Raw genomic sequence first — 115,343 nt, forward strand, 5'->3', positions numbered from 1 at the left:
CTGAATGAAGACTTCGAGCGGCAGCGTAGAGTGGCCAACTGTCATCATGAAAGCTTGTCCTCTCTGCGAAAGAAAAGCGGCCCCTTTTTCGGAGCCGCTTTTTTGTTGGATTGCGAGACTGCTTTTAGACGGCTGCCTGCAAGACCTCTTCGCGGATTTGCTCATCCTGCGCTGCCTCGCGCTTCGTGTGAGGCAGAGCTACGGCAAGCACATCCTCAATGTGCGAGGCGTAGTGGATCGTAACCCCCTCGGTCTGGTCGGGCGTCAGGTCTTCGTCCACCTGCTGCTTGCACTCGATGGGCATGATAACGTCACGGACGCCAGCGCGTTTGGCGGCAAGAAACTTCTCCTTGATGCCGCCTACCGGCAGGACATTCCCGCTGAGCGTAATCTCTCCGGTCATCGCCGTAAGCGGATGAATCGGAGTATTCGTCAGCAGGCTGACCAGCGCCGTAGCCATGGTTACGCCAGCCGAGGGACCATCCTTCGGGATAGCTCCGGCAGGCACATGGATGTGCAGGTCGGTGTCCTTGGTGAAATCCTCGTCGAGCCCAAAGGATGCCGCGTTCGACCGAACCCAGGTGAGCGCAGCCTGCATGCTCTCCTTCATCACGTCGCCGATCTGGCCGGTGATCGTGAAGCCGCCCTTGCCCTTCATGCGGTTGGCTTCGATGAAGAGCACATCGCCACCCGCCGGTGTCCAGGCGAGGCCTACCGCGACGCCTGCTCGCTTGGTGCGCTCTGCGATCTCAGTGTCGACGCGAACCTTGATGCCGCCAAGGAACTCGTGCACGATCTCCGGCGTAATGACGACCTTCTCCGTTTTACCTTCGGCTACGCGACGGGCCACCTTGCGGCAGACCGTTCCGATCAGCTGTTCGAGCTTGCGAACACCTGCCTCGCGAGTGTAGTGACGCGCGATCAGGTGCACGCTTGCCGTTGGAAACTCGACAATCTCAGGATTGATGCCGTTCTCCTTGATCTGGCGCGGAATCAGGTAGCGCTCGGCGATGTTGACCTTCTCTTCCTCGGTGTAGCCGGTCAACTCGATGATTTCCATGCGGTCCAGCAGCGGCGCAGGCACCGTGTCGAGCTGATTGGCGGTGCAGATGAAGAGCACCTTGGAGAGATCGAACGGCTGGTCGAGATAATTGTCGCGGAACGTATTGTTCTGTTCCGGGTCCAACGTCTCAAGCAGCGCGCTGGCAGGGTCGCCACGGAAGTCGCGGCCCAGCTTGTCGATCTCGTCGAGCATAAAGACGGGATCGTTGGTCTCGACGCGCTTCAGGTTCTGGATGATCTGACCGGGGAGCGCACCGATGTAGGTACGGCGATGACCGCGAATCTCGGCCTCGTCGTGCATACCGCCCAGCGAGATGCGGGAGAACTTGCGTCCCAGCGCCTTGGCGATGCTGCGGCCAAGCGAAGTTTTACCCACGCCCGGAGGCCCGACAAAGCACAGGATCGGCCCCTTCATATCCGGCTTCAAGCGACGCACGGAAAGGTAGTCGAGGATGCGATCCTTCACCTTCTGCAAGCCGTAGTGATCGGTGTCGAGAATCTCCTTCGCCTTGACGATGTCGATCTCGCTGGCGGAACTCTTTGCCCATGGCAACACAGCCAGCCACTCCACATAGTTGCGGGTGAGGCTGTAGTCGGCAGCCATGGCGTTCATGCGGCTGAGGCGGGAAAGCTCCTTGAGGGCATCTTTCTTGACCTCTTCGGGCATTCCAGCGTTTTCGATCTTCTCTTTCAACTCGGCAATATCCTTTTGCGAGTCATCGAGATCGCCCAACTCCTTCTGAATGGCCTTCATCTGCTCGCGCAGGTAGTAGTCGCGCTGCGACTGCTGCACCGAGTCCTGCACCTCGCTCTGAATCTTGTTGCGAAGCTGCTGGACCTCAAGCTCCTTGGCGAGATGCTTGTTGATGCGCTCCAGACGAGCGGAGACATCCGGAGTTTCGAGTAACTCCTGCTTGTCGGTCGTTGTAAGGAACGGCAACGACGAGGCGATGAAATCCGCCAAACGGCCCGGCTCTTCGATGTTGATGGCGATGGTTTGCAGATCGTCCGACAGCGTCGGCGACGAGGTCACGATGGACTGGAACTGGCTGACGACATTGCGCTGCAGGGCCTCCGCCTCAGGCGAAGCCGTGGGCTCGATCTCTTCGATGGTCTCGGCTTCGGCCATCATGAAGGGGGTCAACTGCGAAAATTCGCCCAGATGCACACGCTCGTTGCCTTCGGTGAAGACGAAGAGGCTCTGGTTGGGCATCTTGACGACTTTGTGGACAGTCGCACGGGTGCCAATGGCATATAAATCCGCGGGCTGCGGCGTATCCTGACGTGCGTCGCGCTGGGCCACCACAAGGATGGTCTTCTCTTCACCGAGCGACTGAATGAGCTGGATGGAGCTTTCGCGACCCACCGTCAGAGGAAGAACGGCATGAGGGAAGAGCACGGTATCGCGAACGGGAAGGACCGGAACCGGTCTCTTTGCAACTGCCTGCTCTTCAGCAGTTTCTCCGTTTTTGGATGCCTTCGGTTGAATTACACTTACGAAATCGTTCGACATTGAGTGTCCCTCTATCAGATTACCAGCTATTGGATGCAGCAAGTCATAATCTGGTCGCAACCCGATCCCCTGCCCTGTAAGACGCCGTCTGGCCTCCCTCCGTCATCGGCGTGGCAGCTTTATTCATGAGGAGCTGTGGATATCCATCTGCCGCGGACTTTGCCAGCGAAAAATGCCGCCATACTCGATTTTTCATTGAAAACAAAAAAGTTAAAGCGGCGATAACAAACTTGGCTGAGCATAATAGAAGGGCCGTGACAGCATTAGCCCATTTTCCCAGATTCGAGATGAATGGATGGAGAAAAACTAGAAGACGACTCGCTTCTAAATGCTAGTGGTGCCGAGAGAGCTTCGTGCCTGAAGAAATACATCAAAAAACTCGCTCTTAGGCCAGCTCCTAACCTCATTGAGTGCGTCGACTGGAGCAAATTTGGTGAACAATTCGCGCCCCTTTTGTGTGAGCAAGTCCGGCCTATTCAGATGAAACCACCACAAAAACGCTGACTCATATTCGTTGGCTGGTATGTCGACAGAACGCAGTCCCAAGATGGAGAATATGAAGAATATTTCGGCCAAAACTGGTTGAAGCTCGATCGTTCCATTCGGATCATGGTCGGCGTGTTTGAAGAAGTTAGCCCCCTTCTTTACGTGGGCTGCAAATACCCGTCTAAACCGCTCGGGAACAGCTATGGCATCGAAAATTAGGGTTTGTGTCCGGCCCTGCTTCTTGCTGATGGCATGTACGACCTCGTAAGCAGCATAAGCAAGTGCATGTATCGAAACCTGGTCTTTGTCGCGGAACCAAAGCTCTATTGCGGTGGCTAATTGCCTCCTCGCAGCCTCCAGTTTTGACACGGTTACAGCGGCTGGTAGCTCCGGCATACACTCTTAGCCCCATACGGTGAATTAGGCTTATTCTACGCGGGAGTACCCTAGAGCCATGAGTAAACCTTGGATGTATATTATTACCGTTAAATAAATACAAACCAAGACGCCTCAACCGGAACGCTATGCTGCCTTATACCGGCCCAGAACTTTGACCATCCGACAGTGCTGGCGCAACGCAGCGATGGCGGCATCGGCTTTTACTGCGTCTTCAAAGCGAATATCCACGTAAAAAGCATACTCCCAGGGGCTGCCGGGGACTGGGCGGGATTCGATTTTGGTCAGATCCATGCCCGCTTCGGCCAATCGCACGAGCGCAGCCACCAGCGTTCCGGGACGATGCTCGATGGCGAAGGCCACGCTCATCTTGTCTGCTTTCTCCAATTCGGCGACGTCTTGGGCAGCGTCATCGCGGCGTATGAGGTGGAAGCGGGTGTAATTTTCGGCGTGGTCTTCGACTCCGGCCAGCAGGACTTCGCCGCCGTATTCGGTGGCAGCCAGCACGGGGGCCATGCCGGCAACGTCGCGCAGACCAGCTTCCATTACGTGCTTCACGCTGCCTGCGGTGTCGTAGAACGATACAACTTCAAACTCCGGATGGCTGGCGAGAAAGTGGCGGCACTGCGAAAGGGCCACCGGATGCGAGATCACCTTGCGGATGTCAGCAAGCTTTACGCCGGGCATCGCAATCAGGTTGTGGCGAATATGCATCAGGCTCTCGCGCTCGATGCGCACGGGAAGTTCCAGCAGCAGGTCGTAGTGCTCGGCGACTGAGCCGTGGAGACTGTTTTCAATGGGCAACACCGCGCCGTCGACCTCGCCTGATACAACCTTTGCCAATACTTCGGCTGATACACTGCAGGGGACAATCTCTGCGTTCCCCAGCATCTGAAGGGTCGCCATATGGCTATTCGACCCCAACTCTCCCTGAATCGCAATCCTCAAATCAGACCCCTCAAAAGTCTTATTTTAGTGCTCGCTGGCAACCTCGCCCTCAGACCCGGCAACTTACAGAAAGGCCATGTGCCCTTGCAGTGATTGATTGCAAACTGCAGAAACAAGCACCGGACATCAACTTTCAGGAGAACGACCAATGCTTTGGACTATCACGATTATCCTCTTCATTCTCTGGATCGTAGGACTCGTCAGCAGCTATACGCTTGGCGGCTGGATTCATATCCTTCTGGTCCTTGCCATCATCGTTCTTATCTTCAATCTTTTGTCCGGCAGACGAGCGCTTTAGCCCGGCCGACGAACGCGATACGGCCCACAACCCAAGCTGGAAACGGAGCGATTCAATGAACAAGGAAAATGTAACAGGTAAATTTGACCAGGTTGCAGGCAAAGTCAAACAGAAGGTCGGCGAAGCAGTTGGAGACCAGAAACTTGCCAATTCCGGCGCAGCCCAGCAAGTGAAAGGCGCGGCGAAAGAAGCCTGGGGCAACGCCAAGGATACGGCAGCCGCTGCAAGCGACAAAGCCAGCGCACAGAGTCAAGTAGAAGGCGCAGATCTGAAGCACCGCGCCGAAGACAAAGCCCATGACGTCCGCGAGAAGATCACCTCGACCGCTCAGAACGTCAAGGATAAGATCAATGCAAAGCTGGACGACGTGAAGCATCACGATGATGATGTACGGCAAGTTCACTAAGCCGTAGCAGGTCACAAAAAAGCCCACCATCACTGGTGGGCTTTTTATCGCCGCAACAGAACATCTGCCGCGACGAAGCCAAAAAACACCACCGAAATAACGCCGTTCAAAGTAAAGAAAGCCGCATTCATCCGGCGCATGTCTTTGGGAGAGATAATCAGGTGCTCATAGAGCAGCAGTAACCCCACCAGTACCACGCCCAACACAGCGACCTTGCCCAGTCCAAAGAGCACAATCAGCCAGCAGAGCATCAGCAGCATCCCAATGTGCATGGCCCGAGCGATCCAGAAAGCAGCCCCGACGCCAAAGGCCTGCGGAATGCTGTTCAGCCCTGCCTTGCGATCATGCTCGAAGTCCTGGCAAGCATAGAGCACGTCGAAGCCGCCAACCCAAAGAAGCACCGCAGCGGTAAGCACGACTATGCGGACATCGAGCGAGCCACGCACCGCGATCCACGCAGCCGAAGGGGCAATCCCTAATGCCAGACCGAGAACTAAGTGCGACCAGCGCGTGATGCGTTTCATGTAGCTATACGCCAGCACCACGGCAAGCGCCAGCGGAGCAAGCTCCAGCGTAAGTTTGTTCAACTCCGCCGCACCCACCGCGAAGAGGACGACGGACACCACAACGAAGCCGCCTACAAAATTACTGCTCAGCATTCCTGCGGGGATGGCACGCATAGCAGTTCGCGGATTTACTGCATCGAGCCGCGCGTCGACCAGCCGGTTGAACGCCATCGCCGCCGAGCGCGCCGCCACCATACAAACTACGATCCAACCCAACACACGCAGCGGAGGCCAGCCATGCGCAGCCAACACAGCGCCTGTAAGCGCGAACGGCAAGGCAAAGATCGAGTGTTCCCACTTGATCATCTCAAACGTTACCGCTGTACTCTTCCACAATGAGGTCATTCCTCTATCGTAAAAGAGATAAGGCCACGTGGCATCGCTAACGTGGCCTCTCGTTCAACCTGGACACCTATTTTTCGCTCTGAGCCGGAGCGCCCGCCACCTGCAAGTCGTTGACGACTTTGAAAACTCCGCCGACACCGTTTGCGCGAATACCGGCAATCTCCTTGTCCGACTGGCTGTCCACGACACCCGACAAGGTTACGTTTCCATTGATAACCGTGATCCGAATCGGCTTCGCCGGATCGAGTGCGTACTTGTTCAACTGCGGTGCACCATAGATGGCGCGGGCTTCAGCCAGTCGAATGCGGTCATCCATCGGGGATACGGGCGCTACGTTGATATTGTCGACTACGTCCTTTACGCCGGGATAATTCGACACGAGGCTGACCGCCGAGTCCCTGTCCACCGGCCCGTAAGCCGTGCCGCCAAGGCTCACCACACCGTCTTTCACCGCAATCGTAAGCGCATTGAAAGCCGTCGTACCGTAGCCTACACGGTCGTAAACCAGCTTTTCTGCCAGCTTATTGCGAAGGGTCGCGTCCTCGACGACCGGACCGCCGATCTCAATCAGGTTCTGGATGCCCTTCACATTTTTTACGCGGTGAGCACGCTTGTCCGCATCTTCCTTATCGCTGTAGACATCGACCGTTCCCTTCAGCGTAACCATGCCGCCCTGTACGGTAGCGGTTACACCTTTGAACCGCTTGTTGTTCAACGTCTTGGTCAGATTCGCCTGAATCTGCGCGTCGTTTGCGTTGTCTCCAGCGGTGGCAGCGACGGGCTCCTGCGCCATACCTCTTGCGACAGGGCCGAGCAATAGCACACACGATAACCCGAGGAGTCCTGCAACCTTCATGCTCTTCAATACGGACATCGGTCTTTCCTTCCGGTGAACCAGCCTCAAAGTGTCCGGGCCAGTCCACGGTCTTGCCAAATAATGAGATGCAACCAGGCTTTGCCCGGCAGCTAACGATACCTTTGCCGCAGCTTATAAACAATACTGAAGACGCCCGACTCATCGCGGGTCACCACGATGGACATGTTGTGATTCAGGTCGTACTGCAATTGAATCAGTTGCTGTGCTGAACTGTTGACGTTGGTGGCAAAGGTGGCTGTTATCTGCTTCGATAGCTGCTGCTGGACAGTAATTCGCGCCGCCGAGTTTCCCAGCGTTCCCACGAACGCGGGGTCGATTTTGACGCTGCCGACACCGAACAGCTTCTCGACGCGGTTGCTAACGGTTGCGTTGAGAGCGCCGCCCAGCAGTGCGCTGGTTGTGGGGTCGGTTCCGGCCTGCGCCTGTTTCTCCTGATAGATCTGCGCCTCTTCCTGTGTGCGTCCCAACGCAAGCAGCGCGAAGACGTCGGCTTCGCCCAGCGGAGGCTCTGACCTGTATGTTGGCTTGAGGTTGGTCATAGTTCCGTGCAGGCCGACTGTGATGTCGTAGTTTTCAACCTGTGCGGTAGCGTCGAGGTCGATGATGGGATCGATGCGCACCGGGTTCGTGAAGTAGATATCGCCGCGTTGCAATTGATACTTCGTGCCGGCAAAGGTTGCGCTGCCATCGGTGATCTGAATACGGCCCAGAACGGAGGGCGTCGCTACCGTTCCGCGAATCGTCAGGTCCACGGTTCCGGCGAGTTTGGCATACGAGTTCTGAAAATCGAGTTGAGGCGAACTGGTGATTCGCACGTCGAGGCGAATCTTGTTGGAGAGAGCATTAGGATCGGGCGGCGCACTGATTCCGCCAGTCGAAGAGAATGCCGCCAAATCGATATCGGCCCCGATGCCGAACCTGGTGAGCAGCACTGTACCAGTTAACTGTGCGCTGTCTGAAGAACCTTGCAGTCTCAATTTCGTGGTCGCCGTCGCGCTTAAGCCATAGAGCCGTACTCGGACGACATCGCCGGTCGCGGTGAGATCGGCGAAGAGGCCGTTGCGGTAACGGATGTAGCCACCAATCTTCAACTGGCCGCCGCCAGTGGTTGCCGTCAGGCTCTGCACCTGCAATCGGTCTTCATTGAAGACGAGCGTGCCATTCATTTTGTTGAGGCCATTCGGGATTCCGTCCATGGCCACGTTCACATCGTCGAACTGCACCTTGCCGGTAAGCGAAGGATTCTTTACCTGCCCGCCCGCCGCAACGGTGAATTCGACCTTGCCGCTGGTGATCAGGTCAGGACGGAAGGTATGCAGCAGCGCCATGCTGATGTTTCCGCTTCCCTTTACGTTCAGTTTGCCGCCCTTCGGATCGGTCGAGCCAAATAGCTGGGCCGTTCCGCTGAGCTGGAGATTCGTATCCTGTCCGGTGATGTGAATCTGTTCCAATGTAGCGGTGCCATCTCGCAGACTGGCCTTCAAGGGTTCTGCCGCCTTCAGCTCAACTCCCTGCAGCTTCACGTCAACGGGATTGAACTCAGCGGTTCCGCTGAGTTCTTTCGGCGTTTTAAGCGGCCCGTTCACCGTGACGATACCGTTGATGGCCGACTGCGCCTTCACCGCACTGGAGCCAAACATCGCCAATGGCTTGCCGATGTCGAGACCGGTGAGCGTCAATTTTGCCTGGGTCTGATAGTCACCGGACAACTGTACCTGGCCGGTTGCATCCAGCTTCGCGCCTACCATCGTGGAGTTCGCCGTAAGATACATTGTCTGGCCCTGAGTGTGGGCTTCAGCAACGGCATCGCCCATCGGTTGCCCCTGGACGATGATGCCGTCAAGCTTCACATTGGCCTTCAGCCCCGGCTCCTTCAAGGTTCCATTCGCATCTGCGACGACACTCAGCGTAGCGTCGACATCGTGGCTTGCCTGCCGCACCGTATCAAACTTCGACAGCAGGAGATTCTGTCCTTCAATGTGGCCGTGCAGATGTTCCGTGCCCATGTCGTAGCCGCCGTTGCCGGCAACCTGCATTCCATGAAGCTTCAACTGAACATCAGTCACTTCCACATCCTGTCCATGTGCGGTCAGATCAGCTACCGCGGAATCGTACGGCTCCCCATAGGCGACGCCCTTCGTTAGGGAGAGATGTCCGCTGCCATTCAGGTCCTTCAATGTTCCCAATACATGCGCTTCTGCCGCAACGGTTCCCGTCACTGGAACATTTTGCTGCTGCCCCATAATCTGAAGCAGGTCCGCCATCTGCGCATCGGCCAATTGCAGCTTCGCATTGATAGACATACCCTCGTCCCACTCGTAGGTGATGGCGCCGCGATGGGAGACTGCCTTCCTTGGCTCCAGATCGCCCGACACATTCAACACAGCGGTTCCGCGCTTGAGGGTGGAGTTCGCCACCAGTATCCCCGAGTTGGGCGAATACTCGGCATCGGTGACCAGCGAATCGATCAGCGCATCGGTTGTGCCGATCTTCGCCTCAATATTCTCAGCTTGCAGATGGCCCTTCACATCAAGGTCGCGAATCGCACCGCGCGCTGTTCCATTGAACTGAAGCGCACCGTGCAGGACGACAGGAATAGCGGCTGCGCCCTTCTTCCCATCGCCCTCCAGCCCCAGCGTCAGCAGCAGCTGGTTATACTCGTCGAGATCGCGCACGGTCATGTCTACGCGCAATGCCGTCAACGGATCGCCTTCATTGACCCCAAGTACGCCACTCCCATCGATGTTCGATTGCGGCGTCTGTATCGTCACACTCTGAATCTGAACCGTCTCGTTGCTTCCTGAATAGTGTGCCTGCGCCTGTCCGGTTACAGGAACATCGGAGAGCGCACCTCTACGATGAATGCCGGTCGGCGAAAATTTCAGAGTGCCATCCGCTACAAACGTGTCGGCAATATCTTTTGCCGGACCGCCCCATTCCATCTTGACAGGGCCGCTCACCGCTGTATCGAAACCCAGATCGCCGTAGTTCTCCGGCGCCGTAATATCCAAGATGGTTCGCAGCGGAATCCTATTGACGGTCGCAGTCAGATAGGCATGGGCACTGACTACTGGCGGCACCGTCATTCTTCCTGTAATGGGAGCCTTCGCACCAATCGCCTTCGCCGTCGTGTTCGCTGTGGTGACAGCAGCCTTCATCGTCGGCGAAACAGCGGGCGCATCCGCGGGAACTTCGCCCAGCCAGTTGGAGATACGCAGCTCTCCCGACGCGCTTCCGCCGCCAGGCAGGTATCCCGTCAGCGCAGTCAGCAATAACTCTGTCGGCGTAATGTGCAACTGCGAGCTACCGTCGACATCGTGCAGGCGGACAAACTCATCGCGATAGGCTGCCTTATGGATCCTGGCGGAGCCCACCAGCAGATATCCAGCCGCGCAATCAGGATCTGGCGGCAGAACTTTGGTGCTCGGCTTCGCGCTCGACTTGGGATGTAGCCGCTGCCAGAACCTGGGATGTTTCTGAGCAACCACAGGCGAGGTATTGCAACTGTGGCCCTTCAAATCGAGGTCCACCGTGCCCGCCTTTAAGCCATCCACCCCGCTCAGTAACGCGATCTGCCTTATCTCCAGCGTTCCTTCCACGCTCGCCTGCCAATCCGGATGCGCAAAGTTCTGAAGGCTCGCACTCGCCTTCAGGTTCGACGCCGTCCCCGTATGCAGAACAAGACTTTTCAGCTCGGCTACATTGCGGCCAACCTCGGCCTCGACATGCAGCGTCGAGTCCGCCTCTGGCTCGCTGCCCAACTTCGTCCGCAGATCCTTGAGATCGACCGTTGCGCCATAGTGATCACTCGACGAGATGTAGCGAACTTCCGCATCCAGATCGCGTGCAGCCATATCAAACGGAATCGCGCGATCGTTCAACAGGAAGACACCGTCCGCCAACTCAATCTGCTTTGCCTTCAGATCGAGAAGAGTGTCCATCACAGGTTCTTTACTTGTGCTTGGATGTTTCGGTACAGGCTGGTTGGTCTTCCCATTCTTGTCGATCATGAGATGGACCTGTGGATGGTCTACGCGCAGAAAGTTCAGGCTGATGTGCGATGCGATACCGGTTCCCGCTACATGAGAAAAGAAGCTGAAGATCTTTACCCGCACCTGTATCTTGTCCGCGGAGAGATAAGGCGCTTCTCCTGGGCCTTCAAGACCATGGATAACCAGTCCATCCGCTTCAATCGCCAGATGCCACAGCCTGAAGCTGATGCTCTTCAACTCGACGCGGCCGCCCGTCGCATCCTCCAGCACATTCACAACGGCCTTGCTCACCCGCTGATTGAAGTCCGGCGTCGTCGAATACCAGGAGAATACCGCAACGAGCACAAGCAGCAGAACGCTGAATCCGGCAAAGATCCAAGCGATGATATGCGCGACTCTTCCGCCGAGGGAGCGCTTTACGCTGGCAAGCTTCTTTTCAAGCTTTTCCTCAATCCTGTCCGGCAGCGGTCTCTTCTCTGCGTCGCTCACGGCGCCCCCTCACCGGGCCTTATGATGCGCACCCGCCCCTGCGCCCGCAACGATGTCAGCCAGTCTCGCAACAGATTGCCGACCTGCTGCTGCAACAATACCTCTTCAATTCGCGGAGAGATCGTCTCCAGCTTTGGCGGAGTTACGTGCCGCTCCGCATACTCAGGCAACATCGTTTTTTCGTAGTAGTTTTTGATGTCATCGTCCGAGATTTGAATACCGTTGCGAAACCTCACCTCGATAAACCGTAGTAGCTCCATGCGCTCGCGCCATCGTTTGCGGAACTCTTCGACGGTGAAGCCGTGAGCACCGATATATTTTTCCCAACCCGCGTCGGTCTCACAGTGATATTGCTTGCACTCAGGAATATCCTTACGCAAGGTTAGGAGCTGAGCGTCGAGTTCCTTGTCCGAGACCGACGTCTCAGGCTCCAGTTCCGCCTGCTGCAGGATCAGTATTCGATCGATAAGCCGCCTCACGGTAAGTTCTCGGGAGTGGTTCTCATCGGCTGTCCGATAGGGTTGAATCTCCTCGAAACGCATCTCTTCATCAACATCGCTCTCAAGGATCAGATCACCGTTTGCCACCGCGACAACACGGTCCAGCACAGTTCCCTGCGCCACGCCAGGCGAAGCGGAAGGAGATTCAGGAGACACCGCGGTTTTCTGGGCCTCAAGCGCCGGCACGTACAGCAGTGCAGTCATCACAACCAGCATTACACCGCCCCGCTGCCACCACATGCTCGCATTGTGTTTTTTCGAATGCATTCTAGAAGCTCTGCCCAATGCTGAAGAAAAAGTTGAAATGGCCCGCATGGCCGACATGCGGAGGATTGTTATTGAAGTCGGCGATCACCGGATAGACAGGAGGATCGAGGTTATAGCTGAAGTCCACGCGAATTGGCCCAACGGGAGTCTTATAACGCGCGCCAACTCCCACAGCATGAGAAAAATAGTTAAAGCTGCACGTCCCTACATTCGACGACACATCCGAACAGGTCCGATTATTCGGCTGGTGAAACCGCAGGAAGCTGGGGAACATGTCGTTGGCATTCTGAAATACGTTTCCCATATCGTGAAACAAAACGAAACTGACGCTGTTGCCGACATAAGGCAACGTCGGTGGCGGAAGACGCAGCTCGAACGAGTTTACGAACACCGCTTTTCCGCCTACCGGGAAACCCGTCTGCAGGTCTCTCGGGCCCGCCGCATTGATTCCAAAACCGCGGTGCGAAGAGGCTCCGCCGGCATACAAACGCTCGGGCAATGGCACGGCATCGCAACTGGGGTTCGTTGTCAGTAGATCGCCCTGGCATACGGGACTGCCGGAGTTTGGGTTCTCACCGGATGCTTGTTCATAGCCGATACGTGTGCTCCGCGCCAGAACGTACTTTTGCTTGCCAAACTCGTAATAGGTCGAGTTCGTTCCATCGAGCTTATAGAAATCGGTCTGCGAACCGAACTTCGCCGAGGCGAGAAACGCCTGAATGGTGGTATACGATCCCTTCACGGCATCGAGCGGACTGGGCGAACGCGTGTCATGGAACCATGTAATGGCAGGCCCACCCACGCGAACAGGTTGTGAAAGCAATGGGATCAAGTCCGCCGACACCTGCAGGCTGTTCGGGTCGACCTTGACCCTGCGGTATTGAAAGTCATAGATAAACGTATCGGCGCGCTTCAACTTCTCGGTCACACGAAAGTCGCCCTGTAAGGTGGAAGAAGCAAACGTGGTGATGTCCTGCACATTGGAATATCCGCCCGAAACACTCGCAGAAAAATTCTTCGCTCCGAACAGATGCGGGTTCTGAAAGGTCAACGTCGCAATCTCCTCCAGCAATCCATAGGACCCATGCAGGGTCACCGAGTCCTCTGATCCGCGAAGGTTGATCCTCGACACATCGATTGAAACCCGTGGGCTAATTCCCGCCTTGCCGTCTTGCGAGAAGTTGTTGCACTGGTCGAGCGGTATCCCCAACTGAATGCACGAGGCCTCCGAAATCATGCCTCGGCTCGGCGTTCCCGTTTGCGCCTCAAACCCGAACCCATAGGTCACGTTCCACCGCTTTGCCTCGGTCAACTGCACCAGCACATTCTTTGTCGGCGCATCGCCGGAAGGATTCTGCACTGCCGTCACAACCTCGTTGAAGAGCGCCATGTTGTACAGATTTCGCTGCGTCTGCAGCAGCGCACTCTGGTCGAGTGGATCGCCGGGGTGCACCAGGATGCTCTTTTCTACTACCTTCGGCTTCGTCTTTTCGATTCCTGACAACAACACATGGTTGATAAAAACCTGCGGGCCCTCGGTCACGTTCAGCACAACGTTTACCTTATTGGCGTCAGCCGTATTGTCCTGCTTGACCTCGATCCTCGCCTGATCGAAGCCGTGGCTCAGGTAATACCCCAGTACCGCGTCGCGGTCGCCCGACAGCGTGACCAGCGAAAAGGGCTGGCCCTGCTGAGAATTCATCGAGCCCTTTAATTCTGTCATCCGGCTGGGATCGACGCCGGCCAGATCGATGCTGCCAAACTTCTGCTGCCGTCCTTCGACAACCGTATAGGTCACCCGAATCTGCGCCGCCTTTAGAGGCTTGCCATTCGCCGCGTCATCGATATCCTGCACATCTGTTGTCACCTTCGCCTGATCAAACCCGTTGGCGCGATACAGCGATTCAATCGAGTTGACATCTCCCGTCACCAGCGAAGGGCTATACCTGCCGCTGCGCTGGTAAGCGTTGGACTTCTGCACCTGCATCCTCTCTCGCAACAGGTCGGTCGAGAAGTATTTGTTGCCCTTGATGTTCACCGCAACGACCTTGTGCTTCACTCCACGGTCGACCGTGAACACCACCCGCTCTGACGGCGTGTCCTGCCCGATCATGCGGACTTTTACGCTTGCGTCGAAATATCCGCGTTGCTGCAGGTAGTCGCGAATGTTGTAGACGCCCTCGTTCAGCAAATCGTTGTCGATGGTCCCTTCTTCATAGATCGGAACCAGCAGATGAAGACGGCTCTTCGATAACTTCACCCCTTCCACCTCGACCCTGACCACCGGCCCCTGGTTCGCGTGGAAGTTATAGTCAAGCTGCTTGCGCACCGGAATATAGCTCTGCTTCTGCAGCGTCACGACAGCTTCCAAGTGGTCCTTCTTCTGATATTGAGACCGCAGCCGCGTCAGTGCGTTGCTGGTCGTGTCGCGATTGACCTTTTTCCCGGTCTTCAATCTTCCAGTCTTCTTGAACTGCTCCAGAGTCAGTCCAGGATCGGGACCTTCCATCTCCACCTGCCCGATGCGCGCCTGCGGGCCTACGTCAACCGTGTAGGTCACATTCACCTGTTCTCCAGACTCATCGGTCACGGACTTCACAGAGACTTTCGGCTGGTAATAGCCCTGCTGCTGCAGTGTCTCAGCAATCCCATCCGTTCCGTCCTGCACCGCCGACCGGGTCAGCGCGGTTCCCGGATTGAGCTTGGTCGCATACTCCAGCAGCGAAGAGAGCCGTTCGCTCTTGACTCCTACAATTGTCACCCGGCCAACGTAATAACGAGCTGACCCGGCAAAGATGAGCGTTACCTCGTTACCGTGCCGGATGCCTCGCACCTCGACATCGCGATATCGACCGCTGGCAAATAACCTCCGTATACTCTGGCGAACCTTCTGCGGATCGAACGGTTCACCTGCCTTCTGCGCAAGCTGGCCTGGCAGCTTATCGGTTGCGTCGAAGGTCACGCCCTCAAACTCAATCTTGCCGACCTGCAACCCCTTCCATTGCCACACCGTCGTCGAAAGTCCCGGACCGATATCGGCAAGCGAAGAGTTGATGCGCTGCTGCGCCTGCTCCGGCGTCTCCGTCTTAGAAGCCTGTGGCACAGCTAGCGGGTTGATCACCGCCGAGGGTGCCTGCACTCCATCGGTAGTCGAAGGGATCGGTGCAGGCTCGGGAATGTCCTGCGCGAAAGCAAGCCCGCATAGCAGTACAAAAGCTCCAACGCATCGAGCGGCAATAGCGCACACTGCACCTCCTCTCCGTCGAATCAACACCCCACATCCTCTCTTAAGCCAAAACGACAAACTGACCCGCTATTTCCTGTTTTTCTCTCAATGAGAACAATACCGAATACTCTGCCGGAACAACCTAAAGACTTGCCATTGAACAGGGTTGGATGCCAAAAACTCCTGCAATGTCGGCCAGCGCCGCTCAACCATCCACGCATTCCCTATACTACGAAAGAGCACGCTGTTTTAGCGTGCAACGCTTCGATCATGCCCGAAACTTCCCTTCAGACCGTTGCCCCCCTTCCCTCACCTTCGGCCATCTCCGACGAAGATCGCTATTCCCGCCAGATCCTCTTTCCCGGCATCGGCGCAGCAGGACAGCACAAGCTCGCCTCGGCACATGTTGCCGTCATAGGCGTGGGAGCCACCGGGGCAGCCTCCGCATCGCTGCTCGCCCGCGCCGGAGTAGGTTCACTCACGCTCATCGACCGCGATTTCGTCGAGCCATCGAACCTCCAGCGCCAGGTGCTCTTCGACGAGGCCGACGCGCTCCAATCATTGCCCAAAGCCGAAGCCGCTCGCCGCAAGATCGCGCTCTTCAACTCAGGCGTCTTCGTCCATGCTCACATCGCCGACCTGGTGCCTGCCAATATCGCCGAACTCCTTGGCCCCGCCGACCTCATTCTCGACGCCACCGACAACTTCGAGACCCGTTATCTGCTCAACGACTACGCCGTTCAGCAATCGAAGCCGTGGATCTATGCCGCGGCCATCGGGGCCTACGCCGCAACCATGAACATCGTCCCCGGCAGTGCATCTCCTGATCCCACTGCCTGCCTTGCCTGCATCTTTCCCAAGCCTCCCACCGGCCCGGTCGAGACCTGCGACACCTCCGGCATTCTCGCTACCGCCGTCAATCTCGCGGCATCCATCCAGGTCACCGAAGCCCTGAAATTCCTAACCGGCCAGTCCCGCCTCATGCGCCGTTCTTTACTGTCCTTCGACCTGTGGACGAGCGAGCGCTCCGAGATCTCAACCAGTCACCCCAACCCAGACTGCGTCGTCTGCGGCCAGCGATCGTTCAGCCATCTCGCCGGCGAAGGCCGCCCTCATATCACGCTCTGCGGACGAAACTCCGTTCAAATCCACGAGCATCATCGCCCCATCGACTTCGCTGCCATGCGCGACCGTCTTGCGCCCCACGGACAAGTCCGCTTCAATGAGTTATTGCTCCGCTTCGAGCATGGCCCCCATACCCTCACCCTCTTCGCCGATGGCCGCGCCATCATCCAGGGCACAACCGACGTAACTCTTGCCCGCTCGCTCTATGCTCGCTTTATCGGGTCTTGAGGTTCTGGGTCAAAAGCTCACCAAACCCTTTGAATTCCGTCTCATTCAAGGATGCACACAACCTTTGACCCGAATTCTCCCTCAAACCTAGGAACCTCAAAAATCCTTACGTTTGCGATAAGCTTCAGGCAGGCGACAATGAAGCGATGCACAAACATGGAGTTTAACCCTCATGGAGCAACAAGGCCTACGAATGACTGAAACCAAGCCCGGGCCCAGCCTGTTCAAACGAAATCCGCCGATTGCCGGTGAAGCCGAGGCAATCGAGAGCGCGAAGGCGGGAGACGCTGAGGCGTTCTCCAAGCTCTACGCGCTGCACAAGCGCCGCGTCTACACCCTTTGCCTGCGTATGCTGGGCAATGTCTCCGAAGCAGAAGACATGACCCAGGAGGCATTCCTCCATCTCTTCCGCAAGATCGGCAGCTTTCGCGGCGAGTCGGCCTTCTCCACTTGGTTGCATCGCCTCACCGTCAACCTCGTCCTGATGCATCTGCGCAAAAAAGGCTTGAATCTCGTCTCTCTCGAAGAGACGATCAACCCTTCCGAAGACGACGCGCCAAAACGCGACTTCGGCAGCCGGGACCCACAGCTCGCCGGTTCGGTCGACCGTGTCGCTCTCGAGCGTGCCGTGGCCTCGTTACCGCCCGGCTACCGCATGGTATTCATTCTCCACGACGTCGAAGGCTTCGAGCATAATGAGATTGCCACCATGCTCGAATGCTCCACCGGAAACAGCAAATCTCAGCTACACAAGGCACGACTCAAGCTACGCGAACTGCTTCGTCAACCCGAACAGTCTATCCAGCAAGCGGGCCTCAAGGAGGCCGCTCAATGACTTCGCAGAATTCCAATTCAAAATCCCCTGCCACCATCTCCTGCGCCGACTTTCAGGAGCAGCTTCCCGATCTCTTCGCCTCCGGCGGCAATGGAACTCCGGAAGATCCCATTCTCGTCGATCACCTGAAGACCTGTGAAAACTGTTCGGCCCTCGTCCGGGACCTTCAATACATCGCCGATCAGGCCAGCCTTCTGCTGCAACCTACCCTCGAACCCAGCGACAACGTCTGGAAGAAGATTCAGGAAGGCATGGACTCAGACCGTATCCACGCTGACGCTCACCGCCCTAAATAACCATTCAGCCTAACCAGCACGGCCTTATTGATTTTGCTGTCAAGCCCCCGGAGGCACTGCTGCACTTCGTTTTTGACCACTAAATTACTGCAATCAATCAATTTATTCGTTCAAAAATAAATCCGGGCATACTGCAAATTAGTTTCGCTCCATTCGTTACACTAAAAAAGCATAAGAATTCTTCATATCAGGCCCAGCATTCGTGTTGGGCCTAAACCTTTTAAGACTATTTCCTCTCAGGTGTGGCTTCCTCTGCTTGTCACTCCCAAAGGGAAAGTAGCTCCCTTTTGTTTGTCATTCCCGAAGGGAATCTGCGTTTTGCTCGAATCACCAAAACTACATCTGGAGTAAACCATTTAGAATCAATATTCTACCCATAAGCTCCATCAATGCAATATTTTAGCGGAATAAATTTCGCTATATCACTGATTTTAGACATTTTATGCGTTTTAGGGGGTGGGGGGGGTGGGGTACCTCCCAAAGAGCCCACAGCTAGTTCTTGCAACCCTTCCATCGCCCGTGTATGGTGAATTCATCATGTCGAGCCGCTTCCAGCCCGTCTTTTTTAGCTTCCGCTACTGGCCCATTGCTGCGGCCCCGCGGAACTCTCGCATGACTCTCTGAACCAACAGACACCCTTCAGAGTCTTCGAACTTCCCGAGCCGCGATCCCCAAAGATCGCGGCTTTTGCATGTTCGCCACCCGAAACCAGCCCGAACTAAACTAGAGGAGAGGCCATGATCACCATCCAGACCACCAACCAACCAGACACGCCAACCGAAGCCGGAGTGAAGCCCCCCATCCCGCCGCATCTTCGACGCCTCGTCCTCACCGGATTCATGGGCGCGGGCAAGTCCACGATCGGCCGCGTTCTCGCCTCGCGTCTCGGCTGGACCTTCCTCGATCTCGACACGCACCTTGAGCAGCGCACCGGCGCCACCATTCCCCAGCTCTTCGAGCGCCACGGCGAAGCCCACTTCCGCCGCCTCGAATCCACCGCGCTGGCCTCCGCGCTAGGCCACTCCAATACGGTCCTCGCTCTCGGCGGCGGAACTCCCGAAGGCCTCACCAACCGTCTTCTGCTCGAACAGACCCCTGCGACCTTCACCATCTTCCTCGATGCCCCTTTCCCGGTCCTGTTCGACCGCTGCATGATGCAAGGCCTCTCCCGGCCTGTGCTGGCCGACCCGGATGCGGCACAACTCCGCTTCGCCACTCGCCACCCGCTCTACCTCCGCCTCGCCCACCTCACCATCGATACCGCCGCCATTACGCCGGAAGAGACTGTTGATTTCCTGATCGCCGCACTGAATCAAACTCCGCACTACCGCCTCTGAGCCGCTGCGCGCACACTATCTGCATCCAACTCTGTCAGCAACCCACAGGAGAATAGCGCTGTCCACCTCGATGCCCGACCTTAGCCCCGGCAACAAAGAATCCCGCAAAGCAGTACGCGGCCACATCCTCTTTGCTATCGCCGTCCTGCTTGCCCTCTACCTCGCATGGCATCTGCTTAAAGAGCTGGAGATCATTTACGTCAGCGCCCTCTTCGCGGTGGTGTTGACCCCGATCCTTACCCGTATCAGCAAACTCAATCTCCGCGGCTACCATCCCTCGCGCGTGGTTGCCCTCATCATCCTCATCGTCGGAGTCGCGCTCGCGCTCACCCTCTTCCTGACCTTCGGCCTGCCGCCTGTGCTGCGAGACCTCCGTGGTTTTTCGACCGAGCTTCCCCAGCGCATTCCCGCGACCGTCGACCGCATCAACAGACTTCCCTTTGCCGCCAAATTCAACGTCGATTCCATGATCCAGCGCGCGGAAGGGACTCTCACCGAGACCGCCAGTTATATCTTCACGTCGCTGCCTGCCTGGCTCTCGCATCTCTTCGATATCCTCACCGCCGCCTTCCTCTGCATCTACTTCATGCTTGAAGGCGAATACGCCTACCGCTACTTTCTGTCGTTGTTTCCCTACCAGCAGCGCGCCCGTCTCGACAACACCCTCCAAAAGGCCGAGCTGAAGATCAGCAAGTGGCTCTTCGGCCAGGGATTGCTCATGCTCATCCTTGGCATCTCCAGCACCATCGTCTTCGGCATCCTCCACGTCCGTTACTTCCTTCTGCTCGGCGTCCTGATGGGCCTGTTCAACATCATTCCCATCGCCGGCGGAGTCATCACCATCGTGGTCGCCGCAGGCGTGGCGGCTCTGGACTCCTGGACCAAAATGGGCGGCGTCCTCATCTTCTACGCCATCTACGTCAACATCGAGAACGCCTTCCTCACTCCGCGAATTATGCGCTCCAGTGTCAACCTGATGGGGCTTACCGTGCTTATCGCCCTGCTTTGCGGAACGGCTTTGGCCGGCATCGTTGGAGCCCTCGTCGCCGTTCCGACGGCAGCTCTCATCAGCGTTCTTCTCGATGAATACGCCGTCCAATAAAGCAATTCGATTCAGAGGTATGCATACTTTGGTGTAGTGGACGCTTCAAAAAACCTGACTCGAGGCCATTTTCCCTTGCTATCCTCAATCCAGTGACCGACTTAAAATTCGAACAACACGCACACCGGAATCTGCTCGCGCCTGTGCTCATTGCATTTCTTCTGCTTGGCGTAGTCATTGCGCTTGTCATTCGCCATACCCCTGCCCAGACGGTGGACCTCACCATCACACACACCGCGATCTATCCCACGCATACCGTCTTTAAGTCCAACTCGATCGTCGTAGGCAGCGACAAAGCCGAGGACAACCTTTACGTCCTCGCCAACCTGCGCGTCGACGATCCGCTGCACCTTCCCCTCTTCCTCAAGGATTTCACCGCCACCCTCACCACCGCCGACGACCAGCAGATCACCACCAGCGCCGCCGAAGAGAAGAACCTGCCCAACATCTACACCTCCTTCCCCGGCCTCAAGCCTCTGGCCTCAGCCCCGCTCCGCCGCGAAACCCTGATCGCTCCCGGAACCTCCGCCCAGGGCATGGTTCTCCTCCAGTTCCCGATCACGCTGGACGTATGGAACCATCGCAAATCCGCCATCCTGAATGTGGATTTCTATCACGGCGGGGCCTTCCCCATCGCCATCCCCTTCAACACAAAGACTGTCTCCACCAACTTCGATCAGTAATAATTCAGGTATGACTCGCCGCCGCTGGATCGCCGATACCTGGACCCCAACCACCGCCACCCTCACTGGAGATCAGGCCGGCCATCTCGCCCGCGTCCTCCGCGCCGAGGCCGGCCAGATCTTCGATGTCGTCGCCGGAGGCTTCCTTCACCGCGCTGAAATCACCAGCGTCTCCGACAAGGAAGTCCTCTTCAATCTCCATGAAGAGCTCGAAGCTGATGCAGCGTTGCCCCTTCACCTGCTGCTGGCCGTCTTCAAGTTCGATCACATGGAATGGGCCATCGAAAAGGCAACCGAGCTGGGCGTCGCCCGCATCACGCCCATCCTCGCCCGGCGCACCGAAAAGCATCTGTCCCTCGCCGCACCAAAGCGAGCCGAGCGCTGGCGGCGCATCGCCCTTGAAGCCTCCAAGCAATCCCGCCGCACCGACATCCCCAAGATCGCCGATCCCGCCATCCTGAAGGCTGCCCTCGAACAAGAGCAAAGTCCCACGCGCATTCTGCTCAGCGAGACCGAACAAGCCACTCCGCTATCCGCAGCTCTTACCGCTTCCGCGCGATCTACGGGTTATGAGCCCGTCGCTCTAGCCATAGGTCCGGAAGGCGGCTGGACACCCGAAGAGATGACCCTCTTCACCGCGCACAACTGGACACCAGTAACCCTCGGCCCTCGCATCCTACGCGCCGAAACCGCAGCCATCGCTGCCATCGCCATAGCCTCGTCCTACCTGAACTGACCACCCATAAAACAAATCGACCGCGAATTACGCCTGTCTAGGTGAACATCTCCTTAACCTTGTCGAACAGACCGCGCGAAGTAGGCGTATTCTCCACCACCATCGTCTCGCTCAACTGCCGCAGCAACTCTTTTTGCTGCTTGCTCAGCTTGCCCGGGGTCTGCACGCGAATCTCGATGACCAGATCGCCCTTGCCATGAGAGTTCAGGTGAGGCACGCCCTTGCCGCGCAGCTTGAACTCCTTGCCACTCTGCGTCCCCTCGGGGATCTTGATGGTCGCCTCTCCCTCAAGCGTCTGAATCTCCAGCTCCGTTCCCAGCGCCGCCTGCGGGAACGAGATCGGCATCACGCAATGCAGATCATCGCCGTCGCGCTCGAAAAACTTGTGCGCCTTCACGTTCAGCACGACATAGAGATCGCCCGCAGGCCCGGCAAACTTTCCAGCCTCACCCTCGCCCTGATAACGAATCCGGGTGTCCTGCTCGACGCCCGCCGGAACCTTGACCAGAATGCTGTGCTCCGTCTGCACCCTCGTCTCGCCCCTGCAGGTCTGGCACGGATCGACAATCAACGTTCCCGTGCCGCCACACACCGAGCATGTCCGTGCCACGGAAAAGAATCCCTGCTGAAACCGCTGCTGGCCACGTCCGCCGCACTGCGTGCAAGTCACAGGAGCCTTGCCCCTGGCCGCGCCTGAACCCTTGCAATCCACGCAGGTCTCCATACGCCGGATGGTGATCTCCTTCTCCTTGCCGAAGACCGCCTCCTCGAACTCCAGCGTCAGGTCATAGCGAAGATCGCGCCCGCGCTGTACCCGCGAAGCCTTGCGGCCGCCACCACCACCGCCCATGTTGAACATCTCACCGAACAGGTCGCCGAAGATGTCGCCAAGGTCCTGCGCGCCACCGGCAAACGGATTTCCACCCGCGCCGGGACCACCACCATTAAATGCCGCATGGCCATAACGGTCGTAGGCCGCGCGCTTCTCCGGGTCACTCAGGACCTGATAAGCCTCGCTGCACTCCTTGAACTTCTCTTCCGCCGTGGGATCGTCCGGATTGCGGTCGGGATGATACTGCATCGCCAACTTGCGATAGGCCGTCTTCAGCTCCTGATCGTTCGCGTCCCGAGAAACAGTCAACACTTCGTAAAAATCGATTTTTGTCACGTTTGCCGTCGCACTCATTCCACAGTCTCTCTTCTATAACTTTGCATCAGCCGCGTTTCAAACACGCACCTAATCAGCGATCTGGTCCGCGTTTGCAGCAATCCTCACCAGCGCAGGCCGTAACAGCTTTTCACGGATCTTATACCCCCGCCGAATCTCTTCTAATACCTGATGATCGGGAAACTCTTTAGTTTCAATGCTGCCCAAAGCTTCGTGGACTCGAGGGTCGAATTGCGTCCCGACCGTCTCTACCGCAACCACGTTCAGCCCCCGCAGAGAGTCCTCCATCTGCTTTAGAATCAGTTCCACACCGGCGCGAAGCTGCTCCACCGTACCATCGGCCTTGAGCGCAAGCTGGAAGTTATCCATCACGCTCAGAAACGGCTCGACCGTATTCGAAATCACGTAGTCTCGTGAATCGGAGCGCTCTTTTGCCTCGCGCTTGCGGGCATTCTCAAACTCGGCCTGCAACCGCGCCAGCCGGTCGACCAACTGGTCGCGCTCGCCCTTCACCTGCTCCAGCTCGGCGTGGGCAGCGCTCGTCTCACTTATCGGTTCAGCCGCCGCACCAGACGCAACATCGCCTTCCTTCACAGCGTCCACCGTCATCTCGTCCTGCATGTGATCGTGTCTCCTCATATCGTTCCCTCTTCTATTGTTGCCCATTCGCGCCCATCGCGCGAGTCGGTCCCACTGCCGTTCCACTGTCATCGTCTACCCCGCCAGCAGAAAGCCATCACTCGATTGGATGCAGCATCCGGTCAAATACCTGTGCAATATAGCCCACCGCATTCATCGTGTTCTCGTAGTGCATCCGCTTCGGGCCGATCACGCCCACCGTTCCCCGGCTCTCGCCGCCCATCCGCGCCGGGGCCGCGATCAGCACCAATCCCGCCATCTCCGGCGCCTGCTCCTCCAGGTCGAAGACTACGCGGACACTCTCCTGCCTGGAGTCGATATAGGCGTTCAGGAGTTCGACGAGCCGCTGTTTCGCCTCCAGCGCGGCCAGCACCTCGCGCAACCGCTCGCGGTCCTCATAACTGCCCATCCCCTGACTGCCCAGCAGATTGGCCACACCCTCAACATAGACCGTCTGCACCGGAACGTCGGTCTCCGGAATTGCCTTCACCCAAAGCTGCTGCACAGAATTCAGTAGCAGTTGGTACTCACTTCGCTCCCGCTCCAGCATCCGCGCTATCTCGGCGCGAACCCGTTCCACGCTCCATCCCCGGAAGTTCTCGTTCAAAAAGTTCGCCGCCGTCTCCAGTTCGCGCAGTGTCAAATCCCGATCCAGCGCCAGCACCCGGTCCCGCACCATCCCGCTCCGCGTTACGACGACCGCCAGCACCCGCGCCACGGCCAATCGCGAAAAATGCACATGCTCCAGCATGTCGCCATCTGCCGCAGCGGCAATCGCGACGCCTACGCCGCTCGAAAGCGTGGCCAGCACATGCGATGTCCGCTCCAGCACCGCCTGCACTCCCGCCAATCCTACGAAGCTCGAATCAATCTGCCGCCGCGACAGCGCCGGCAACCTAGCCGCGTCAATTCGGGGATTCGCCCCGCCGCTCAACTGTTCCACATACATGCGAAACGCCCGGGCCGTCGGAATCCGCCCCGCCGAGGTATGCGGCTGCTCCAGCAGCCCCGCATCGGCCAGTTCCGCCATCTCATTGCGGATCGTGGCTGAGCTCATGCCAGCGACATCGCTCATCTGCAACCGCGCGATCGTCCCCGAGCCTACCGGCTCTCCGGTCTCGATGTAGCTTTCGACAACAGCCGTCAGAATGGCTCGCTGCCGCGCCGTAACCCGCTCTGCATCCGCCATTCCAGCTACCCCCCGATACCTTTAACTCTACGCCGGTAGTCAACTACGCAAGATCAGCTCATGCTTTTTAACTGATCTCGAGCACATCCTCGCTGTTGTCGGCAATCTCCTGCGCCTTGGCCGCGACCTTCCTCGCCACTTCATAAAACGCCTTGGCCTTGGCCGAATCCGGCCCGGCCAGCGCCACCGGCAGGCCCTTGTCACCGCCCTCGCGAATCGAAGGATCAAGCTCCACGGCACCCAGAAAATCCAGCCCAAACTGCGCCGCCGTCCGCTCCGTCCCGCCCGCGCCAAAAACATCGATGACCTCGCCGCTCGGCAGCGTCATCTGCGACATGTTCTCGACCATGCCAATCACCTCGACCTTTACCTGATGGAACATCTCGAGCGCCTTCCGCGCATCCTGCAACGCCACGCCCGAGCCGGTCGAAACCACCACTGCCCCGGTCAACGGCACCGTCTGCACCAGCGAGATCACCACATCGCCCGTCCCGGGAGGCAGATCGACGATCAGGAAATCCAGTTCGCCCCACTCCACCTGCTGCAAAAACTGCCGGATGATCTGGTGCAGCATCGGCCCGCGCATCACCATCGGCTTGTCACCCGGCGAGATCAGACCCACCGAAATAAACTTCACTCCATGCGACACAATCGGCTCAATCCGGTTCTCGCCGACAATGTTCGGCTGCCGCGTTACCCCCAGCATCATCGGCACATTCGGCCCATAGATATCGGCGTCAATCAGCCCAACCTTATATCCCAGCTTGCCCAGCGCAACCGCGAGGTTCACCGCCACTGTCGTCTTGCCGACTCCACCCTTGCCACTACCAACGGCAACCACATACTCCACTCCCGGCAAAGGCTGCGGCCCCTGCGGTGCTCCTGCTCCCATATGTCCCATTTCTATCTCCCATTTCCAAAACCGCTAGATCTTTTATCGCGTTGACGCAGCTAAACCGTGGAGGACACAACATCCATCAACGATGCCAGCCCTCGCCCAGCGACATACGCATCTCTTTCTTGCGCATCGTCTCTCCTGCACGCATCTCGCGCCGCCGTCCTGCGTCTTCATACCGACGTTTCTGGTGCTCTGTCTCCGGTACCACCTTTGGAACCAGAATTCCCTTGCCATCCATGTCCACCGCCACGTAGGTAAGGTAAGCCGAAGAGACATGCCGGAGCCGCTGCGCGCGAACGTCTTCCACCATGGCACGCACCCCAACCTCCATGCTGGTCTTGAAGGCGCGGTTCACGCTCGCCTTCAGAATCAGAAGATCGCCTACACGCACCGGAGCCACAAAATCGAGATGGTCCATCGAGGCCGTCACCGTAATCGCCCTTGCATGACGGCTCGCCGCCATCGCCCCCACCAAGTCGATATACTGCATCAGCCGTCCGCCAAACAGGTTGCCCAGCGCATTCGCATCGCCCGGAAAAATAATCTCGCTCCGCTCCGACTGCGACTCTTCCACCGTTCGCTCTAAAACCGTATCGCTCATTACCTCTAAGTCTAAATGTCTCAGCCTCGCTCTGCTCTGACTTCAGCCGGTGTTGCCTTAATTTGAGCCGACGTCCATTTGCCAAGCCCACGCCGGACACCGCACCATACAGCTATGGACAAGATCGCCCTCTTCACCCAGATCCTCGAGCAGAACCCCACCGACGCCTTCACCCGTTACGGCCTCGCCATGGCCTACGCTACCGAAGGTAACACCGGCGCGGCCCTCGCTGAGTTCAACACCCTCATCGGCCACAATCCCGACTACGTTCCCGCCTACCAGATGTCCGCGCAAACCCTCGTCAAGCTGGGCCGCACCGAAGAGGCGGCCACGCGTCTCCACGAAGGAATCTCCGCCGCCAACCGAACAGGCAACCAGCACGCCCTCGCCGAGATGGAAGCCCTGCGCGACGAAATCTCTTAGGCCACAAATCCGAAGCGATTGTGGCAGAAGGTAGGCCGGAACCTTCTGCTCCAGCCAAACATCTATACTTAGACATGGCGACCGCACTCCCCACCACCCTCGGCCAACTCCGCAAATCAGAATTCACCCCCGAACGCCTCGCCCGCAGCGTCAAGGACGAGCTCCGCGAGAATCTCATCGCCAAGCTCCGCGCCAAAGAGACGCTCTTCCCCGGCATCGTCGGCTACGAAGACACCGTTGTCCCGCAGATCGTCAACGCAGTCCTCAGCAAGCACAACTTCATCCTCCTCGGTCTTCGCGGACAGGCCAAGTCCCGCATCCTGCGCTCGCTTACCACCCTCCTCGATCCCGCCTGCCCTTATGTAGCCGGAGCCGAAACCCGCGACAATCCCTACGCTCCCATCTCGAAGTTTGCCCGCGACCTCATCGCCAGGCTCGGTGACGAAACTCCCATCGCATGGCTGGCACCCAACGACCGTTTCGTCGAAAAACTAGCCACTCCCGACGTCACCGTAGCCGATCTGGTCGGCGACATCGACCCTATCAAAGCCGCTCGCAGCAACCAGGACCTTGGCTCCGAGCTGACCATGCACTACGGCCTCCTGCCCCGCGCCAACCGCGGCATCTTCGCCATCAACGAAGTGCCCGACCTCGCCGGAAAGATTCAGGTCGCCCTCTTCAACATCATGCAGGAAGGCGACGTGCAGATTAAGGGCTATCCCGTCCGCTTGCCTCTCGACGTAGCCATCGTCTTCAGCGCCAATCCCGAGGACTACACCGCTCGCGGCAAGATCGTCACTCCGCTCAAAGACCGCATCGGCAGCGAGATCCGCACCCATTATCCCGAATCGATCGACGAAGCCATCACCATCACCACGCAGGAAGCCTGGTCGAAGCGTCCCGCCAGCAACATCGAAATCCCCCACTACATCCGCCAGATCGTCGAGCAAATCGCCTTCTCCGCCCGCGAAGATAAAAAGGTGGACAAGCGCAGCGGCGTCTCGCAGCGCCTGCCTATCTCGACCATGGAGCTGGTCATCTCCAACGCCGAACGCCGCGCTCTGCTCCACGACGAGAAGCTCGCCGTTCCCCGCGTAGGCGATATCTACGCCGCGCTGCCCGGCATCACCGGCAAGGTCGAGCTTGAGTACGAAGGCGAGATGCGCGGAGCCGATGCCGTCATTCGCGAGATCATCCGCGCCAGCGTAGCCAGTGTCTTCGATCAGTACTTCGCCGCGACCAACACGCAGCAGATCGAGCAATGGTTCAACCTCGGCGGCACCGTCCAGCTCAACGACGTTCAGCCCGCCGCTGGTTCGCTCACGGAGTTGCAGCAGATTCAGGGTCTCTTCGAAAAGCTTTCGCCGTTGCAGATCAACGCAAAGACCAAGCCCGAAGTGGCCGTAAGCGCCGCCGAATTCCTGCTCGAAGGCATGTACGCCCACAAGCGCATCAGCCGGGCCGAAGAACGTGTCTTCACTGCAGCCGAAAAGAAATCACACAACGATCAGGCCGCCAACTACGCCGAGAAGATGCGCGAGCGCGAACAGGAATCGGACTTCGCCGCCAAAAACCGCACCCGTCGCGGCTTCAACTAACCTCTGAATCAATCACTCCTCGCACCTGCAATAAAGATGGGATCAGTATGTCTACCAGATTTGTAGAGAAGTGCACCATCATTGCCCTTGCGTTCGCATGCACAGCCGCGTTCGCTGCGGAACACGTCGCTAATCCCAAAGCCTCTTATATCGACGTGCAGCAGCGCCACGCGCAGTTAGCCAGCAACACAGACCCACGCATCGCAAAGGCCATCGCCTCCCTTAGCTTCTGCACCAAACTACCCGAAGTGCCTGCTCCCACAGGCCGCATGATTATCCCGCCGCACTATCTCGGCGGGGGGCATGGCCCCATCAATCCTGCCGAAGCTCCCGTCACGCGCGTGTATGGCAACTTCGAAAGACGTGTCACCGCTGGTATGAACCAGTGGCTGGTCACCTCCAGCAAGCAGGAGGCGCAGTGCGCGCAACAGCAGATCGACACCTGGGCACAGGCTGGAGCACTGCTCGACTACACCCCAAAGGAAAGTTCGCAGGCGTGGTATCAAGTGGAGTGGACGCTCAGCGCCATCGCCACTAGCGAGTCCGTTCTCGTCAACGAACCATCGCTCGACCAGGCAGTCGTAAAACGCGACATCCAGTGGATGAACAAGGTCGCACACCGCACTGTGGAGTTCGACAAGGCTGGCAAGCAAACAAACAATCACCATTACTGGCGCGGCCTCGCGGCCGTATCGACCGGCGTCATCTCCTCCGACGACAGTCTCTTCGACTGGGGCGTGGGCGTCTACAAACAGGCCATCAACGAACTCGACCAGCGCGGCGCCTTCCCGCAGGAGATGGCCCGTCACGAGCGCGCCATCCACTATCAATCCTTCGCGCTGCAACCACTCACTCCGCTCGCATCATTTGCCGAGCAACAGCACGTTCCGCTTTACGAATACCGCTCGCCCAGCGGGCGAGCCATCCACGATGCCGTAGATTTTCTCGGCAACGCTCTGGCAGATCCGGCTATCATCAAGGCCTACACTCCCGACACACAACTGCTGGACGACGGCCCGGACTTCTTTGCCTTTGCGGAGTTCTACTCGCACTACACCGATTCCGCGCACATGCCAGCTACCATCCAGAAAGGCCTTGAACAACCCACCTTTGCCAATCGCATCGGCGGCAGCACCACTGTCCTCGCTGGGCTTGCTCACTAAAAATTGAGAGATCTTCCACGGCAGAGCTCTCAATAGCACCATTCATAATTTTTATACAAATCAAAAATACCATTCGCATGTCTTATGCTTCCAACAAGGAGCACGAGATGATCAATCGCACAAAAGCCGTCTTCGACGCCACCGCCTCTACCTACGACGCGGACCGCTCCCGCCTCATTCCTGGCTGCGATAATTTCTATCGCTGGGCGATCGATCTCATTCCTGCGGGCGCAAAGAACATCCTCGACCTCGGCGCGGGCTCCGGTCTGCTCACGATTCTTATCCGCAATCGCTTTCCCAACGCGCGTATTCATCTCATCGACTTCTCCACTCCCATGCTCTCGCTCGCGGGCGACCGCCTCGGCAACGACCGCAACATCACCTATCAGCACGCTAACTACGTCACTGAATCGTTGCCGGAAAAACTCTGCGCTGTCGTCTCCTCGCTCTCCATCCACCACCTCGACAACGCCGACAAGCGCGGCCTCTTCAAAAAGATCTACACCTCGCTGCTCCCCAACGGTGTCTTCATCAATGCCGAACAAGTGGCCGGTCCCACGCCCGCGCTCGATGAGCGTTACAAAGTCCTTTGGCTTCAGCAAGTCCGTGCCTCCGGAGCCAGCGAGCCGCAGATCACCGCATCGCTCTTTCGTCAGCAGGAAGACCGTTGCGCCACCGTCGCCGACCAACTCCTCTGGCTCCGCGAAGCAGGCTTCGCCGACGCCGATTGCTGGTTCAAGGACAACCGTTTCGCCGTCATGGCAGGCACGCGAGCATAGCAACCAGGGGCTGCGCCACGAATTGAGCGACCGCAGCCCAGTCCAGCGCGTCTAAACTGTAGACAGCCCTATGAAGCGCATCCGCTATACCAAGTTCACCGGCGATCTATCCTCCAGCTTCGGGCTGGAGGACCTCATGCAGGCCCTCTCCGACTTTCTGCTCGACTCCGGCTTCAACGATCCCTACTCCGAGTTTCAGAACTTCAACGACCAGACCCTCGACAATCTGCGCGACGCCATCAAGCAGGCTCTCGAATCGGGCGACCTCTTCGACGAAGAGGCACAGGAGAAGTTCGACCAGCTTAACGCCGATCAGGTCGAAGACCTGGTCGATCAGATCATTCAGAAGATGCAGGAGCAAAATTTCATCAACGCCGAGATGCCCGAACAGGGCAGCGGCGAGCAAGGCGAAGGCAACTCCCAAGCCCGCTTCGAGGTCACCGACAAGTCAATGGACTTCCTCGGCTACAAAGCACTCCGCGAACTCCTCGGCCCTCTCGGCAAATCCAACCTCGGCCGCCACGACACCCGCCACGAGGCCTCCGGCGTCGAGACCAACGGCAGCAGCAAGCTCTACGAGTTCGGCGACACCCTCAACCTCGACCTCACCGCCACCCTCTCCAGCGTCTTCGCCCGCGAGGGCATCCGTACCGCCGTCGAAGGCGAAGAAAACACGCCCCTCAACATCGAGTACAGCGATCTGCACGTCCAGCAGGCCGACTACACCTCAAGCTGCGCCACCGTCGTCCTGCTCGACTGCTCGCACTCGATGATCCTCTACGGCGAAGATCGTTTTACTCCTGCAAAAAGAGTAGCCATGGCGCTCGCCCATCTCATTCGGACTCAGTTCCCCGGCGACACACTCAACGTCGTTCTCTTTCACGACAGCGCCGAAGAGATTCCCATCTCGCAGCTCTCCCGCGTCAAGGTCGGGCCGCACTACACCAACACTCGCGAAGGCCTACGCCTCGCCCAGCGCATCCTCGCCCGTCAGACCAAGGACATGAAGCAGATCGTCATGATCACCGACGGCAAGCCCAGCGCGCTCACTCTCGCCGACGGACGCATCTACAAAAATGCCTTTGGCCTCGATCCTCTCGTCATCGAAGAAACTTTGCAAGAGGTCAGCCGCTGCAAGCGCAGCAACATCATGATCAACACCTTCATGCTCGCCAGCGACTTCGCCCTCGTCCAGTTCGTCCAAAAAGTCTCAGCCATGTGCCGCGGCAAAGCTTACTTCACCAGCCCTGAAAATCTCGGCAACTATCTCCTCATGGACTTCATGTCACGTCGCATGAAGACCGTCCACTAACATAAAGAGTATGGACATCGGCTGGGCACACACAGGAACGTCGATCGTCGCCTCCTTCCTCGCCTCGCTCGTCGAGTGCGTCGAAGCCCTCACCGTCATTCTCGCCGTAGGTAGCGTACGCGGCTGGCGCTCTGCTCTGATCGGGAGTGCTGCAGCCATCGCGATCCTTCTCCTCATCGTCGCCGCACTCGGCACCGCGCTCACCAGCATTCCTCTGCCCATCATCCAGCTCGTCGTCGGCACGCTCCTGCTTCTCTTCGGTCTTCGCTGGCTGCGCAAGGCAATTCTTCGCTCCGCCGGACTCATACCGCTTCACGACGAGCAGGCAGCCTTTGCAAAGAACACAGAGACCATGCGCCGCCTCGACACTGGCCACGCCACATGGGACAAGGTCGCCTTCGCCGCCGCCTTCAACATCACCATGCTCGAAGGCACCGAGGTTGTCTTCATCGTCATCGCCATCGGAGCGGGCAGTACGGGAATGCTGCTCCCGGCAAGCCTCGGAGCCGTTGCCGCGCTCCTCGTCGTCATTGTCCTCGGTCTCATCCTGCACCGCCCACTCGCGCGCGTCCCGGAAAACACGCTTAAGTTCACCGTCGGCGTCCTGCTCTCGGCCTTCGGAACCTTCTGGGTCGGAGAAGGCATGCACCTCGCATGGCCCGCAGCCGACTGGTCGATTCTCGCCCTCATCGCCGTCTATCTCGCCATCGCTCTGCTCATGGTGCCGATCTGCCGCAGCCAGTCGCGGGCTCCTGCATTCAGCGAGAGGCAGTCATGAAGTGGATCAAAACCATTCTCCGCGAAATCTACGGCCTCTTCGTCGACGACGGTGCCTTCGCTCTCGCCATTCTCATCTGGCTGAGCTTCATGCGCTGGACGGCCTCACATCTCCAGCTCCCACCGGCCACATCAGCGATCATCCTCTTCGCTGGACTCGCCCTCATCCTCATCGAGAGCGCAGTTCGTTATGCCCGGCACAAACGACAGCCCATCCGCAAAGAATAGCTCCCTGCAACAGGCGATACTCTAAATACAACGTACTGAAGTTTTAGAGCAAGATCCTAACCTCGCAATCAGAATGGTCTCCATGTCCACACGCCCGCAACACGCCTACACCGGCCCCGCGCTCCCCATCATCCCCGAGCCCACGCACGCCGAGCGCTCCCGCACTCTCCTCCATCTCAATTCGCTCGCAACGCTCTCCACCCTCTCGCGCAAGCAGCCCGGCTTCCCCTTCGGCTCGCTCATGCCCTACGCGCTCGACGATGCAGGCCGCCCACTCTTTCTCATCAGCAACATGGCCATGCACACGCAAAATATCAAAGTCGACTCGCGCGCCAGCCTCTTTGTCACGCAGCCCGCAGCCGACGGCGATCCCCTCGGCGCAGCGCGAGCGACCCTCATCGGCAACATCCTTCAAGTCCCCGAGGAAGACAAAGCCGCCGTCCGCGAGCTTTACCTCGCTCGTCACGAAAACTCGCGCTACTGGGTCGACTTCGCCGACTTCTCCTTCTTCCGCATGGATATCCTTGATCTCTACTACGTCGGCGGCTTCGGCGTCATGGGCTGGGTCACCGCATCGGACTACGCCCTCTCTGCCACCGATCCCCTCGCCGACTCCGCGCAAGGCATCCTCGCCCACATGAACGCCGACCACGTCGACGCAATGATCCTCCTCGCCCGTACCCACTCCCAACTCGAAGCCACCGAAGCTACCATGACCGCAGTCGATCGCCTCGGCTTCCATCTCCGCCTCAAAACCACCGAAGGCATGAAAGGTACACGCATTAATTTCCCTAACGAGGTCCGCACTCCCGTCGAAACCCGCACCGCTCTCGTCGAGATGGTCCGTCACGCCCGTCAGAACATCTAATCTCAAAGCATGGCGAATATCACCGAATCAGTGCCTTCCAAAACCAGCCGCTACGCCCACGCATGGCGAGCGCTGCGCCATCGCAACTTCCGTCTCTTCTTCACTGGGCAAAGCATCTCGCTCATCGGCACATGGATGACGCGCATCGCCACCAGTTGGCTCGTCTATCGCCTCACCGGATCAGCGCTTCTCCTCGGCGTAGTCGGCTTCGCCGGACAGATTCCCACTTTCCTCTTCGCGCCCTTCGCAGGTGTTCTCGTTGATCGCATCAACCGCCGCAACCTCCTCGTCTGGACACAAGTCCTCGCAGGTGTTCAATCCCTAGCCATGGCCGCGCTTACCCTCGCCAAGGTCATCACCATCCACGAGATCATCGCCCTCAGCGCCTTTCAGGGACTCATCAACGCCTTCGACATGCCCGGCCGCCAATCCTTCCTCGTTCAGATGGTGGAAGATAAGCAGGACCTCGGCAACGCCATCGCTCTCAACTCGTCCATGGTGAACACGGCGCGCCTCATCGGCCCTGCGCTCGCCGGCATCGTCATCGCGGCGGTAGGCGAAGGCTACTGTTTCGCCATTGATGGGTTCAGCTACATTGCAGTTGTCGTCTCTCTGCTCATGATGCAGGTGCCTGCCGCCACCATCAAACGTGCCACCACCTCTATGTTCGAGCAGCTCAAAGAAGGCTGGTCCTACGTCACCGCCTTCAGCCCCATCCGCACCATCCTGACCCTCTTTGCCCTGATCAGCCTCATGGGCATGCCCTTCATCGTCCTTATGCCTATCTTCGCTTCGCAGGTGCTACACGGCGGCCCGCACACCCTCGGCTATCTCATGGGAGCATCAGGCGTAGGAGCGCTCATCTCTGCCATCTCTCTGGCTCTCAGAAAATCAGTCCGCGGGCTCACCACCATGATCCAGCTCTCCGCCTTCCTCTTCGGCACTGGTCTTATCCTCTTCGGACTCTCCCACCATCTTGTTCTTTCACTGCTTCTCATGCTCGTCGTCGGTTTCGGAATGATGCAGGGACTCGCCGCCAGCAACACCGTCATCCAAACCCTCGTTCCTGAAGACAAGCGTGGACGCGTCATGAGCTACTACACCATGGCCTTCGTCGGCATGGCGCCCTTCGGCAGCCTGCTCGCGGGATTCCTCGCCCACCGTGTCGGCGCTCCTCACGCCGTCATGATCACCGGCACCTTCTGCATCATCGGAGCCGCCTGGTTCACCACCCAGCTTAAGGCCATCCGCCAGGTCATGCGTCCCATCTACATCGACATGGGCATCATGCAAAATCCGATGGAGCCCGCTATGGAAGACCACGCCGGCAGCAACTAGCCATCAGACATCAGGGCTTGTCTTTCCCCTTCTTGTTCTTATGCCCGAAGTCCAACCCGAACTTCGGTGCCCCATTCGTGCCTGTAATTTTTACCGGTATGTTCGTCCCTACGCCGTTATTACTGAAGAACGGATCAACCGGCTTCAGCAGCCACGACTTCCATCTCGTAGCCACCATCTGCGACAACTTCGCCTCCGTCTGCACATTGCCGGTGAAATCAAATACCTTTCCGTCCAGCGAGTACACACCGCTCAATTGCACCTTTCCGCCCGGCAAGATATATAGCAGGTTTGAGAAGTGCAGCTTCCCCTCACCCATCACAAACTTCCCCTGCATCTGCGAGTGAACATCCGCTGCGCCCGGCTTTGCATCCTTTGGATCGCCCTGTGCGCGCAGACTCAACATGTCGACTTTGTCTTCCACCTCGGGATTCGTGAAATGAATCTGCCGCAGCATAAAACCACCCTGCAATCCAAGCTTCTGTGAAACACTCTCTTTTCCCGGACGAATATGCAGCTTCGCCTTCATGGCCACCTGTCCCGTCATCACCACAGGTTCCGTCTTCACCGCAAGCTGTAGAAAGTCCTGAATCCGCCCATTCGGTACATTCACATCCAGATCGATGATGTGCCCCTTCCCTTTCACATTCACAATGGCGCCGCTGCACGAAAACTCCGATCCGCCCAGCTTCGCCTCCACCGGCTGCAGATAAGTGTCGCCGCTCAATCCATCCACAATCGCGTGAAATTTCGTATGCAACAGCATTCCATGGTTCGCCGTATCAATCGAAAAGTCCGGCACCTCCGCTGTCCCATCTACTTCAATGCGGTCGAGCTGCCCTTTGAAATCACCCACCGAAGAGAGCATCCCGCTGATGCCTTTGATCGTATTCAAATCAGCATGGTCAAACGTATAGTGTCCCGTCACCGTCGAGTCTCCCGGACTCTCCACATTCCACGGCCCAAATGTTCCGACGGCATGGATATCGCCCTTCGGCACTGCATTCACCAGCGTCGCATCATAACGCCACGGACGGTTCGGACCAACATCGTGCATCACAATCTGCTGCAGTTCAAAGTCCTTCGGATCTTTATTCGGCTTGGCCGTGCCGATCACCAGCTTCGAATCGTCGACGACAATCTCATCCACCACAATCTTGATCTTGCCCATCTTCCGCTTCGGCCCGTGCCCCTGCTGTCGCATCTCGCGCGGAGGAATATTGATCGACATGCCGCTCACATGCACCGTCCCTACATGCATCGGCTTGATGAACAGCCCAGACAGCGGCGCATGAAACGAAAAATGATTCAGCGAAATCAGAGGCTTCGTTGCTCCTGCGGCGACTACATCATCCGGCGGAAAGATTCGCAGCCCATCCCCTGAAACTTCAAGCCCACGCAGCACCGATACCTGAAATTTATCCAACTCCACCCGGCTCTTGAACCGCGTGCTCAGCGTCTCGATCACCCGCCCCTTAAGAATGGGCCCCGCGCGATGCAGCATCACGTCCGCAACGACCACCACCACGATGACGGCAATCAAACCAGAGACAGCAATCCATCCCAACAATCCACGCCTGCTCTTTCTCTTCCCGCTATCGTTCACGGCTTCTTCTTTCCTCAATCAAAATCTTCAGCCAAATCTTTCAGATGCATAAAGGCAGCCATAAGTCGCAGGTCTACATTTCTATCTCTACGATTTTGATGGACATTTCTCTTCTCGACCCCGCATACTAAGCCTCACAAAAATCAGCGAGGACACGGGAATGACTCCAGACAGATCCAAACCCGGAATCCAGCAACTCAAGCACGTCGTCGTTCTTATGATGGAGAACCGCTCCTTCGACCACATGCTCGGCGCCCTCAAAGCACCCATCGACGGTCTCACCGGCAACGAGACCAATCCCGACACCACCGGCGCTCAGGCCTCCGTCTTACCGCAAGCCGAATATCAAAGTCAGCTCGATCCCGATCCAAATCATCACTTCGCAGCCGTCAACTTGCAGATCTTCGGCGACCCAGCCAAGGGACCGCCACTCCCCCCTACCATGCAAGGCTTTGTGCGTAGCTACTACACCCAACAGCAAAACGTCAGCCACTCACAAAAAATCCTCTACTACTTCACCCCGGACAAGCTCCCCGTCCTCACCACCCTAGCCACCGAGTACGCCGTCTTCAACCGCTGGTTCGCCTCCATCCCCGGTCCTACTATCTGCAACCGCGCCTTCGCTCACTACGGCACCTCCTTCGGTCAGGTCAGCATGGACCTCTTCTACGTCGGCAAACAATACAAGAGCATCTACGACCGCCTGCTCGCCGCCAACCACACCGTCAAGCTCTTCTACTACGATCAGGCCAGCTCCACCATGGAGGTCGTCAACCTACTCCAGAATGAGCCCAGCCTCTTCGGCACCTTTCCCGACTTCCTCCGTGCCTGCGACGACAACGCGCTCCCCGACTACTGCTTCATCGAGCCCAACTACACCGACCATGACGCACCCGACGGCAGCGGCGAAGCCATCGCCTGCGATCAGCATCCCGACCACGACGTCCGCGCTGGCGAACAGTTCATCGCTACCGTCTACAATAAGATCCGCAACAACCCCAAGCTCTGGCCCAACACCGCCATCCTCATCGTCTACGACGAGCACGGCGGCATCTACGACCACGTTCCACCACCCGCCTGCACCCCCGATGGCTTCGTCGCCCAACCCGCAGACACCGGAACCCTCGACGCGTTTCACTTCGACCGCCTCGGCGTCCGCGTCCCCGCTATCCTCGTCTCTCCCTGGGTGCAAAAAGGGGTTGTCATTAACGACGTTTTCGAACACGCCTCCATCCCTGCCACCATCACCGATTTCTTCATCGGCCCCTACGACGCCCGCTCCCCTCGCGAGAAAGTTGCCAACACCTTCCTCGATCAACTCTCGCTTGACGCCATGCGCAGCGACGACGACTGCCCCAGCTTTCAACTCGGATAACCCACAGGAGCCGCCACCATGGCCACCATTCGTGTTCCCGGGCCCCCTCCAGAAGCATTCCGAAAGAACCGTCCAATCTCCGACCTCATCAAGTCGCAGATCAAGCACTTCCAGCATCTCGAACACAAACTGCAGCTCACGCTGCCCACAAAATTTCTCCCCCACGACCTCACCACCGAGGCCGCCGCATCGCAGTACATCGCCGAGATGACCTCCGCCCTTCGCAATCGCACGCCGTCTGCGCAACCAGTGCCCACAACCATCCGTGTTGTGCCATCGCCAAAGCCTGACACCACTCCCGCTGCAAGAACTGCAACTCCGGTTCCTCTCAAGTCCACTCGCCAATCAAACGGAATCGCCATAGCTGCCTCCGCGTCAAAGAAGTCACGCGCAAAAAAACACGCACCAGCGAAACACGCGAAGAAGAAATCATGACCGCCTTTATGCGTTCACTTCTACTTGCTGGGCTGATGCTCGCCGTGCTGCCTGCACATCCGCAGTCCGGCAACGAGGGCCGCATCCACTCCGACTTCCGCCGCGAGGGCGAGCAGCTCCAGTCCTGCAAGACCTTCAACTTCGGCAGCCTCGCCAACTGCGCCCAAACCCTCGTCACCGGCCAGCCCATGCACATCGCCGTCGGCAGCCTCGCTCCGCAGAACGGTATTGCCGCAGGTGCGGCCTTCGTCGAGCACAAAGACTTCGCCAACGAGTGGCGTCTCAACTGGGACCTCGACGCCGTAGCCAGCGGCAACGGTTCCTGGCGTGCGGGTGCTTACCTGAAGGCCTTTCGCCAACCCGGCGGAAAGGTCATCGTCGTCTCCGGTCCCTCAAAAAATATCAATCCTCTCTATCGCACCGCCCCACTCTTCAACCTCTACGCCGAAACCACATCGCTCAATCGCATCTACTTCTATGGCCTCGGCCCCAACACCCTCCCCGCCGATCGAAGCGTCTTCGGCCTCACGCAGACCATCGCCGGAGCCAGTGCCATCTTTCCCTTCGCAGGCAAGACCGGCATCTCGCTCGTCGGCGAACTCAACGGCCGCATCCCCCAGCTACGCGACAACAACGGAGAATCCAGCCCCTCCATTGCAGCGCTCTACAGTGAGTCCACCGCTCCCGGCCTCACCAGTCAACCCGGCTTTCTGCAAGCTGGTGAGGGCCTCCGCATTCGTCCCTCGCTCTTCCACGACTCGCTCCGCCTTAACTATCTGCTCCAATTCCAGCAGTTCGTCGCAATGTCGGATTCGCACTACTCCTTCCGCCGTTGGACGGCCGACTTCGGCCATGAATTTCCTCTCTATCGCAACGTCCGCCTCACCGCAGCCAACGACCAAAACGGCCCCGACAGTTGCTCAACAAGCGCCACCACTACCGCCTGTCCCCATGTCTCACTTACGCAAAACCTCGAAGGCTCCATCGCTGTTCGACTCTTCATGACCGGCTCCATCGCCAACGCCGGAAGCGTCGTCCCCTTCTACTTCGACCCCACCATCGGCGGCTCCGATCTCAACGGCCAGCCCATCCTCGCCAGCTACCCCGACTATCGCTTCCGCGCACCCAACCTTCTACTCCTGCGCGAAACCTTCGAGCACTCTCTCGGCAAACTACCGGCGGGCTTTCTCTTTTCCATCGACGAAGCCAAGGTAGGCATGAACCGCGACGACATCTCCTTCGACCATCTGCGCCACACCTTCACCGCAGGTCTCACCGTCCACGCAGGCGGCCTCCCCGTTGTCTATCTCCTCTTCTCCTGGGGAGGAAACGAAGGCCATCACACCACCGCCTCCATCAGCAACACGCTGCTGGGAGCCTCGGCCCGCCCGTCGCTCTTCTGAAAGACCCGCTCAGATCTTGATAAAGATTTTTCGTCGAAACAGCAGATAGGTAGGCAGCCAGCAAAAAGCGACGAACCCAAGCGAATAAAGCAGCGAAGCGAACGCCGGATAAGGGACCGCGCTCAAAATTCCATTCGCGAGCCAATGCTGAAGATTCATGCCCGGCCGCACAAGGATGCTCCCGATCCCCCCGGCCAGCAACTCCGAAAACACATAAGCTGTAATCGCATTCGTGCCGAAGACTAGCAGCGGAGTAAACCACCCCGACCGCTTCACCGCCTTGGCCTCTCCCTCCGACCGTCCATCAAACATCCAGATCGAGAGCGCCAGCAGCAACAAGCTCAGTCCCACCGCAAACAGCACAAACGAGCTCGTCCAAAGTTTTTTGTTGATCGGGAAAGAGAAGTTCCACACCCATCCCAACACCAGGCAACTGACACCCGCCACAGCAATCCCGCGTATTTTCTCTCCCAGCGCCCGCTGCGTCCGCAGCCAGATACCCGTAAGCAATCCGATCAACGTCGTCGCCAGTGCGGGCAGCGTACTTAGCAGCCCCTCGGGATCACGCGTCCGCTCGTAAAGATGCGAAGCCGCAAAGATGTTGCGGTCGAGCCACGCAACCAGATTGCGATCAGGATCAAGTAAAGGAACATCGCGTCCCGGCGTCCCATATCCCGGCACCGGAACGAACCGCATCAGCGCCCAGTAGCCCACCAGCAGCGCGACCGCAAGCACCAGCTTGTTCTTCCACTTTGGGTTGATTAAATAGAGTGTGGCCACAACGAAGTAGCAGATCGCAATCCGCGGCAGCACACCATAAAACCGCAGCGTATGCCAATGGAAGTGCGGAAAGCTGTTGACCAGCAACCCCAGCAGAAACAGAATCACCGCACGCCGCAGTGTATGTAGAAACAGCGATTGCTTGCTGTCTCCCCGCGCCAGCCGCGACGCCGTCGAGAATACCGTCGAGACGCCGACCAGAAATAGAAAGGTAGGAAACACCAGGTCGGTAGCCGTAAATCCGTTCCAGGCAGAATGCTCAAGCTGCGAGTAAGCTGCCGGGCTCCCATTGTTATTCACCAGAATCATGAAGCCAATGGTCAACCCGCGCAGCAGGTCGATCGACAACAATCGCCCCGGCTTCACCCGCGTCGTAGTCACCTCTTCGCAGCCAACCAGCGCCGTCTTCGTCTCACTCGTCATTTCGATTCTCCTGGCGCCAGATGAAGCTGTCGCGCAATCTCGAGCGCGGCAGCATAGCTATCGCCTTCCGGTGTAGCAGTATAGTGCGTGTGGCCATGGTTCCACCGATCGCCAAACGCGTACCAGTCAATCGGTGCCGCTGGCTCTCCCGTCGAAAGCGACTTCGCCAGCGAGTCGAAGTATATCTTCCATCGCGGCATATAGTAATCGCTTGTCAATCCGGCCCAGTCCTTGTTGCCATATTCATGCAGATGTCCAGCCTCGCTTGCGCTGCGATTTCCCCAGGTCGTCAGAATCGAACGCGCATCGTAGTTCAGCCGCTCGCTCTCCTCTGAAGACGAAGACCAAGGCGCAACATACGAGAGCCATCGCCCCAGCAGGAAATTGCCATCAGACCGCAGCAGATCATCCTGCAGCTTCATGTCGTGAAGCCATTCCGCCGTCAGCCGCGCAAACGCAGCCTTGTCCTTCGCCTCATAGGCAGCGTTGATCAGCGGCAGCAGCCTTCTGCTCTCGTTCGCCATCACCTGCCGACCCACATCCACCACGTCATAGCGATACGTCTCGCTGCTGCGAAGCGCAGGCGCAACCTCAAGCAACTCCGTCAACGCCGGTTGTAGATTCGCAGCTTCATACCGCAACACATCCGGCCCCGGCGATGACGCCCGCTTCGCCGTCAGCAAAGGCTGCGCATTGAACAGCGAGTCCTGCGAAGCATCGCGTTCGCCATGCTTCCTGTTGCCATCCGCACGATAGCCATACGCCGTCTTCAACAATATCTGCCAGGCATTCCGCGCATGAACATCCTCGCCACCATATCGCCGCAGAGCATAATCATTCGTCCAGGCAATAAGATTCACCGGCTCATCATGCCAGACCATCTCCGTATAAAGATCGAACGCATAAGGATTCGTATCCAGCCCTTCCGTAAACAGCGCCGTTCCTGCGATACGGCTACCTGGACGCTTCGCCATCAAAGGAAACCGTACCGCATAGTCATACAAAGGCGCGCCCATCGTCGTCCGTCCGCCAAACTCCCACAGCCCGCCATATAACCACGCAGCTCCACCAAACTGAGCATCCCTGTTGTCCCGTGGAATCCGTCCCTGCTCGATATCGGCGACCAGGATATGTTTGACATCCACTCCCGCTATCAGCTCCGGCGAAGGCGTCTTCTGCCACGCCATCATTAGCCACAGCGCATTCGGATGCGCGCGTTCCAGCGCCTCCTGCACCCGCTTCGCGCCCGCAGCCACAGGAACGTCTCCTGCGCCGCCGCCCTCCTGAAATATCTCCATGTCGTAGATCGTCGTATCGCCATAGAGCTCGCGCTGATGCCGATAGAAAGATTCCGCCAGCTTGGCAAAGTGCGGGTCCCTCGGATCGAGCCAGCCGGGCCGCGTAAATCCGTTCCAATCGCCCTGCGTAATTACATGCGCTCCCGGATTGGCTGCTGCAAAATCCGCTGGAACTATCCCGTAGTATCCCGGCAGCACCGGCGTAATCCCCAGCCGCCGCAGACTCGCGATCAACGCCTTCGCCGACTCCGCCCTCTTCTTCAGCAACTCCATCGAGATCGGCTCGTCGAAGCAGCACATATTTCCCATCAACTGCCAGTTCTGGTGGGCAGGCTGCGTAATCCACCGCCGAATCGCCTCGTCCGAATACCCCGCATCCCGAAACGTCTTGTAAAGCACAAGGTCCGTGCCCCGCTCGATCAACACGGCGTTCGTCCCGCTCATCGCCAGAACATCGATCTCGTGCTGCCACCGCTTCAGCCCCCAGTAGGGAGCGGAGTAGCCATCGACATTTTCATTCAGCGCATAGCGCCACGGATAAAGCGCTGGCCTCTCAATCGGCGTCGCCACAGCAGGCAATCTCAATCCGGCCCGTCCAAGCTGAAGTCCATTGGTCGAAATCTGCAGATGCGCGACATACTTCAGATACCAGTTCACCCCAAACAGCAGCGTAGGGGTAGTGCCAGCCTCCACCCGTATATGTCCGGTCGTCCCTGTAATACGGAAATAGTCCTTATGGTCAGCCCGCGAAACCAGTGCCAGTTGGAACTGCGGAGCAAGCTGCGGCATCAGCCGTTGCAGCACTTCCTCGGCAGGTGCCGTCGTCTGCGCATAGACCCCATCACTCGAAACCAGCAGAAGTACAACCGAACACAAAAGAAGCCGCTTCCAAATCATGGCTCAAATGTATCGGCAAAACCACGTTAGCGCTAACGATTTCTACCGCCGTTCCCGCCACACCTTATAAAGCCCCCAAGCCGCCACCGAGCAGTTGTCCACAATCACCCCATCCAGCAACATCTGCTCGAACTCGTCCACGCTCACCCGCCGCACCACCAGGTCATGCTCCTCCACATCCGGCTCGGCTTCTCCCATCGTCAGCCCCTCCGCCAGAAATACATGCTGCTGCTGATTCATCACTCCATACGCAATCTGCAGCGTCGAAAGATAAGTCATCCTCGCCGCCATCAGCCCAGTCTCCTCGCGCAGTTCCCCCCGCGCCAACTCTTCTGCATCCACCTCTGCTATCTCCCAACCGCCCTGCGGAAACTCAATATGCCGCGCGCCCACCGCATACCGGAACTGCTCGATCAGGTAGACAAACTCCCCTTCCACCGTAGCCTCCAGCGGAATGATGATTGCAGCCGGATCTTTATCCACCACCCCATAGATCCCAAGCTGCCCATTCGTCCGCTCAATCACATCCTCGCGCACCCGCGTCCAACGGTTGCGATAGACCTCCCGGCTGCTGATCGTCCGAATCATGCCACCCTCCAAAACTCCTCACTGCGCGATCGAAATCTCCAGGTGCGACGGATACTGCTCCGAACCATAGATCGTCTCTGTTTCAGTCCGATAAGCCTTCTTCGGGGCCGTCATAATATTCGGCACAAACGTCTGCGGATTGCGATCATACAGCGGAAACCAGCTCGACTGCACCTCAACCATCATCCTGTGCCCCTTCAGGAAAGTATGGTCCACCCCATGTAAACTCCATTTAAATTCCGTCACCTTCCCCGGAACCAATGCCTCGGGCTTTTCGAAGTTCTTCAGATACCGTCCGCGAAAGATCTCATCCGCAATCATCAACTGATAGCCACCCATTCCCTCCGGCGCATCCTCAGGATAGACATCGATCAGCTTCACCACCCAATCTGCATCGCTTCCCGTAGTGGCGGCAAACAAATCCGCAGCCACATCCCCGGTCACCGTCACATCGTGATCTAAAACCGGCGTAGAAAAATTAGCCAAGTCCTTTCTGTCGCTCATAAAACGCTGATCTTCCACCAGCCACGTCCGCCACTTCGATCCATTCCCATAGGTCGCTTGAATAGGCCGGTGCCGGTAAGGAATAGGATTCGCCGGATCGGACACATAACTCGCAGCCATCCCGCCACCCACCGGCGCAGTAAAGCTGAGCCCACCGCCCTCCGTCAGATAGAGCTTCTCCACCGTGAACCCAACCTTCGGCGGCCACACGTCGTATCGCTCCCACTTGTTCACACCCGTCCGAAAACTATCCGTATCCCTCAAATCAAAGCCGGCCCTGTCCTTCAAATACTTCTCAAAGAAAGGGACCTCCACGGTCTTGCGGTACTGGTCTCCCGTAGCCGCACCAAAGTCCAGCGACCCCAGATGCCGCGTCGTCGACTCCCAGCCGCCATGGTTCCACGGCCCCAGCACCAGAAACACCTCATGCTTCGCATCAAGCGGCTCCAGCGCGGCATACTCCGCCTGCGTCCCCCACATATCTTCCTGGTCCCACCAGCCGCCGACCTCCAACGTAGGCACCTCGACCTTCGTCAAATGCGGCTGCACCGCCATCGCCTGCCAGAACTTCGTATACGAAGGCTGCGTCAAAAACGCCTTCGCCGTAGGCAGCTTGCTCATGTGCGCCTCCTTCGCCGCTCCGGCAAAGTTCACATGCTGCAAAAAGAAATCGTAGGCATCTTGCTTGCTTTCTACATCCGTATTCTTCTTATTACGCTCCAACCCCTGCACATAGTCGTACCCATACGTCTCTCGAAACGCTCCATTATGAAAGAAATCGTCTCCCATCCAGACGTCCGTCATCGGGGCCTGCGGCGAGATCGCCTTCACCGCCGGGTGTGCATCGATCCCTGCCATCATCGCCAGAAATCCCGGATACGAGACCCCGGTCACGCCCACGCGCCCATTATTGTTGGGAACATTCTTCAGCAGCCAGTCAATCGTGTCCCGCGTGTCCGTCGTCTCGTCGATATCGTTCTTCGTTCGATGCGCGACGATGGGCCGGTTCATCACAAACTGCCCCTCCGACTCGTACCGTCCGCGAATATCGCAGAACACGAAGATATATCCACTCGCCGCCAGCTCCGGCTTGCTGCTGTTCACGGTCTCCGAACCGTTGTCGTCAGTGCCATAAGGCGTGCGCTCCATCAAAAACGGCAGCTGCGGTCCACTCGTCTCCGACCCCACGGGCCGCAGAATCACCGCATGAAGCTTCACCCCATCGCGCATCGGCATCATCACCACCATGCGCGAATAAGCAAGCGCATGATTCAACCGAACGCCAACATCGCTGAACCGTTGCAGGCTCCATGAAGCGCTCGCGCCGTACATCATCGTTACGCTGGTGACCTTCCCCCCGGCAGCGCGCACAAACTGCATGTGCAACAAAGTTCCCGGCGCAAAGAAGCGGTCCACTGTCTCCGGGCGCAGCTCCGCCCGCGCCTTCCGCTCGCTCTCGATATAGAACTTGTCGCCCTCGCGGTACACCGAATCCACCGCATCCGGCTCTTCAGACCCGTGATAAAGCCCCACATACTGATCGAGAGCACTCGCGCTCAACGTCACCGCAACCGGCTCGGTCGATTTTTGTCCCGCTCGCGCCGCAGATGCCGACGCTAACACCAACCCGCAAACCAGCGCGGCAAACCCTCGGCGAACGCGCATCAGAGCCTTACCTCAAAGTAAAATCATTATCCAAAATGCGAATCGACCGCGGATGACACGGTCGATTCACATCTTTATTCAGAGACAACATTACCAGCCTAAGTAAGCAGCACCGGACTGGCCGAGCACTGAAAGCCAACTTTGTTGTGCGACCCATCACAGAATGGCCGCTTCTCGCTCGCTCCGCAACGACAAAGCGAAACCGCCGGCTTGCCCGTCAGGTCCCACTCCTTGCCATCGGCATCGGTCAACACAATATGGCCTTCCACACGCAATGGGCCATTGGGACGAACTGTAATCTTTACTACTTCTTCTGACATTCTTAAATGCTCGACTCTCTTTCAAAGGGTGAGCCCAGCATAGCAAACCCGGCACAAGGTCTGGAAAACCGCTCTGAATCAAACGACATTCACTTCGATCTCATCCACATAGCACCAGCCCCAGTCTTCCCCCGGCTCCACCGACCGCATGATCGGATGCTTGGTCCCATGAAAATGCGCCGTCGCATGGCGATTCGGAGATGAGTCGCAACATGCAACATGTCCGCAGATCATGCACATCCGCAGATGCACCCACCTGCCGCCAATCTTCAAACAGTCCTCACACCCCTTCGACGAAGGCTTGACCTTTTGAATCTGATTCAGATGCGTACACCGCATAATCGCTCTCCTCTCAACATCTTCTGACAATCTACCTCACCCTGTGCCATTCCACCCGAATCAATATATGCCGGGGATAAGCCGCTTCGTCGTCCTGCTGTAGACCGCATACTCCTCGCCAAAGGCCGAGCGCAGAGCGGCCTCTTCAACATAAATGCGATAAAGGAGTGCCGCTGTAGTCGGTATCAGCACCACAGCAAACCCAACCCAGTTACGTGTGCGGAGCGCCTCCGCAAAAAGAATGAAGATCAGTCCGGTGTAAGAGGGGTGGCGAACAAAGCGATACAGTCCCGTCGTGTGCAGTGACTGCGTCGCACGAATGGCGACATTTGCGCTGAAAGATCTTCCCAGCGAAATCACCGCCGTCCAGCGAAGCACAAGAGCCACGGCAAAGATGGCCACACCGGCCACGCGAACCCAATGCGCCTTGAGAAAGATCGCCTGTGGATGTGTCTCGCCAAACCATCGCCCCAGCGTGATTGAAGCCAGTAATGCCACCCACAGAATGACGATGGAGCCGCGATCCTGAACCTCGCCCGCACTGCGGCGCGTCCGTGTAAATAAAAGGATGCCGACCTCAGATGCAATCCAAGCCCAGCTCAGCGTCGTCCAAAGCATCGACAAGTCCATAGCGCCTCTTCGGAGTTACAGTCGAGCTTACATCCTCATCGAAAGGAAGCGAGGCAATCCAACACGCTAAGCCTCGGCGATGCCATACTCCTTCAGCTTCCGATAGAGCGTCGTCTTGCCGATCCCAAGCAGCCGCGCCGCCATCAGCTTGTCGCCATTCAACTGCCGCAGCGTGTCCATGATGGCCTTCTTCTCCAGCTCTGCAATCGATATGATCCCGGCCTTCGGCGCCGTCCGCTCGCCCTCCTGCTCCTCCTGCTCGGCATCCACAAGCGAACCCACCCCGCCTCCCTGCAGCCTGAAGTCCTGCAACTGCGTCGGCAGGTCTCCCATATGCAGCACCGGCCCCGACGACAGCGCGCACGCCCGCTCGATCGCATTCTCCAGCTCGCGTACATTGCCCGGCCAGTCATACTCGGTCATCATCCGCAGCGTATCGTCAGAGAAGACCCGCTCCACCCCCGTCTCCTTCTGCATCTTCGCCAGAAAGTGCACCGCCAGCGGAGCGATGTCCTCGCGCCGGTTGCGCAGTGGCGGAATCCTCAGATTCACCACGTTCAACCGGAAGTAGAGGTCCTTGCGAAACCGTCCCTGCTCCACCATCGTCGCCAGGTCTCGATTCGTCGCCGCCAGCACCCGGGCCGAGATAGGCCGCGCCTGTGTCGCCCCCACCGGACGCACCTCCTTCTCCTGCAACGCCCGCAACAGCTTCGACTGCAGGTCCAGCGGAAGCTCCCCAATCTCATCCAGAAAGACCGTTCCCCCATCCGCCGACGCCAACAAGCCCTCCTTGGCTCGGTCAGCCCCGGTAAACGCGCCCTTCACATGACCAAACAATTCACTCTCGATCAGCGTAGGCACCAACGAACCGCAATCCACCGCAATAAACGGCTTCGCCGCATTCGTCCCATTGAAGTGGATCGACCGCGCCACCAGCTCCTTGCCCGTCCCGCTCTCGCCCAGGATCAGCACCGGATGCGTCGAAAAAGCCACCTTCGACAGAATCCTGTACAGCTTCTCCATCTCCGGCGACTGACCCACCAGACCGCCCATGCCCTGCTGCGTCCGCAAACGCTCGCGCAGCTGACGGCTCTGCACGTCCATGTGGTGCCGCTGTCCAGCGCGCTCCAGCACCAGGGTCAAATCTTCCAGCGCAAACGGCTTGGTCAGATAGTCGCCCGCTCCAATCCGCATCGCCTCCACCGCCGACGATACCGTGGCGAACGCCGTCATCACCACCACCGCCGTCTCCGGATGCAGCATCTTCACCTGCTCCAGCAACGCCATGCCGCCGCCGCCCGGCAGCTTCAGGTCCAGCAAAATCAGGTCGATCTGATGGTCCTTGAGGATCGCCTGCGCCGCCGTGGCATTGCCCGCGCCAACCACAACGCAACCCAGCCGGCTCGCGATCTCGCAACAGGCCTTACGGACGGCCTCATCGTCATCGACGACCATCACATGCAGAAGCTCCATATGGCCCGCCGAACGGTCCTTCGTCACCTCTTCGACAACCGCCGCTCCGCCCAGCGGAGTCAACCCGATCAACACGCCCGTCGGCACATCCTCGTCCCATCCAATCACTCCAGCCATCCAATCCTCCTCTGCCTACTCCAGTTTGAAATTCGTCAACACGCCACGGCGTCCTGCTGGCCGCACTCCACTTCAATCTCAGCTTCAGCCGCGTACCACTCGACCGAAATGCTCGTTCCCACTCCAACCTCGCTGTGCATGTTCAGGCAACCGCCCGACATCGCCACCAGCTCCCGCACCACGCAGAAGCCGATTCCCCTTCCGCTCGCCGAGGAGATGCCACCGGCCCGCATCAGCCTGCCAACCGCCGCTGCACTCATGCCGCAGCCTTGATCTCGAACCGTCATGACCACCCGCCGCCGTGGGCCATCGAGCGTTCCCTCCACGACGACCGCGATGCTCTCCCCTCCAGCCGTCGCCTCCGCTGCATTCTTCACCAGGTTGGTCAGAATCCGTTCCGCCGCCTCCGCCCGCACGCCCACCAGCTCATAGGCCCCGACACCATACGAGACGTCGACCGGCCGACCCGCCACCCGGCTCAACACTCCTCGGCATCGCTCCACCAGCTCCGGCAGCACCACCCCTTCGCTCTCCGCCGTGTTCCGCTCCCCGCGCGCATGGTTTACCAGCCGGTTGATCATCGCCCAGCTGCGGTCGCTCAGCAGCCGCAACTCTCCCGCAAACGCGCGGTGCTCCTCATGCAGCACTCCCGGCATTGCCAGCAGCTCCGAATAGAGCGTGAGCGCGCCCAGCAGATTTCCTGCATCGTGCGCCAGCCCAGCCCCCTCAGCGATCCCACTCTCGCCGCATCGAAGCGCCCTGAAATTCTGTCCCTGATCAACCAACCCTGAGGCTCTCCTGCTCTGTATTGCCTGCATGTTGTAGCTCCAATTCGCCCACTTACCGGAGCGGATGCACTTTCGTAATCATTTCAAGTGCCAAACTGGAACTCTTTCTCTAAGTGATTGCTTAGAAAGCAGAACTTTACTACATCCTTCAGTAATCTGATTCCGAATTCCCGAATCAGGACCAACATTTCTCTTCTTTAATAGAATATTCCTAAATTCCTCAACATAATTCCCATTTTGGCCATTTTCCCAAACCGGAACGCTGTCCCATTTCGGGACAAAGGCACCTAAACTTTAGTAACCAAAATGCTCCGCAACTATAATCCCACCATGCCCCAAATCTCTTCGCAACTCTTCCGGCCCGACCATCGCGCCGCTGACGCTCTCCGTCCCACCCGCATCACCCCCGGCTTCATCGTCATGCCCGAGGGCTCGGTCCTCATCGAGACCGGCAACACCCGCGTCCTCTGCAACGCCTCCATCGAGCAGGGCGTTCCCGGCTGGCTGCGCAACTCCGGCCGAGGCTGGGTCACGGCAGAGTACGGTATGCTCCCCCGCGCCACCCTCACCCGCACCGCTCGCGAGTCCGAACGCGGCAAGATCGGCGGCCGCACCCACGAGATCCAGCGCCTCATCGGCCGCAGTCTGCGCTCCGTCGTCGACATGAAGGCCCTCGGCGAACGCACCATCATCCTCGACTGCGACGTCCTCCAGGCCGACGGTGGAACCCGCACCGCCGCCATCACCGGAGCCTGCGTCGCCCTCGCCATCGCCCTCAACAAGCTCGTCGCCGCGGGAACCCTCAAGGCCTCGCCCCTGCGCCAGATGCTCGCCGCCACCTCGGTCGGCATCGTCGACGGTCACGTCCTGCTCGATCTCTGCTACGAAGAAGATTCCCGCGCCGAGGTCGACATGAACGTCGTCATGCTCGCCGACGGCGGCCTCATCGAAACCCAGGCCACCGCAGAAAAGAACTCCTACACCCGCCAGCAACTCAACCAGATGCTCGACTACGCCGAAAAGGGCATCCGCGACCTCCTCGCCGCCCAGAGCGCCATCCTCGAAGCCAAACCATAGACTCCAGCCTCCGATTTCGCGCGCCCATCCTTCGCGCCTCTCTGAAGGATGGGCGGCTACTGCCAATAACTTGCTCCGCCTCAACCTCCTCGATAGACTCGCAACAGTGCCAACCCCCCGCCGCTTCCTCCATTCATCCCGCTCTCTCGCCGCCGCTGCTGCCCTCGCGCTGATCGCCGCCTGCACCGGCTGCCACCACAACAGCTTCCCCGACGTCCCCGCCGGATATCACGAGTTCGCCTATGTCAGTAACGGCGGCTCCAACACCGTCACCGTGCTCGACCTCGTCTATCTCCGCCAGGACCGCACCCTCCGCGTCGGCGACAACCCCACCGGCCTCGCCGTGAACCCCGTCCGCAACGAGGTCTACGTCGTCAACACCAAGTCCGACAGCATCTCCGTCATCGATGCCGAATCCAACCGCGTCGTCGCCACCATCCCCGTCCATCGCAGTCCCTACTTCATCAGCGTCGACGACACCGGCCACCGTGCCTACGTGGCCAACTCCGGCTCCAACATCGTCAGCGTCATCGACCTCGACCAGCGCCGCGAGATCGCCCTGGCCGGTACCGGCGAGCAGCCCGGCCTCGCCCGCATCTCGCCCGACAACCGCACCCTCGTCGTCACCAACCGAGGCAGCGGCAGCATCTCCATCTATGATGTAGCCCCCTACGAGAGATCTCCCGCAGACCGCACCCACATCCTGCACTTCCGCGACGCCTTCTCCGGCTGTCCCGGAGCCACCGACGCCGTCATCCTTCCCGACTCCTCCAAGGTCTTCGTCGCCTGCTCCAGCGGCCATCAGGTCATGGCCGTCAACCTCGCCGCCGATCCCCACTCCTGGAACGCGAAGCAGAACCCGTCCCTTCTGACCGACCGCCTGCTCACCCTGCTCGACGTCGGCAATACGCCCGTCAACCTTGCCCTCAAGCCCGACGGCGGCGAGATCTTCGTCTCCAACTTCAACTCCGACAGCATCTCAGAGATCGACACCTGGAACAACCAGGTCGGCTGGACGCAGGCCATCGGCAACAAGCCCACCCACGGTATCGTCAGCCGCGACAACAGCTCGCTCTGGGTCTCCAACTTCGGCGCCGACTCGCTCAGCCTCTACAGCATCGACGACGGCCGCGTCGTCAGCAGCGTTCACACCGGCTCCGAGCCCGACGCCCTCGCCTTCTCCGCCGACGAGCATCTTCTCCTCGCCGCCGACGCCCACTCCGGCGACGTCTCCGTCATCCGCACCCAGGACAAGACCGGCCCCACGCTCTTCACCATCCTGCCCGCCGGAAGCTCCCCCAACGCGATTGTCACCAAAGCCTTCAAGCTAAAGTCCTAGCCTCCCTTGCCTCGAAACTACAAACAACTGCTTCGGTGATCGGGATACTTCCCTGCACAGCGGCTGCCTCACGCTATACTTTCGATAGGCTGAAAACCTCCATGCGCATCCTCCTCCATCTCGTGAAGTAGCCCTCCCGCAGCCTTCTGCTGCGTCCCGCTGCCACCGCACTGTCTTCCGTGCCCACCGAGTTCCAAGGATTCTTCGCGTAATGAAGCGTTCCACCCCTCTCATCCTCTCCATCGTCGTGCTCGATGCCATCGGCATTGGCATCGTTTTCCCTACGCTCCCCGCTCTTTTGCGCTCCATGCTCCATGGCAGCGGCGACGTCGCGCGTCACTATGGCTTTCTCCTCGCCGCCTACGCCGTCACCATGCTCATCTCTTCTCCCATTCTCGGCTTTCTCAGCGATCGTTATGGCCGCCGACCTCTTCTTCTCTTCTCTCTCTTCGGCACCGCCTTCGACGACCTTGTCATGGCCCTCGCCCCCACTCTCTCTTTCCTCTACCTCGGCCGCACCCTCGCCGGCATCACCGGAGCCAACCTAACCGTAGCCAACGCCTACCTGGCCGACATCACTCCCGAAGAAAATCGTTCCTCTGCCTTCGGTCGCATGAACGCCTGCTTCGGCATCGGCTTCATCGCCGGTCCCGCGTTAGGTGGATTGGTCGGCACCTACTCCCTCCGCGCGCCCTTCTTTCTCGCCGCCGCCCTCAATCTCCTCGGCGCAGTCCTCTGCTTCTTCTTCCTGCCGGAGTCTCGTCTTAACCGCCCCACAACTCAGGCCCCTATCACCTTCGCCCAGCTCAACCCCTTCGCCTCCCTTCGCTCCGTCACTAACCTCCACGGCATTAGCCGCCTGCTCTACATCTTCTGCACTATGGATATGGTCGGCCAGGTCCCGGCCGTCCTTTGGGTCATCTACGGCATCGCGCACTTTGGATGGTCGGCGGCCACCGTGGGCCTTTCCTTCGCTCTCTTCGGCCTGCTCCACGCCCTCTGCCAGGCCTTCCTTCCGGCCCGCGCCGAACGCCTGCTCGGACAGCGCGGCACCGTCCTCGTCGGTATGGCCTTCGACTCCTTAGGCTGGCTCCTCTTCTCCATCGCCAGCACCACCACCGCAGCCTTCTGTATCCTGCCTCTACTCTGCCTGGGAGGCATCGCCCAGCCGGCACTCCAGTCCATGCTCTCCGCCAAAGCAAGCGAAGACCGCCAGGGGGAACTCCAGGGAGTCCTCACCAGCTTCAACAGCCTCATCGCCATCCTCGGCCCCATTATCGTGGCAAACTTCTACGAGCTCCTCCAGCACCGCATCCCGAGCTATCCCGGAAGCATCTGGCTCACCACCATCGCCCTTTACGTGCCCTGCTTCCTCATGCTCTTCATGCAAAGATCCACGGAGAAACTCCATCGTTCATCCTGAGATCAGCAGCCAAACATATTTTCAGGCGCCTTTCGTGGACATTGAAAGGAGCTACTGCCGCACCGCCCATCCAGCCAGATCGATCATCCCGGCGAAGTTGTCATACTTCACCGGAAGATGGTTCCGCCGGTCCACATACTCGTTGTAGACCCATGGATCGACCACGGCAAACACCGTCCCCTTGCCGTACTTCGCCACCGCGATCATCACGTCGCTGCCCTTGGTCACCACGGCCTTAGCTGGCCCCGATACCGAGATCGTGGAAGTGTCCTTCATGTAAGCCAGATGAGGATGCTCAAACACGCCCGTACCTGCCGGAATCTCCAGCTCTCCCGCCGGAAGATCGTTGCCGACGACGTGGTTCACCAGCACCTGATTGAAGTGAATGCCAAACCGATCGCTCAGCGTATTGAAGTGGGTAAACTCCGCATTCGGCCCATCGTTCTCCATGAGCAGCAGGACACCACCACGCTTCACCCAGTCGGCAATCACCTTGCCGCTCTTGTTGTCCATGTAATGCGGGTTCGGGTTCTTCGATGGAATATCCGGCGACGCCAGAATATAGATCTGCGCCTTCTTTAGATCCGCCGACGTCGGAGCCGTCTTCTCGGTCGCCAGCTTCGCGCCGTAACGTTGAAAAGCACGTCCAAAAAACGCGAACCCATTGTTCGAGTCATCGTCCCACTTGTAATGAAACAGCTCCGTCTGTCCAGCCGCATTCTGCCGCGTCTGCGAGTTGAACCACGCATCTACCAACACCGTCTTTCCCTGCCCCAAAGCCTCGGTCGATGCCTGCTCCATCTCGCTTCCCGCCAGCAGAAACGCGCCAACGCCCTTGGCATCGTTCACCCGCGTCTTCTCGCCGATGTAGTAGTCATAGCTTCCCGAACGATAAGGCTTTCCACCCAACCCGCCAACTGTCACCGTCCCGCTCAGCGCCATCTTTCCATCGTCAGTCGTCACAAACGCCTTCTGGATGCCCTCCCATCCACGCCGCGCGCTGGCCTCATCGGCCTGCGGCAGATAACCCATGCGAACACCTTTAGCCAGCGCATAAACGAACATGCAGCTAGCCGAAGCCTCCGTATAGTTGCCCGCTCTACCGCCCTTGTCCATCACCTGCCACCACAAGCCGGTCTTCGCATCCTGATACTTCACCACCGCAGCCATCGTGCGGTTCAGCGCAGCCACCAGTTCAGGCCGCTGCGGCTGATCCTGAGGCATCCAGTCCAGCACATCCACCAACGCCATCGCGTACCAGCCCATCGCCCGGCCCCAAACCTCAGGCGACAATCCCGTCTTAGTATCCGCCCACGGCATCTTCTTCGATTCGTCCCATCCATGCCGCATCAAGCCAGTCTTCGGCTCGCGCATGTGAGCATCCATCAGCAGCAACTGCCTGGCAATGTCCGCAAAGTCTCCCGGCTCATGGAACGTAGCCGCATAGGCCGCACGAAACGGCTCGGCCATATAAGCGCCATCCAGCCACATCTGGTTGGGATAGATCTGCTTGTGCCAATATCCTCCGCTCGCCGTCCGGGGCTGCGACTCAAGCTGCTCATGCAGAAACTTCGCCGCCTTGTAATACTTCGGCTCCTGCGTCACCCGATAGACCAGCAACACCCCGCGCCCCAGCTCGATGTTGTCCAGACTATGCGCATCCGGTTTGTATCCCGTGATCGTTCCATCCGCAGTCACATACTTATCGACAGCGGCCTTGATGTAATGAAAGTCCTGACCATCCGCCGTCGTATGCCACTCCGCAGCGATCCCATCCAGCAGGACGCCCTCTTCATATCCCCACGATCCCGGATTCCCCGTCGTCGAAACCACTCCCGCTGGCCACTGCTCCATCACCGAAGCCGCCATCAGCCGCGAAGGCGATTCCTGCGCAACCAAGCCCTGCGCGCCCAGACATCCCAGCAACATCAGCCCCGCAAAAAACTTCATCCTTAAGTCCTCTCATACAACTAATTCATCCGCCAACCAGCATAACCCGATCCATATGACTCTGGCTGGTACGATCAGTCCAAGAAGACATTGCGCACTCAAGGAGATTTATCAATGATTCAGCTCGCAGACGCCCGCCGCATGATCGCCGCGGCAGAGAAGAAAGCCGAAGAGATCAAGCAACCCATGAACATCGCCATCGTGGACGAGGGCGGCAACCTCATCGCCTTCGAGCGCATGGAGAACGCGTGGCTGGGCTCGATTGACATCGCGCAGAAGAAGGCCTGGACCTCGCGCGCCTTCGACATCACCACCAAAGACCTCGGCGCGAACTCGCAGTCTGGCGACCAGTTCTTCGGCATCCACGCATCGAACAACGGCAAGGTCATGATCTTCGCCGGCGGCATTCCTCTCAAAAAGGATGGCAAGGTAGTCGGAGCAATCGGAGTCAGCGGCGGCTCGGGCGTGCAGGACCACTCCGTAGCCGAAGCAGGCGCAGCAGCGCTTTAGCTAATACGATCTACTAAACCCAAAAGGAAAGGCCCGCTCATCTCAGCGGGCCTTGCCTGTTCCTGCATACGAAAATTCAGCTAGAAATTACTTCGAGAAGATAGAGTTGCCCGGAGTCGTCTCTTCGTTCGAGTGAATCCGGTTCTGTGCGCGCTTGGCGCTCTCCATCCCGATATGATTCAGCTTCTCTTCATCGCTCTTGCCAACCTCAGTCGCTGTAGTCTCCTCTTCAATCGCTTCATGAGAAGGACGTGCTCCAGTCTTGGTTGAATCCAGACCCTGTGCCATATATCACCTCTACTAAGACAGATGGTGCCATCGTGGCCGGGGTTGCTCTGCGAGACAGTGCCGCGTAGACGCAAACTGGCTTTATTTATTGGCGACAACCGCAATCTTATGAATCTTGGGTGCCTCCGAAAATAGCTCATCGGCCTTCGCCATCAATGCCTTGGCGATCTCTCCATTCAAGTGAGCATCCCGCCCCGCCTCATCATCAAAAGTATCGAAGACGGAGTAGTTGCCTTCATCCTCCTTCAGAGCGAACCATGCAACGGTTCCCTTTTCGTTTCTGGACATCTCCGCACCCTGCTTCAGAAATGCTTCCACATCAGCCTCTTTGCCCGGTTTTGCCTTCAGCGATACATAAAGCGCATATTTTGCCATCTTGAATGATCCTCCAGCTTCATTGGACGCCGAATCCCTCAAATCTATTCCACAATTTCCGTAAAATTCGCATCAAACTCTACGGAGATCCTTATGCGCAGAAATAGACCTTCCATCTTTCGCGGCATCGTCACCGGAATCGCGGCAGGCATCGCTGCGACGTTGGTCATGGACCAGTTTCAGAAGCTAAGCACCGCCGGCCAGAAGGCGCTCGAGAGGCAAAGGAAACTAGCCGACCACGAATCGCCCTGGCAGATCGCTCACGAGCCGGCGCAAAAAGAACAAGAGCAAGCCGAGCAGGAAGACTCCACGGAGATCGTGGCGCGAAGGATCGCCGAAGCAACCGGAACTCATCTTCCTCCCGAAGATAAGAAGAAAGCTGGCCGCGCCATTCACTACGCCTTCGGTACACTCATGGGCGTAGTCTATGCCGTCTCCGCCGAGGCCGTCCCAGAGGTCACCACAGGCGCCGGCACAGCCTTCGGGACACTCCTCTTCCTCTCCGCAGACGAGATCGCCGTTCCCGCATTCCAGCTCTCCTCAACGCCATCGGAGACGCACCCCTTCGATCATCTTCAACATTGGGCCTCCCACGTCGTCTACGGTGGATCGCTGGAGATCGTGCGCAACCTGATTACGCGGCTCATGTAGCCGTATGCGAATTGGGCCAGCGTGCGAACTGCTCAAGGCCGCGAATTGCTCCACGCCCCAGTCTGCGATAGCCTGATGCATGGAGTCCTACACCGCATGAAGCTTCGCTATCTCGCACTTGCCTTGGCCTTCAGCCTGCCCGCGCTCGCGCAAAGCCCGCAGTCCTCGGCGGACGCTCTCCCCGACGATCCAGGCGCAACGACGACGGTGAAGCCGCCAGTTGCGCCCACCGGTCCCACCGTCGTAATCGATACCACTCTGGGACGACTGACCTGCAAGCTCTACGACAAAGAGGCCCCCATCACGGTAGCGAACTTCATCGGCCTCGCCGAAGGCACCAAAGACTGGACCGATCCCAAGACGCTCAAGACGGTTCACGGCCAGTCTTTCTACAACGGCACCACCTTCCATCGCGTCATCCCCGAGTTCATGATTCAAGGCGGCGACCGCGTGGGCGACGGCACCGGCGACCCCGGCTATCTCTTTCAGGACGAGATCGACCCATCGCTCACCTTCGATCAGCCGGGAAGGCTCGCGATGGCGAACTCCGGCCCCGGCCCTTCAGGCGGTGGAACCAACGGCTCGCAATTCTTCATCACCGAAACTCCGCAGACGGAACTCAACGGCAAGCACACCATCTTCGGTCAGTGCGATGCTCATAGTGTTCTGCTGGTGGCCTCCATCGCACGGGTTCCGCGTGATGAGGGCGACAAACCGCTGTCCCCGGTCACCATCAACCGCGTGACGATTGTGCGCGACGGACAGCCGATGCCGCCTGCGCCGCCGACGCCTCCTGTGCCGCCGACTACAACTCCAGCATCAGGCGCGGCCCCTCAATAACTTTTGATCTTCGCCAAATACCGCGGAGATTCTGCTTTCATCAACCAATAACCGAAGTTTAGGAGAATGCTGAAATGCCAACGAAACCCGGAACCTATGCAACATTCAAAACCAGCGAAGGCACCATCGTCTGTGAGCTGTTCGAGAAGGACGCGCCACAAACCGTAGCCAATTTCATCGGCCTCGCCGAAGGAACCAAAGAGTGGAACAGCCGCAGCAAAAAAGGCGACAAGCTCTATGACGGAACCGTCTTCCATCGCGTCATTCCCCAGTTCATGATCCAGGCCGGCGACCCCGAAGGCACCGGCATGGGCGGCCCCGGCTACAAGTTCGCCGACGAGACCCAGGGCTCGAAGCATGGCTTTCAGGAGAAGGGCAAGCTCGCCATGGCCAACGCCGGCCCCAACACCAACGGCTCGCAGTTCTTCATCACCGTGGCCGACACCAGCTGGCTCACCGGCAAGCACACCATCTTCGGCGAAGTCGTCGAAGGCTACGACATCGTAGAAAAGATCTCCAAGGCCAGCCGCGACGGCATGGACCGCCCCAAGACCCCAATCGTCCTCGAAAGCGTCACCATCGAACGAATCTAGCCGTCACCGGAGACGAGGCCAACTAAATATTGTTCTCGTCTCCGAAAGATTGTGGCTATTCAATTCTTGCGGAAAATCCCGGTCGGAAATACATACTCCTTCATCTCACCTCGTTTGAGCTTTTCGTAGTAAAAGACCCGTGTCGATGGTTCGACGTGGCCGTACCTTATCAAGGCCGCGGGAATATCTCTTGGTCGCTCTCCTACACCCGGGTTATTTTCCACTTTCGCAAATTGCCATAGATTTACAAGACAAAATAGAGCGCTGAGACCGGCAATTGCCAACCCAGTCGGGTTACGCCACTTGATGAACAACAAGCCAACGGCTGCAGCAAGTAGCAGTAGTCGAGAGCCCGGATCAGCTACACCGAGCCATATCTGAGGCAGAAACGTCGAGATCACCAGCAGTATGAGAACAAAGGCACCGGCAATTTTGCGAAATTTGTCGGACCCTGGCTTTGTAACCAGCGCCAGCATATGCAATAAGCAAAATATCGACAGAATAAGAGATGCTGCAATCAGGAGAAGGAATAAGCCTTTCCCAAATATCTCCTCGCCCTGCGACAGGCCGCTCGCAGTACATGCGTTGACATATCCAAATATCTTGAAAAAGGTATTGGTCTTATAGACCAAAAAACCTGGTGAGCCGTAAGCGTAGTCGGCCTTCGGCAGTCCCTGAACATCCAGGTTTCCCCCGCTGAATCTCGCTACAACATACCAGGCCGTCAATGCAATCGTCGGAATTGCAGTCCATATTTCGCGCCATCGCCGCGTGACGACGCACCACAAAACCAATAAGAGAATTGCGCCCGCACAAGCCTCCATGTGCGTAAAAAACAGGAGCACAAGCATCAAGCTCACAGTCCATGACGATGCGTTCCGCTTCAACAATCCCAGAAGCAGTAATACGAGACAGATTCCTATTTCAAAACTGATATGTCCATACCAGAAGTCGAGATTTAAAAACACGATGGCGGGAAGTGCCACAACAAATCGCCACTCGCGAAAGCTAAAGACGTGCAGAACAAACCATGTGGCAAACGTGGCAAGCGCAAGATACAAACATATCCAGGCCTTCGCCGCCCATTGCCAGGGCAATACAGTATCTAACAGCCCCAAACCAATCGTCGTTGTGCTGTTCGGAACCGGATAGTGCTTCAATACATAACCGGCGAAAGGATGTCCTGATAGAACACCGTGGAACAGGAAGCCCTGATAAACCCAGTCTGGATAATCGACGAAGGCTGGAGGCGCCTTTGCGAATAGGATAACGCAGGCATATGCCAGCATCACACCAATAAAATAGGCCCATGCAACTATCCAGAAGCGTCTCTGGTTCACTTCTATCTTTTCAGGCATGACCGAAGCTTACATGAAAAAAGGCACTGCGAGGTCCACAGTGCCCGGTGAAACTACCCAGCTAATTGCTTGTTTAAACGACTCCAATTACTGTGCAAAGCTCCTTCACAGAATCGGCGCTCCGTTGCAAAGCAGCCTGCTCCTCTGCACTCAGTTTGATCTCAATAATCTGCTCCAGCCCCTTGGCACCCAGCTTGCACGGTACTCCAACGAACAGGCCCGAAATTCCATACTCGCCCTGCAGATACGCAGCGCAAGGCAGGATCTTCTTCTTGTCCTTCAGTATGGCCTCGACCATCTCCGTGGCAGCAGCAGAAGGAGCATAAAAGGCGCTTCCGGTCTTGAGATACTTCACAATCTCCGCACCGCCATCGCGCGTCCGCTGCACCAGTTCCGCAATCCGCTCCGGCGCAATCAGCTCCGTAATCGGAATGCCGGCGACAGTCGAATAGCGTGGCAGCGGAACCATCGTATCTCCATGGCCACCGAGAACAAAAGCAGTTACATTCTCGACGGACACATTCAACTCCTGCGCGATAAAGGTACGGAACCGCGCCGAATCGAGCACGCCAGCCATACCGATCACGCGCTCACGCGGAAACTTAGCCTGATGAAAGGCAGCCTGCGCCATCGCATCCAGTGGATTTGAAACCACGATGATGATGCAGTTTGGCGAATGCGCCGTGACCTTGCTCACCACGTCCGACATGATCTTGTAGTTCGTGTTCAGCAGATCGTCGCGGCTCATCCCCGGCTTGCGCGGAATGCCAGCCGTAATCACGACGATGTCCGAGTTCGCGGTATCGGCATAATCATTGGTGCCGATAATATTGCAATCGCGCTTCTCAATCGGCATCGCCTCCAGAAGGTCGAGACCCTTGCCCTGCGGCGTGCCCTCCGCAACGTCAAGCAGAACCACATCCGCCAGTTCCTTCGCAGCAATCCAATGTGCCGCCGTCGCACCCACATTTCCTGCACCAACAATCGTTACCTTCTTACGCATTGCATCTCCATTTCTATATCCAAATCTTGTCATCCTTCCGCAAAGCGGGAGGACCTGCGTTTGCTTTTTTCTTTTACCCCATGTTCTCAATCATACGGCTGGCGAACTCGCTCGTCTTCGCCTTGGTCGCGCCTTGCAAGCCGCGCTCGAAGTCGTAGGTCACAAACTTCTGCGCAATCGTCTTCTCCATCGAGCTCTCAATCAGCCGCGCCGCCTCGGTCCAGCCAAGGAAGTCGAACAGCATCACGCCCGACAGAATCACCGATCCCGGATTGATCACATCCTTGTCCGCATACTTCGGGGCCGTTCCATGTGTCGCCTCGAAGACAGCATATCCGTCACCGATATTTCCGCCCGGCGCAATCCCCAGGCCGCCGACCTGCGCCGCCGCCGCATCTGAGATGTAGTCGCCGTTCAGGTTCGTCGTCGCCAGCACGCTGTAGTCCTCAGGCCGCAGGATGATCTGCTGAAAGATCGAGTCAGCGATGCGGTCGTTGATCAGGATCTTGCTCTTCCACTTGCCGCCGCCATGCGAAGCGCCGATCGAAGCAATCACCTGCTTCACCTCTGCCACCACGCTCTCGCCAAACTCTTTCGCGGCAAACTCAATTCCCGGCTCGATCAACGCAGCATTCTGCTCGGCCGTCAGGTTGGGGTTCTGCTCAAAATTGCCAAGGATCCAGCTCTCCCGCTCCGTCACCGTCTGCTCGCGGAACTCCTCAGACGCAACCTCGTAGCCCCACTCGCGGAACGCGCCTTCGGTGAATTTCTGAATATTTCCCTTGTGTACCAACGTCACCGTCTTGCGGTTATTGTCGAGCGCATATTGAATCGCCGCCCGCACCAGCCGCTTCGATCCCGTGATCGAGATCGGCTTCACGCCCACACCCGAGTCCTGCCGAATCTTCTTTTTGCCGCCCTTCAGCATCTCGTCGTTCACGAAGTCAATAAACTTCTTCGCCTCAGGCGTTCCCTGGCGGAACTCGATGCCGGCATAGATGTCCTCCGTGTTCTCGCGGAAGATCACAACGTCCAGCTTCTCCGGGTGCTTCACCGGGCTGGGCACGCCCGCGTAATACTTCACCGGGCGCACGCACTGGTAAAGGTCCATCAACTGCCGCAAAGCCACATTAAGCGAACGAATCCCGCCGCCCACCGGCGTCGTCAGCGGTCCCTTGATCGACACGCGAAAATCGACCGTCGCCTTCACTGTGTCATCCGGCAACCAATTCTGCGTCTGGCGGTACGCCTTCTCCCCGGCCAAAACTTCGTACCACTTTACGGAGCGTTTGCCACCGTAAGCCTTCTCAACAGCCGCATCAAAAACACGCTGCGATGCCTTCCAGATATCGCGACCGGTACCATCGCCTTCGATGAAGGGAATGATCGGATGATTAGGAACGGTAAATTTTCCGTTGGCGTATTCAATGGGTTGACCGTCGGTGGGAACAGCGATTCCGTTATAGCTCGATTGCATCTTCATCACTCCAGTTTAAGGGACAGTACGGCACTTGAAGCGTAACATTCCCGCACTACGAATAACAATTTTCGGACAACACGTCCGCTAATCGCACTACACTCCCATACAAAAAAAAGGCCCCAGCCGAAGCCGGGGCACTTTCATCGAACAGGAACCTTTAGAAGATGTTCCAGAGAAGCTGGTTGTAGACATCATGATGGAACTGCACCTCGGGAGCCTTGACGATCGTACCCAGCAGGCGCGCGCAGCGGTCCGCCGAAGCCTGCTTCAGATCGGCATAGCGCGCCTTCACATCGTCGCCCAAAAGTTCCCCGGTCCATTCGGCACCGCGGAAGTTCTCAAGCGCGCTGTAGATGTTGTCCGGCAGATAGCGCTCCGCCTGACGCAGGTTCTTGATCTTCGACGTATTGCCATGCAGACCACTCTTGAAGATCGAGTACAGCACAAGGTAGGGGTTCGCATCCGGCCCAACCGAACGGACCTCGACACGCGACGACTTCTCGTTGCCGATAGGAATACGAATCATCGAGCCGCGATCCACAGCCGAAGCCTTGATCTGGTTCGGTGCCTCAAAGTGAGGATCGAGGCGGCGATAGGCATTCACGCTGGCATTCAACAACAGACAAAGATCGTTGCCATGCGTCAGGATGCGATCGGTGAACTGCCACGCCAGCTTGGAGATCTTCTCCTCGCCCTTGGGGTCCCAGAACAGGTTCTTGCCGCCCTTGGTGATGGAGACGTTGGTGTGCATACCGCTGCCGTTGACGCCGACAACCGGCTTCGGCAGGAAGCTCGCCGTCATGCCCATCTGTGTCGCCACCTGGCGGCAGATCAGCTTGTAGAGCTGAATCTGATCAGCTGCGGCAACAACCTCACCATAGGTGTAGTTGATCTCAAACTGCGAAGGCGCAACCTCGGGGTGGTCCTTCTCGTTCTCAAAGCCCATGGCACGCTGCACTTCCGCCGTGGTGTCGATGAACTCGCGCAGAGGATCGCCCGGCAGCGAGTGATAATAGCCGCCCTTGTTGACGTAATCGAACCGGCCCGTCTCATGGTAGCTGCGCTCGGCATCGATGCCCTCGAACAAGAAGCCTTCAATCTCGTTGGCCGCATTCAGCGTGTAACCCTGCTTGTCGAACTGCTCCTGCGAGAACTGCTTCAGCACGCTGCGGATGTCGCCGCTATAGATGCCGCCGTTCTTGTCGATCACTTCGCCGAAGACGAGGACCTTGCCGCCGCCAAACACATCGGCAGGCGCCCAGTAGAACGCGCTCCAGTCGATGCCCAGGCGCAAGTCGCTCTCGCGCTGTGCAGTAAAGCCGCGGATCGACGAGCCGTCGAACGTCAGGTTGTCATAGCTCTTGATCAGAAATTTTTTGTCATAGTCCAGCATGTGCAGGCGGCCTTCGAGGTCGCTGAACAGCACGGTGACGGCCTTGATCCGCTTCTCGTCGGTCAAATACTTCAACCGCTCTTCCTGAATCACATCGGCGGCAACGCGCTTCTTGCGCTGCTCCTTCGCCTGCAGGTTCAAGTCCTCAAGTTCACCGTACGGAAGTTCCAGAAAATCACGTAATTCGCTCAACGTACCACTCCTTCTGCAATGAAATACACGGCTGCCGCACATGGCGGGGATGAATACAAACGCTGTGTGATGGATGAGCCGCAGAAGCGTCGTGGATTCTTCGGCACTTCCAACCTATCAGATATCGCCACCCGAAAAAAGACCGAATCCATCCTCCCACGCACACAATCGGACGATTTCGCTCTAAAGTTACCCGCACGATATAATAGTCATCTGGAGATGACCACATGGCAACCGCACCCAAACCGCTATCCAGCCTCAAAGCGAAGGCAGCCAGTCAGCCCCACAAGCCATTGCCTCCAAGCAGGGCAATACGGATACAAGAGTCCATTCCAGCCTCCAAAGCCAAGACCCACTTGCTCGAACTGCTTAATACGGTCGATCGCAAGGGTGAATCCGTCATCATCACCAAGCGAGGCCGACCCGTCGCAAAACTCGTTCCCATCGAGAACCTGCCAGCCCGCAGCATCTTTGGCTATATGAAGGGCAGCGTCAAGATCACCGGAGATATCGTCGGCCCGGAGCCTGATATCTGGAATGCAATGGCCGAATGACGTCACTTCTTCTGGATACACACATTTGGGTTTGGCTTACCTCGGCTCAACCAAACCTCAAACCGTCCGTACTTGATGCTCTCGAACTTGCCAGCGCATCCGATCTGCTCTTTCTTTCTCCTATCTCCATGTGGGAGATCGCACTCAAACACTCGCGAGGCAAAATGAGTCTTGACCGTCCTGTTCGCGACTGGCTCATTCACGCGGCAACGCTCCCGGGCTTGAACCTCGCTCCCATTACGCCATCCATCGCAGCCGAATGCGCCGAACTGCCGCCAGCCTTCCACGGCGACCCAGCCGACCGCATCCTCGCCGCAACCGCTCGTTCCGAGGGATTGACACTCGTTACACACGACAAGGCTTTGATACTTCTAGCGAAACAAGGCTACTTCAAAGTTCTGGCAACATAACAGGCAAGATGACTAGCAGTAACTTAGTAGAAAATCAGACCCCAAAAATCTCATGCGAACGATTTTCGAGGAGAAACTCCTTAAACTGATGAATGTGAGCCAATCGCGCCATCTTTGAGGGCTTTGCGGTTGGATCAACATACACGTAAAGATGGTAGCGTCCACTTGATCTCTGTTGGGAAAGTGCTCCAATCTCGGCATGAGACATCAGCCATATCTGATGAGAAGACAGATCAACAAGCGCCACATATTGAGCGGGACTCTTTTCAGGAACCCACCAGTCCAGAGCCTGTTTCCCTTTACCTCCGCCAGGTTTGGTTTTTAGGTTGGTTTTGACCTGGATTGTTATCGCATTACCGCTCACGGGGGAATAGGCAACCAGATCAACGCCTGAGTCCGTCGTCATGGGAGCAGATTCAACACCATGCAACAGGAGTCTGTATTGAGCGAGTAATTCGCCACATCTTCCGATTTGAGCAGTTTTCATTAAATTATTTGTAACAGGACAGTACCATCGGAAATGTCATCTTTGGCAAAATACGAACTAAAGGCATTCAGAATGACCACCCAGAACACCCGCGTCGCGCTCATCCAGATGTCCTGCTCCCCCGACACCCAGCTCAACTTAGACAAAGCTGCAGCCCGCGTCTACGAGGCCGCTGCCCAGGGAGCCACCCTCGTCTGCCTGCCCGAGCTCTTCCGCGCCCAGTACTTCTGCCAGCGCGAAGACCACGCCCTCTTCGGCCTCGCCGAGTCCATCCCCGGCCCCTCCACCGACATCCTCACCCGTGTCTGCCGCGAAGCCAACGTCGTCCTCGTCGCCAGCCTCTTCGAGCGCCGCGCCCCCGGCCTCTACCACAACACCGCCGTCACCATCGAGCGCGACGGCCGCATCGCCGACACCTACCGCAAGATGCACATCCCCGACGACCCTCTCTACTACGAGAAGTTCTACTTCACCCCCGGCGACCTCGGCTTCAAAGCAACACAAACCACCGCCGGCCCCATCGGCACCCTCGTCTGCTGGGACCAGTGGTATCCCGAAGGCGCCCGCCTCACCGCCCTCCGCGGAGCCGAAACCCTCTTCTTCCCCACCGCCATCGGCTGGCACCCCTCCGAGAAGGAGGAGTTCGGCACCGCCCAGTACGAAGCCTGGCAGACCGCCCAGCGCGCCCACGCCATCGCCAACGGAGTCTTCGTCTGCGCGGTCAACCGCGTAGGCCACGAGCACGGCGACGTCAAATTCAAGGTCATCGCCGCAGACGGCAACCCCGCCACACTCGAGCTCCACGGCCCCGGCGACCACACCCCCCACTCCGGCATCGAGTTCTGGGGCGGCAGCTTCATCGCCGACCCCTTCGGCCGCATCCTCGCCCAGGCCAGCCACGACAAAGAAGAGATCCTCTACGCCGACCTCGACCCCAAGCTGGTCGAAGTCACCCGCCAGCACTGGCCCTTCCTACGCGACCGCCGCATCGACGCCTACGAAGGCATAGCCAAACGCTTCATCGACTGAGGCAAATCTCCATGCGTCGAAATTCCTTGTGGCTAGGATGGTCTGGATTTGCTCTGTGGCTTGTAACTTGGGCAGAACTTGGAACACCAATGACTTCAAAAATATTCTTCTTCTCACTTATGCCAGTCCAATTGCTATTCGCTTGCATTCTGATGATTGTTGCTGGTCGCAAGGGAGCCAAATGGTTCTACGTTCTTTCAGTGTTACCGCTTCTATGGGGTGGTGCGGTGGCATTAAGTATTTTCGCAGAGTGATATCGATGAAGATAGGCATTTCACCACAAGAGAACTTTCCATCCTGCCGGGTGCGGGTGCCCCATATCTCGATTTTGAGATGTGGGCATTCGCGCCACGCGCGAACCGCCTTCCCTAACCCAGCCCCACACACCGCTCGGAGCCCCTGCAAAGAGTGGGAGAGTAAAACTCCCCCCAGCAGCATCCAATCCAAATGCAATCCGACATCCTCATCCTCGGAGCCGGCATGTCCGGCCTCACCGCCGCCCGCACCCTCGCCGAAGCAGGCCGCTCCGTCACCATCCTCGAAGCCAGCAGCCGCGTAGGCGGACGCATCCACACCGTCCGCGAAGGCAGCGAGATCATCGAGCTAGGCGCCGAGTTTCTCCACGGCAAGCCGCCCGAACTCTGGTCCCTCATCGAAGAGGCCAACCTCGAAACCTATGAACTCGACGGCGCGATGCTCACCTACGCAGACGGCCGCCTCCAGTCCCGCAACGAAGAAGAGGAATCCACCCCCATCCTTGAAAAAATCGAAGCCAAGTTGGAGTCCTTAGCCGAACCAGACCAAACCTTCGCCGAATACCTAGCCCAACACCCCATCCCTGAAGCTCAGCGCCAGGCCGTCATCGGCTACGTCGAAGGCTTCAACGCCGCCGACCACCGCATCATCAGCACCCACGCCCTCGGCCTCCAGCAAGCCGCCGAAGAAGCCGTCGAAGGCGACCGCCTCTTCCGCATCAAGAACGGCTACGACCGCCTCCCCCAATTCCTCGCGCAAAAGTTCACCGAAGCAGGCGGCACCCTCATCCTTAACACTCTTGCCGAGCGCATCGACTGGACGCCCCACCACGTCCGCATCACAGCTCAGCGCGACGGCCAGCCCATCACCTTCGAGGCCGCCCAAGCCGTCATCACCCTGCCCCTCGGCGTCCTCCAGCAAAACTCCGTCACCTTCAGCCCCACTCCCGACGCCCTCCACCAAGCCAACCGTCTCCGCATGGGCAACGCCCGCCGCTTCACCCTCGTCTTCCGCGAGCCCTTCTGGAAGCACCTCCAACCCGCAGACCTCCGCAATAAAAGTCACAAGAAAGGTCACGGTAGAAGTAGCGATGAAAGTTACGGAAGTAGCGAGGATAGGTACGGAAGTAGCGAGGATAGGTACGGAAGTAGCGAGAATAGGTACGGAAGTAGCGAGGATAGAAGCAGCGATCAAACTGTCATCCTGAGCGAAGGCGGCGCTTCTGCTGCCGCAGTCGAAGGACCTGCGGTTCTTCCGCACCGGCAATCATCTTCAGAAAACAGCCCCCTCGCCAACCTCAGCTTCCTGCTCTCCTTCGCCTCCATGCCCCCGGTCTGGTGGACATCCCACCCCACCCCCAGCAACACCCTCACCGGCTGGATCGGCGGCCCACGCTCCACCGCCCTCGCCAACCTCACTCCCGACCAGCTAGCCGAAGCCGCCTGCAAAACCCTCGCTGAAATCTTCTCCCTCAACCCCGCCGACATCCGCGACCAGCTCCTCTCCTGCCACACCCACGACTGGCAGCACGACGCCCTCACCCGCGGAGCCTACAGCTACGTCGCCGCCGGAGCCCTCGACGCCTGCGCGAAGATGACCCTCCCCGCAGCCGAAACTCTCTACTTCGCCGGAGAGCACACCGACACCACCGGCCACTGGGGAACCGTCCACGCCGCCATCCGCTCCGGCCTTCGAGCCGCCAGCCAAATCCTCCACCCATAGCGCAAGTAAATATGTCGATACTGTCTGGAGCCGGGTGCGGGTGCCCCATATCTCGATTTTGAGATGTGGGCCTTCGCGCCGCGCGCGAACCGCATTCCCTCACCAGCCCACACCGCCCGCCAAATCCTTCACCCCTGGCCTCAGGTATGCTCTCCTTGCACCGCAACCCGTAAAATGACCGCCCTCATCCTCCTGCTCATCGCCGCCGCCTATATCCTTCTGGGAACCTTCCACCTCGCTGCACCCGGCAAAGTCCTCCCCATCTACCGCTTCCTGCTCGGCCGTCGTCTATTCGCAAAAAACGCCAGCCGCTTCGAACAGGTCACACGCACCAACTGGAAGCTCATGGGCGCGGCCTACATCCTCTTCGGCATGCTCCTGGTCTGGTCCCTGCGTTCCAGCTTCTGAACTTCGACACCGGCAAAACCTGTCAAGCCCCAAAACCCCTCAAAGTCTTCGAAACAAACGAGATATAGTTTGCAGATTAGTTTCACTCCAACCGCTATACTTGTAATAGCAGGGAAAGTCTGCGCTCTGCGTACGGTTTCTTGTTTAGAATGAACACTTTAAACGTAAACCTTTTAGATAGAAGACTTTACAAAATAAACCCTTTCGATGCAAGACTTTGGGTACTTTACCCCGGGGGGAGGGGTACCCTGCCAAAGTAGAACAAACGATACCGCAGCGAAGAACAGGGACACCGCGATGACGACACCAAGCGACCAGAACTACCGCATGCCCGCCGAGTGGGCTCCCCACGCCGCCACCTGGATCGCCTGGCCCCATAACGCCGAAGACTGGCCGGGAAAATTTCAGCCCATTCCCTGGGTCTACGCCGAGATCGCTCGCCATCTCTCCTGCTGCGAAGACGTCCACATCCTCGTCAACGACCTCCCCGCCGAGCGCCGAGCCACCGGCCTGTGCCAGCGTGCCGGAGCCAACATGGCGCGGCTGCACTTTCACCACTGGCCAACGGACCGTGTCTGGCTCCGCGACTCCGGACCGATTTTTGTTAAGAATCCCAAAGGCGAACTAGCCATCACCAACTGGAAGTTCAACGCCTGGGCAAAGTACGACAACTGGCATCGCGACGACCAAATCCCGCAGCACGTAGCCAAACACTACGACATGCCCCAGTTCAAACCCGAGATCACCGCGACCTTGGTAGATTCCAAAGCCAAGCCGCATCGCCTTGTCCTCGAAGGCGGCAGCATCGACACCAACGGCGCAGGAATCCTCCTCACCACGGAAGAATGCCTCCTCTCCGAAGTCCAGCAGCGCAATCCCGGCCTCGGCGACGAAGAGTCCACCCGCAAGCATCTTGAGCAGGCCTTCCACGACTACCTCGGCATCGAAAAGACCCTCTGGTTGCACCGCGGCTGCGCCGGAGACGACACGCACGGCCACGTCGACGACATCACCCGCTTCGTCGGCGAAAACAAGATCCTCACCGCCGTCGAGCCCAACACCCACGACGAAAATCACCTTCCCCTGGCCGAGAATCTCGACCGCCTCCGCAGCGCCCGCAACCTGAGCGGCAAGCCCTTCGAGATCGTCGAGCTCCCCATGCCTTCGCCGGTAGTCTTCGAAGGCCAGCGATTGCCCGCCAGCTACGCCAACTTCTACATTGCCAACAATCTGGTGCTGGTCCCTACCTTCAACGACGCCAACGATCGCCACGCGCTCAACACCATCGCCTCCTGCTTCCCCGACCGCAACATCGTAGGCATCCACGCCGTCGATCTCGTCTGGGGCCTCGGCACACTGCACTGCCTCAGCCAACAGGAGCCTGCTTGAATCAAGAAACCAGCTAGAACATGGCATAATTTCGTAGGGGAACTAATGATGCTTCAGATCAGAGATGCTGTACAAAAATCGCAGCAATATTTGGTGGATCTCTTTCCAGATGCATCGAACTCCGAATTGCAGTTGGAGAGTGCAGAACTCTCGGATGACTCAAGATTTTGGTACATCACCTTTTCTTTTGATAAATCAACTCCAACTTCTCTTCTCAAAGGCTTGAGGGAGTACAAAACCATCAAAGTCCGTGCTCAGGATGGTGAGCTTTTCGGCGCTCGAAATGGGCTTTCTTCTCAAGGCCTCATGTGAGTCTCGCAAAGCCCCTGCCGAAAGCGGCAGTGTTAGATACCAATCTTGTTCTGTTATTTCTCGTCGCTCAAGTGGACGCAAGCCTTTTGCTGACCTACAAGCGGGTAACAATGTTTACCCAGAACGACATTGGCCTTTTATCAAAATTACTTGATAATTTTGAACTGTTTTGCACAACCACTTCAGTTTTGACAGAAGTAAGCAATCTTCTTCAACACGCACCGATGCACCGCCGTCTGCAACTCATGGAAAAGCTGGCTGAATATGCCACCAGTAGATCGGAGCTAAGTATTCCGAGCGCTGATTTAGTGAAGCTTGATGTGTTCTTTCAACTTGGTTTTACTGACGCAACCCTTAGCGAACTTGCTGAAAAATACACGGTTATAACAACTGATTTTCATTTGGCGGGACGGATCCTTGCCGCGGGATGTTATTCGATCAACTTTAACCATCTGCGCAGCCAACAATTGCTCGCTCGCTAGCCCAATGCAAGCCGACCTCAACTACCTACGCGCTGCCATCGCCGAAGCCCAGGCCGCCGAGGCCGCTGGTGAAGTTCCGGTAGGCGCGGTCGTCGTTCACACAGGAAATATCATCGGCCGAGGCCAGAACCGAGTTCTCCGCGACAGCGATCCAACAGCCCACGCCGAGGTCGTCGCTCTCCGCGAAGCAGGCCGTCATCAGGCCAACTACCGTCTCGAAGACTGCACCCTCTACGTCACGCTCGAACCCTGCGCGATGTGTGCCGGAGCAATTCTCCATGCGCGCATCGCCCGTCTCGTCTACGCGGCGCTGGACCCCAAAGCCGGAGCCTGCGGCAGCGTTCTTGCCGTCATGAACCACCCGCAATTGAACCACCGCGTCGAGGTCGCGCCCGGCTTGCTCGCCGAGGAGTGCGGCGCTATGCTCACCGGCTTTTTCCGCCAGCGCCGCAAAGCCAAAGCCGAAGGGCGCATCCTACAGACGCAGGGGGTTTCCATGGCGACAAAGAAGGCGGGAAAGAAGACGGCAACGAAGAAGTGGTCAGCCAAGGTAAACACCGATTCCACCCATCCCGACGAGGGACTCTTCAATAAAAACGCATCTGCCATCGCAAAAGTGCTCGCATCGAAGAAGGTTTCTCCCAAAGGGCCAGCATCCGGCATGAGAATGTTGAACTTCTACATCAACCGCGCCGGCAAAAACCTCTCCAGCGAGCGCCACGCCGAACTGGAGAAGGCGAAGGACAAGCTCTCCGCAATCATTGCAAAAGAAAAAGCGGAAATCGCAAAACATAAGCCCAAGAAACCGCATACATCCGTCAAATCTGCTACAAAAAAGGCAGCAAAGAAAACTGCAACTAAAAAATCTGCCGCAAAATCGAAGTAGACATTCAGAAGGATCGAGGAAAGAAATCATGTCAGGTCGTCTCGCAGGAAAAGTCGCTGTCATCAGTGGATCAGGTTCAGGAATTGGGCAGGCCATCGCCATTCGTTTCGCCAGCGAAGGAGCAAGCGTCGTCATCAACGACATCAAGCCCGAGGGCGCGAATGAGACCAAGGCCAAAGCCGAGGCTGCGGGCGGAAAGGCCATCACCGTTCTGGGCGACGTCACCAAGACCGCCGACACGCACAACCTGATCGAAGAGGCCTATAAGCAGCTCGGCCGCTGCGACATCCTCGTCAACAACGCCGGTATCGAGATCGGCGCCGACTTCTGGGACGTTACCGAGAAAGACTACGACGCCGTACTCAACGTCAATCTGCGCGGCGCCTTCTTCCTCACCCAGGCCTTCGTTCGCCGCCTACGCGACGCCAAGCAGCCCGGTCGCGTTATCAACCTCAGCTCCGTCCACGAAGACATGGTCTTCCCGCACTTCGCCAGCTATTGCGCGGCTAAGGGCGGCATGCGCATGTTGATGCGCAATCTCGCCGTCGAGCTTGGACCGCTGGGCATCACGGTCAACAATATTGCTCCCGGCGCAGTCATTACGCCGATGAACGCCAGCCTGCTCAACAATAAGCCCCAGCTTGACGCGCTTCTGGCAAATATCCCCCTGGGACGGCTGGGTACGGTGGACGATGTATCCGGAGTAGCTCTCTTCCTCGCCTCTGAGGACGGAGCCTACGTCACCGGTTCCACCTACTTCACCGACGGCGGCTTGATCCGCAACTATCACGAACAGTAAGCAGCACAATAAGCGTCAAAAGGCCTCGCGCAGCGCGGAAAAGGTAAAATAGAGCCATGGAACTGACCGTTTACTCGGCCTCATGGTGCCGCGACTGCCGCGAGGCCAAGCGCTTTCTCGCGAAGCACAACATCCCCTTCACCGAGATCGACATCGAAGCGACCCCCGGCGCAGCCGACGAGGTCCTCGAAAATGTCGGCAAGCGCGCCATCCCGCAGTTCGTCCTCGACGGCAAATGGATACAGCCCTATCGCCCCGGTCGTGGCTTCCTCCACGACGAAATGGCAACACTGTTCGGCGTCAGCAACTCGTAATCACCTCCAAAAAGTTCAAATAAGGAAATGCTATGATCGCCCGCTACACACGCCCCGCGATGGGCAAAATTTGGTCTGACGAAAACAAGTATCGTTGCTGGCTCACCGTTGAAGCCGCCGCCTCGCAGGCGCTCGCCAAGTTCGGCCTCGTGCCGCAGGAAGCCGCAGACACCATTCGCGACAAGGGCAACTTCACCGTGGCCCGCATTGACGAGATCGAGGCCGAGGTTCGCCACGACGTCATCGCTTTCACCACCACCGTCGCCGAGCACATCAACAACCCCGAGCACTCCCGCTGGCTGCACTACGGCCTCACGTCCACCGACGTCGTCGACACCGCGCAGGCCCTCCAGCTCAAGGAAGCCTCGGCCATCATTCACACCGGCATCATCGCGCTGGCGGACGTCCTCAAGCGCCGCGCGGTCGAGTTCAAGCACACGCCCATCATCGGCCGTACCCACGGCGTTCATGCTGAACCCTCGACCTTCGGGCTGAAGCTGCTTCTCTGGTACGCCGAAGTCCAGCGCAACCTCGTTCGCTTCGACACCGCTGCCGAAGACCTCCGCGTAGGCAAGCTCTCGGGCGCTGTCGGCACCTTCGGCCATCTCAAGCCCGAGCACGAAGAGGCCATCTGCGCCGGACTGGGTCTGAAGCCAGTCGCGATCGCGACACAGGTCATCCAGCGCGATCTTCACGCCGCCTACGTCGCCACCCTCGCCGTGCTAGCCAGCACCCTCGACAAGATCGCTACCGAAGTTCGCCACCTGCAACGCACCGAGGTCCGCGAAGCCGAGGAGTTCTTCTCCGAGAAGCAGAAGGGCTCAAGCGCGATGCCGCACAAGCGCAACCCCATCGTCTCCGAGCAGATCTCGGGGCTTGCCCGCGTCGTCCGGTCGAACGCGCAAACTGCATTTGAGAACGTGGCCCTCTGGCACGAGCGCGATATCTCGCACTCCTCCGCCGAGCGCGTCATCCTGCCCGACTCCACCATCCTCATCGACTATCTGCTGGCCAAGACCACGAATCTGATCGACAAGCTGCTCGTCTACCCGGCTCGCATGTTGAAGAACCTTGAGTCCACTGGCGGTCTCATCTTCTCCGGCCAGCTTCTGCTCGACCTCACCGAGTCCGGCATGAGCCGCGAAGACGCCTACCGTCTCGTACAGGTTCACGCCATGAACTCGTGGAAGAACGACCTTGTCTTCCGCGACGAAGTGGCCAAGGTTCCAGAGATTACCGCGCGGCTCTCTCCCGAGAAGCTGGCCCGAGCGTTCGACTACAACCGCCAGCTTGCGAATGTGGATGCTATCTTCGCTCGCGTCTTAGGCGCTTAAGTCACATCCATGTTTAACCCCGGCGAATTCGTGCAGCGTCAACAGCTCGTGCAGATTGTTGACGCCGCACTCGCCAATTCCGTACACCGCAGTGGTCATCATCTAGTCTGTAAGCCCGGATGCTCACAATGCTGCATTGGCGTCTTCCCCATCGCTCACGAAGACGCAGCTCGTCTCCGTGAAGGCCTCGAGATTCTCACCCAGACCGATCCTAAGCGCGCCGCAAGGATTCGCGCTCGCGTGGCAGACTCGCTCACTCGTCTTGACCCCTGGTTTCCCGGCGACTTGCATAGTGGCATCCTCAACGAAGACTACGAGGCTGCCATTCTTTTCGAGGAGTTTGCCAACGACGAGCCGTGTCCTGTGCTGGATCTCGACCACGGCACCTGCGACCTCTACGAGCATCGCCCCATTCTTTGCCGAACCTTCGGGCCGCCGATGCGTACGGCCGAGGACAACCTCGCCACCTGCGAGCTTTGCTTCATCCATGCCAGCACCGAAGAGATCGCCGCCTGCGAGCTTGACCCCACCATCCCCGCGCAGGAAGAGGCCAGCAACGAGGCCTTCAACGCCGCGCACGGCCTCCACGGCCAAACCCTTATCGCCTACGCTCTCCGCGACGTATAGGCGATAATCAAGACAGTGCTCGAAGCCCGCAACATCACGCTAGCCGTCACCGGAGCCAGCGGCTCCATCTATGCCGCGGAGATTCTCCGCGCTCTCGCCGCCGATGCTCGCGTGGCAAAGGTCAATTTTGTCGTCTCCGACAGTGCCCTTCGCGTTTTCGCCGAAGAGTTACAGCTCAGCGGACGCAACGGGCTCGCCGAAAAACTTCTCGGTGCGCCTAACCCCAAGGTCCAGCAACATCCTGAGAGCGATATCGGCGCCAACATTGCCAGCGGAAGCTACCCCACCGGCGCTATGGTTATCCTTCCCTGCTCGATGGGGACGCTTGCCGCCATCGCCAACGGCCTGGCCTCGAATCTCATTCAGCGTGCCGCCGATGTCTGCCTCAAGGAGCGCCGTCCGCTATTGCTATGCGTCCGGGAGACTCCCCTCAACCGCATCCATTTGCGCAACATGCAACTTGCATCGGATGCCGGAGCGGTGATCTTTCCCGTCATCCCTACGCTCTATAACCACCCGCAAAACACTACTGAGATGGCCCGCCAGTTCGTCAACCGGGTCCTCGCCCATATCGACCTGCCGCAGCCCGGCGCATATCAGTGGCAGCCAGACTGACGTTGCGCTAGTGTTCCGCCGGAAAGGTCTTCTCTCCGCCCTGCACTGGCGGTTCAGCTTTCAGAAAATCCACCGTGCTCCGCACCACCGACTTTGCGCAGGTCGCCGGGGTCAGATGCCCACAGCCCTCCATTACGTTCAAAACCGAGTGGGGAATATCCTGATGGATCGTCTGACCGACGGACAACGGAATCAGCTCGTCCTGCGCTCCCCAGACAACCAGCGTGGGGGGCTGCATATTGTTCAGACGAAAGTCGAGCAGATCATGACCATTGGTCATCGACACCATGCTGCGCCGGATGACCCATGCATTTCGTTGCAGCTTGCGCATGGCAGCCCTTGCAACAAAATCTGGCATCGGCTTGGGATATGGTGTCAAGATCGCCATCAACTGGCGCACTCCTGCAACGTCGTCCGGCGTAAATAACTCCGGCCCGAAGGTCGCGGGAAAATAAACTCCTGCGCTGTCGTAGACCACCAGGCGGTTGACTACCTGTGGATGGTCCAGCGCCAGTTTCATCGCAATCCAGCCACCCATCGACCAGCCACCAACATCTGCGCGCGTCAGATGGACGGCCTGCATAAACTGCACGACCGCCGCCTCTTCCATAGAGATGGAGTAGCTTGCGTCAGGACGGTCCGAACGACCGTAACCGGGAAGATCAGGCGCATAGACATGAAAGCCTCGAGCCGCGAGCGCTGGAATTATGGGCGCCCAATCGTCACCACGCGCACCCAGGCCATGAATCAGTAACAGTGGAATCCCCTCAGCCCCACCGGAAGGAGATGCCTCCAGGTAATGCATCTTATAGCTGCCAACCTGAATATATTTGCTGTGTACGCCTTCACGCCACAGATCAAAACGAAGCGTCTGGTCTGCCAGTTGAAGCGGAAAGCAGTAGACGATCCCTGCCGCGGCGGCACTTACCAATAGCAAAAGAACGACAACTCGAAGTCCACGCCTCATCGTACTGTCGCTCTCCCTGCCTCTTTATTTCAACGGCTTGCCGAACTCTTCTCCGAACACGGTATGCGCCATGTCGAAGCGGCCGCCATAGAACTTGTCCTCACCCTTGAGATGGCCCACGCCGAGCAGCGCTACCACCAAATAGCTCAAGGGGAGACGCAACACCTCGTGCACCTTGTCCTGTTCAAAGCCTTCCATCGGCGCAGTGTCGTAGCCCATGACCTCGGCCATCAGCATCATGTGGGTAAGGGCGATCATCACCATCTTGTTCAGCCAGCCATGCATCTGGTCGCTGCTAAAGCCGGAGAGATAATTGGTGACGCTGCTGCGAGCCTGCGCGGCATAACTCTCCGGCATCCCGCCTTCGCGGCCCTGTTGCAGCATCAGGTCGATATCTTTTCTCCACCCATCCGCGTCACCGCAGGCCACGATGACGGCAGAGGCCTCTTCGACCTTGCCCTGGTTGTAGCTGGCGGCCCGCAGTCGCTTTTTCTGCTCCGGCGACTGCACCACGACAAAGCGCCAGGGCTGCATGTTGTATCCGCTCGGAGCATGAAGCCCGGCATCCAGAATCTGTTGCAGATCTTCCGGGGGAATCGGCTCGCCATCGAAGCTCGGCGTTGCCCGCCTGCCCTCAATCGCTTCGCTCAATGTCTTTTTAATCTCTGCCATCATCGCTCTTTCTTGTTTCTTTTTACTAATAAGTGACAAATCAACCTTTAATTGAGATGCCAATTTCAGCCTGCCAAAGTCAGGCCCGGGACAATTGAATCATTCTGCAAAAACGACTTCCAAGATAGCACTCTTCCATAAACGTCATAAGATTCGGCCGAAGCTCAATGAATCTCCCCCATCGACTCTTCAGTCGCATAGGGATTCTGCCCAGCCGTCTCGGCAAAGATCCAGACCCCATGGAATGCCTTGCGCAGTTCAGGGTAAGCCGCCAGCAACGCACTCGCGGCGTCAGTATTGCGCTTCTTCGCAGCAACCGAATCAGCAACCGCATCCACTTGCAGATGCGCGACGACATCGATCTTCGGTGCGCCTAACGAATCGTCCACACCCAACCCGACAAATCGATACTCCGCCCCGTTCGCACCCCTTACGACCAAAGGTGCGGCCGGACTGATCCCATCCGAAAGCGCCGGAGGCGCAGCCGCTACCTGCTCGCCCTTCAACTTCTCCAGATGGCTGCTCTGCACAAAGCCTGTCGGCTGCAACAGGGACTGCGCCTGCTGATAGTAGAGCCATGCATTCCAATGCTCGTTGCGCGTGGCCATCGCTCGCGCCTGCGTCCAGTACCAGAGCCCATCGTGACCAGCAGCCGTAAGCGCCTTGGGATAGAAGCCCGCCATCGCCCATCGTCCCTGATCCTGCCGCAGCAGAAACGAGAGCTCCCACGAAGATGTGCCCTGAACGTCCACGATCACAAATCCATACCGCCCCGGCAAAAGGCCGGGAATGAGAAAATCCACCTCGACGACAGACTTGTTGAGCGAACAGAAAAACTGCGCATCAGGAGCTGCCCCATCCGCATTTTTCTTCAATTGCGTGCCATCGAGCAGATAGACCTGCTCTACCGTAATCGCACCGCCCTTCAGCTTGGCTGCGGTCGCGCCCACCACGTCCCCAATGCCGCTGAAGTCTTTCGCATACTCGGCCACGGTTGCCGCCTGCAGGCCCTTCACATCGTCAGCCTGAACCTTCGTCGCAAGACTGAGCCCCGTCGCCGCCAGCGCATTACGGTCGGTCGACGTCATTTGCGACTGCGTGGTGCACACCTCCGCCGAGGCCACTCCAGAGAACAGCAGCCCCGCCGCCAGCAACGCAATCTTGAATCTCATCATGATGTCCACCATGCAGTCTCGCGACGTTCTAACAACAGTCGACGAGGCCTCGAATTACTCTGACAGTCTAGTACAACCAGCCCGTCGGACAGTTAGCCGTACCACAACCTCGCCATCACGCGATAGACTTGTTGCCAGCGTCATCCGGGCAACCATGACCTCCGCAGCCCCGGCACGTCCTATAGATCGATGCAGCCTTCCGCGAAAATTCGATTGATCCTGGCTGGCACCTTTGCCGTCACCACGATGTTGCAAGGGCAGGCACAACAGACGCCGACCGCGCCGCCGCCACAGCAGCTTGCCCACGTCGCCTATGCCAACGGACAGCTCACCGTCGCCGCCAGCAACTCCAGCCTCAATCAGATCCTTCGCGACATCGCCCGCGAGACCGGAATGAAGATCACCGGTGGCGTAACCGACGAGCGCGTCTTCGGCCAGTACGGCCCAGCGGCTCCATCCAAAGTTCTTGGCGAGCTGCTCGATGGGACGGGCAGCAATATGATGCTCATGCACGCAACCGCCACCACTCCGGCTGAACTCATTCTGACCCCACGCCAGGGTGGCGTTACCCCGCCCAACCCTAATGCCTACCGCGAGGACACTCCGCCGCCGGAAAGGCCCCAATATCCCATCACTCCCCAGCCCGAGGTCGATCCACGCGGCGGCCCCGCAAATGCCGAGCCCGCGCGGTCTCCCAACGAAGTGAAGACGCCACAGCAGATCTACGAACAGTTGGAGCGGATGCGCCAGCAGCAGCAATCAAACCCACAGTAAAGATTGGTTGGGATTCCCCACATACAAGGGCCACCTTGAAAAATCAGCCCTGAACTACCCGCGTCTGCGTCACAGTGCGGGCCGACTTCACCGCCACTTGCCGCGCGTGGATGCGGAAGATATTGAACATCGCGATACAAACGCCATAAGCTGCCAAAACGCCAGTTGCCAGGGAAGCCAGCACCGCGCAGATCAACATAATCGACGAATACACAAATTACTCCTGATTCAAACCCTGACCGCGAGCCAAGACACGCCACAGCAATCGTTCAACGTTGCTATTGTTACAAATTTGGCAGTAATTACAATAAGCGGGAGACAACCCCTGTTGCTGTTTCGGATACATCTTTCCCATTTCGGGTTGCCAGCCGCCCTGTTCCCGCCTCGACCGCAAATGCCGTATCCTAGAGACTTGGCCCACCACGGCCACAATCATCCATGGGTATCACGCACATCACAGTCCGCGGAGCGCGCCAGCACAACCTGCGCAACGTCAACGTCAGCATTCCGCGCAATACGCTTACCGTCGTCACCGGCCTCTCCGGCTCCGGCAAATCCTCTCTTGCCTTCGATACCATCTACGCCGAAGGCCAGCGCCGCTATGTAGAGACCTTATCGGCCTATGCCCGGCAGTTCTTAGACCAGATGGAGCGCCCCGACGTCGACGCCATCGACGGCCTCTCGCCCGCGATCTCCATCGAGCAGAAGACCACCAGCCGCAGCCCCCGTTCCACCGTTGGCACTATCACCGAAATCTACGACTATCTTCGCCTGCTCTACGCCAGCGTCGGACAGCCGCACTGCCCTAACTGCCACCGCCCCATTACGCGCCAGTCGGCGGAGCAGATCGTCGAACGCATTGCGGCGCTTTCACCCGGCGAACGCATCACCGTCTACGCTCCTATCGTTCGCGGCCGCAAGGGCGAGTTCCGCGAAGAATTAGAGGCGCTTGACCAGCAGGGCTTCCGCGCCCGCATCGACGGCGAGATGACCGAACTCACCGAGGGAATGCGCCTGGAAAAACGCAAGAACCACACCATCGAAGCTGTGGTCGATCGCATCATCCTCAAACACCTTCCCGGCGAGACAAAATTCGACACCCGCCGCCTCGAAACCAGCGTCCTCAAAGCTCTGCAAATGGCCAAGGGGCTTGTCCTCATCGGTATTCAAGGGATGGATGAGACGCTGTACTCCTCGTCGATGGCCTGCCCCGACTGCGGCATCAACGTGCCCCGGCTGGAGCCACGCAGCTTCTCCTTCAACTCGAACTACGGTGCCTGCCCTGAATGCCACGGCCTGGGCAGCATCTACGACTTCGACCCCGCGAAAACCATCAGCGACTGGTCCAAGCCTCTGCTCGACGGAGCGATGGGACCGGGCAGCGGCTCCGCGTATCTTCTGCGCCTCATCAAGCTCGCTGCCGACAAATACAAGATCAACCTCAAGCAGCCCTTCGAAGACCTGACGACCGAGCAGCAGAACCTCTTCCTCTACGGCCCACCAAAAGCCGAAGCAAGCCGCACTGGCTTCCACGGCATCTTCGACTACCTTCGCCGCAACCTCGAAGACACCAAGTCCGAGGGCTACCGCGAGTACATGATGCAGTACATGTCCGCGACGCTGTGCCCGCGCTGTCACGGCAAACGCCTCCGCCCCGAATCGCTCGCCGTCACCATCAACGGCGCATCCATCGCCGACTTCACAGGCCTCTCTCTCGAACGCGCCCTCGACCACGCTCGCAAGATGCACTTCACCGGACGCGACCGCATCATCGCCGACCGCCTCCAGCGCGAGATCATCGAGCGCCTCGAATTCCTCAACGCCGTCGGCCTCAGCTACCTTGCGCTCGACCGCAGTGCCGCCACCCTCTCCGGCGGTGAAGGCCAGCGCATACGACTCGCCACGCAGATCGGCTCCCGACTACGCGGAGTGCTCTATGTGCTCGACGAGCCCAGCATCGGCCTGCACCAGCGCGACAACCAGCGACTGATCGACGCGCTCGTAAACCTCCGCGACCTCGGCAACACCGTTCTCGTCGTCGAGCACGACGAAGACACCATCCGCAAGGCCGACTACGTGCTCGACCTCGGCCCCGGAGCTGGAAAAAACGGCGGCTACCTGATCGCCGACGGCACACCACAGCAAATCATGGACAACCCGGCGTCCATCACCGGCCAGTACCTCGCCGGAAAGATTGAGATCGTAGCCCGCAAAGAGCCGCGCGCCCTCACCGGCAACTGGATCACCGTGGAAGATGCCCACTCCCACAATCTGCAAAACGTCACCGCGCACTTCCCTCTTGGCGTGATGACGGTCATCACCGGCGTCAGCGGTTCGGGAAAATCCACCCTCGTCAACGATATTCTCTACCGGTCGCTGGCAAAAAATCTGTACGGAAGCCGCGAAGAGCCTGGCCTGCATGGCCGCGTCGTCGGCATCGACCAGCTCGACAAGGTCATCCAGATCGATCAGTCTCCCATAGGCCGCACCCCGCGTTCGAACCCGGCCACCTACACCGGCGTCTTCACCGCCATGCGCGACCTCTTCGCCATGCTGCCCGAGTCGCGCGAACGTGGCTACAAGCCTGGCCGTTTCAGCTTCAATGTGCAGGGGGGACGTTGCGAGGCCTGCCAGGGCGAGGGCCAGCGCCGCATCGAGATGAACTTCCTGCCCGACGTCTACGTCCTCTGCGAGGTATGTAACGGACGCCGTTACAATCAGGAGACGCTCTCGGTCAAATTCAACGGCTACAGCATCGCCGACCTGCTCGACCTGCCCATCGAAGATGCCGTTCCCATCCTGAAGGACATCCCTACCGTCAACGTGAGGCTGCAAACGCTGGTCGATGTCGGCCTCGGCTACATCCATCTGGGCCAATCGGCCACCACACTCTCCGGCGGCGAAGCCCAGCGCATGAAGCTGGCTCGCGAACTCAGCAAACGTCAGACCGGACGCACACTCTATCTTCTTGATGAACCCACCACCGGCTTGCACTTCGACGACGTGCGCAAGCTGCTCGAAGTTCTGCATCGCCTGACCGATCTTGGCAACACCGTCATCATCATCGAGCACAATCTCGACATCATTCGCAACGCCGACTACATCCTCGACCTCGGCCCAGAGGGCGGCGAAGGCGGCGGGCGCATCGTCGCCCACGGCACGCCGGAGCAGATCGCTACCGTCGCTGAATCGCATACCGGCAGCTTCCTCGCCCGCCACTACAACCTCTCTGCGCAAGCCCTTGCCAGCCGCAACGGGACCAGTCATGCCGGACCTCAGCCGCTCAATATCGTTGCCGCTGCCGACCGCAAAAAAGATGCTCGCGGCAAATTCATCGTGCCGCCGAAGAAAACCGGGGTACCCTTAGCTGGCGCAGCAAAACCGGAACCAAAGGCCCCCTCTAAAGCCAAATCGACTCCAAAGAAAGCTACAAAAACGAAGCCAGCGACCCGCACTAAAAAAGCATGAGCGAAATCCCACCCAACACCTCGCACTTCGGCGACACCCCCTCACCTGAGGCTCCCGCACCCGCCATCCCGTCGTTTCGTCCTACCGGGGCCGAAGATAAAACAGCGATCTTTCTACCCGACACGCCGAATACCTCGTCGGACTACACGCCGCGCCGCATCCCTCACTTTGGCCACGCCATTCTCTTTATCTCTTTTGCCGGCCTCGTGCTGCTGATGTCGCAGGCCACCCTGCTGGGCTTCTTCACCCTCCACACAGCACAAAAGCTGGCCGCAGCCGCTCAGCAACCCAAACTTCTCATCGCTGCCATGGCTGTCACTTATGTGACGACGCTTCTCGTGTCATGGTTCTTCTTCCCTCTGCTCTGGCATCGTTCCTTCCCCGAAGGGCTGCAGTGGAACTTCGCCGCCGCACGCCGCAATGCACTCAAGCTCATCAGCCTCGGCCTGGTGCTTGGCTGGACCGTCCAGGCCATCTCCAGCCTCATCCCCATGCCCAAATCCATCCCCATGGACAGCTTCTTCCACACCTCGTCCGACGTGTGGATGGTGACCCTCTTCGGCACTCTGCTCGCCCCGGCCTTCGAAGAGATTTGCTTCCGCGGCTTCCTTCTGCCCGCCTTCGCCATCGCCTACGACTGGCTCAGCCTGCCTCGCACCCCGGTCGCCCTGCAACGCTGGCAGACCACCACCAACCTCAGCACTGCTGGCTTACTGTTCTCCGCCATCGCCACCAGCATCTTTTTCGCCATGCTTCACGCCGAACAACTCGCGCACGCCTGGGGAGCGCTCATCGTGCTCTTCTGCGTCTCACTCGTCCTTACCCTCGTGCGTATCCGCACCCAATCGGTGGCCTGCTCCGCGCTGGTCCATGCCTGCTACAACCTCTCGGTCTTCATCGCCCTCTTTATAGTCACGGGCGGATACCGACACCTCGACCGCCTCGCAAAATAGCTATTTGAGTGGGTAGAGCTTCATATTGCGGAAGTAGACCTCGGCACCCTCGGACTGAAACAGTATCTTGCCGCTGGTAGGTGAGGGGTCGGTCCCTTCATTGACCAGCTTTCCATTGACGTATTGCTTTACGTCGTTCCCCTGCGTCACCAGCTCCAGCACATTCCACTCTCCGTGAGGCTTCTCCACCTCTCCCACCGGATCGCGATAGCCAGTCACATTTACCGACGGTCCTTTGCCAAAGCGGTCGATCTTCATCGCCTTCCCCGCCGGACCGGTGACTCGCGTGCCGTCTTTGCCCGTCAGGGCTGCACCGTCGGTCAGCCAAAAGTCGCCCGTGCCTCCTTCGGTGATCTGGAACTCAATGGAGCGCGGCCAGACCTTCTGCTCGCCCTGAATGTTGTAAAGAATGCCGCTGTCGCGGGCCTGCCCGGCGCGGCTTCCGAAGGTGCCCTCGCCCCACTTGAACTCGGCGCGCAGATAGAAGTTTTGATACTCCTTCTTCGTGATGATGTAGCCCATAGTTTTGCCTGAGACGTGGACCACGCCATGCTCCACCTGAAACACCTGGTCAGGATCGGAGTTCAGCCCCTTGCCCTCGATAAAGGTGTCGAAGTTTTTAAGGTTGGAGCCATTGAATAGAACAATCGCAGACTTGTGCGGGGGTATATTCTGCGCCATCGCCGGAAGCAGTGCTCCAGCGCAGACCGTCACCGCAATCACCTTCAACAACATAGAGCCAGTTCTTTTCCCGTAGCGCATGGTATCTCCTGTTTCACTAAATCAAAAACCTGATTGAAAGTTCGAAAACATCATAGCGTGGCCAGGTTTATCCTCGCGCTTGCTCCGAAATCCCCGGCTACAATCAAAGAGACCATGCCAAACGATCCCCGCGCCGACCTGCTCAACCTGATTGCCACCCTCTCCTTCAAGCTGGGCGACTTTACCCTCGCCAGCGGCCAGAAATCGGACTACTACATCGACTGCCGCACCACCACGCTTCACGCCGAGGGCGGACGTCTCTCCGGTCTCGTCTTCTATGACCTCATTCGCGAGCACATTCCGCAGGCAGAGGCGGTAGGCGGCCTGACCATGGGCGCTGATCCTCTGGTCTCGAACACGGCCAGCGCCAGCGCCTGGGCAGTGGCCGATCATGCAGAGATCCTCGAGCTTTCTAGCGAACTCGAGTTGGAGACTGGCTCGGACCCGGCACCGAGCCTGATCCAGGGATTTCTGGTTCGCAAAGCCGAAAAATCTCATGGCACCGGACGCCGCATCGAGGGCTTCCTCAAGCCGGGCGCGCAGGTTGTCATCGTCGATGATGTCTGCACCACCGGAGGCAGCACCATTACCGCCATCGAAGCCGCCCGCGAGGCAGGAATGATCGTCGCCGGTGTGCTCTGTCTCGTAGACCGCGAACAGGGGGGCCGCGCCCACATCGAGGCCGCGGCAGCAGGAGCGCCGTTTCTCTCTGTCTTCACCGCTTCAGACGTGCGCGCCGCACACGTTGCCCTTAAAAATTCCTAACGAGCATCGCGGCTGATCGCTGCGAGTACAAGGTCCTTGGTCAGAAGCTCCGGCAGAACATCCGCCGGGGCGGTCTGGCTTGACGGATAGATGACATAGGTGGGGACGCCGCTCCGGTTGAGCGAGGCCAGCTCCTTCGTTATCTCCGGATCGTACTGCGTCCAGTCAGCCTTTAGCAGCGTCAACTTGTGCTCTGCCAGCTCATGCTGCACGTCAGCCGAGCGCAACACCAGCCGCTCATTGACCTGGCAGCTCAGACACCAGGCAGCCGTAAAGTCGATGAAGACAGGATGCCCCCCCGCACGGGCCTGATCCAATGCCTGCTGCGAGTAGGGCTGCCAGACCAGCGTGGTGTCCTTTGGAGAATAAAGCGATACAGCGACGGCAAGCGCTCCGAGGATGACTGCGGCGATGGCCGAACCCCAGCGCGCAGGCCAGCGTGCCAGAGCCCATCCGGCAATCGCCACCAGCAGGAAACCGACGAGCAGATACGCCATGTGATCGAGCGAACTGGCCGGGCTATAGAGCCGTCCGAAGAGCCACGCCAGCCAGATGGCCGTGAGAAAGAGCGGCACAGCCGTCAACTGCTTCAACGTCTCCATCCACTGCCCCGGTCGAGGCAGAATGCGCGTCCATGCAGGCTGAAAGCTGAGCAACAGGTAAGGCGTCGCAAGGCCAAGGCCCAACGCGGTGAAGACGGCAAAGGTAATTCCGGCCGGTTGAGCGAGAGCGAAGCCTATCGCCGCTCCCATCAGCGGCGCGGTGCACGGTGTAGCCACGATCGTGGCCAGCACACCCGTAAAGAAGCTCCCGGCAAAACCCTGCTTCTGAGCCAACTCCCCGCCGACGCTGGTGAGTGTGAGTCCAAGCTCGAACTGTCCGGCCAGCGAAAGCGCGAAGAAGAAGAGGCCGAGCGAGAGTACAGCGATGAAGACCGGAGATTGAAGCTGGAAGCCCCATCCCGCTTGCGCTCCGCCTGCTCTCAGCCCCAGCAAGACCGCCACGATGACCCAGAAAGAGACAAGGATGCCGAGCGTGTAGACGAGGCCGTGGCTGCGCAGGCGGCTTCGTTCTTCGCCCGACGACTGCACCAGGGCAAGGCCCTTGAGGAAGAGGACGGGAAAGACGCACGGCATCAAGTTGAGGATGATGCCGCCGAGGAACGCCAGTCCAATCGCAGTGATGGTGGTGATGCCGCTGGCGCTGGACGCGGGTTTGCTTCCGGCTGCGGGAGCGACTTCGCCGGGATTGACCGCCGCGGTGAGATCGTAAGCCGTACTAGGGCTTAGTTTTATCAGTCCGTGGAGTTGGGCGGGGAGCGTTGTGAGATCCGGGGCGCGCTGGACGCGGAGACGGACTCCGTTAGGGAGAGGCTCCACGGTCTGCGGGGCGGCGTTGACGATCTGGTCCTGATCAAAGGGATAAAACTCGGCGGTGGTCTCCCTGTGGCCCGTGATGAGGGTAAGGACAAAGTCGGATTTGCCGCCCATGACGGTGAGCTTGACCTCGGCTGGAGGAGGCTGAGGGAGAAGATTAATCGCCTCGGCCAGTGCGCCAGTGGGCTGGGCAGAGGTGGCTCCCGGCGCGATGGTCAGGTTGAGGCCGAGGTGCGCTTTTCCGGGGATGCAAACCCGGGCGCAGACAAGCCAGTTAACTTTGGCGTCGAGGTGGATTTTTCCTGCTTTTAGTGACTTTTCAGCCGTGAGCAGGACGGGGAAAGTTACAGAATTCTCGTAGCCGAAGTCCATCAGCGGCTCGTTGGGAAGGCGCTGGGGAATGGGGAATTGCAAAGCTCCAGCGGTAATACCCGCTGGGAGTGTCCAGGTGATCTTTGGGGGTTCCCCAGCATCTCCGGCATTGATCCAGTAGACGTGCCAATGGGGATCAAGTGTAAACGAGAGGCCAGCCTGCAGGGTTTCACCCGGCGCGATGGTTTGCGAGGCAGTGACCAGTTGCGCTGTCAGGTGTTGGGCCTTTGCGGGACCGGGGCCGCCGTCGCCTGCTACCGTAAGCTGCGCATGGGCGGTCGGGAGAAGGAAGAGAAGGCAGACCGCAGCGAGCAAGGAGTAGCGAATTTTCATTTGATTTAATTGTAGGACGCGGGCTGGAGTGCAAGGGTTACAAGACTTTTGCAGTACAGACGTCAATCGAAGCTTGTCGCTGATGCTCATTAGACGCTAACCGGAACGCATTTTTCTCAAAAAAAGATGGGTGTATTTAGAGAGCTGTCCGGCGATGCTCGACCATGATGCAGCGGTCCATGACGACGTGAATACCGCCTGCCTCGGCTTTGGCGGCAGCTTCGAGGTTGAGGATGCCGGATTGGACCCAGAGATTGGGGAGGCCGAGTTGGAGCATCTCCTCCACGATGGCGGGAATGTATTTAGGCAGGCGGAAGACGTTGACGATGTCCGGCTTGACGGGAAGATCGGCGAGGCTGGGATAGCATTTCTCGCCGAGCAAGGTGTCTACAGTCGGGTTGACGGGCAGGATACGGTAGCCGTGCTGCTGCATATAGGCCGGCACGTAGTGGCTGGGCTTGCCGGGATCGGCAGACAGCCCGACTACGGCGATGGTGGAAGACCGGGTGAGCAGGGCGTGGATGAGGGAGGGCTCGTTCATCATGCTCGCTTTCTTATTTGTGCCAGATGCCCAGCAGGCGTCGCAGAACGATGAGCTCGCCAATATGATAGGCGGCGTGGTCAGCGATTAGCAGCGCTTCGCGCAGAAGGTTCTGGCCGTTGCCCCAACGGAAGGGCTTGAAGAGGTCGGCTTCGGGCTTCAGGATGAGTGCCTCGAAGTGCTCGCGGTCTTTGTGGATGGCGGCAATGGCGTGATTCCATGCCTGCGCTGACGGTGGCTCGGGGGATTTGGGCCAATAGGCATCGGGCCACTCGAGAGGCTGGTAGCCGCCGGTGGGAGGAGCGCTGAAATCGAGGATGTCGCGCTGGGCGATGCGGAGATGCTCGAGGAGCTGCCAGGCAGAGTAGGGCAGGTTCTCGGGCACCGTGCCGCGCAGCTCGGCGGGAAAATCCTTCACCGCATCGTCGAAGGTGGCATGGGCTTGTCCGCCTTGAAGGAGCTCGGAGAGTTGCTTGCGCAGGGGTTCGTGCGGATCAGTCACGGTATTTGGCTTGGCGCTGGATTTGGTCATAGGCTTCGGCTCCTCTGCTTGCTTCACTTTGGATGCGTCCGGGCCAACGGTCGAATCAGGAGATTATTTGCGGGCCATGATGATCGCGAGCGCAGGAAAGGTGCGTAGCCAGTCCGGCGGCCTGCGCTCAACACCGAGACCGGCCAGCTGTAGCTGCTCAGCATACTCGCGAGTGAGCTTGTAGTCGGAGAGGATGACGATGCCGCCGGGCTTGAGGACGCGAACGATCTCTGCCAGAGCCTGGTTGCGGGTGGGACGGTCATAGATATTGTGCAGGCAGAGATTCGAGAGGATGACATCGAAGCTGGCATCGGGAAAGGACATCTGCTGCGCACCTTCGCTGACAAGGGTGCAGCGCGCCGCGACGCCCTCAAGCTCAAGGTTGTGCTGCGTGGCGCCGACGGAGTTGTTGCTGAGGTCCTCTTTATTCCAGACATCGATGCCAGTGGCGTGGCCAGTGGTGAGATGGCGGGCCGCGCCTACAAGCAGCAGGCCGCGGCCGGTGCCGACGTCGAGCACCTGCTCGTCGCCGCGCCACGCATGCAGGGCGAGCATACGGTCGCGATGAAGAAATTTGCCGTGGAGGCTGTAGAGCAGCATAAGCAGGCCCGGAACCAGCAGAAATATGGCAGGCCAAACCAGCGAGCTGCCGAGAAGGATTGCGACATTACCGATATGGAGGGTACGCGGGCCGAAGAGTGCCAAAAGAAGGCAGATGACGCCCGCGACAAGCAGGTTACGGATGACGCCGGGGGCATCGATACCGTAGTTCGGTTTGGCATTTAATGACTTGGACATGTACTTCTCCTTCGATGTCTTGTGGTTTTCCATCGTAAGGCAAGGAAGAGAAGCAACGTGAAAATTTTGGCTGGGGGAATACTTCCTCCCCAGCACGATGAGATTGTGGTGGATAACAACAGCGAGTTATGAATGGAAGACAGCGGCTAGATTCAGAGAGATCTCTAGATGTCGTCGTCCTCTGCGATCTCGGCCGGAAAGTTTCCTTCGCGCCTCATACGCAGGTAACCGCGAATGAAAGGCTCAAGGTCGCCGTCGAGGACTTTATCGACATCGCCTACTTCAACGCGGGTGCGAAGATCTTTGGCCATGCGATAGGGCTGAAGAACGTAGCTGCGAATCTGCGAGCCGAACTTGATATCGAGCTTGGAATCTTCGAGCTTTCTGCTGACAGCTTTCTTCTTATCGAGCTCATACTCGTACAAGCGCGAACGCAACATTTTCATCGCCCTCTCCTTGTTCTTGTGCTGCGAGCGCTCGTTCTGGCAGCCCGCGACAAGACCGGTAGGAAGGTGGGTAATGCGAACGGCGGAGTCGGTGGTATTGACGTGCTGGCCACCCTTGCCTCCAGACCGGTAGGTATCGATGCGAAGATCGTCGGGCTTGATGTCGATGACGATGGTGTCGTCGATCTCGGGCGAGACGAAGACGCTGGCGAAGCTGGTGTGGCGGCGCTTGGCGGAGTCGAACGGCGAGATGCGAACCAGACGATGAACCCCTGTTTCACCAGAGAGAAGACCGAAGGCAAAGTCGCCGGAGATGGTGAAGGTGGCTGACTTGATGCCGGCTTCGTCGCCGTCCTGGACTTCGTTGATCTCGACCTTGAAGTTCTGGCGCTCGCCCCACCGAATATACATACGCATGAGCATCTCGGCCCAATCCTGCGACTCGGTACCGCCTGCGCCGGGATGGACGACGACGATGGCATTGAGCGCATCGGTCTCGCCGGAGAGCATGGTCTTCGATTCGAGCTTGTCGGCGAAGTCGATGAGTGCCGGAATCTCGCGAACGAGGTCGGGCTCGGTGTTCTCACCCTCTTTAGCGAGCTCGAAGTAGGCCTCGATGTCGTCGGAGCGGCGCGCTAATTCAGCGTCATCGGCGAGCAGAGTTTCGAGACGCTTGCGTTCGCGCATCAATGGCTGCGAACGCGCTGCATCAGCCCAGATGGTGGGGTCAGCAGTTTTTTCTTCGATGATGGCTAGTTCACGACGCAGACGAGCCGAGTCAAAGATACTCCCGCAGATCGCGGACTTTGTCGCGAACTGGGTTATAGGTAAATTCTAAGTCGCTCAACATATGATTCAAGTTTAGTTGATTTTTCGCCTGAAGCTATAAACGAATGCCAGCGTAGTGATAAGAGCGCAGAGATAGGCGAAGAGATCGCCATGCGCGGTGTAGAAGGTAATGTCGTGCTCGTAGCCGAAGCCAGCGTGAAGAGCAGTGCGGATATGGCGCGGCGCGGAGGCTGTAACTCGACCATAGGGATCGATAACAGCGGTGACGCCGGTGTTGGTGGAGCGAAGCACCCAGCGATGGTTTTCGATGGCGCGCATGCGGACCATGTTGAGGTGCTGCCATGGCGCGCTGGTATCGCCATACCAGCCATCGTCGGAGATGTTGACGAGGACATCTGCGCCTTTGAGCACGAAGAGGCGGATCTCGTCGGCGAAGGTGGACTCATAGCAGATGAAGGTGCCGTAATGGTGACCGTCGTAGGTGAAGACCGTGCGGTGGGTGCCTGCCGATAAGTCTCCTGCTTCAGCGAGTAAGTTTCCGGCGAAGAAGAGCAGGGATTTGAAGGGAACGTATTCGCCGAAGGGGACCAAATGCATCTTGTCGTAGCGGCCAGCGAAGACGCCGTCGGGTGTAAGAAACGACGCAGAGTTGAAGCGATCGAATGACTTCGAGGCAGTGGGGTCGGAGCTACGGCCGACGCCTAAGTCGTCTACGATGACCGGCGCATTGGCCGCGCGTGCGAGCGAGGACATGCCAATGCGGAAGCGTGGATCGTCCTCAACAAAGGGCGCAGGAGCTTCGGGCCACACGATAAGGTTCGTTGGCGTTGGCGGCATCGTTTGCTGTGCAGATTGCGGGGGAACTTCGAAGACGATGCAGGTAGTGGAAGGGAGTTCGGGGATTCCATTACAGCGATTGCGCGGAGGATGGAGGCTAAGTTGCGAGAAAGAATCGATAAGTTGCTCGACGGATGGCTCTGGGCCAGTTCTCTCCGCACCTACCGCGAGATTCTCCTGTAGCAGCGTGGCTTTGGCAGTTGTTTCAGAGTAAGTAGGCGTGTGAAAGCGATGCAGCGCAGCGACGTAAAGCAAAATGATGACTACACCGGTGATGGTAAGTGCTGGACGAGTAAATCGCCGGTCCCGAACACGGATACGAATGAGCCAGAGGGCATTGACTGCCACGATGACGAAGGACAGGCCATAGGCACCAGCGATCGGCGCGAGCCGAGTAAGGAGTGAGTTATCTACCTGAGCAATGCCTAGCTGGTCCCAGGGAAAGCCGGTGATGCGTGCGCGGGCTAACTCGACCGCGATCCAGGCGAACGGTATTAGAAGGAGTGTGGCCTGACGCCCGAAGCGGCGATGGAAGGCAGTAACGAGCGCCGCGAAGAGTGCGTGATAGAGACCGAGATACAAGCAGAAGAGAACAAGGATACCTGCGGCGATAGGTTTGGCCAGGCCACCGTAGAGATACATCGTCTGATAGATCCAGTAGCAGTTACCGAGATACCAGACAAAGCCGCAGAGATAGCCGAGGGCCGCTCCCTGATGGAATTTGAGTGGAGCGCCAGCTTTATCGTTCGCGAGCAGCGCCCATAGAAGTGGAAGAAGCGCGATCCAGCAGAAAGCGGTTCGCCAGAGCGGCGTGGGTCCGGCGATAGGAAAGGGCAGCACCTGAAGGATGCCGGAGAGTACGGCCATCAACCAGAGCCGCAGAGGAATTTGTCGCATCGCAGATGAAGTCTAACATTCAAAACTGCTGGTTGCGATGAGTCTTATTTTCAACGATGAATGTTATCGAGTTAGATCTCCCAAAAAGGTATGCAGATAAAAATCAGACTTACAATTATTTGCAAGCCAGTAGCTACTTCTGTATCGTCAAAGATGGCATTGTAGACATTCGAGTTATAGCTACTACTGGATCTAGTGATTGGATTTATTCGATGCCCACAGGAGGTAACAAGTGGAAGTAAGCCGAATTATCGCTGAGATTGATGCGCAGATATCGAAGTTGCAGCAGGCCCGTACGCTGCTCGCTGGAACGACGCAGGTCGCAACCAAGGGCCCGGGCCGTCCCAAAGGACGCAAGGTTGCTGTCAAGGCAGCAGCAGTAGCACCGAAGAAGGCACCAGCGCGTAAGCGCAAGCTGAGCCCCGAAGGCCGCAAGCGCATCGCCGATGCCATGAAAAAGCGTTGGGCGGAACGGCGCAAGCAGAACGCCAAGGGCTAACTCCTTAGGCTTTATAGAAAAAGCGCAAGCACTGTGACAACCGTGCTTGCGCTTTACCTTTGCTAATTGACTATTAGCGGGTAATGATGACTTCGCGAAGACTGTCTTTCGCGAGGAAGAAGCGAAAGTTACTAAATTCGCTCAGCATGTTTTCAATCTTTCGGTTGCTGTAGACGTTGAGCAGCGGATAGTTTCCTGCACGCTGCATCTCGATGACGTCAGTGTCTGTGAGATGGTAGCGGTTGAAAGACGCCTCCGCATCCGGCGCTGCATGGAAGAATGCCAGCATAAGGCCGCCGGGCTGTAACACCTCGTGAATACGCGCGAACACTGGCGCGAGCAGAGGCTCGGGTAGGTAATCCGCCGTGTCCCAGAGGATTACTACATCGAACATGCGTCCGGAAAAATTGAGATTGGACTTAAGGAAACCTTCCACGTTGAAGCCAGCGACCTTGTCCCCTTCAGCGGGGACGACCCACTCTGGCTTCGCAGCCTCTTCGACCAGATTCGCCATATAGATGCTGTGGCCAAGACTGGTGATGTAGTTGATGTTGGTGGAGGACGTGGGACCGATATCGAGGACGCGCAGCGATTCCTGCGTGCTCAGATGCTTGAGCAACTCCTTCCATCCGCTGGAATGGCGGGGGACGCGGTTGCCCCCAGCACCCTTGGCGCTGCTTGAGCTATCGCTGCTAAAGAGATTGCGCATGTGCCCGCTTCCCTTCTCTTAGGCCTTCGGCTGCAGGACGAGAGTTTCTGGCGAAGTCGCGGCAGGAGCCGAAGCCGTTTGCGACGTAGAAGCAGGTTGACCCGCACCCGGCTTCAGTTCGACGCGCCCCTTGAGTATGGCACTCTCTTCGATAGAAAGCCTACCCGCGACGATATCTCCCGTAAGAGACGCCGACTGGCGCAGGTCGACGCGCCCTGTGGCCTGGACATTGCCGGTAAGCCTGCCGAAGACGATCAGATCGCGCACGATGACGTCGGCGACGATGCGCGCATCTGGACCGATGGTCAACCGATTTTCAGAAAGGGTGATGCTACCTTCAATGTCGCAGTCCAGATAGAGGTCTTCCTGGCCGGAGATATCTCCGCGAACCACGACTGACTTACCGATAACGGTGGAACCTTCTGCTGGCTTCATTCGATTTTGCTCTCCTCGTGACGCTGTCTGCTGCAAGTATGTCTTGCCCGAACTATACCCAAGCGCTTGTTATGAGGCAAACCGAGTAAACTTTGCAAGGGCTTTATACGTCTGACTTAGGATAGCCTGAACGGCTGCGGCGAACTAGAAGTAGAACCAGGAGTGAAGTTTGACAAGCGATGCGGTGGAGGGTGGTGACGATATTTCATTTCATGCGCTGGAGCCGCAGATTCCGAGGGAACGCTTGTTGACAGGTCGCTGGTTGATGGCAGGAGCCTTAGGGCTGTGTGCCTGCCTTACAGGACCGTGGGTGACCGCGCAAAGCGTGCCCGCAAACAAAACGGATAGCTCGGTAAACCTATTAGCGGAATCTCCACGCTCATGGGTAGTGGCTGCTGCGACAAATGAGCTGACTGCCCTTCATCATCCAAACTCTTATCTGCGCTACCAAATGCACGTCATCGACATGAAAGGCGATCAGATTCGCGATGTCATCGAGAGCAAAGACGGCACTGTCGCAAGATTGATTCTGAGGGATGGACGGCCACTGACCGAAGATGAAGACAAAGCGGAACGGCAACGCTTGAATGATATGATCGCGTCGCCATCGGATTACTTCAAGCACGTTAAGAACGATGGCGAGGGCCGGAAGCTGGCCGACCAGCTAATACGTTTGATGCCGGACGCCATGATCTACACCTATGCGCCGGGGCAGCCGCAGACAGGCAAGAATGGCGGGATAGAGGTCGTGCTGGACTACAAGCCCAATCCAAAGTTCTCGCCCCCCAGTACGCCCGCCCAGGCGCTGACGGGACTCGAAGGTCGCGTATGGATCGACGCCAGGAGCCATCAGGTCGTTCGCATGGAAGGAACGATCTTTCGCCCTGTCAACTTCGGATGGGGAATGCTGGCGCATATCTATCCTGGGGGGCATCTTCTGTTGGATCAGGAAAATGCCGGAAACAACCGATGGATTTTCACCAAGTTCAAAGAGGATGTCAGTGTGCGTGCCCTGATGGTGAAGACGATTCATGTTCACTCCGATGTCGAAGCAGGGTCGTTCCAGACCTTGCCCGGGCCTATCCCCTACCAGGAAGCAATACGAATGCTGCTGGACACTCCGCTGCCTAAGAAGTAAATCCTCGAACCTTCTTGTCAATTACTTCTCAGGCAAGCACACGAGCCCTGGCTCGAAGCGTTTGGCGGCGCACTGTCAGTGCCTCGATGCGATCGCGCTGCACAGCGTATCCCATGCCTATAGTGGTTGGGACCACGATCTCGCCTTTTTTGCTCACCGTAACCGCAGGCTCAATGATGTCCTGCGACCAGTAGCGGCTGGAGGCGGAGACGTCGCCGGGTAAAGAGAAGTTAGGCAACGAAGAGAGCGCGATATTGTGTGCACGGCCGATTCCAGTCTCCAACATGCCGCCGCACCAGACAGGAATGCCGCGCTCCTCGGCAACGTTGTGGACGGCGATTGCCTCGCTGAAACCGCCGACGCGGCCGACCTTGATATTGAGGATGCGGCACGATTGCATATCGATTGCGGCGAGAGCGTCGCGACGGTTGCGAATGGATTCGTCGAGGCAGATTGCGGTCTTGATGCGCTTTTGCAGCATGGAGTGGAAGTAGAAGTCGTCGTACCAGAGAGGCTGCTCGATCATAAGCAGATTGAACTGGTCCCAACTGGCGAGGTGGTCGAAATCTTTCATGCGATAGGCAGAGTTTGCGTCGCAGCTTAGCCTGATATCAGGCCAACGGGCACGGACCGCCTCGAAGATCTGCGTATCCCAGCCGGGCTTGCACTTAAGCTTGATGCGCTGATATCCAGCCGCAAGCTCGATAGCAATTTTCTCCATAAGCTGGTCGATAGTGGGTTGGATGCCGATGGAGACACCGCAAGCGATGATAGAGCGCGTGCCGCCGAGAAGCTGTGCCAGTGAAACCTGTTCGATCTGCGCCTCTAAATCCCAGACAGCGTTTTCAAGCGCTGCCTTAGCCATGCGGTGTCCACGAACCTGTCGAAAGAGACCGGGACAACTGCCGCCGCCCTGCAGCTCGACATCGAGCAGGCGTGGTGCCAGCTCTGTCTCAGTAATGATCCACGCGGTGTCGATCATCTCGTCGCTGAAGTAGGGATGCTCACCGGCGACGCACTCGCCCCATGCGGTGCGACCATCGGATTCGATCTCGATTAGAAGAATGCGGCGTGCCGTAGTGAGGCCGAAGCTGGTCTCGAATGGATGGGCCAGCGGCATATTAATCTCACGCAGGTGGATGGCATCGATCTTGAACATGGTCTCTCCTGTCTTTCGAGGATGTCGAACTGCAATTTAGAGTGCCGAGTTCGCTCACATAAATTTCTTGTCAAATCTTCATACTCGTGGAGCCTCGTCCCATTGACCAAGAAGAAATGTGCCATTGCCTTCGGCGTCCCGCTCGTAGCCGATGACGGCAAGTCCGCGATGGAACGCTGCCTGGAACTCCGCCCTGTTTTGGATTTGCAATGACTGTGCCAGGTTCCGCTGCTGAGCGTCCTGCTTCCATTGGTAGATGGCATACGGGACAATGATGCGTTCGAGAACTTTGAGGTGTGGTGCTTCTCCGTGCAGCAGTCCATTCACTCGCGGGGAGCGCAGCCACCACTCCGCGTATAGCCTATCCGTCGGCAAGCCGCCTTGCAACGGGGACGACGATGGCCCGTAGAAGTCCGGTTGGTAGCGGCGTACGATGGCGCCCAGTCGAGCGATATTGAGGTAGGCGTTCTTGATCTCCAGCGGATCGAACGTCCACTCCATCAGGTCAAAGCCGCGGGCGAGGGCGTCATCACGCTGGGCGAGTTTAAGGCGACGTCCCAAACCGGCATTGCGATATGCCGGAAGGACGGCCAGCATGTGCGAGTGGAGATAGGCATGGCCATCGCGGAAGCCGGGCAGCGACATGGCGAAGCCGATGATGATGTCTCCGTCGAAGGCGCCGATGACCTGGCCACCAATGCGATGCGCCACCATGAAGATGCGCCGAGGAACGACATCCCCGTCGCTGTAGCCCCACGTCTCCAGTTGCAGCACAACGCAACGCTCGAACTCTTCGAGAGTGGCAAGCGGCGCAATGCGAATATCACGATATGGGCCTGTACTCATGGCTTCGGCGATTTGCTCTTTGCGTGGCTCCATAGTTCTTCGAGCTGCGGCGGCGTAAGCGCCGCCAGAGCATCCGCGTTGCCTGCTGCCGATTCCATTGCGGCAAAGCGACGCCGGAATTTCGCATTGCAGGAGCGGAGGGCAGATTCAGGATCGATCTTTAGATGGCGCGCAAGGTTAACGGCCGTGAAGAGCAGGTCCCCGAGCTCTTCTTCTGCCGCTGGAGTTGCGGGCTGCTCGCCGTTCGATAGCTCCGCTTGCAGTTCGGCGATCTCCTCTTGCAGCTTGTCGAAGAGGCCGTCTGCATTGGGCCAGTCGAAGCCCACCTTGGCCGCGCGCGAGCCTAGCTTCGATGCCTCCAGCATTGCTGGCATCGTGCGTGGAATCTCATCCAGCAGTGAAGACTGCGTTTTTGCTTTTCCTGCCTTTTCTTCGCGCTTGACCTGCTCCCAGTTACGAAGAACAGCGTTGGAGTCAGTGGCTTCGAGATCGCCGAAGACATGCGGGTGGCGGCGGATGAGCTTGGCGTTTAGATTTGCAGCCACGTCTTCGATGGTGAAGTAGCCCACCTCAGCAGCCATCTGCGCGTAAAAGAGGACCTGTAGAAGAAGATCCCCAAGTTCGTCCTTTAGGTCGGGCCATGCGCGGCGCTCGATGGCATCGAAGACCTCGTAGGTCTCTTCGAGCGTGTGGCGCTTGATGGTGTCGAAGGTCTGTTCGCGGTCCCAGGGGCAGCCATCAGGGCCGCGCAGACGCGCCATGATGGCGATGGATTCGGCGATGGCCTCGGCATTGGTGGGGACGGCTTCTTCTGAAGTGGACTCTGCCATAGCCTTCACTTTACCCGATTTCGATGTGGTCACCTGTCCGCAACTTATGGGTAATCGCGACCTGCCGCCTGCTGGGGATTGTTGACTTGAAGTTCAGAGATTCAAACGGCAACGCGCCTGCTACTGGTAGCAGGCGCGTCATAATGTATTTTTTTTGAATGCAGCTACGAATAACTACAACTGACCGTTCGGGTTTGTTGTAGCTGCGCCTGCGGCAGGTGCAGCAGGACTATTTGCCGCGTTAGACATCAGCTTGATGTTGACGCGACGATTCTGTGCACGTCCTGCCGCTGTTTGATTGCTGGCAACTGCCTGATCTTTGCCGATGCCGATCAGATAGAACTTATGCGGCGGAATGTTGTACTTCGCAGCGAGGTAGTTTACGACTGCATCCGCGCGGCGCTGGCTGAGTTGATAGTTGTAGTTCGCGTCGCCGGTAGAGTCGGTGCCACCCGTAACTTCAAGAATGTAGCCACGAGCGCTGGTGAGATTCGAAGCGAAGTCATCGAGCTTCTTCTTGTCCGATGAAGTCAAGGTTGACTTGTCGAAACGGAAGGTGACATCTAAATCCGACAACGGCTTGTAGTTATCCAGGTTGGCAACTACACCGGTGAGGCTATCGACGCGGTTGTAGGCTTCCTGTGCTGACTGGTTGGCCGTGTCAGCGGACTGACCGGCTGCAACGGCGTGCTGGTTGGCGGTGTCGGCAGCGGTCTGGGCTCCCGCGATGCCTTTCTGGGCTCGCTCGTCGGTGTCGACGATATTGCGATGGTCAGCGGCTGTTTTGGCGTCGAGTTCGTTGGTCTGTTGAATAAGAGGCGCGGCCTGAGAACGAACGTAGTTCTTGCTGGAGCACCCCACGGTGCAGGCAACGACGAAGGCGCTGGCGAAAAAAACGGTGCAGGCAGATCTGATCTTCATCTCAGTGCTATCTGATCGCATATTGGAGCTCATTGGTTTCATCTCCTGTGTGTTGATGGCAATCTTCAACACAGTAGTTGAAAGCAATTCTCTTGCCAAATAACCAAAGATCTAAGCCGCTTATTTTCAATAGAATACAAGCCGCCTGATAACTTAAGCTATGCGGCGGAGATCAAAGATCGGGAACTTTTGATTCAAAGATGCGTCAAATCTACTGAGTTGATCTGTGTGGAAGTCGCCGCGGCTTTGAGCGTCTACACTGAGACGCGAAGCTGAAATTCCATGGATCTTTACCAGAAAATTCGGACCATCCCTACCCAGCCCGGCTGCTACCTCTATAAGAACGCCGAGGGCGAGGTGATCTACGTCGGCAAGGCGAAGAACCTGCGGGCGCGGGTGCGGTCGTACTTTCTGGAAGCTTCGCAGGCAAATGCGAAGACCGGCTCGCTGATGCGCGAGGCCGTCGATGTGGAGTACATCACGGTCGCCAACGAGCATGAGGCCCTCGCGCTCGAAAACAACCTCATCAAACAGAAGAAGCCCCGATTCAATATCCTTCTGCGCGATGACAAGACCTATCCCTATATCAAACTGACGCTCCACGACCGACATCCCAAGGTCTTTGTGACACGCCGTTTGAAAAAGGATGGCTCGGCGTACTTCGGCCCTTACTTTCCCGGCAACCTGGCGTACCGGCTGGTGGATTTAATTCATCGCAGCTTTCTTATTCCCAGTTGCAAGGTTGACCTGTCACGCTACCATCCGCGAGCGTGCCTGCAGTACTACATCAAGCGATGCCTCGGGCCTTGCGTCGAAGGACTCACCACACCTGAAGCCTATAAAGAGACCATCCGCGATGTGCAGCTCTTTCTCGAAGGGCGAACCGATGAGTTGGAGCAATCGCTGACGCGGCGCATGGAAGAAGCAGCCGAAGCGGAGCAGTTTGAGCTGGCCGGTAGACTACGCGACCAGATCGTGACCGTTCATCAGATGAACGACAAGCAGCGAATGGCGACGACCGACAATGAAGATGCAGATGTCTTCGGCTATCACTACGAGAACGAGATGCTCGCGGTAAATCTCTTTCATATGCGTGGAGGCAAGATCGTCGACCGGCGCGACTTCTTCTGGGAAGACCTGCCGGAAGTCCTGTCGGAGACGCTGAATGAGCACAGCGCAGAGAAGAATGAGATCGAGATGCTGTCGCGGATTGAACCGGATCCAGCAGTGACAGCGCCGGAGATTGGCGAGGGTGCGGAGATGTTGCAACATGCGCCGGTATCGGAGTTGGGCGCTGCATTCAATCCATCGGTCTTCTTCTCTGCCCTGCTGAAGCAGCTTTATCTCGACCAGAATTATGTTCCGCGATCGGTCTTTGTGCCAGTCGAATTTCCCGACCGCGTGGTGCTTGGCGAAATGCTGTCAGAGCGAACAGGAAAGCGTGTCGAGATTCTGGTGCCGCAGCGTGGAGAAAAGCGGTCACTCGTCGATCTGGTGTGCCAGAACGCGAAGCAATCCTACGATCAGCGGTTTCGCGTGTTGCAACCCGGTATGAAGGCGATTCAGGAGGCATTGCAGGATGCGCTGACGCTGGAAGAACTGCCGCGCCGAATCGAGTGCTTCGATATCTCGCACATTCAAGGCGCGGAGACGGTAGCTTCCATGGTGGTGTGGGAAGACGGCGCCATGAAGAAGTCCGACTATCGCAAGTTCCAGGTAAAAACGGTGAGCGGCGTCGACGACTTTGCGAGTATGCGCGAGGTGATTCAGCGGCGCTACAAGCGGTTACAGGAGGACAAGAAGCCGTTCCCATCACTCATCCTGATTGACGGTGGACTTGGACAGCTTCATGCGGCGTATGCCGCGCTGGAAGAGATTGGCATCACGCTACAACCGCTCGCGTCAATTGCGAAGCGCGAGGAGATTATCTATGTCTACGGACAGGAGAATGAGCCTGTGGTGCTGGACCGCCGCTCTCCGGTCCTGCACCTGATGCAGAAGATTCGCGATGAGAGCCACCGGTTCGCCGTCACCTACCATCGCAAACGGCGGGAGATGCGCGACCGCGATAGCGAGCTGCTGGCGATTCCAGGAGTAGGCCCGAGAACCCGGCAACGCCTGCTCGAACACTTTGGCAGCGTACACGGAATCAAACAGGCAGGGCCGGATGCATTGACTGCCGTAGTCAACGCCGCCACCGCCGAGCGAATTCGCAAGCACTTCGAGGAATCGCAGCCAGAGACATCAGGCAAGTCTGTGCTGCCGGTCTTGAACTAGACGGCTAGGCGCTGTATTGGCTGTACGAGCGGGAACGTTCCGGCTTGATGAGCTTGTGTGTGATGTACATGGCGGGCACCAAAAAGAAGAGCGAACCCATAACCCACATGATGACCGCACCCAGCACCTGATCGGCAAGCGGCGTGAGGTGGAAAGGATTGGGCTCCGTCAAATAGTACGAATACATAGGCCGCGTGCAGAAGGCAAGGAATGCCGAGAGCCCGGTGTTCACCACATCCGCCGACAGAAGATATAGAATCACTCCCCAGTTATAGGCGCGGCTGCCGGTAGGCCACGGCCTGACAATCGGCCACCAGAAGATCAACGATGCAGATAAAAAGCACATGTGCTCGAAGATGTGCCAGTTCTCGTGCTCCAGGGCATAGTCGTAAGCGCCGGGAACGTGCCACGCCAAAAAGATCAGATTCATGACCAGCCATGCGACGCGAAGACGAGTAAGCCAGTGCGTGAACCTTCGCAACGGACGATTTCGCAGTAGCGGACCAAGCACATAACGCAGTACAGGACGAGGTAGACCACGCAGCAACGGCACTGTTGGATTACCCAGTAGGGCCAGCGGCGGAACGACCGACATCAACAACAGATGCTCGATCATGTGCGCGCTGAGCATCGCATCCGCGAACGCGTCCATGGGCGATCCGATGGCAAACCAGAGTGTTGCCATCGCCAACAGAAAGCTCCACAGTCTCCATGTTGGAAATTGCGTTGGCCGTGTCCTGCGAATTGCCAGCCATCCTCGAAAATACACGATGGAAGTGAGCACCACCATCGTCGAGAGGAACCAGGAAGGCTCCCATGCATCGAAGGTCGATTGGATATCAGCGGCCATGCAACGGCATTTCTATCGCTTCTCCTGCACCGGCGATTTTTCGGACAGGTGCGATTGTCCCGACGGCTTCTTTTCGCCGGGAACAGTTGTCTCTGGAGGATTCTCTCCCATCAGAGCCCGTGAAGCGTCCTGCGCTGGCCTGAGATCGTTACCCTTCAATGTCTTCAGAAAAGCGACCAGCGCCGTGGTCTCCGCGGGACTGAGCGCATTGCCGTAGGCCGGCATGTTGCCGCCGCCCTGCAACACCTGACGCACCAGTTGATCTTCCGTCAGTCGCGTAGCAACAGAGTCAAGTTCGGGTCCTCGCTGTCCGCCTTGGCCGCCAACCTCGTGGCAGTTGCGGCACTGCTTATTTTGAAAGACGAGTGCGCCCTCCCGCTCCAGCGGCGTCCGGTCATGGATGTACTTCTGAGGAACGGTATCGCTGCTCCACGCATTCATCACCGGGCTCCACGGAGTCGTGACGCCGAGGCGGGTAAAGACACCGAGCGAGACAGCGATCACTGAGACCATCAGCACGGCAACCGGACGGCGGCTCCAGTGCTTTTCGCCTTCGCCTGCCACCAGAGGCAGCAGCAGCATCGCTCCAATGATGAGCACCGGCGCAATCAGGATGATCGGCGTCTCCATCTCGGGCGGCAACAGGGAAAGCACGGCAAAGAGCCAGAGGAACGGGCCATCCGGCTTCGGCGTCGTCTGAATAATGGTGGGATCAGGCTGACCGGTGGGGCCGAACGGACCGAAGAAGAAGGCACATGCCATTACCGAAAGAATGATGGCAGCGGCAAAGATCGCATCCTTCCACGCACCATCCGGCACAAAGGCGATTCCCTCTTTTTCCGTCAGCGCGTGATACTCCGCTTCATAAGTGGCTTTGCGAACGATGCGCCCGGGCATCGGCCACTCATTAATTCCGAGCCGCAACACCATCAACAGATGGAGCGCAACGCCAGCCAGCAGAAGACCCGGAATAACGAAGACGTGCAGTGTAAAGAACCGCGAGAGCGTAGCGCTGCCGATGATCGGACCGCCCAGCAGGAAATGCACGAGAGGAGCGCCGATGACAGGCACGCGGCTCATAATCGATGCGCCGATGCCAAGACCCCAGTAAGCGTCCTGATCGAAGCGCAGCACCTGTCCAGTGAAGGCCATGCCCAAAGTCAGAAGCAGAAGCAGCACACCAATGATCCAGGTAAGCTCACGGGGAAATTTGTATGCCCCGAACATGAAGACCTGCACCATGTGGATGAGCACGATGGCGATCATGAAGTCGGAGCCCCATCCGTGCAACGCGCGCAGGAACCAGCCCAGCTCCACATTGTTATTAAGGAACTGAAGGCTGCTCCAGGCATGGTTCGCCGACGGCGTGTAAACCAGCGCCAGCAGGATGCCGGTCATGATCTGCAGAACGAACAACACTGTCGCCGCGCTGCCAAAGACGTACCACCAACTCGCTGCACTCGCGGGCACCGGATGCACTGCCGCTTCGACGGCTGGCTTCACAAGGCCGAGACGATGCTCGAACCACTCGTACACTTCGATGCCGGCCTTCTGCAGACCTTTTTTATTTAGCTCTGCCATGTTGCACGCCCGATTTTATCCAGTGGAACAAAGTTGGCATTCTGCGCGCTGGCCGGTGTGGAGAGTGTCGGCAGTTCGCCCGCATTAATCATCAATTTGGCTCCAGCTAATCTATATTTGTATTCGAAGAGGCCACGCTCCGGCGGCCCGGCAGCACGCGATCCGTCTTCGTAGTAAGCGCCGCCGTGGCAGGGGCAGAGGAAGAGCTTCGACTCCGCGAACCATCGCACCGGGCACCCAAGATGAGCGCAGTTGATCGCAAAGACCTGGAACTGATTGCCCGATTTCCTGCGCACCCAGCAGGCTACCTTGCCGGTATCGCCATCCCATGGGGTGGTCGATGGATTTCGATAGTCTGCCAACCTCGTCTCGCCTTCAGGAAAATCGTCGACATTCCCAAGCGCGATCCAAGAATGATAGGAGCTCTTCTTCTGAATCATTGGCCCCAATAGATATCGCACGATGGGCACAGCAAGCACGACACCGACGGCGCCATTGACCAGCAGGGACATTTTGAAGAGGAAGACCCGGCGGGAATGGTCTTTCGGTCCGTTCTTCGGCTCGCTCTGCAATTTGTTCTCTTCCGGACTCAAATTGCCGGTACTATCGTGTTCGCTCATCTGTGTCTCCGTCTTACCAGTTACTACTGATGCTGTGCTGTAGGCGCTGCCGCGGGATATTGTTGACCGGGAAACTGCGTCCGGTGCGACGCCAGCCACGCCACGATGTCCGTCACTTCCTTATCGGTCATCGCATGGGAAGAAACGTCACCGCGCCAGTCAGGCATTCCCTGCCCTGGCAACCCGACAATCGTTGTCGTCCGCAGATTCTGATCGCTCACCAGCGCCAGGTAAGAAGGATCGACAATAGACCCGCGGCTGGTGTGCGCGGCTGCGTCTTTACCCTTCAACCCGGTTCCATCAGCACCGTGGCAGCTCGCACAGTAGGTCGTGAAAGCCTGCTGTCCCTGCTGAACATCGCCAGTACTGGTTGCTGTATATGACGGGAGGGTTTGTCCCGCGAGTGTATCTGGTTTACCCCACTGACTGATCATGCCGTTCACCAGATCGTGAACCTGCTGGTCGGTCAACATGCCTCCGGCGCTCTGCGCGAAGGGCGGCATCAGAGTACCGGGAATGCCCTTCGCCGTAATGCGAAGCAGCGTGTCTTCTCCCGCAAGCGAGAGATACTCGGGATTGGCTAGAGAGGCGGCAATGCCTTGGCGCCCGCTCTCGCCATGGCAGGCTGCGCAATTCTGTTTATAGAGCACGGCAAAATCGTGTATCTCGTCCGGACGTGGAACCTCCGGCTCGGCCTTGGGACGCCCAGGAGCGCTATTGCAGCCAAAGCTGGCGAAGGTCAACAACGAAAAAGCAACTAAAGAGAAGAGAGTCTGCGCCTTCACTATTCGTCCTCCCCTTCTCTCTTGTGAGCGCCTTCGAGTCCGGCGCGCAGCGTGAATGGCAGCGAGCGGAACTGCTCGGTCCGCACCTGCACCTGAAGGTTTACGACGAAGCCGCAGACCAGCCCGAACGTAATCTGCGAGACCACAAACCATAGCCAGTCGATACGTTGATCGAGAATCGGGCTGATGACGCCAAGCGCGCTGTAAAGAATTCCTGTCCACAGAAAGGGAGCCGCGAAGCCTGCCGTAAAGATCGGCTTCCACGGAAACATGGGAAGCATCGCGCCGTAGAGCAGCCCTACCAGCAACGACGTAACGATGTGAATAGCCAAAGCCGCGAGCAGACCCTCTGGATGAAATGCCGAGAGGAATGCGTTGCTCGCATTGGCCCAGCTCACAAATCCGCCCGCAGCCAGCAGGTTCATCGAATACCAGAGGCTGTGATAGCGGATGAGGCCATAAAGCGTCGCAGGCACAACCATTGCGATACCACCGGCGATTCCGCCCTTCACCCCAGCCATCATGGTGTAGGTCTCGTACGGCAGAACCTGCCTGTGGTCCTCGCTGAGAGGAATGCGGATGACGTTGATGCGGCGCGAGGTGATGGTCTCGATCCGCGTGGTGACAGGCACGCCTACGTGCTGCTCATGCGGCAATACCTGGCGGAACCAGCCGACCGTCGACATCAGCATCAACACCACGCCGAGCAGGCTGATGACCCAGTTGGTCACAAGTCCCGACAGCAGCAGCGTAATACCGAGCGAGAGAACGATGGGCCACGAGGTAGGCGTCGGCAGATTCACGACTCCCTTATGGTCTTGTCCGTGTTCCGATTCAGCGACTGACATCGAGTGCCTTTCCAGCGTTATTGAACCTATGCAAAGTCTTTACCGTCCGAGAACATACACAACCGTGAACACAATGACCCAAACCGCATCGACGAAGTGCCAGTAGAGCGAGAGCACGTCCATGCGATGCGCATGCTTCTCAGTCACATGCCCGGTCAGGCCAAAAATCAAAGCGGCAATCAGCATCAGCAGACCGACGATGACGTGGGTCGCGTGCAGCCCCACCAGCGAATAGAACGTCGTGCCGAAGAGGTTCGTCTGGATCGTCAGGCCATCGACATAGATCAGGTGATACCACTCCATGCCGGTTCCGATAAGGAAGATAGCGCCGAGAACTACCGTCGTCGCAAGCCACGCATTGAACGCGCCCAGCTTACTCTTTCGCAGCGCCACTACCGCCCAGTGCAGCGTAAAGCTGCTCGACAGCAGGCAGATCGTGGTGAAGATCGGCAACTCGAGCACCTGCCGCGGAGTGGGACCACTGAGGCTTTGCCCCATGTAGAAGATGTACGCGACCACGAAGATGACGAAGATCGCCGATTCCGCAATGATCAGGCAGGCCATGCCGATCGTACCGCGGTCAGGCAGGATCCACGGCTCGTCGGACGGGTCGGGAGTAATAGGAATCGTACTCATCGATAATCTCTCATTCGTAGTTCCAGTCAGGGTCTTCCGGATGCTTGATATCCCAGAGTGGACGGCGGCTATGGACGATCGGTGTCGTAGCGAAGTTATAGGAAGGCGGCGGCGAAGCAGTCGACCATTCGAGCGTCCACGCATCCCAGGGATCGTTGCCCGCAACCTCTCCCTTGTAATACGAATGGACCAGGTTGTAGACGAAGATCAGCGTGGCGATAGCCTGAATGACCGCACCGACGCTGACGATCAGGTTCCATATCTCCCATCCGCGGCCCGGCTCGTAGGTATAAATACGGCGCGGCATACCCAGCAGACCGGGGATGTGCATGAAGTCAAACGTCATGTGAAACCCGATGACCATCAGCCAGAAGTGCCATTTTCCCAGGCGCTCGCTCATCATGCGGCCCGTCGCCTTCGGATACCAGTAGTAGAAGGCGGCGAAGATCATAAACAGAATTGCGCCGACCAGAACGTAATGGAAGTGGGCCACCACAAAATAGGAGCCGGTAAGCTGCCAGTCGAATGGCGCAACTGAAAGCATGATGCCGGTCAATCCGGCGATGAGGAACTGGAACAGGAAGCCAACGCTGAACAGCATCGGAGAGGCAAAGCGGATCTTGCCGCCCCAGATCGTCGCCAGCCAGTTGAAGATCTTGATCCCGGTTGGCACTGAGATAATCATCGTCGAAAACACGAAGAAGACATTGGCACCAGCGCCCATGCCGACGGCGAACATGTGGTGCGCCCACACGCTCAGGCTGATAAAGCCGATGCCTACCGAAGCAGCCACCATCGCCGGGTATCCGAAGATTGCCTTGCGCGAGAACACCGGGATGATCTCATTGGCAAAAGCAAAGGCAGGCAGCACGAGGATATAGACCTCAGGATGCCCGAAGATCCAGAAAAAATGCATCCACAGAATAGCCGAGCCGCCTGCTTGAGTGTCGAAGAAGTGCGAGCCAACGTAGCGGTCGAGCATCAGCATAATCTGCGCCGCCGTCAGCGGGCTGACCGCGATAAAAACCATGCTCCCCGTCACCAGATAAAGCCATGACAACAACGGCATCCGGTTCAGCTTCATGCCGGGGCAGCGCATGCAGATAATCGTGACGACGATGTTGAGCGCCGTGCCGATGCTTCCGATGCCGCTCAACAAAATGCTCAGCGTCCAGTAATCTGTGCTGTGCCCGGGCGAGAACACCTTCGCCGTCAGCGGAGCATACGCGAACCATCCCACATCGGGGGCGCTTCCCGCTCCATAAAGACCCGACCCACCGATAAAGCTGTAGTACAGCAAAAATCCGCCAAATGCAGAGATCCAGAAGCTGAAGGCATTCAAGCGCGGAAACGCCATGTCGCGCGCACCGATCATCAGCGGGACAAGATAGTTTCCAAATCCAAACAGAATCGGCATGCCCACGAAGAAGACCATCGTGGTCCCATGCAGCGTGAACATCCGATTGAAAACTTCTGGCGAGACAAAGGTGTTATGCGGCACAGCAAGCTGAATCCGCATGACGATCGCTTCGATTCCCCCGATCACCAGGAAGGTCAGCGAGTAGGCAATGTACATCAGGCCGATCTTTTTGTGATCGACCGTGGTCACCCAGTCGTAAAGCACCTCAAGGAATAATTGCCGCGGTTTTTCAACCGGCGTCAGATCAATTGCTTCCACCGATGAGAGGCCAGACACGGAATCAGCCATCGTTTCCTTTCTTCAGTCCATCAGGCCAGCGAGCTTCAATCCGGGCTGCCTGGGTGATCTGCCGATTAATGAAGCGTCGTCAGGTACGCTGTGATCGCGTTCAGATCGTGATCGTTCAAATGCATAGGAGGCATCAACGCGCCGGGCTTGAACGTGTCCGGGTTATCGATCCACTTCTTCAAATTGTCTGGATTGTTCTCAACCGCACCCGAAGCAATCGTGTCGCGGCTGGCCAGATGCGTCAGGTCAGGGCCGAAGCGTCCATTGGCCGGCGTGCCCGTGACCGTATGGCAGTTGACGCAGGCGTTGTGCAGAAACACCGCGCGTCCCTCTGCAACCGCGGGATCTTCAACGGCAGGCTTCTGCTGTTGCGCTACCCAGGCCGCAAACTCCTGTGGCGTATCTGCATAGACCCGCAACAGCATCTTGGCGTGCTGCACGCCGCAATACTGTGCGCACTGTCCGAGATAAAGGCCAGGCGCCTCCGGGTCAATCCACATGGTGTTTACGCGATTGGGAATCAGGTCCATCTTGCCCGCAAGGCGCGGGACCCAGAAGCTGTGATCAAGATCGGCTGACGACATCTCAAGATACGTCGGCGTCGGATGCGCGGGATCGCTCACCGGCACATGCAACTCGTTGGCGGTAACAATGCCCAGCTTGGGATAGCGGTACTCCCACCAGAACTGATGGCCCACCACGACTACATCGACCGCGTCAGTCGGCTTCTTCGCATCCTGGGTAGCCAGAATCACGCGCGATGCCGTAAGAAAGAGCATGACGACGATCAGCGCCGGAATGACAGTCCAGGCAAGCTCAATCTGATTACTGCCATAGATCTGTGTCGGCTCGTTATAGGTCAGCAGGTTGCGGTGCCGATAGCGAATTAGCGCATAGGTCAACAGACCGGCAACAATCAGAAAAATCAGGCCGGTAATGCTCAGCACGAACATCGAGAGCGTGAAGATCCAATGCGACGGCGTCCCCGCAGGAGAGAAGATACTGGTCGAGCTTTGCGCAAAGTATGACGGAGAATGTATAAACATTCCAACCATCGCAAATCGGTGAGCAGCGACGCCAGCAGGAGATAACCCAAACGCAGAAGGAACCAGCATAAAAAAACAATTACTGGCTAGAAAGCCGATTTGTAATGCTCTGCGACCCACGAGCGTCCTGACCTCTCATCTTTGCTGCGGCATATCGAAGAATAAACAGCGCGCGCTTACTAAGCTGGCGAGAAAAAACCGTTTTTAAACCTTGTTCAAACCCAAGATACGCTAGAAGAAACTGATGAAGCAAACATCAATCGAATATCGGTCGAATACGACTTCAAGACGGCCCGACGATAATCAATCATCCAATATAAGATCTCGCAAAACCTTTTTTTGACTTGATCAACTTTCATGTAAGGCAGGGATTTTCTCGCATCGCACTTCTTCGGTGGACAGATCTCACTCAGTTACCGCCAGCGGCATAACCGCACCCGTGATCCAGTATCTACCTCCGCGATCAAAACATAACTTTATCCGGGATATTATTTTACAAAAAGATAGGTTAAGTTCTAAAAAGATACGTTAGGCTTGACTGCAAAGAGGTATTCATGAAGATCTGTTGTTGGACAAAGTCTTTTCTGCCTATCGCCGCCATTATCCTGACTTCTTCCATCTCGTTCAGCCAGACGGCACCCTCCAGCGAGACCTTCGCCAATAATCTGATGCCGCAGCCGGCCAGTCTGCAAACATCTTCCGGCAGCTTTGTGCTCAACGCGCAGTTCCATGCCGTCACAACCCACTTCAATGATCCTCGTCTCGACGGTGCCATCCACCGCGCCGTGCTTCAATTGCGGCAGAAGACCGGCCTTCCCTTGTCGGTCGAGCCAGTCTCCGCCGGAACCGATGCTCCACTGACCGTCGATGTTCAAGGCGCAGGCGAAGCGATCCAGTCCGTAGACGAGAACGAATCATATACCCTTTCCGTCAATTCCACGGGCGCGCACATCGAGGCTGCAACAGTAGTCGGAGCCATGCACGGCCTCGAAACTCTCGTCCAGCTCGTCCAGCCTTCTGGCAGCGACTATGTCCTTCCCATCGTCACGATCAACGACTCTCCTCGTTTCCCCTGGCGCGGCCTGATGATCGATTGCGGACGCCACTTCGAGCCGATGGACGTCCTCAAGCGCACCATCGACGGAATGGCAGCCGTCAAGCTCAACGTCTTCCATTGGCACCTCACCGAAGACCAGGGCTTCCGCATCGAGAGCAAGCTTTACCCACGGCTGACTGATATCGGCTCCGACGGCCTCTTCTACACCCAGCAGGACGCTCGCGACCTCGTCAGCTACGCTCGCGCCCGCGGCATCCGCGTCGTCCCCGAGCTTGAGATGCCCGGCCACAGCACCGCGTGGCAAGTTGCTTATCCCAAACTCTCCAGCGGCACCCCTCCCACCGCTGTCCGCCGCGATTTCGGCGTCTCTGACTATGCTCTCGATCCTACGCGCGAAGAGACCTATCAGTTCATCGCGCGCTTCCTTGGCGAGATGGCCACCATCTTCCCCGATCCTTATATGCACATCGGCGGCGACGAAACACCCGCTCCCGACTGGAAGACAAATCCCCGCATCGTGGCCTTCAAGAAGACGCACAATCTCAAGGACAACGCCGCGCTTCAGGCATACTTCAATACGCGCGTGCTGAAGATCCTCACCGGCCTGCACAAGCACATGGTCGGCTGGGACGAGATCCTCAACCCCGCCCTTCCTAAAGATGTCGTGATTCAGTCCTGGCGCGGCGAAGCCTCGCTGGCTCAGGGAGCAGAACAGGGCTTTCAGGGCATTCTCTCCGCACCCTACTACCTCGACGGAATGAAGTCCGCGGGCACGCATTACCTCGCCGATCCGCTGCCATCAAGCTCTCCTCTTACACCGCAGCAGCGCAAGCTCGTCCTCGGCGGAGAGATCTGCATGTGGGGCGAACAGATCGACGCAGGCATAGTCGACTCTCGCACCTGGCCTCGCACAGCAGCCATCGCCGAACGCTTCTGGTCTCCGGAAGATGTCACCAACGTGGACGATATGTACCGTCGCCTGAACGTCGTCTCCATCCAGCTCGAAGGCCTCGGCCTCCAGCACATCACGCAGGAAGACGCCAGCCTGCGCGATCTCGCCGGAACGCAGAGCATCAATCAGCTTCGCATCTTCGCCTCCGCATTTGAGCCCGTCAGCTTTGGCGAGCGCTACGAGCAGCAGAAGACCTCGCAGCTTACCGTCCTCGACCGCTTCGTCGATGCAGTCCGTCCCGATCCGCCGTCGCGCTACAAGATCGCCCATCTTACCGAAAGCTTCCTCAAGTCACCCCAGTCCGACACCGCCGATGCGGCTGCTCTGACTCACTGGTTTGAGACCGTCACCAACTCCGTGCCCACAGTAGAGAAGCAGATGCAAAGCTCACCACGGCTCGCCGAAGCACAAGAACGCGCACAGCAACTCCCCGAACTTGCAAAGACTGCGACGGATGCGATTCACTTCCTCTCATCAGGAGCAAAAGCCCCCGCAGGTTGGAAGACGAACGCACTGGCTCAGATCGAGGCAGCGAAGAAGCCATCGGCAGTTGTGCGTTTTGTCTTCATCGATCCGCTCAGTTCACTGGTCAACGCAGTACAGGAATAGCAATATAGAAATAGAGGTATCAATGTCTGAGGTTTTTCAGTCAGCGCGAGGCAAAGCCTCTTTCATACAACCCCGCACACTGCGTGGCAGACAGTCCATCCTCTGCCACGCGATAGCGGCCCTCTCTTGCCTCGCGCCACTTTCGTCCATGGCGCAGAACTTCGTCGATATCAAGCCCAGCCCCGCACAAGTGCAGTGGCAGGATCTCGAGATCGGCGTCATCATCCACTTCGGCACCAACACCTTCCTCAACCGCGAGTGGGGTGACGGCACCGCCTCACCTTCAGTCTTCAACCCCACCCACGTCGATACCGACCAGTGGATGGAAGCCGCCAAAGCGGGCGGAGCCAGGTACGCAGTGATGGTGTCGAAGCATCACGACGGCTTCGCTCTCTGGCCTACTGAGCAGACCGATTACAGCGTCAAAAACAGTCCCTGGCTCAACGGCAAGGGAGACCTCGTCCGCATGGCCTCCGACTCCGCACACAAAGCAGGCCTCGGCTTCGGCGTCTATCTCTCTCCATGGGACCGCCACGACAAGCGCTACCCGGACCCCAAAGCCTACGACAAGTATTACCTCGCACAACTCGATGAGCTAGCCACGAACTATGGACCGCTCACGGAGTTCTGGCTCGATGGCGCAGGCAGCACCGGACGCACCTACGACTTCGACAGCATCATCACCGAGCTGCGCACCTATCAGCCAAACACCATGGTCTTCGCAGATGTAGGTCTCTACAAAAACGCAGACCTCCGCTGGGTCGGCAACGAAAACGGCAAGGTCCTCTTCGAGAACTGGAACGTCATCGACCGTTCCGGCTATCTTCGCTGGCGCCCGGTAGAGTCGGATACGCCGCTGCATCGCGGACATTGGTTCTGGCACCCCAACGACGAGGCCACCCTCCGCTCGGTGGACGATCTGCTCGATATCTACACCAATACCGTGGGCCGCGGCGCTCAACTCATGCTCGGCCTCGCGCCCGACAACACCGGCCAGCTTCCCGCAGCCGATGTCCAACGCCTGCACGAGTTCGGCGCGGCTGTCCATCGCATCTACGGTCACAATCTTGTCTCCGAGCAGAGTCACGCCATCGGCACAGACGTCGCTGCCGAGCATGATGCACTCGATAACAACCCTGACACCTTCTGGGTTGCACCACCACTGCACGGCACTCTTGAAGTCCGCTTCGACAAGCCAGTTACCTTCGACCGCGCCGTCACCATGGAGAGGCTCAACGATGGTCAGCATGTCGAGGAGTACTCCATCGAAGCCTGGCAGAACGGCGCGTGGAAACCGTTGGCGCACGCTCAGGCCATTGGCCACAAAAAGATCGACATCTTTCCCGCCTGCACGACGCAGCGGGTACGTCTCAACCTTATTTCGACCTCTGGAACTGCCGCGATCCGGGAGTTTCAACTCTTTGATGGCAGAACCACTTCCCAGCAATAACGCTATAAGCGCCGGACAGTGCATATCCAACAGGAATGACAGAGCAAGGTGCCTCCGGGTAGACTCGTAACCGATAATGTACGAGTCTGCCTGAGGTATCGGAGATCAGCTCAATCAGGGCGCTTCTCCTACCTATTTCCTCGTAGATTCGTCCTATCTACGGCTTCGTAAAGTGTTAAATCTCAATCGATGGAGTTCGCGTGATATCAAGAAGATCTTTTCTAGGTGGAGCTTCTGCCGCCTGTACTGTTAGCGCTATCAGAGGCACTGCCTTCGCAAGGGTAATTCCCCACCCCAAATCGTCCCACGGCGCAAACGATCCCGCCTCTCTCGTCGACATCACCATCGGCACCGGCGGCCACGGCCATTGCTTCCCCGGCGCAGTCGTTCCCTTCGGTGCCGTCCAGCTCAGCCCCGATACCTTCACTGACGGGTGGGACTGGTGCTCCGGCTACCACATCTCCGACACCTCCATCATGGGCTTCAGCCACACCCATCTCAGCGGAACCGGCTGCGGCGACCTGCTTGACTTTCTCATCATGCCCGGCACTGGCGAATCGAAGATCGTACCCGGCTCGCGCGAAAATCCCGACGAGGGCTATCGTTCGCGCTTTGACCACAAGGACGAGCACGCCGAGCCCGGCTATTACTCCGTTCTACTCAAGGACTACGGCATCCACGCCGAGCTGACCGCCACCGAGCGCACCGGCCTGCACCGCTACACCTTTCCTCGCGACGCCAAGACCGCACACATCATCGTCGATCTTCAACACAGCTACGGCCCATCGAACGTCATCTCCGCATCGCTGCACAGCCCCGCGCCCGACACGCTCGCCGGCGGCCGCGTCACCAAGTCCTGGGGAGACGGCCGCGAAGCCTACTTCACCATGCAGTTCTCGCAGAAGCCCACGCGCATCGTCTACTACAGTGATGACGCAGAGGTCCCCGCCCGCACCGAACCTTTGACCGGAAAGAACCTCAAGTGTGTCGCCTTCTTCGACCTGACTCACAATCCAGTCATCTTCGTAAAGACCGGCATCTCCGGTGTCAGCGCAGAGTCCGCCGCTAACAACCTGAAGGCCGAGTTGCCCGGCTGGGACTTCGAGCGTGTTCGTCGCAGCGCTCGCGAGAAGTGGAACAATCAACTCTCGCGCATCAATATCACCACCGAGAACGAAGCTCATCGCCGCATCTTCTATGCCGCGCTCTACCACGCCTCCGTCGGCCCTTCGCTCTTCGATGACGCCGATGGCAGCTATCGCGGCATGGACAAGCAGATCCACAAGCTCAACCCCGGACAGCGCAATTACACAACGTTCTCGCTGTGGGACACCTACCGCGCCACGCATCCTCTCTACACGCTCATCAACGCAGACCATGTGCCCGACTTCGTCAACGCCCTCATTCTGATGGCCGAGCAAAGCCCCGCCGGAATGCCCGTCTGGCCGCTTCAAGGCACGGAGACCGGCACCATGACCGGCTATCACTCCGCCGCCGTCATGGCGGAGGCCTGTAACAAGGGCTTCACCGGCATCGACTACGAGCGTGCCTACAAGTGCATGATGCAGCGCGCCATGGTCGACGACTATCGCGGCCTCGGCTACTACCGTTCGAAGCATTACATCCCCTGCGACCTCGAAGAAGAGTCCGTAAGCAAGGGCTTCGAGTATTGCTACGACGACTGGTCCATCGCACACGTCGCCAAGAAGCTCGGCCACGAAGACGATGCAAAGATGTTGGCCGACCGCTCGCTCAACTATCGCAACTACTACGATCGCCAGATCAACTTTGCCCGTCCTAAGCTCGCGAACGGCGAATGGGCTCCTGGCTTCGATCCACTCGCCATGGGCACGTCGAAAAAATGGCGCGACTTCACCGAGTCGAACTCCTGGCAGACCACCTTCGGCATTCAGCACGACGCCGCGGGCCTCATCGAAACCCTTGGCGGACAGAAGGCCTTTCTCGCCAAGCTCGATGAGCTGTTCAATCAACCATCCGTACTCCCGCCCGACGCTCCACCCGACATCGCTGGCCTCGTCGGTCAATACGCTCAAGGCAACGAGCCATCACACCATATCGCCTATCTCTACGTCTACGCAGGTCAGCCGCACAAGACCCAGCAGCGTATCCGCATGTTGATGGAGACGATGTACGCCGCTCTTCCCGACGGCCTGCAAGGCAACGAAGACGTAGGCCAGATGTCTTCCTGGTACATCATGAGCTCTATGGGCTTCTACCCCGTCGATCCTGTCAGCGGAAACTACATCTTCGGCACGCCGCTGTTCGATCAGGTCACCCTTCAGCTCGGCAAGGGCAAGCAGCTTGAGATCGTCGCTCATCGCAGCGCCCCCTCGGACCAGTACATCCAGTCCGTCACCTTCAACGGCAAGCCTCACACGCGCTCGTGGTTCAACCATCGCGAGATCGTCGACGGAGCTAAAATCGAGTTCACGCTGGGCAGCCAGCCCAACCTCGAATTCGGCACCAAGGCTGAGGACAT

General features: G+C 58.1%; 109 protein-coding genes (2 of these 109 only partly in view). 52 read left to right on the forward strand and 57 right to left on the reverse strand.

What is annotated here, in order from left to right:
• From GSQ81_RS11365 to GSQ81_RS11380, 4 genes are all read right to left on the reverse strand, one after another.
• Nucleotides 1-48, reverse strand: partial view of a DUF488 family protein gene (locus GSQ81_RS11365; RefSeq protein WP_158910856.1) — the start only. Its footprint begins 504 nt before the window's first position; the window shows 48 of its 552 coding nt (coding positions 1-48); its start codon is at nt 46-48; its stop codon lies off the left edge, out of view.
• Nucleotides 49-124: 76 nt separating this feature from the next.
• Nucleotides 125-2,575, reverse strand: coding sequence for an endopeptidase La (lon, locus tag GSQ81_RS11370; protein ID WP_158910857.1), 2,451 nt, complete (start codon nt 2,573-2,575; stop codon nt 125-127).
• 324 nt (nt 2,576-2,899) lie between these two features.
• Nucleotides 2,900-3,457 (reverse strand): hypothetical protein, encoded by a 558-nt coding sequence (locus GSQ81_RS11375; protein WP_158910858.1) that lies wholly within the window; start codon nt 3,455-3,457, stop codon nt 2,900-2,902.
• Nucleotides 3,458-3,583: 126 nt separating this feature from the next.
• A complete protein-coding gene (locus GSQ81_RS11380; protein ID WP_158910859.1) occupies nt 3,584-4,405 on the reverse strand; it encodes a prephenate dehydratase domain-containing protein in 822 nt (273 codons plus the stop codon).
• 148 nt (nt 4,406-4,553) lie between these two features.
• On the opposite strand from GSQ81_RS11380, the gene GSQ81_RS11385 reads away from it, so the two are divergent.
• On the forward strand, nt 4,554-4,703 hold the full coding sequence (locus GSQ81_RS11385) for a lmo0937 family membrane protein (RefSeq protein ID WP_121472057.1): 150 nt from the start codon (nt 4,554-4,556) through the stop codon (nt 4,701-4,703).
• Between the two features lie 55 nt (nt 4,704-4,758).
• Nucleotides 4,759-5,109: a CsbD family protein gene (locus GSQ81_RS11390; RefSeq protein WP_158910860.1), complete on the forward strand. Its 351-nt coding sequence runs from the start codon at nt 4,759-4,761 to the stop codon at nt 5,107-5,109.
• A gap of 44 nt (nt 5,110-5,153) precedes the next feature.
• Here GSQ81_RS11390 and GSQ81_RS11395 read toward each other — a convergent pair whose 3' ends face one another.
• From GSQ81_RS11395 to GSQ81_RS11415, 5 genes are all read right to left on the reverse strand, one after another.
• Complete coding sequence (locus GSQ81_RS11395; RefSeq protein WP_158910861.1) at nt 5,154-6,020, reverse strand: UbiA-like polyprenyltransferase; 867 nt, start codon at nt 6,018-6,020, stop codon at nt 5,154-5,156.
• 67 nt (nt 6,021-6,087) lie between these two features.
• Nucleotides 6,088-6,894, reverse strand: a complete 807-nt coding sequence (locus tag GSQ81_RS11400) for a BON domain-containing protein (protein WP_158910862.1) — start codon at nt 6,892-6,894, stop codon at nt 6,088-6,090.
• 92 nt (nt 6,895-6,986) lie between these two features.
• Complete coding sequence (locus GSQ81_RS11405) at nt 6,987-11,378, reverse strand: translocation/assembly module TamB domain-containing protein (RefSeq protein ID WP_158910863.1); 4,392 nt, start codon at nt 11,376-11,378, stop codon at nt 6,987-6,989.
• A complete protein-coding gene (locus GSQ81_RS11410; protein WP_158910864.1) occupies nt 11,375-12,145 on the reverse strand; it encodes a peptidylprolyl isomerase in 771 nt (256 codons plus the stop codon). The genes GSQ81_RS11405 and GSQ81_RS11410 overlap by 4 nt, the downstream gene beginning before the upstream one ends.
• Nucleotide 12,146: 1 nt before the next feature.
• Nucleotides 12,147-15,392, reverse strand: coding sequence for a POTRA domain-containing protein (locus GSQ81_RS11415; protein WP_254060134.1), 3,246 nt, complete (start codon nt 15,390-15,392; stop codon nt 12,147-12,149).
• Between the two features lie 249 nt (nt 15,393-15,641).
• Between GSQ81_RS11415 and GSQ81_RS11420 the strand changes: the two genes are divergently transcribed.
• The 7 genes from GSQ81_RS11420 to GSQ81_RS11450 all read left to right on the forward strand — a co-directional run bounded on the left by GSQ81_RS11420 (nt 15,642) and on the right by GSQ81_RS11450 (nt 21,713).
• On the forward strand, nt 15,642-16,724 hold the full coding sequence (locus tag GSQ81_RS11420) for a ThiF family adenylyltransferase (RefSeq protein ID WP_158910865.1): 1,083 nt from the start codon (nt 15,642-15,644) through the stop codon (nt 16,722-16,724).
• Nucleotides 16,725-16,917: 193 nt separating this feature from the next.
• Entirely contained in the window at nt 16,918-17,559 is a 642-nt protein-coding gene (locus tag GSQ81_RS11425; protein ID WP_254060135.1) for an RNA polymerase sigma factor, read from the forward strand.
• On the forward strand, nt 17,556-17,855 hold the full coding sequence (locus GSQ81_RS11430; protein ID WP_158910867.1) for a hypothetical protein: 300 nt from the start codon (nt 17,556-17,558) through the stop codon (nt 17,853-17,855). Before GSQ81_RS11425 ends, GSQ81_RS11430 begins: the two co-directional genes overlap by 4 nt.
• Before the next feature lie 737 nt (nt 17,856-18,592).
• On the forward strand, nt 18,593-19,192 hold the full coding sequence (locus GSQ81_RS11435) for a shikimate kinase (protein ID WP_158910868.1): 600 nt from the start codon (nt 18,593-18,595) through the stop codon (nt 19,190-19,192).
• A 70-nt stretch (nt 19,193-19,262) separates the two neighbouring features.
• Nucleotides 19,263-20,294, forward strand: a complete 1,032-nt coding sequence (locus GSQ81_RS11440; RefSeq protein WP_158910869.1) for an AI-2E family transporter — start codon at nt 19,263-19,265, stop codon at nt 20,292-20,294.
• Between the two features lie 143 nt (nt 20,295-20,437).
• Nucleotides 20,438-20,977, forward strand: a complete 540-nt coding sequence (locus tag GSQ81_RS11445) for a hypothetical protein (RefSeq protein ID WP_158910870.1) — start codon at nt 20,438-20,440, stop codon at nt 20,975-20,977.
• Nucleotides 20,978-20,987: 10 nt separating this feature from the next.
• Entirely contained in the window at nt 20,988-21,713 is a 726-nt protein-coding gene (locus GSQ81_RS11450) for a 16S rRNA (uracil(1498)-N(3))-methyltransferase (protein ID WP_158910871.1), read from the forward strand.
• Between the two features lie 37 nt (nt 21,714-21,750).
• On the opposite strand, the gene dnaJ is transcribed toward GSQ81_RS11450, so the two are convergent.
• From dnaJ to GSQ81_RS11475, 5 genes are all read right to left on the reverse strand, one after another.
• On the reverse strand, nt 21,751-22,881 hold the full coding sequence (gene dnaJ, locus GSQ81_RS11455) for a molecular chaperone DnaJ (RefSeq protein ID WP_216846487.1): 1,131 nt from the start codon (nt 22,879-22,881) through the stop codon (nt 21,751-21,753).
• A gap of 69 nt (nt 22,882-22,950) precedes the next feature.
• The gene (locus GSQ81_RS11460) at nt 22,951-23,520 is read right to left on the reverse strand and encodes a nucleotide exchange factor GrpE (protein WP_158910873.1); all 570 of its coding nucleotides are present in this window, start codon (nt 23,518-23,520) and stop codon (nt 22,951-22,953) included.
• 97 nt (nt 23,521-23,617) lie between these two features.
• The gene (gene hrcA, locus GSQ81_RS11465) at nt 23,618-24,709 is read right to left on the reverse strand and encodes a heat-inducible transcriptional repressor HrcA (protein WP_158910874.1); all 1,092 of its coding nucleotides are present in this window, start codon (nt 24,707-24,709) and stop codon (nt 23,618-23,620) included.
• Nucleotides 24,710-24,776: 67 nt separating this feature from the next.
• A complete protein-coding gene (locus GSQ81_RS11470; protein WP_158910875.1) occupies nt 24,777-25,610 on the reverse strand; it encodes an Mrp/NBP35 family ATP-binding protein in 834 nt (277 codons plus the stop codon).
• 76 nt (nt 25,611-25,686) lie between these two features.
• Complete coding sequence (locus GSQ81_RS11475; RefSeq protein ID WP_158910876.1) at nt 25,687-26,208, reverse strand: acyl-CoA thioesterase; 522 nt, start codon at nt 26,206-26,208, stop codon at nt 25,687-25,689.
• 114 nt (nt 26,209-26,322) lie between these two features.
• Here GSQ81_RS11475 and GSQ81_RS11480 point away from each other — a divergent pair, with 114 nt between their 5' ends.
• From GSQ81_RS11480 to GSQ81_RS11520, 9 genes are all read left to right on the forward strand, one after another.
• Entirely contained in the window at nt 26,323-26,631 is a 309-nt protein-coding gene (locus GSQ81_RS11480) for a tetratricopeptide repeat protein (RefSeq protein WP_158910877.1), read from the forward strand.
• 74 nt (nt 26,632-26,705) lie between these two features.
• Nucleotides 26,706-28,229: a sigma 54-interacting transcriptional regulator gene (locus tag GSQ81_RS11485; protein WP_158910878.1), complete on the forward strand. Its 1,524-nt coding sequence runs from the start codon at nt 26,706-26,708 to the stop codon at nt 28,227-28,229.
• A gap of 47 nt (nt 28,230-28,276) precedes the next feature.
• Entirely contained in the window at nt 28,277-29,392 is a 1,116-nt protein-coding gene (locus GSQ81_RS11490; protein ID WP_158910879.1) for an alginate lyase family protein, read from the forward strand.
• Between the two features lie 107 nt (nt 29,393-29,499).
• The gene (locus tag GSQ81_RS11495) at nt 29,500-30,171 is read left to right on the forward strand and encodes a trans-aconitate 2-methyltransferase (protein ID WP_158910880.1); all 672 of its coding nucleotides are present in this window, start codon (nt 29,500-29,502) and stop codon (nt 30,169-30,171) included.
• A 70-nt stretch (nt 30,172-30,241) separates the two neighbouring features.
• Entirely contained in the window at nt 30,242-31,483 is a 1,242-nt protein-coding gene (locus GSQ81_RS11500) for a VWA domain-containing protein (protein ID WP_158910881.1), read from the forward strand.
• A 10-nt stretch (nt 31,484-31,493) separates the two neighbouring features.
• Complete coding sequence (locus tag GSQ81_RS11505; protein WP_158910882.1) at nt 31,494-32,261, forward strand: COG4280 domain-containing protein; 768 nt, start codon at nt 31,494-31,496, stop codon at nt 32,259-32,261.
• Complete coding sequence (locus tag GSQ81_RS11510) at nt 32,258-32,488, forward strand: hypothetical protein (protein WP_158910883.1); 231 nt, start codon at nt 32,258-32,260, stop codon at nt 32,486-32,488. The genes GSQ81_RS11505 and GSQ81_RS11510 overlap by 4 nt, the downstream gene beginning before the upstream one ends.
• 82 nt (nt 32,489-32,570) lie before the next feature.
• Nucleotides 32,571-33,356 carry a HugZ family protein gene (locus GSQ81_RS11515; RefSeq protein ID WP_254060136.1) on the forward strand — a complete coding sequence of 262 codons (786 nt, stop codon included), beginning with the start codon at nt 32,571-32,573 and terminating at the stop codon, nt 33,354-33,356.
• Between the two features lie 9 nt (nt 33,357-33,365).
• The gene (locus GSQ81_RS11520) at nt 33,366-34,694 is read left to right on the forward strand and encodes an MFS transporter (RefSeq protein WP_158910885.1); all 1,329 of its coding nucleotides are present in this window, start codon (nt 33,366-33,368) and stop codon (nt 34,692-34,694) included.
• A gap of 10 nt (nt 34,695-34,704) precedes the next feature.
• Here the strand turns inward: GSQ81_RS11520 and GSQ81_RS11525 are convergent, their stop codons facing one another.
• Nucleotides 34,705-36,318, reverse strand: a complete 1,614-nt coding sequence (locus tag GSQ81_RS11525) for an AsmA-like C-terminal region-containing protein (RefSeq protein ID WP_254060137.1) — start codon at nt 36,316-36,318, stop codon at nt 34,705-34,707.
• A 142-nt stretch (nt 36,319-36,460) separates the two neighbouring features.
• On the opposite strand from GSQ81_RS11525, the gene GSQ81_RS11530 reads away from it, so the two are divergent.
• From GSQ81_RS11530 to GSQ81_RS11540, 3 genes are read left to right on the forward strand one after another with little or no spacing between them, the layout of a single operon-like run.
• The gene (locus GSQ81_RS11530) at nt 36,461-37,675 is read left to right on the forward strand and encodes an alkaline phosphatase family protein (protein ID WP_158910886.1); all 1,215 of its coding nucleotides are present in this window, start codon (nt 36,461-36,463) and stop codon (nt 37,673-37,675) included.
• Between the two features lie 18 nt (nt 37,676-37,693).
• Complete coding sequence (locus tag GSQ81_RS11535) at nt 37,694-38,110, forward strand: hypothetical protein (protein WP_158910887.1); 417 nt, start codon at nt 37,694-37,696, stop codon at nt 38,108-38,110.
• Complete coding sequence (locus tag GSQ81_RS11540) at nt 38,107-39,513, forward strand: hypothetical protein (RefSeq protein ID WP_158910888.1); 1,407 nt, start codon at nt 38,107-38,109, stop codon at nt 39,511-39,513. Before GSQ81_RS11535 ends, GSQ81_RS11540 begins: the two co-directional genes overlap by 4 nt.
• Nucleotides 39,514-39,522: 9 nt before the next feature.
• Here GSQ81_RS11540 and GSQ81_RS11545 read toward each other — a convergent pair whose 3' ends face one another.
• The 9 genes from GSQ81_RS11545 to GSQ81_RS11585 form a co-directional block, all read right to left on the reverse strand.
• Nucleotides 39,523-40,716 carry an acyltransferase family protein gene (locus GSQ81_RS11545; RefSeq protein WP_158910889.1) on the reverse strand — a complete coding sequence of 398 codons (1,194 nt, stop codon included), beginning with the start codon at nt 40,714-40,716 and terminating at the stop codon, nt 39,523-39,525.
• Entirely contained in the window at nt 40,713-42,890 is a 2,178-nt protein-coding gene (locus GSQ81_RS11550; protein ID WP_254060138.1) for an alpha-N-acetylglucosaminidase, read from the reverse strand. The genes GSQ81_RS11545 and GSQ81_RS11550 overlap by 4 nt, the downstream gene beginning before the upstream one ends.
• Before the next feature lie 63 nt (nt 42,891-42,953).
• Nucleotides 42,954-43,499 (reverse strand): NUDIX hydrolase, encoded by a 546-nt coding sequence (locus GSQ81_RS11555; protein WP_158910891.1) that lies wholly within the window; start codon nt 43,497-43,499, stop codon nt 42,954-42,956.
• Nucleotides 43,500-43,517: 18 nt separating this feature from the next.
• On the reverse strand, nt 43,518-45,668 hold the full coding sequence (locus GSQ81_RS11560; protein ID WP_158910892.1) for a CocE/NonD family hydrolase: 2,151 nt from the start codon (nt 45,666-45,668) through the stop codon (nt 43,518-43,520).
• Between the two features lie 98 nt (nt 45,669-45,766).
• Nucleotides 45,767-45,988, reverse strand: coding sequence for a CDGSH iron-sulfur domain-containing protein (locus GSQ81_RS11565; RefSeq protein WP_158910893.1), 222 nt, complete (start codon nt 45,986-45,988; stop codon nt 45,767-45,769).
• 78 nt (nt 45,989-46,066) lie between these two features.
• Nucleotides 46,067-46,327, reverse strand: a complete 261-nt coding sequence (locus GSQ81_RS11570; RefSeq protein WP_158910894.1) for a ubiquitin carboxyl-terminal hydrolase 14 — start codon at nt 46,325-46,327, stop codon at nt 46,067-46,069.
• 60 nt (nt 46,328-46,387) lie between these two features.
• Nucleotides 46,388-46,957, reverse strand: coding sequence for an isoprenylcysteine carboxylmethyltransferase family protein (locus tag GSQ81_RS11575; protein ID WP_158910895.1), 570 nt, complete (start codon nt 46,955-46,957; stop codon nt 46,388-46,390).
• Between the two features lie 66 nt (nt 46,958-47,023).
• On the reverse strand, nt 47,024-48,547 hold the full coding sequence (locus GSQ81_RS11580; protein WP_158910896.1) for a sigma-54 dependent transcriptional regulator: 1,524 nt from the start codon (nt 48,545-48,547) through the stop codon (nt 47,024-47,026).
• Nucleotides 48,548-48,582: 35 nt separating this feature from the next.
• Nucleotides 48,583-49,365, reverse strand: coding sequence for a HAMP domain-containing sensor histidine kinase (locus tag GSQ81_RS11585; protein ID WP_158910897.1), 783 nt, complete (start codon nt 49,363-49,365; stop codon nt 48,583-48,585).
• 300 nt (nt 49,366-49,665) lie between these two features.
• On the opposite strand from GSQ81_RS11585, the gene rph reads away from it, so the two are divergent.
• The 3 genes from rph (at nt 49,666) to GSQ81_RS11600 (ending at nt 53,174) form a co-directional block, all read left to right on the forward strand.
• Nucleotides 49,666-50,412, forward strand: coding sequence for a ribonuclease PH (gene rph / locus GSQ81_RS11590; protein ID WP_158910898.1), 747 nt, complete (start codon nt 49,666-49,668; stop codon nt 50,410-50,412).
• 106 nt (nt 50,413-50,518) lie between these two features.
• Nucleotides 50,519-51,751 carry a YncE family protein gene (locus GSQ81_RS11595; protein ID WP_254060139.1) on the forward strand — a complete coding sequence of 411 codons (1,233 nt, stop codon included), beginning with the start codon at nt 50,519-50,521 and terminating at the stop codon, nt 51,749-51,751.
• A 211-nt stretch (nt 51,752-51,962) separates the two neighbouring features.
• Entirely contained in the window at nt 51,963-53,174 is a 1,212-nt protein-coding gene (locus tag GSQ81_RS11600) for a TCR/Tet family MFS transporter (RefSeq protein ID WP_158910900.1), read from the forward strand.
• A 51-nt stretch (nt 53,175-53,225) separates the two neighbouring features.
• Here GSQ81_RS11600 and GSQ81_RS11605 read toward each other — a convergent pair whose 3' ends face one another.
• Nucleotides 53,226-55,124 (reverse strand): glycoside hydrolase family 88 protein, encoded by a 1,899-nt coding sequence (locus GSQ81_RS11605; protein ID WP_158910901.1) that lies wholly within the window; start codon nt 55,122-55,124, stop codon nt 53,226-53,228.
• A gap of 114 nt (nt 55,125-55,238) precedes the next feature.
• Between GSQ81_RS11605 and GSQ81_RS11610 the strand changes: the two genes are divergently transcribed.
• Entirely contained in the window at nt 55,239-55,634 is a 396-nt protein-coding gene (locus GSQ81_RS11610; RefSeq protein WP_158910902.1) for a heme-binding protein, read from the forward strand.
• Nucleotides 55,635-55,721: 87 nt separating this feature from the next.
• On the opposite strand, the gene GSQ81_RS11615 is transcribed toward GSQ81_RS11610, so the two are convergent.
• Nucleotides 55,722-55,922 carry a hypothetical protein gene (locus tag GSQ81_RS11615; protein WP_158910903.1) on the reverse strand — a complete coding sequence of 67 codons (201 nt, stop codon included), beginning with the start codon at nt 55,920-55,922 and terminating at the stop codon, nt 55,722-55,724.
• Nucleotides 55,923-56,003: 81 nt separating this feature from the next.
• On the reverse strand, nt 56,004-56,297 hold the full coding sequence (locus GSQ81_RS11620; protein ID WP_158910904.1) for a putative quinol monooxygenase: 294 nt from the start codon (nt 56,295-56,297) through the stop codon (nt 56,004-56,006).
• 93 nt (nt 56,298-56,390) lie between these two features.
• Between GSQ81_RS11620 and GSQ81_RS11625 the strand changes: the two genes are divergently transcribed.
• The 3 genes from GSQ81_RS11625 (at nt 56,391) to GSQ81_RS11635 (ending at nt 58,381) form a co-directional block, all read left to right on the forward strand.
• Complete coding sequence (locus GSQ81_RS11625) at nt 56,391-56,948, forward strand: DUF1440 domain-containing protein (RefSeq protein WP_158910905.1); 558 nt, start codon at nt 56,391-56,393, stop codon at nt 56,946-56,948.
• A gap of 96 nt (nt 56,949-57,044) precedes the next feature.
• The gene (locus GSQ81_RS11630) at nt 57,045-57,788 is read left to right on the forward strand and encodes a peptidylprolyl isomerase (RefSeq protein WP_158910906.1); all 744 of its coding nucleotides are present in this window, start codon (nt 57,045-57,047) and stop codon (nt 57,786-57,788) included.
• 74 nt (nt 57,789-57,862) lie between these two features.
• Nucleotides 57,863-58,381 (forward strand): peptidylprolyl isomerase, encoded by a 519-nt coding sequence (locus GSQ81_RS11635; RefSeq protein ID WP_158910907.1) that lies wholly within the window; start codon nt 57,863-57,865, stop codon nt 58,379-58,381.
• A 59-nt stretch (nt 58,382-58,440) separates the two neighbouring features.
• Here GSQ81_RS11635 and GSQ81_RS11640 read toward each other — a convergent pair whose 3' ends face one another.
• The 4 genes from GSQ81_RS11640 to GSQ81_RS11655 all read right to left on the reverse strand — a co-directional run bounded on the left by GSQ81_RS11640 (nt 58,441) and on the right by GSQ81_RS11655 (nt 63,807).
• Nucleotides 58,441-59,739 (reverse strand): hypothetical protein, encoded by a 1,299-nt coding sequence (locus tag GSQ81_RS11640; RefSeq protein ID WP_158910908.1) that lies wholly within the window; start codon nt 59,737-59,739, stop codon nt 58,441-58,443.
• Nucleotides 59,740-59,812: 73 nt separating this feature from the next.
• Entirely contained in the window at nt 59,813-60,742 is a 930-nt protein-coding gene (gene mdh, locus GSQ81_RS11645; RefSeq protein ID WP_158910909.1) for a malate dehydrogenase, read from the reverse strand.
• A gap of 73 nt (nt 60,743-60,815) precedes the next feature.
• Entirely contained in the window at nt 60,816-62,219 is a 1,404-nt protein-coding gene (locus GSQ81_RS11650) for an NADP-dependent isocitrate dehydrogenase (RefSeq protein WP_158912193.1), read from the reverse strand.
• A 160-nt stretch (nt 62,220-62,379) separates the two neighbouring features.
• Complete coding sequence (locus GSQ81_RS11655; protein WP_371715322.1) at nt 62,380-63,807, reverse strand: glutamine synthetase family protein; 1,428 nt, start codon at nt 63,805-63,807, stop codon at nt 62,380-62,382.
• A 227-nt stretch (nt 63,808-64,034) separates the two neighbouring features.
• On the opposite strand from GSQ81_RS11655, the gene GSQ81_RS11660 reads away from it, so the two are divergent.
• Together GSQ81_RS11660 and GSQ81_RS11665 are read left to right on the forward strand one after the other, a co-directional pair.
• On the forward strand, nt 64,035-64,361 hold the full coding sequence (locus GSQ81_RS11660) for a type II toxin-antitoxin system Phd/YefM family antitoxin (protein WP_158910911.1): 327 nt from the start codon (nt 64,035-64,037) through the stop codon (nt 64,359-64,361).
• Nucleotides 64,358-64,771, forward strand: coding sequence for a type II toxin-antitoxin system VapC family toxin (locus GSQ81_RS11665; RefSeq protein WP_158910912.1), 414 nt, complete (start codon nt 64,358-64,360; stop codon nt 64,769-64,771). The genes GSQ81_RS11660 and GSQ81_RS11665 overlap by 4 nt, the downstream gene beginning before the upstream one ends.
• A gap of 34 nt (nt 64,772-64,805) precedes the next feature.
• Here GSQ81_RS11665 and GSQ81_RS11670 read toward each other — a convergent pair whose 3' ends face one another.
• Nucleotides 64,806-65,258, reverse strand: coding sequence for a hypothetical protein (locus GSQ81_RS11670; protein ID WP_158910913.1), 453 nt, complete (start codon nt 65,256-65,258; stop codon nt 64,806-64,808).
• Nucleotides 65,259-65,330: 72 nt separating this feature from the next.
• Here GSQ81_RS11670 and GSQ81_RS11675 point away from each other — a divergent pair, with 72 nt between their 5' ends.
• From GSQ81_RS11675 to GSQ81_RS11730, 12 genes are all read left to right on the forward strand, one after another.
• Nucleotides 65,331-66,287, forward strand: coding sequence for a carbon-nitrogen hydrolase (locus GSQ81_RS11675; protein ID WP_158910914.1), 957 nt, complete (start codon nt 65,331-65,333; stop codon nt 66,285-66,287).
• 447 nt (nt 66,288-66,734) lie between these two features.
• Nucleotides 66,735-68,264 carry an NAD(P)/FAD-dependent oxidoreductase gene (locus GSQ81_RS11680; RefSeq protein ID WP_158910915.1) on the forward strand — a complete coding sequence of 510 codons (1,530 nt, stop codon included), beginning with the start codon at nt 66,735-66,737 and terminating at the stop codon, nt 68,262-68,264.
• Nucleotides 68,265-68,438: 174 nt separating this feature from the next.
• A complete protein-coding gene (locus tag GSQ81_RS11685; protein WP_158910916.1) occupies nt 68,439-68,672 on the forward strand; it encodes a hypothetical protein in 234 nt (77 codons plus the stop codon).
• 297 nt (nt 68,673-68,969) lie between these two features.
• Complete coding sequence (locus tag GSQ81_RS11690) at nt 68,970-70,061, forward strand: agmatine/peptidylarginine deiminase (protein ID WP_158910917.1); 1,092 nt, start codon at nt 68,970-68,972, stop codon at nt 70,059-70,061.
• A gap of 45 nt (nt 70,062-70,106) precedes the next feature.
• Entirely contained in the window at nt 70,107-70,373 is a 267-nt protein-coding gene (locus GSQ81_RS11695) for a hypothetical protein (protein WP_158910918.1), read from the forward strand.
• Nucleotides 70,370-70,855: a hypothetical protein gene (locus GSQ81_RS11700; RefSeq protein ID WP_158910919.1), complete on the forward strand. Its 486-nt coding sequence runs from the start codon at nt 70,370-70,372 to the stop codon at nt 70,853-70,855. The genes GSQ81_RS11695 and GSQ81_RS11700 overlap by 4 nt, the downstream gene beginning before the upstream one ends.
• Nucleotides 70,856-70,859: 4 nt before the next feature.
• Nucleotides 70,860-71,741, forward strand: a complete 882-nt coding sequence (gene tadA / locus GSQ81_RS11705) for a tRNA adenosine(34) deaminase TadA (RefSeq protein WP_158910920.1) — start codon at nt 70,860-70,862, stop codon at nt 71,739-71,741.
• A 28-nt stretch (nt 71,742-71,769) separates the two neighbouring features.
• Nucleotides 71,770-72,540, forward strand: coding sequence for an SDR family NAD(P)-dependent oxidoreductase (locus tag GSQ81_RS11710; protein WP_158910921.1), 771 nt, complete (start codon nt 71,770-71,772; stop codon nt 72,538-72,540).
• A gap of 56 nt (nt 72,541-72,596) precedes the next feature.
• Nucleotides 72,597-72,854 carry a glutaredoxin family protein gene (locus tag GSQ81_RS11715; RefSeq protein WP_158910922.1) on the forward strand — a complete coding sequence of 86 codons (258 nt, stop codon included), beginning with the start codon at nt 72,597-72,599 and terminating at the stop codon, nt 72,852-72,854.
• A 32-nt stretch (nt 72,855-72,886) separates the two neighbouring features.
• Nucleotides 72,887-74,188, forward strand: coding sequence for an adenylosuccinate lyase (purB, locus tag GSQ81_RS11720; RefSeq protein ID WP_158910923.1), 1,302 nt, complete (start codon nt 72,887-72,889; stop codon nt 74,186-74,188).
• A 30-nt stretch (nt 74,189-74,218) separates the two neighbouring features.
• Nucleotides 74,219-74,815, forward strand: a complete 597-nt coding sequence (locus GSQ81_RS11725) for a YkgJ family cysteine cluster protein (RefSeq protein ID WP_254060140.1) — start codon at nt 74,219-74,221, stop codon at nt 74,813-74,815.
• A 15-nt stretch (nt 74,816-74,830) separates the two neighbouring features.
• Nucleotides 74,831-75,430, forward strand: coding sequence for a UbiX family flavin prenyltransferase (locus tag GSQ81_RS11730; RefSeq protein ID WP_158910925.1), 600 nt, complete (start codon nt 74,831-74,833; stop codon nt 75,428-75,430).
• Nucleotides 75,431-75,437: 7 nt separating this feature from the next.
• On the opposite strand, the gene GSQ81_RS11735 is transcribed toward GSQ81_RS11730, so the two are convergent.
• The 3 genes from GSQ81_RS11735 to GSQ81_RS11745 form a co-directional block, all read right to left on the reverse strand.
• The gene (locus GSQ81_RS11735; RefSeq protein WP_158910926.1) at nt 75,438-76,397 is read right to left on the reverse strand and encodes an alpha/beta fold hydrolase; all 960 of its coding nucleotides are present in this window, start codon (nt 76,395-76,397) and stop codon (nt 75,438-75,440) included.
• 24 nt (nt 76,398-76,421) lie between these two features.
• Entirely contained in the window at nt 76,422-77,069 is a 648-nt protein-coding gene (locus GSQ81_RS11740) for a nitroreductase family protein (protein ID WP_158912194.1), read from the reverse strand.
• A 164-nt stretch (nt 77,070-77,233) separates the two neighbouring features.
• Nucleotides 77,234-78,244, reverse strand: coding sequence for a hypothetical protein (locus GSQ81_RS11745; protein ID WP_254060141.1), 1,011 nt, complete (start codon nt 78,242-78,244; stop codon nt 77,234-77,236).
• A 189-nt stretch (nt 78,245-78,433) separates the two neighbouring features.
• On the opposite strand from GSQ81_RS11745, the gene GSQ81_RS11750 reads away from it, so the two are divergent.
• Nucleotides 78,434-79,018, forward strand: coding sequence for a hypothetical protein (locus GSQ81_RS11750; RefSeq protein WP_158910928.1), 585 nt, complete (start codon nt 78,434-78,436; stop codon nt 79,016-79,018).
• Between the two features lie 43 nt (nt 79,019-79,061).
• Here the strand turns inward: GSQ81_RS11750 and GSQ81_RS11755 are convergent, their stop codons facing one another.
• Nucleotides 79,062-79,232, reverse strand: coding sequence for a hypothetical protein (locus GSQ81_RS11755; RefSeq protein WP_158910929.1), 171 nt, complete (start codon nt 79,230-79,232; stop codon nt 79,062-79,064).
• Nucleotides 79,233-79,456: 224 nt separating this feature from the next.
• Between GSQ81_RS11755 and uvrA the strand changes: the two genes are divergently transcribed.
• Both uvrA and GSQ81_RS11765 read left to right on the forward strand, forming a co-directional pair.
• Nucleotides 79,457-82,486 carry an excinuclease ABC subunit UvrA gene (uvrA, locus tag GSQ81_RS11760; protein ID WP_158910930.1) on the forward strand — a complete coding sequence of 1,010 codons (3,030 nt, stop codon included), beginning with the start codon at nt 79,457-79,459 and terminating at the stop codon, nt 82,484-82,486.
• Nucleotides 82,483-83,439: a CPBP family intramembrane glutamic endopeptidase gene (locus tag GSQ81_RS11765; RefSeq protein ID WP_158910931.1), complete on the forward strand. Its 957-nt coding sequence runs from the start codon at nt 82,483-82,485 to the stop codon at nt 83,437-83,439. Before uvrA ends, GSQ81_RS11765 begins: the two co-directional genes overlap by 4 nt.
• On the opposite strand, the gene GSQ81_RS11770 is transcribed toward GSQ81_RS11765, so the two are convergent.
• Nucleotides 83,440-84,201 (reverse strand): DUF1080 domain-containing protein, encoded by a 762-nt coding sequence (locus tag GSQ81_RS11770; RefSeq protein ID WP_254060142.1) that lies wholly within the window; start codon nt 84,199-84,201, stop codon nt 83,440-83,442.
• Nucleotides 84,202-84,315: 114 nt separating this feature from the next.
• Between GSQ81_RS11770 and pyrE the strand changes: the two genes are divergently transcribed.
• Nucleotides 84,316-84,966: an orotate phosphoribosyltransferase gene (gene pyrE / locus GSQ81_RS11775; protein WP_158910932.1), complete on the forward strand. Its 651-nt coding sequence runs from the start codon at nt 84,316-84,318 to the stop codon at nt 84,964-84,966.
• Here the strand turns inward: pyrE and GSQ81_RS11780 are convergent.
• The 6 genes from GSQ81_RS11780 to lnt form a co-directional block, all read right to left on the reverse strand.
• A complete protein-coding gene (locus tag GSQ81_RS11780) occupies nt 84,963-87,047 on the reverse strand; it encodes a protein-disulfide reductase DsbD (RefSeq protein ID WP_158910933.1) in 2,085 nt (694 codons plus the stop codon). The two genes, pyrE and GSQ81_RS11780, sit on opposite strands and share 4 nt — an antisense overlap.
• Nucleotides 87,048-87,183: 136 nt before the next feature.
• On the reverse strand, nt 87,184-87,591 hold the full coding sequence (locus tag GSQ81_RS11785; RefSeq protein WP_318523715.1) for a CoA-binding protein: 408 nt from the start codon (nt 87,589-87,591) through the stop codon (nt 87,184-87,186).
• A 10-nt stretch (nt 87,592-87,601) separates the two neighbouring features.
• Nucleotides 87,602-88,120, reverse strand: a complete 519-nt coding sequence (locus GSQ81_RS11790) for a DinB family protein (RefSeq protein WP_158910934.1) — start codon at nt 88,118-88,120, stop codon at nt 87,602-87,604.
• A gap of 63 nt (nt 88,121-88,183) precedes the next feature.
• Nucleotides 88,184-88,918 carry a class I SAM-dependent methyltransferase gene (locus GSQ81_RS11795; protein ID WP_216846422.1) on the reverse strand — a complete coding sequence of 245 codons (735 nt, stop codon included), beginning with the start codon at nt 88,916-88,918 and terminating at the stop codon, nt 88,184-88,186.
• A gap of 164 nt (nt 88,919-89,082) precedes the next feature.
• Nucleotides 89,083-90,214 (reverse strand): peptide chain release factor 2 gene (prfB, locus tag GSQ81_RS11800; RefSeq protein WP_158910935.1). Its coding sequence is split into 2 segments (ribosomal slippage): nt 89,083-90,144 and nt 90,146-90,214, totalling 1,131 coding nucleotides; the frame shifts between segments, so codons are not numbered across the junction.
• Nucleotides 90,215-90,225: 11 nt separating this feature from the next.
• Nucleotides 90,226-91,887 (reverse strand): apolipoprotein N-acyltransferase, encoded by a 1,662-nt coding sequence (gene lnt / locus GSQ81_RS11805; RefSeq protein WP_254060143.1) that lies wholly within the window; start codon nt 91,885-91,887, stop codon nt 90,226-90,228.
• Between the two features lie 232 nt (nt 91,888-92,119).
• Between lnt and GSQ81_RS11810 the strand changes: the two genes are divergently transcribed.
• The gene (locus GSQ81_RS11810; protein ID WP_158910936.1) at nt 92,120-92,386 is read left to right on the forward strand and encodes a hypothetical protein; all 267 of its coding nucleotides are present in this window, start codon (nt 92,120-92,122) and stop codon (nt 92,384-92,386) included.
• Nucleotides 92,387-92,459: 73 nt separating this feature from the next.
• Here the strand turns inward: GSQ81_RS11810 and GSQ81_RS11815 are convergent, their stop codons facing one another.
• Both GSQ81_RS11815 and GSQ81_RS11820 read right to left on the reverse strand, forming a co-directional pair.
• Complete coding sequence (locus GSQ81_RS11815; RefSeq protein ID WP_158910937.1) at nt 92,460-93,095, reverse strand: class I SAM-dependent methyltransferase; 636 nt, start codon at nt 93,093-93,095, stop codon at nt 92,460-92,462.
• A gap of 18 nt (nt 93,096-93,113) precedes the next feature.
• Nucleotides 93,114-93,530, reverse strand: coding sequence for a polymer-forming cytoskeletal protein (locus GSQ81_RS11820; RefSeq protein WP_158910938.1), 417 nt, complete (start codon nt 93,528-93,530; stop codon nt 93,114-93,116).
• Nucleotides 93,531-93,699: 169 nt separating this feature from the next.
• Here GSQ81_RS11820 and GSQ81_RS11825 point away from each other — a divergent pair, with 169 nt between their 5' ends.
• The gene (locus GSQ81_RS11825) at nt 93,700-94,668 is read left to right on the forward strand and encodes a hypothetical protein (protein ID WP_158910939.1); all 969 of its coding nucleotides are present in this window, start codon (nt 93,700-93,702) and stop codon (nt 94,666-94,668) included.
• A gap of 28 nt (nt 94,669-94,696) precedes the next feature.
• Here the strand turns inward: GSQ81_RS11825 and menC are convergent, their stop codons facing one another.
• The 4 genes from menC to GSQ81_RS11845 all read right to left on the reverse strand — a co-directional run bounded on the left by menC (nt 94,697) and on the right by GSQ81_RS11845 (nt 98,424).
• Nucleotides 94,697-95,827: an o-succinylbenzoate synthase gene (gene menC, locus GSQ81_RS11830; protein ID WP_158910940.1), complete on the reverse strand. Its 1,131-nt coding sequence runs from the start codon at nt 95,825-95,827 to the stop codon at nt 94,697-94,699.
• A 78-nt stretch (nt 95,828-95,905) separates the two neighbouring features.
• Nucleotides 95,906-96,673 carry a GNAT family N-acetyltransferase gene (locus GSQ81_RS11835; protein ID WP_158910941.1) on the reverse strand — a complete coding sequence of 256 codons (768 nt, stop codon included), beginning with the start codon at nt 96,671-96,673 and terminating at the stop codon, nt 95,906-95,908.
• Nucleotides 96,670-97,503 carry a nucleoside triphosphate pyrophosphohydrolase gene (gene mazG, locus GSQ81_RS11840; protein ID WP_158910942.1) on the reverse strand — a complete coding sequence of 278 codons (834 nt, stop codon included), beginning with the start codon at nt 97,501-97,503 and terminating at the stop codon, nt 96,670-96,672. Before mazG ends, GSQ81_RS11835 begins: the two co-directional genes overlap by 4 nt.
• A 174-nt stretch (nt 97,504-97,677) precedes the next feature.
• Nucleotides 97,678-98,424 (reverse strand): OmpA family protein, encoded by a 747-nt coding sequence (locus tag GSQ81_RS11845; RefSeq protein ID WP_254060144.1) that lies wholly within the window; start codon nt 98,422-98,424, stop codon nt 97,678-97,680.
• Nucleotides 98,425-98,706: 282 nt separating this feature from the next.
• Between GSQ81_RS11845 and uvrC the strand changes: the two genes are divergently transcribed.
• Nucleotides 98,707-100,701: an excinuclease ABC subunit UvrC gene (uvrC, locus tag GSQ81_RS11850; protein WP_158910944.1), complete on the forward strand. Its 1,995-nt coding sequence runs from the start codon at nt 98,707-98,709 to the stop codon at nt 100,699-100,701.
• A gap of 4 nt (nt 100,702-100,705) precedes the next feature.
• Here the strand turns inward: uvrC and GSQ81_RS11855 are convergent, their stop codons facing one another.
• The 8 genes from GSQ81_RS11855 to coxB all read right to left on the reverse strand — a co-directional run bounded on the left by GSQ81_RS11855 (nt 100,706) and on the right by coxB (nt 108,775).
• The gene (locus GSQ81_RS11855) at nt 100,706-101,551 is read right to left on the reverse strand and encodes a cytochrome c oxidase assembly protein (protein ID WP_158910945.1); all 846 of its coding nucleotides are present in this window, start codon (nt 101,549-101,551) and stop codon (nt 100,706-100,708) included.
• A 12-nt stretch (nt 101,552-101,563) separates the two neighbouring features.
• A complete protein-coding gene (locus tag GSQ81_RS11860; RefSeq protein ID WP_158910946.1) occupies nt 101,564-103,132 on the reverse strand; it encodes a cytochrome b N-terminal domain-containing protein in 1,569 nt (522 codons plus the stop codon).
• Nucleotides 103,120-103,752: a ubiquinol-cytochrome c reductase iron-sulfur subunit gene (locus GSQ81_RS11865; protein ID WP_158910947.1), complete on the reverse strand. Its 633-nt coding sequence runs from the start codon at nt 103,750-103,752 to the stop codon at nt 103,120-103,122. Before GSQ81_RS11865 ends, GSQ81_RS11860 begins: the two co-directional genes overlap by 13 nt.
• 23 nt (nt 103,753-103,775) lie before the next feature.
• Nucleotides 103,776-104,537, reverse strand: coding sequence for a c-type cytochrome (locus GSQ81_RS11870; RefSeq protein ID WP_158910948.1), 762 nt, complete (start codon nt 104,535-104,537; stop codon nt 103,776-103,778).
• Complete coding sequence (locus GSQ81_RS11875; RefSeq protein WP_158910949.1) at nt 104,537-105,385, reverse strand: hypothetical protein; 849 nt, start codon at nt 105,383-105,385, stop codon at nt 104,537-104,539. The genes GSQ81_RS11870 and GSQ81_RS11875 overlap by 1 nt, the downstream gene beginning before the upstream one ends.
• A 39-nt stretch (nt 105,386-105,424) precedes the next feature.
• Entirely contained in the window at nt 105,425-106,021 is a 597-nt protein-coding gene (locus GSQ81_RS11880) for a heme-copper oxidase subunit III (protein ID WP_158910950.1), read from the reverse strand.
• A gap of 10 nt (nt 106,022-106,031) precedes the next feature.
• Nucleotides 106,032-107,729, reverse strand: coding sequence for a cytochrome c oxidase subunit I (gene ctaD, locus GSQ81_RS11885; RefSeq protein WP_158910951.1), 1,698 nt, complete (start codon nt 107,727-107,729; stop codon nt 106,032-106,034).
• Between the two features lie 65 nt (nt 107,730-107,794).
• Nucleotides 107,795-108,775 (reverse strand): cytochrome c oxidase subunit II, encoded by a 981-nt coding sequence (gene coxB / locus GSQ81_RS11890; RefSeq protein ID WP_254060145.1) that lies wholly within the window; start codon nt 108,773-108,775, stop codon nt 107,795-107,797.
• 554 nt (nt 108,776-109,329) lie between these two features.
• On the opposite strand from coxB, the gene GSQ81_RS11895 reads away from it, so the two are divergent.
• The 3 genes from GSQ81_RS11895 to GSQ81_RS11905 form a co-directional block, all read left to right on the forward strand.
• A complete protein-coding gene (locus GSQ81_RS11895; protein WP_158910953.1) occupies nt 109,330-111,393 on the forward strand; it encodes a beta-N-acetylhexosaminidase in 2,064 nt (687 codons plus the stop codon).
• Between the two features lie 22 nt (nt 111,394-111,415).
• Complete coding sequence (locus GSQ81_RS11900; RefSeq protein WP_158910954.1) at nt 111,416-112,843, forward strand: alpha-L-fucosidase; 1,428 nt, start codon at nt 111,416-111,418, stop codon at nt 112,841-112,843.
• 200 nt (nt 112,844-113,043) lie between these two features.
• Nucleotides 113,044-115,343, forward strand: the 5' portion of a protein-coding gene (locus GSQ81_RS11905) for a GH92 family glycosyl hydrolase (RefSeq protein ID WP_158910955.1). Its footprint extends 31 nt past the window's final position; only the first 2,300 of its 2,331 coding nucleotides appear in the window; the start codon lies at nt 113,044-113,046; its stop codon lies beyond the right edge, outside the window.

This window comes from Granulicella sp. L56 (assembly GCF_009765835.1).
Taxonomy (GTDB): Bacteria; Acidobacteriota; Terriglobia; order Terriglobales; family Acidobacteriaceae; genus Edaphobacter.

Coding starts and splice junctions, on each gene's coding strand:
- GSQ81_RS11425 (WP_254060135.1), top strand. CDS start 16,918: ATGACTGAAACCAAGCCCGGGCCCAGCCTGTTCAAACGAAATCCGCCG.
- GSQ81_RS11880 (WP_158910950.1), bottom strand. CDS start 106,021: ATGAGTACGATTCCTATTACTCCCGACCCGTCCGACGAGCCGTGGATC.
- GSQ81_RS11835 (WP_158910941.1), bottom strand. CDS start 96,673: ATGAGTACAGGCCCATATCGTGATATTCGCATTGCGCCGCTTGCCACT.
- GSQ81_RS11635 (WP_158910907.1), top strand. CDS start 57,863: ATGCCAACGAAACCCGGAACCTATGCAACATTCAAAACCAGCGAAGGC.
- GSQ81_RS11740 (WP_158912194.1), bottom strand. CDS start 77,069: ATGGCAGAGATTAAAAAGACATTGAGCGAAGCGATTGAGGGCAGGCGG.
- GSQ81_RS11385 (WP_121472057.1), top strand. CDS start 4,554: ATGCTTTGGACTATCACGATTATCCTCTTCATTCTCTGGATCGTAGGA.
- GSQ81_RS11750 (WP_158910928.1), top strand. CDS start 78,434: ATGCAGCCTTCCGCGAAAATTCGATTGATCCTGGCTGGCACCTTTGCC.
- GSQ81_RS11400 (WP_158910862.1), bottom strand. CDS start 6,894: ATGTCCGTATTGAAGAGCATGAAGGTTGCAGGACTCCTCGGGTTATCG.
- GSQ81_RS11785 (WP_318523715.1), bottom strand. CDS start 87,591: ATGATGAACGAGCCCTCCCTCATCCACGCCCTGCTCACCCGGTCTTCC.
- GSQ81_RS11815 (WP_158910937.1), bottom strand. CDS start 93,095: ATGCGCAATCTCTTTAGCAGCGATAGCTCAAGCAGCGCCAAGGGTGCT.
- GSQ81_RS11790 (WP_158910934.1), bottom strand. CDS start 88,120: ATGACCAAATCCAGCGCCAAGCCAAATACCGTGACTGATCCGCACGAA.
- GSQ81_RS11770 (WP_254060142.1), bottom strand. CDS start 84,201: ATGCGCTACGGGAAAAGAACTGGCTCTATGTTGTTGAAGGTGATTGCG.
- GSQ81_RS11440 (WP_158910869.1), top strand. CDS start 19,263: ATGCCCGACCTTAGCCCCGGCAACAAAGAATCCCGCAAAGCAGTACGC.
- purB (WP_158910923.1), top strand. CDS start 72,887: ATGATCGCCCGCTACACACGCCCCGCGATGGGCAAAATTTGGTCTGAC.
- GSQ81_RS11375 (WP_158910858.1), bottom strand. CDS start 3,457: ATGCCGGAGCTACCAGCCGCTGTAACCGTGTCAAAACTGGAGGCTGCG.
- GSQ81_RS11570 (WP_158910894.1), bottom strand. CDS start 46,327: ATGCGGTGTACGCATCTGAATCAGATTCAAAAGGTCAAGCCTTCGTCG.
- GSQ81_RS11410 (WP_158910864.1), bottom strand. CDS start 12,145: ATGCATTCGAAAAAACACAATGCGAGCATGTGGTGGCAGCGGGGCGGT.
- GSQ81_RS11640 (WP_158910908.1), bottom strand. CDS start 59,739: ATGCCTGAAAAGATAGAAGTGAACCAGAGACGCTTCTGGATAGTTGCA.
- GSQ81_RS11670 (WP_158910913.1), bottom strand. CDS start 65,258: ATGAAAACTGCTCAAATCGGAAGATGTGGCGAATTACTCGCTCAATAC.
- coxB (WP_254060145.1), bottom strand. CDS start 108,775: ATGTTTATACATTCTCCGTCATACTTTGCGCAAAGCTCGACCAGTATC.
- menC (WP_158910940.1), bottom strand. CDS start 95,827: ATGTTCAAGATCGATGCCATCCACCTGCGTGAGATTAATATGCCGCTG.
- GSQ81_RS11505 (WP_158910882.1), top strand. CDS start 31,494: ATGGACATCGGCTGGGCACACACAGGAACGTCGATCGTCGCCTCCTTC.
- GSQ81_RS11745 (WP_254060141.1), bottom strand. CDS start 78,244: ATGATGAGATTCAAGATTGCGTTGCTGGCGGCGGGGCTGCTGTTCTCT.
- GSQ81_RS11875 (WP_158910949.1), bottom strand. CDS start 105,385: ATGTCAGTCGCTGAATCGGAACACGGACAAGACCATAAGGGAGTCGTG.
- GSQ81_RS11845 (WP_254060144.1), bottom strand. CDS start 98,424: ATGAAGATCAGATCTGCCTGCACCGTTTTTTTCGCCAGCGCCTTCGTC.
- GSQ81_RS11390 (WP_158910860.1), top strand. CDS start 4,759: ATGAACAAGGAAAATGTAACAGGTAAATTTGACCAGGTTGCAGGCAAA.
- GSQ81_RS11765 (WP_158910931.1), top strand. CDS start 82,483: ATGAGCGAAATCCCACCCAACACCTCGCACTTCGGCGACACCCCCTCA.
- GSQ81_RS11855 (WP_158910945.1), bottom strand. CDS start 101,551: ATGGCCGCTGATATCCAATCGACCTTCGATGCATGGGAGCCTTCCTGG.
- GSQ81_RS11460 (WP_158910873.1), bottom strand. CDS start 23,520: ATGAGGAGACACGATCACATGCAGGACGAGATGACGGTGGACGCTGTG.
- GSQ81_RS11625 (WP_158910905.1), top strand. CDS start 56,391: ATGCGCAGAAATAGACCTTCCATCTTTCGCGGCATCGTCACCGGAATC.
- GSQ81_RS11565 (WP_158910893.1), bottom strand. CDS start 45,988: ATGTCAGAAGAAGTAGTAAAGATTACAGTTCGTCCCAATGGCCCATTG.
- pyrE (WP_158910932.1), top strand. CDS start 84,316: ATGCCAAACGATCCCCGCGCCGACCTGCTCAACCTGATTGCCACCCTC.
- lon (WP_158910857.1), bottom strand. CDS start 2,575: ATGTCGAACGATTTCGTAAGTGTAATTCAACCGAAGGCATCCAAAAAC.
- GSQ81_RS11450 (WP_158910871.1), top strand. CDS start 20,988: ATGACTCGCCGCCGCTGGATCGCCGATACCTGGACCCCAACCACCGCC.
- GSQ81_RS11860 (WP_158910946.1), bottom strand. CDS start 103,132: ATGGCAGAGCTAAATAAAAAAGGTCTGCAGAAGGCCGGCATCGAAGTG.
- GSQ81_RS11435 (WP_158910868.1), top strand. CDS start 18,593: ATGATCACCATCCAGACCACCAACCAACCAGACACGCCAACCGAAGCC.
- GSQ81_RS11475 (WP_158910876.1), bottom strand. CDS start 26,208: ATGAGCGATACGGTTTTAGAGCGAACGGTGGAAGAGTCGCAGTCGGAG.
- GSQ81_RS11620 (WP_158910904.1), bottom strand. CDS start 56,297: ATGGCAAAATATGCGCTTTATGTATCGCTGAAGGCAAAACCGGGCAAA.
- ctaD (WP_158910951.1), bottom strand. CDS start 107,729: ATGGCTGATTCCGTGTCTGGCCTCTCATCGGTGGAAGCAATTGATCTG.
- GSQ81_RS11895 (WP_158910953.1), top strand. CDS start 109,330: ATGAAGATCTGTTGTTGGACAAAGTCTTTTCTGCCTATCGCCGCCATT.
- GSQ81_RS11575 (WP_158910895.1), bottom strand. CDS start 46,957: ATGGACTTGTCGATGCTTTGGACGACGCTGAGCTGGGCTTGGATTGCA.
- GSQ81_RS11580 (WP_158910896.1), bottom strand. CDS start 48,547: ATGGCTGGAGTGATTGGATGGGACGAGGATGTGCCGACGGGCGTGTTG.
- GSQ81_RS11500 (WP_158910881.1), top strand. CDS start 30,242: ATGAAGCGCATCCGCTATACCAAGTTCACCGGCGATCTATCCTCCAGC.
- GSQ81_RS11470 (WP_158910875.1), bottom strand. CDS start 25,610: ATGGGACATATGGGAGCAGGAGCACCGCAGGGGCCGCAGCCTTTGCCG.
- GSQ81_RS11600 (WP_158910900.1), top strand. CDS start 51,963: ATGAAGCGTTCCACCCCTCTCATCCTCTCCATCGTCGTGCTCGATGCC.
- GSQ81_RS11695 (WP_158910918.1), top strand. CDS start 70,107: ATGATGCTTCAGATCAGAGATGCTGTACAAAAATCGCAGCAATATTTG.
- GSQ81_RS11560 (WP_158910892.1), bottom strand. CDS start 45,668: ATGCGCGTTCGCCGAGGGTTTGCCGCGCTGGTTTGCGGGTTGGTGTTA.
- uvrA (WP_158910930.1), top strand. CDS start 79,457: ATGGGTATCACGCACATCACAGTCCGCGGAGCGCGCCAGCACAACCTG.
- GSQ81_RS11650 (WP_158912193.1), bottom strand. CDS start 62,219: ATGCAATCGAGCTATAACGGAATCGCTGTTCCCACCGACGGTCAACCC.
- GSQ81_RS11865 (WP_158910947.1), bottom strand. CDS start 103,752: ATGAGCGAACACGATAGTACCGGCAATTTGAGTCCGGAAGAGAACAAA.
- GSQ81_RS11480 (WP_158910877.1), top strand. CDS start 26,323: ATGGACAAGATCGCCCTCTTCACCCAGATCCTCGAGCAGAACCCCACC.
- GSQ81_RS11515 (WP_254060136.1), top strand. CDS start 32,571: ATGTCCACACGCCCGCAACACGCCTACACCGGCCCCGCGCTCCCCATC.
- GSQ81_RS11780 (WP_158910933.1), bottom strand. CDS start 87,047: ATGAAAATTCGCTACTCCTTGCTCGCTGCGGTCTGCCTTCTCTTCCTT.
- GSQ81_RS11630 (WP_158910906.1), top strand. CDS start 57,045: ATGAAGCTTCGCTATCTCGCACTTGCCTTGGCCTTCAGCCTGCCCGCG.
- tadA (WP_158910920.1), top strand. CDS start 70,860: ATGCAAGCCGACCTCAACTACCTACGCGCTGCCATCGCCGAAGCCCAG.
- rph (WP_158910898.1), top strand. CDS start 49,666: ATGCCCCAAATCTCTTCGCAACTCTTCCGGCCCGACCATCGCGCCGCT.
- GSQ81_RS11685 (WP_158910916.1), top strand. CDS start 68,439: ATGACCGCCCTCATCCTCCTGCTCATCGCCGCCGCCTATATCCTTCTG.
- GSQ81_RS11900 (WP_158910954.1), top strand. CDS start 111,416: ATGTCTGAGGTTTTTCAGTCAGCGCGAGGCAAAGCCTCTTTCATACAA.
- GSQ81_RS11430 (WP_158910867.1), top strand. CDS start 17,556: ATGACTTCGCAGAATTCCAATTCAAAATCCCCTGCCACCATCTCCTGC.
- GSQ81_RS11675 (WP_158910914.1), top strand. CDS start 65,331: ATGACCACCCAGAACACCCGCGTCGCGCTCATCCAGATGTCCTGCTCC.
- GSQ81_RS11545 (WP_158910889.1), bottom strand. CDS start 40,716: ATGACGAGTGAGACGAAGACGGCGCTGGTTGGCTGCGAAGAGGTGACT.
- GSQ81_RS11530 (WP_158910886.1), top strand. CDS start 36,461: ATGACTCCAGACAGATCCAAACCCGGAATCCAGCAACTCAAGCACGTC.
- uvrC (WP_158910944.1), top strand. CDS start 98,707: ATGGATCTTTACCAGAAAATTCGGACCATCCCTACCCAGCCCGGCTGC.
- GSQ81_RS11660 (WP_158910911.1), top strand. CDS start 64,035: ATGGCAACCGCACCCAAACCGCTATCCAGCCTCAAAGCGAAGGCAGCC.
- GSQ81_RS11520 (WP_158910885.1), top strand. CDS start 33,366: ATGGCGAATATCACCGAATCAGTGCCTTCCAAAACCAGCCGCTACGCC.
- lnt (WP_254060143.1), bottom strand. CDS start 91,887: ATGCGACAAATTCCTCTGCGGCTCTGGTTGATGGCCGTACTCTCCGGC.
- GSQ81_RS11710 (WP_158910921.1), top strand. CDS start 71,770: ATGTCAGGTCGTCTCGCAGGAAAAGTCGCTGTCATCAGTGGATCAGGT.
- GSQ81_RS11605 (WP_158910901.1), bottom strand. CDS start 55,124: ATGAAGTTTTTTGCGGGGCTGATGTTGCTGGGATGTCTGGGCGCGCAG.
- GSQ81_RS11795 (WP_216846422.1), bottom strand. CDS start 88,918: ATGTCCAAGTCATTAAATGCCAAACCGAACTACGGTATCGATGCCCCC.
- GSQ81_RS11395 (WP_158910861.1), bottom strand. CDS start 6,020: ATGACCTCATTGTGGAAGAGTACAGCGGTAACGTTTGAGATGATCAAG.
- GSQ81_RS11485 (WP_158910878.1), top strand. CDS start 26,706: ATGGCGACCGCACTCCCCACCACCCTCGGCCAACTCCGCAAATCAGAA.
- mazG (WP_158910942.1), bottom strand. CDS start 97,503: ATGGCAGAGTCCACTTCAGAAGAAGCCGTCCCCACCAATGCCGAGGCC.
- GSQ81_RS11420 (WP_158910865.1), top strand. CDS start 15,642: ATGCCCGAAACTTCCCTTCAGACCGTTGCCCCCCTTCCCTCACCTTCG.
- GSQ81_RS11610 (WP_158910902.1), top strand. CDS start 55,239: ATGATTCAGCTCGCAGACGCCCGCCGCATGATCGCCGCGGCAGAGAAG.
- GSQ81_RS11585 (WP_158910897.1), bottom strand. CDS start 49,365: ATGCAGGCAATACAGAGCAGGAGAGCCTCAGGGTTGGTTGATCAGGGA.
- GSQ81_RS11540 (WP_158910888.1), top strand. CDS start 38,107: ATGACCGCCTTTATGCGTTCACTTCTACTTGCTGGGCTGATGCTCGCC.
- hrcA (WP_158910874.1), bottom strand. CDS start 24,709: ATGGCGGATGCAGAGCGGGTTACGGCGCGGCAGCGAGCCATTCTGACG.
- GSQ81_RS11535 (WP_158910887.1), top strand. CDS start 37,694: ATGGCCACCATTCGTGTTCCCGGGCCCCCTCCAGAAGCATTCCGAAAG.
- GSQ81_RS11680 (WP_158910915.1), top strand. CDS start 66,735: ATGCAATCCGACATCCTCATCCTCGGAGCCGGCATGTCCGGCCTCACC.
- GSQ81_RS11820 (WP_158910938.1), bottom strand. CDS start 93,530: ATGAAGCCAGCAGAAGGTTCCACCGTTATCGGTAAGTCAGTCGTGGTT.
- GSQ81_RS11735 (WP_158910926.1), bottom strand. CDS start 76,397: ATGAGGCGTGGACTTCGAGTTGTCGTTCTTTTGCTATTGGTAAGTGCC.
- GSQ81_RS11615 (WP_158910903.1), bottom strand. CDS start 55,922: ATGGCACAGGGTCTGGATTCAACCAAGACTGGAGCACGTCCTTCTCAT.
- GSQ81_RS11510 (WP_158910883.1), top strand. CDS start 32,258: ATGAAGTGGATCAAAACCATTCTCCGCGAAATCTACGGCCTCTTCGTC.
- GSQ81_RS11690 (WP_158910917.1), top strand. CDS start 68,970: ATGACGACACCAAGCGACCAGAACTACCGCATGCCCGCCGAGTGGGCT.
- GSQ81_RS11665 (WP_158910912.1), top strand. CDS start 64,358: ATGACGTCACTTCTTCTGGATACACACATTTGGGTTTGGCTTACCTCG.
- GSQ81_RS11715 (WP_158910922.1), top strand. CDS start 72,597: ATGGAACTGACCGTTTACTCGGCCTCATGGTGCCGCGACTGCCGCGAG.
- GSQ81_RS11490 (WP_158910879.1), top strand. CDS start 28,277: ATGTCTACCAGATTTGTAGAGAAGTGCACCATCATTGCCCTTGCGTTC.
- GSQ81_RS11495 (WP_158910880.1), top strand. CDS start 29,500: ATGATCAATCGCACAAAAGCCGTCTTCGACGCCACCGCCTCTACCTAC.
- mdh (WP_158910909.1), bottom strand. CDS start 60,742: ATGCGTAAGAAGGTAACGATTGTTGGTGCAGGAAATGTGGGTGCGACG.
- GSQ81_RS11555 (WP_158910891.1), bottom strand. CDS start 43,499: ATGATTCGGACGATCAGCAGCCGGGAGGTCTATCGCAACCGTTGGACG.